This window comes from Blautia caecimuris (assembly GCF_024622975.1).
GTDB classification, from domain to species: domain Bacteria; phylum Bacillota; class Clostridia; order Lachnospirales; family Lachnospiraceae; genus Blautia_A; species Blautia_A caecimuris.
Genome location: NZ_JANJZT010000009.1, coordinates 1 through 115,343 on the forward strand (window position 1 = coordinate 1; position 115,343 = coordinate 115,343).

At 44.5% G+C, this 115,343-nt stretch carries 98 protein-coding genes and 3 tRNA genes (1 of these 101 running past the window's edge); 17 read left to right on the top strand and 84 right to left on the bottom strand.

Annotation, left to right across the window (positions count from 1 at the left end; genetic code table 11):
* Positions 1-176: 176 nt before the first annotated feature.
* From NSA57_RS07440 to NSA57_RS07485, 10 genes are all read right to left on the bottom strand, one after another.
* Positions 177-266, bottom strand: a tRNA-Ser gene (locus tag NSA57_RS07440).
* Positions 267-385: 119 nt separating this feature from the next.
* Positions 386-471, bottom strand: a tRNA-Ser gene (locus NSA57_RS07445).
* Between the two features lie 134 nt (positions 472-605).
* A complete protein-coding gene (locus NSA57_RS07450; protein WP_257464457.1) occupies positions 606-1,898 on the bottom strand; it encodes a sensor histidine kinase in 1,293 nt (430 codons plus the stop codon).
* Positions 1,899-1,902: 4 nt separating this feature from the next.
* Positions 1,903-2,634 (bottom strand): response regulator transcription factor, encoded by a 732-nt coding sequence (locus NSA57_RS07455; protein WP_147600050.1) that lies wholly within the window; start codon positions 2,632-2,634, stop codon positions 1,903-1,905.
* Positions 2,627-3,475 carry a CPBP family intramembrane glutamic endopeptidase gene (locus NSA57_RS07460; protein WP_257464458.1) on the bottom strand — a complete coding sequence of 283 codons (849 nt, stop codon included), beginning with the start codon at positions 3,473-3,475 and terminating at the stop codon, positions 2,627-2,629. The genes NSA57_RS07455 and NSA57_RS07460 overlap by 8 nt, the downstream gene beginning before the upstream one ends.
* 276 nt (positions 3,476-3,751) lie before the next feature.
* Positions 3,752-4,465, bottom strand: coding sequence for a 2-C-methyl-D-erythritol 4-phosphate cytidylyltransferase (gene ispD / locus NSA57_RS07465; RefSeq protein ID WP_257464459.1), 714 nt, complete (start codon positions 4,463-4,465; stop codon positions 3,752-3,754).
* Between the two features lie 20 nt (positions 4,466-4,485).
* Positions 4,486-5,505: a tRNA (adenosine(37)-N6)-threonylcarbamoyltransferase complex transferase subunit TsaD gene (gene tsaD / locus NSA57_RS07470; protein WP_330671312.1), complete on the bottom strand. Its 1,020-nt coding sequence runs from the start codon at positions 5,503-5,505 to the stop codon at positions 4,486-4,488.
* Positions 5,506-5,507: 2 nt separating this feature from the next.
* The gene (locus tag NSA57_RS07475; RefSeq protein ID WP_022068327.1) at positions 5,508-6,419 is read right to left on the bottom strand and encodes a ribonuclease Z; all 912 of its coding nucleotides are present in this window, start codon (positions 6,417-6,419) and stop codon (positions 5,508-5,510) included.
* A 131-nt stretch (positions 6,420-6,550) separates the two neighbouring features.
* Complete coding sequence (locus NSA57_RS07480; protein ID WP_257464460.1) at positions 6,551-7,885, bottom strand: sensor histidine kinase; 1,335 nt, start codon at positions 7,883-7,885, stop codon at positions 6,551-6,553.
* Entirely contained in the window at positions 7,878-8,576 is a 699-nt protein-coding gene (locus NSA57_RS07485; protein WP_257464461.1) for a response regulator transcription factor, read from the bottom strand. Before NSA57_RS07485 ends, NSA57_RS07480 begins: the two co-directional genes overlap by 8 nt.
* A gap of 366 nt (positions 8,577-8,942) precedes the next feature.
* Here NSA57_RS07485 and NSA57_RS07490 point away from each other — a divergent pair, with 366 nt between their 5' ends.
* Positions 8,943-11,585, top strand: a complete 2,643-nt coding sequence (locus tag NSA57_RS07490) for a YfhO family protein (RefSeq protein WP_257464462.1) — start codon at positions 8,943-8,945, stop codon at positions 11,583-11,585.
* On the opposite strand, the gene rimI is transcribed toward NSA57_RS07490, so the two are convergent.
* The 3 genes from rimI to tsaE are packed head-to-tail and all read right to left on the bottom strand — an operon-like array spanning position 11,509 to position 13,097.
* The gene (gene rimI, locus NSA57_RS07495; protein ID WP_147600058.1) at positions 11,509-11,943 is read right to left on the bottom strand and encodes a ribosomal protein S18-alanine N-acetyltransferase; all 435 of its coding nucleotides are present in this window, start codon (positions 11,941-11,943) and stop codon (positions 11,509-11,511) included. The genes NSA57_RS07490 and rimI overlap by 77 nt on opposite strands.
* Entirely contained in the window at positions 11,940-12,665 is a 726-nt protein-coding gene (tsaB, locus tag NSA57_RS07500) for a tRNA (adenosine(37)-N6)-threonylcarbamoyltransferase complex dimerization subunit type 1 TsaB (RefSeq protein ID WP_257464463.1), read from the bottom strand. The genes rimI and tsaB overlap by 4 nt, the downstream gene beginning before the upstream one ends.
* A gap of 3 nt (positions 12,666-12,668) precedes the next feature.
* Positions 12,669-13,097, bottom strand: a complete 429-nt coding sequence (gene tsaE / locus NSA57_RS07505) for a tRNA (adenosine(37)-N6)-threonylcarbamoyltransferase complex ATPase subunit type 1 TsaE (protein ID WP_022068321.1) — start codon at positions 13,095-13,097, stop codon at positions 12,669-12,671.
* Between the two features lie 193 nt (positions 13,098-13,290).
* On the opposite strand from tsaE, the gene NSA57_RS07510 reads away from it, so the two are divergent.
* Positions 13,291-13,809 (top strand): peptidylprolyl isomerase, encoded by a 519-nt coding sequence (locus NSA57_RS07510; protein WP_257464464.1) that lies wholly within the window; start codon positions 13,291-13,293, stop codon positions 13,807-13,809.
* Between the two features lie 158 nt (positions 13,810-13,967).
* Here NSA57_RS07510 and NSA57_RS07515 read toward each other — a convergent pair whose 3' ends face one another.
* From NSA57_RS07515 to NSA57_RS07545, 7 genes are all read right to left on the bottom strand, one after another.
* The gene (locus NSA57_RS07515; protein WP_147600062.1) at positions 13,968-14,624 is read right to left on the bottom strand and encodes a YigZ family protein; all 657 of its coding nucleotides are present in this window, start codon (positions 14,622-14,624) and stop codon (positions 13,968-13,970) included.
* 44 nt (positions 14,625-14,668) lie between these two features.
* Entirely contained in the window at positions 14,669-16,105 is a 1,437-nt protein-coding gene (locus NSA57_RS07520) for a YARHG domain-containing protein (protein WP_257464465.1), read from the bottom strand.
* A 168-nt stretch (positions 16,106-16,273) separates the two neighbouring features.
* Positions 16,274-17,176: a C39 family peptidase gene (locus tag NSA57_RS07525; protein ID WP_173751789.1), complete on the bottom strand. Its 903-nt coding sequence runs from the start codon at positions 17,174-17,176 to the stop codon at positions 16,274-16,276.
* A gap of 250 nt (positions 17,177-17,426) precedes the next feature.
* Entirely contained in the window at positions 17,427-19,601 is a 2,175-nt protein-coding gene (locus NSA57_RS07530; protein ID WP_257464466.1) for an ABC transporter permease, read from the bottom strand.
* A complete protein-coding gene (locus NSA57_RS07535) occupies positions 19,594-20,358 on the bottom strand; it encodes an ABC transporter ATP-binding protein (protein WP_138271216.1) in 765 nt (254 codons plus the stop codon). The genes NSA57_RS07530 and NSA57_RS07535 overlap by 8 nt, the downstream gene beginning before the upstream one ends.
* Before the next feature lie 80 nt (positions 20,359-20,438).
* Positions 20,439-21,473, bottom strand: a complete 1,035-nt coding sequence (locus NSA57_RS07540; RefSeq protein ID WP_257464467.1) for a sensor histidine kinase — start codon at positions 21,471-21,473, stop codon at positions 20,439-20,441.
* On the bottom strand, positions 21,470-22,144 hold the full coding sequence (locus NSA57_RS07545) for a response regulator transcription factor (protein WP_147600066.1): 675 nt from the start codon (positions 22,142-22,144) through the stop codon (positions 21,470-21,472). Before NSA57_RS07545 ends, NSA57_RS07540 begins: the two co-directional genes overlap by 4 nt.
* A 367-nt stretch (positions 22,145-22,511) precedes the next feature.
* Here NSA57_RS07545 and NSA57_RS07550 point away from each other — a divergent pair, with 367 nt between their 5' ends.
* Entirely contained in the window at positions 22,512-25,157 is a 2,646-nt protein-coding gene (locus NSA57_RS07550; protein ID WP_178710135.1) for a transglycosylase domain-containing protein, read from the top strand.
* A 138-nt stretch (positions 25,158-25,295) separates the two neighbouring features.
* Here the strand turns inward: NSA57_RS07550 and NSA57_RS07555 are convergent, their stop codons facing one another.
* Genes NSA57_RS07555 through ftsH form a run of 4 tightly spaced genes read right to left on the bottom strand, consistent with a single transcriptional unit; the run spans position 25,296 to position 31,276 of the window.
* Positions 25,296-26,225 carry an ROK family glucokinase gene (locus NSA57_RS07555; RefSeq protein WP_257464468.1) on the bottom strand — a complete coding sequence of 310 codons (930 nt, stop codon included), beginning with the start codon at positions 26,223-26,225 and terminating at the stop codon, positions 25,296-25,298.
* A 26-nt stretch (positions 26,226-26,251) separates the two neighbouring features.
* Positions 26,252-27,184, bottom strand: coding sequence for an HPr(Ser) kinase/phosphatase (gene hprK / locus NSA57_RS07560; RefSeq protein WP_022068163.1), 933 nt, complete (start codon positions 27,182-27,184; stop codon positions 26,252-26,254).
* 32 nt (positions 27,185-27,216) lie between these two features.
* Positions 27,217-29,094 carry an excinuclease ABC subunit UvrC gene (gene uvrC / locus NSA57_RS07565; RefSeq protein WP_173751793.1) on the bottom strand — a complete coding sequence of 626 codons (1,878 nt, stop codon included), beginning with the start codon at positions 29,092-29,094 and terminating at the stop codon, positions 27,217-27,219.
* Complete coding sequence (ftsH, locus tag NSA57_RS07570) at positions 29,081-31,276, bottom strand: ATP-dependent zinc metalloprotease FtsH (RefSeq protein ID WP_257464469.1); 2,196 nt, start codon at positions 31,274-31,276, stop codon at positions 29,081-29,083. The genes uvrC and ftsH overlap by 14 nt, the downstream gene beginning before the upstream one ends.
* Positions 31,277-31,568: 292 nt before the next feature.
* Between ftsH and NSA57_RS07575 the strand changes: the two genes are divergently transcribed.
* Positions 31,569-33,056 (top strand): DUF1846 domain-containing protein, encoded by a 1,488-nt coding sequence (locus NSA57_RS07575; RefSeq protein WP_173751795.1) that lies wholly within the window; start codon positions 31,569-31,571, stop codon positions 33,054-33,056.
* A gap of 525 nt (positions 33,057-33,581) precedes the next feature.
* On the opposite strand, the gene galE is transcribed toward NSA57_RS07575, so the two are convergent.
* The 8 genes from galE to NSA57_RS07615 all read right to left on the bottom strand — a co-directional run bounded on the left by galE (position 33,582) and on the right by NSA57_RS07615 (position 42,631).
* Complete coding sequence (galE, locus tag NSA57_RS07580; protein WP_257464470.1) at positions 33,582-34,598, bottom strand: UDP-glucose 4-epimerase GalE; 1,017 nt, start codon at positions 34,596-34,598, stop codon at positions 33,582-33,584.
* 89 nt (positions 34,599-34,687) lie between these two features.
* The gene (locus NSA57_RS07585) at positions 34,688-35,809 is read right to left on the bottom strand and encodes a phosphotransferase enzyme family protein (protein ID WP_257464471.1); all 1,122 of its coding nucleotides are present in this window, start codon (positions 35,807-35,809) and stop codon (positions 34,688-34,690) included.
* Positions 35,791-36,723, bottom strand: a complete 933-nt coding sequence (locus tag NSA57_RS07590; RefSeq protein WP_147600074.1) for a sugar phosphate nucleotidyltransferase — start codon at positions 36,721-36,723, stop codon at positions 35,791-35,793. The genes NSA57_RS07585 and NSA57_RS07590 overlap by 19 nt, the downstream gene beginning before the upstream one ends.
* 284 nt (positions 36,724-37,007) lie before the next feature.
* Positions 37,008-39,194, bottom strand: a complete 2,187-nt coding sequence (locus tag NSA57_RS07595) for a glycosyl hydrolase family 95 catalytic domain-containing protein (RefSeq protein WP_257464472.1) — start codon at positions 39,192-39,194, stop codon at positions 37,008-37,010.
* Between the two features lie 10 nt (positions 39,195-39,204).
* The gene (locus NSA57_RS07600) at positions 39,205-39,384 is read right to left on the bottom strand and encodes a DUF6903 family protein (protein ID WP_022068155.1); all 180 of its coding nucleotides are present in this window, start codon (positions 39,382-39,384) and stop codon (positions 39,205-39,207) included.
* A 28-nt stretch (positions 39,385-39,412) separates the two neighbouring features.
* Entirely contained in the window at positions 39,413-40,294 is an 882-nt protein-coding gene (locus NSA57_RS07605; protein ID WP_138271233.1) for a carbohydrate ABC transporter permease, read from the bottom strand.
* Positions 40,295-40,315: 21 nt separating this feature from the next.
* Entirely contained in the window at positions 40,316-41,215 is a 900-nt protein-coding gene (locus tag NSA57_RS07610; protein ID WP_147600076.1) for a carbohydrate ABC transporter permease, read from the bottom strand.
* A 93-nt stretch (positions 41,216-41,308) separates the two neighbouring features.
* A complete protein-coding gene (locus tag NSA57_RS07615) occupies positions 41,309-42,631 on the bottom strand; it encodes a carbohydrate ABC transporter substrate-binding protein (RefSeq protein WP_147600077.1) in 1,323 nt (440 codons plus the stop codon).
* A 303-nt stretch (positions 42,632-42,934) separates the two neighbouring features.
* On the opposite strand from NSA57_RS07615, the gene NSA57_RS07620 reads away from it, so the two are divergent.
* Complete coding sequence (locus NSA57_RS07620; RefSeq protein ID WP_147600078.1) at positions 42,935-43,864, top strand: helix-turn-helix transcriptional regulator; 930 nt, start codon at positions 42,935-42,937, stop codon at positions 43,862-43,864.
* On the opposite strand, the gene NSA57_RS07625 is transcribed toward NSA57_RS07620, so the two are convergent.
* The 6 genes from NSA57_RS07625 to NSA57_RS07650 form a co-directional block, all read right to left on the bottom strand.
* Positions 43,861-45,192: a sensor histidine kinase gene (locus NSA57_RS07625; RefSeq protein ID WP_257464473.1), complete on the bottom strand. Its 1,332-nt coding sequence runs from the start codon at positions 45,190-45,192 to the stop codon at positions 43,861-43,863. The two genes, NSA57_RS07620 and NSA57_RS07625, sit on opposite strands and share 4 nt — an antisense overlap.
* Before the next feature lies 1 nt (position 45,193).
* On the bottom strand, positions 45,194-45,862 hold the full coding sequence (locus NSA57_RS07630) for a winged helix-turn-helix domain-containing protein (protein ID WP_147600080.1): 669 nt from the start codon (positions 45,860-45,862) through the stop codon (positions 45,194-45,196).
* Positions 45,863-45,969: 107 nt separating this feature from the next.
* Positions 45,970-47,739, bottom strand: a complete 1,770-nt coding sequence (locus NSA57_RS07635; RefSeq protein WP_147600081.1) for a Na/Pi cotransporter family protein — start codon at positions 47,737-47,739, stop codon at positions 45,970-45,972.
* Between the two features lie 93 nt (positions 47,740-47,832).
* Positions 47,833-48,333, bottom strand: a complete 501-nt coding sequence (gene greA, locus NSA57_RS07640; protein ID WP_022068147.1) for a transcription elongation factor GreA — start codon at positions 48,331-48,333, stop codon at positions 47,833-47,835.
* Between the two features lie 75 nt (positions 48,334-48,408).
* A complete protein-coding gene (locus NSA57_RS07645) occupies positions 48,409-49,683 on the bottom strand; it encodes a sensor histidine kinase (protein ID WP_173751799.1) in 1,275 nt (424 codons plus the stop codon).
* Positions 49,680-50,396, bottom strand: a complete 717-nt coding sequence (locus NSA57_RS07650) for a LytR/AlgR family response regulator transcription factor (protein WP_257464474.1) — start codon at positions 50,394-50,396, stop codon at positions 49,680-49,682. The genes NSA57_RS07645 and NSA57_RS07650 overlap by 4 nt, the downstream gene beginning before the upstream one ends.
* 265 nt (positions 50,397-50,661) lie before the next feature.
* On the opposite strand from NSA57_RS07650, the gene NSA57_RS07655 reads away from it, so the two are divergent.
* The gene (locus NSA57_RS07655; protein WP_147600084.1) at positions 50,662-51,408 is read left to right on the top strand and encodes an ABC transporter ATP-binding protein; all 747 of its coding nucleotides are present in this window, start codon (positions 50,662-50,664) and stop codon (positions 51,406-51,408) included.
* Positions 51,408-53,555, top strand: coding sequence for an ABC transporter permease (locus NSA57_RS07660; RefSeq protein WP_257464475.1), 2,148 nt, complete (start codon positions 51,408-51,410; stop codon positions 53,553-53,555). The genes NSA57_RS07655 and NSA57_RS07660 overlap by 1 nt, the downstream gene beginning before the upstream one ends.
* Before the next feature lie 179 nt (positions 53,556-53,734).
* Here the strand turns inward: NSA57_RS07660 and NSA57_RS07665 are convergent, their stop codons facing one another.
* From NSA57_RS07665 to NSA57_RS07735, 15 genes are all read right to left on the bottom strand, one after another.
* A complete protein-coding gene (locus NSA57_RS07665; RefSeq protein WP_147600085.1) occupies positions 53,735-54,478 on the bottom strand; it encodes a DeoR/GlpR family DNA-binding transcription regulator in 744 nt (247 codons plus the stop codon).
* Positions 54,479-54,492: 14 nt separating this feature from the next.
* On the bottom strand, positions 54,493-54,750 hold the full coding sequence (locus NSA57_RS07670) for an HPr family phosphocarrier protein (protein WP_257464476.1): 258 nt from the start codon (positions 54,748-54,750) through the stop codon (positions 54,493-54,495).
* A gap of 27 nt (positions 54,751-54,777) precedes the next feature.
* Positions 54,778-56,691 carry a PTS fructose transporter subunit IIABC gene (locus tag NSA57_RS07675; protein ID WP_257464477.1) on the bottom strand — a complete coding sequence of 638 codons (1,914 nt, stop codon included), beginning with the start codon at positions 56,689-56,691 and terminating at the stop codon, positions 54,778-54,780.
* Positions 56,688-57,620, bottom strand: coding sequence for a 1-phosphofructokinase (pfkB, locus tag NSA57_RS07680; RefSeq protein WP_147600096.1), 933 nt, complete (start codon positions 57,618-57,620; stop codon positions 56,688-56,690). Before pfkB ends, NSA57_RS07675 begins: the two co-directional genes overlap by 4 nt.
* 224 nt (positions 57,621-57,844) lie before the next feature.
* Positions 57,845-58,030, bottom strand: coding sequence for a type II toxin-antitoxin system antitoxin (locus NSA57_RS07685; protein ID WP_022068138.1), 186 nt, complete (start codon positions 58,028-58,030; stop codon positions 57,845-57,847).
* 34 nt (positions 58,031-58,064) lie between these two features.
* On the bottom strand, positions 58,065-59,081 hold the full coding sequence (locus tag NSA57_RS07690; RefSeq protein ID WP_173751803.1) for an SPFH domain-containing protein: 1,017 nt from the start codon (positions 59,079-59,081) through the stop codon (positions 58,065-58,067).
* 369 nt (positions 59,082-59,450) lie between these two features.
* Entirely contained in the window at positions 59,451-59,912 is a 462-nt protein-coding gene (locus NSA57_RS07695; protein WP_022068136.1) for a threonine/serine exporter family protein, read from the bottom strand.
* Positions 59,909-60,682: a threonine/serine exporter family protein gene (locus tag NSA57_RS07700; RefSeq protein ID WP_243271016.1), complete on the bottom strand. Its 774-nt coding sequence runs from the start codon at positions 60,680-60,682 to the stop codon at positions 59,909-59,911. Before NSA57_RS07700 ends, NSA57_RS07695 begins: the two co-directional genes overlap by 4 nt.
* Before the next feature lie 32 nt (positions 60,683-60,714).
* On the bottom strand, positions 60,715-63,543 hold the full coding sequence (locus tag NSA57_RS07705) for a translation factor GTPase family protein (RefSeq protein ID WP_257464478.1): 2,829 nt from the start codon (positions 63,541-63,543) through the stop codon (positions 60,715-60,717).
* Positions 63,544-63,622: 79 nt separating this feature from the next.
* Positions 63,623-65,944 carry an ABC transporter permease gene (locus tag NSA57_RS07710; protein WP_173751805.1) on the bottom strand — a complete coding sequence of 774 codons (2,322 nt, stop codon included), beginning with the start codon at positions 65,942-65,944 and terminating at the stop codon, positions 63,623-63,625.
* A complete protein-coding gene (locus NSA57_RS07715; protein ID WP_022068131.1) occupies positions 65,941-66,624 on the bottom strand; it encodes an ABC transporter ATP-binding protein in 684 nt (227 codons plus the stop codon). Before NSA57_RS07715 ends, NSA57_RS07710 begins: the two co-directional genes overlap by 4 nt.
* Before the next feature lie 97 nt (positions 66,625-66,721).
* Entirely contained in the window at positions 66,722-67,759 is a 1,038-nt protein-coding gene (locus NSA57_RS07720; RefSeq protein ID WP_257464479.1) for a sensor histidine kinase, read from the bottom strand.
* An 8-nt stretch (positions 67,760-67,767) separates the two neighbouring features.
* On the bottom strand, positions 67,768-68,454 hold the full coding sequence (locus tag NSA57_RS07725; RefSeq protein ID WP_147598318.1) for a response regulator transcription factor: 687 nt from the start codon (positions 68,452-68,454) through the stop codon (positions 67,768-67,770).
* Positions 68,426-68,548, bottom strand: a complete 123-nt coding sequence (locus tag NSA57_RS07730) for a hypothetical protein (RefSeq protein ID WP_022068128.1) — start codon at positions 68,546-68,548, stop codon at positions 68,426-68,428. Before NSA57_RS07730 ends, NSA57_RS07725 begins: the two co-directional genes overlap by 29 nt.
* 2 nt (positions 68,549-68,550) lie before the next feature.
* A complete protein-coding gene (locus NSA57_RS07735) occupies positions 68,551-69,093 on the bottom strand; it encodes a TetR/AcrR family transcriptional regulator (protein ID WP_147598319.1) in 543 nt (180 codons plus the stop codon).
* 200 nt (positions 69,094-69,293) lie between these two features.
* Here NSA57_RS07735 and glgB point away from each other — a divergent pair, with 200 nt between their 5' ends.
* On the top strand, positions 69,294-71,078 hold the full coding sequence (glgB, locus tag NSA57_RS07740) for a 1,4-alpha-glucan branching protein GlgB (protein WP_257464481.1): 1,785 nt from the start codon (positions 69,294-69,296) through the stop codon (positions 71,076-71,078).
* A 223-nt stretch (positions 71,079-71,301) separates the two neighbouring features.
* Here the strand turns inward: glgB and NSA57_RS07745 are convergent, their stop codons facing one another.
* The 13 genes from NSA57_RS07745 to NSA57_RS07805 form a co-directional block, all read right to left on the bottom strand.
* Positions 71,302-73,005 carry a CvpA family protein gene (locus tag NSA57_RS07745; protein ID WP_257464482.1) on the bottom strand — a complete coding sequence of 568 codons (1,704 nt, stop codon included), beginning with the start codon at positions 73,003-73,005 and terminating at the stop codon, positions 71,302-71,304.
* 153 nt (positions 73,006-73,158) lie between these two features.
* Positions 73,159-74,715 (bottom strand): ABC-F family ATP-binding cassette domain-containing protein, encoded by a 1,557-nt coding sequence (locus NSA57_RS07750; RefSeq protein WP_257464483.1) that lies wholly within the window; start codon positions 74,713-74,715, stop codon positions 73,159-73,161.
* Positions 74,716-74,872: 157 nt separating this feature from the next.
* Positions 74,873-75,685, bottom strand: a complete 813-nt coding sequence (locus tag NSA57_RS07755) for an acyltransferase domain-containing protein (RefSeq protein WP_257464484.1) — start codon at positions 75,683-75,685, stop codon at positions 74,873-74,875.
* Between the two features lies 1 nt (position 75,686).
* Positions 75,687-76,955 carry a Gfo/Idh/MocA family protein gene (locus tag NSA57_RS07760; protein ID WP_257464485.1) on the bottom strand — a complete coding sequence of 423 codons (1,269 nt, stop codon included), beginning with the start codon at positions 76,953-76,955 and terminating at the stop codon, positions 75,687-75,689.
* A gap of 15 nt (positions 76,956-76,970) precedes the next feature.
* Positions 76,971-77,828, bottom strand: coding sequence for a carbohydrate ABC transporter permease (locus tag NSA57_RS07765; RefSeq protein ID WP_257464486.1), 858 nt, complete (start codon positions 77,826-77,828; stop codon positions 76,971-76,973).
* Entirely contained in the window at positions 77,825-78,757 is a 933-nt protein-coding gene (locus NSA57_RS07770) for a carbohydrate ABC transporter permease (protein ID WP_022068120.1), read from the bottom strand. The genes NSA57_RS07765 and NSA57_RS07770 overlap by 4 nt, the downstream gene beginning before the upstream one ends.
* A 67-nt stretch (positions 78,758-78,824) precedes the next feature.
* A complete protein-coding gene (locus tag NSA57_RS07775; RefSeq protein WP_257464487.1) occupies positions 78,825-80,105 on the bottom strand; it encodes an ABC transporter substrate-binding protein in 1,281 nt (426 codons plus the stop codon).
* Positions 80,106-80,264: 159 nt separating this feature from the next.
* On the bottom strand, positions 80,265-81,530 hold the full coding sequence (locus NSA57_RS07780; protein ID WP_257464488.1) for an ABC transporter substrate-binding protein: 1,266 nt from the start codon (positions 81,528-81,530) through the stop codon (positions 80,265-80,267).
* Positions 81,520-82,281 carry a response regulator transcription factor gene (locus NSA57_RS07785; protein ID WP_177274253.1) on the bottom strand — a complete coding sequence of 254 codons (762 nt, stop codon included), beginning with the start codon at positions 82,279-82,281 and terminating at the stop codon, positions 81,520-81,522. Before NSA57_RS07785 ends, NSA57_RS07780 begins: the two co-directional genes overlap by 11 nt.
* The gene (locus NSA57_RS07790) at positions 82,259-84,013 is read right to left on the bottom strand and encodes a sensor histidine kinase (protein ID WP_257464489.1); all 1,755 of its coding nucleotides are present in this window, start codon (positions 84,011-84,013) and stop codon (positions 82,259-82,261) included. The genes NSA57_RS07785 and NSA57_RS07790 overlap by 23 nt, the downstream gene beginning before the upstream one ends.
* A 34-nt stretch (positions 84,014-84,047) precedes the next feature.
* Positions 84,048-85,688, bottom strand: coding sequence for a DUF4091 domain-containing protein (locus tag NSA57_RS07795; protein ID WP_257464490.1), 1,641 nt, complete (start codon positions 85,686-85,688; stop codon positions 84,048-84,050).
* Between the two features lie 91 nt (positions 85,689-85,779).
* On the bottom strand, positions 85,780-87,138 hold the full coding sequence (locus NSA57_RS07800) for a carbohydrate ABC transporter permease (protein WP_257464491.1): 1,359 nt from the start codon (positions 87,136-87,138) through the stop codon (positions 85,780-85,782).
* Between the two features lie 13 nt (positions 87,139-87,151).
* Positions 87,152-88,072, bottom strand: coding sequence for a carbohydrate ABC transporter permease (locus NSA57_RS07805; RefSeq protein WP_257464492.1), 921 nt, complete (start codon positions 88,070-88,072; stop codon positions 87,152-87,154).
* Between the two features lie 264 nt (positions 88,073-88,336).
* Here NSA57_RS07805 and NSA57_RS07810 point away from each other — a divergent pair, with 264 nt between their 5' ends.
* The 3 genes from NSA57_RS07810 (at position 88,337) to NSA57_RS07820 (ending at position 93,282) form a co-directional block, all read left to right on the top strand.
* Entirely contained in the window at positions 88,337-89,653 is a 1,317-nt protein-coding gene (locus tag NSA57_RS07810) for an extracellular solute-binding protein (protein WP_257464493.1), read from the top strand.
* Between the two features lie 138 nt (positions 89,654-89,791).
* Complete coding sequence (locus NSA57_RS07815; protein ID WP_257464494.1) at positions 89,792-91,741, top strand: sensor histidine kinase; 1,950 nt, start codon at positions 89,792-89,794, stop codon at positions 91,739-91,741.
* Positions 91,738-93,282: a response regulator gene (locus NSA57_RS07820; protein ID WP_257464495.1), complete on the top strand. Its 1,545-nt coding sequence runs from the start codon at positions 91,738-91,740 to the stop codon at positions 93,280-93,282. Before NSA57_RS07815 ends, NSA57_RS07820 begins: the two co-directional genes overlap by 4 nt.
* Before the next feature lie 133 nt (positions 93,283-93,415).
* Here NSA57_RS07820 and NSA57_RS07825 read toward each other — a convergent pair whose 3' ends face one another.
* Positions 93,416-94,585 (bottom strand): cation diffusion facilitator family transporter, encoded by a 1,170-nt coding sequence (locus NSA57_RS07825; protein WP_257464496.1) that lies wholly within the window; start codon positions 94,583-94,585, stop codon positions 93,416-93,418.
* Positions 94,586-94,774: 189 nt separating this feature from the next.
* Here NSA57_RS07825 and NSA57_RS07830 point away from each other — a divergent pair, with 189 nt between their 5' ends.
* Positions 94,775-95,542, top strand: a complete 768-nt coding sequence (locus NSA57_RS07830; RefSeq protein ID WP_147598334.1) for an NYN domain-containing protein — start codon at positions 94,775-94,777, stop codon at positions 95,540-95,542.
* A 10-nt stretch (positions 95,543-95,552) separates the two neighbouring features.
* Here NSA57_RS07830 and truA read toward each other — a convergent pair whose 3' ends face one another.
* The 10 genes from truA to NSA57_RS07880 form a co-directional block, all read right to left on the bottom strand.
* Complete coding sequence (gene truA / locus NSA57_RS07835; RefSeq protein WP_022068107.1) at positions 95,553-96,296, bottom strand: tRNA pseudouridine(38-40) synthase TruA; 744 nt, start codon at positions 96,294-96,296, stop codon at positions 95,553-95,555.
* Positions 96,293-97,096, bottom strand: coding sequence for an energy-coupling factor transporter transmembrane component T family protein (locus tag NSA57_RS07840; RefSeq protein ID WP_257464497.1), 804 nt, complete (start codon positions 97,094-97,096; stop codon positions 96,293-96,295). The genes truA and NSA57_RS07840 overlap by 4 nt, the downstream gene beginning before the upstream one ends.
* On the bottom strand, positions 97,093-97,977 hold the full coding sequence (locus tag NSA57_RS07845) for an energy-coupling factor transporter ATPase (protein WP_147598335.1): 885 nt from the start codon (positions 97,975-97,977) through the stop codon (positions 97,093-97,095). Before NSA57_RS07845 ends, NSA57_RS07840 begins: the two co-directional genes overlap by 4 nt.
* On the bottom strand, positions 97,968-98,813 hold the full coding sequence (locus tag NSA57_RS07850) for an energy-coupling factor transporter ATPase (protein WP_147598336.1): 846 nt from the start codon (positions 98,811-98,813) through the stop codon (positions 97,968-97,970). The genes NSA57_RS07845 and NSA57_RS07850 overlap by 10 nt, the downstream gene beginning before the upstream one ends.
* Before the next feature lie 12 nt (positions 98,814-98,825).
* Positions 98,826-99,434 carry a ribosome biogenesis GTP-binding protein YihA/YsxC gene (gene yihA, locus NSA57_RS07855; RefSeq protein WP_147598337.1) on the bottom strand — a complete coding sequence of 203 codons (609 nt, stop codon included), beginning with the start codon at positions 99,432-99,434 and terminating at the stop codon, positions 98,826-98,828.
* Between the two features lie 45 nt (positions 99,435-99,479).
* Positions 99,480-101,795: an endopeptidase La gene (lon, locus tag NSA57_RS07860; RefSeq protein ID WP_173751825.1), complete on the bottom strand. Its 2,316-nt coding sequence runs from the start codon at positions 101,793-101,795 to the stop codon at positions 99,480-99,482.
* An 18-nt stretch (positions 101,796-101,813) separates the two neighbouring features.
* Positions 101,814-103,124: an ATP-dependent Clp protease ATP-binding subunit ClpX gene (gene clpX, locus NSA57_RS07865; RefSeq protein WP_022068102.1), complete on the bottom strand. Its 1,311-nt coding sequence runs from the start codon at positions 103,122-103,124 to the stop codon at positions 101,814-101,816.
* A gap of 89 nt (positions 103,125-103,213) precedes the next feature.
* A complete protein-coding gene (gene clpP, locus NSA57_RS07870; RefSeq protein ID WP_138270627.1) occupies positions 103,214-103,795 on the bottom strand; it encodes an ATP-dependent Clp endopeptidase proteolytic subunit ClpP in 582 nt (193 codons plus the stop codon).
* Positions 103,796-103,852: 57 nt separating this feature from the next.
* Complete coding sequence (gene tig / locus NSA57_RS07875) at positions 103,853-105,139, bottom strand: trigger factor (RefSeq protein WP_173751826.1); 1,287 nt, start codon at positions 105,137-105,139, stop codon at positions 103,853-103,855.
* Positions 105,140-105,333: 194 nt separating this feature from the next.
* On the bottom strand, positions 105,334-105,885 hold the full coding sequence (locus tag NSA57_RS07880) for a DJ-1 family glyoxalase III (protein WP_257464499.1): 552 nt from the start codon (positions 105,883-105,885) through the stop codon (positions 105,334-105,336).
* Between the two features lie 458 nt (positions 105,886-106,343).
* Here NSA57_RS07880 and NSA57_RS07885 point away from each other — a divergent pair, with 458 nt between their 5' ends.
* Positions 106,344-106,805, top strand: coding sequence for a CYTH domain-containing protein (locus NSA57_RS07885; RefSeq protein ID WP_257464500.1), 462 nt, complete (start codon positions 106,344-106,346; stop codon positions 106,803-106,805).
* A gap of 65 nt (positions 106,806-106,870) precedes the next feature.
* On the opposite strand, the gene NSA57_RS07890 is transcribed toward NSA57_RS07885, so the two are convergent.
* The 3 genes from NSA57_RS07890 to NSA57_RS07900 form a co-directional block, all read right to left on the bottom strand.
* A complete protein-coding gene (locus NSA57_RS07890; protein WP_257464501.1) occupies positions 106,871-107,107 on the bottom strand; it encodes a hypothetical protein in 237 nt (78 codons plus the stop codon).
* Positions 107,108-107,192: 85 nt separating this feature from the next.
* Positions 107,193-107,987, bottom strand: coding sequence for a pyrroline-5-carboxylate reductase (proC, locus tag NSA57_RS07895; RefSeq protein ID WP_257464502.1), 795 nt, complete (start codon positions 107,985-107,987; stop codon positions 107,193-107,195).
* Positions 107,984-108,430: a transporter gene (locus NSA57_RS07900; protein WP_147598344.1), complete on the bottom strand. Its 447-nt coding sequence runs from the start codon at positions 108,428-108,430 to the stop codon at positions 107,984-107,986. The genes proC and NSA57_RS07900 overlap by 4 nt, the downstream gene beginning before the upstream one ends.
* A gap of 295 nt (positions 108,431-108,725) precedes the next feature.
* Here NSA57_RS07900 and NSA57_RS07905 point away from each other — a divergent pair.
* A tRNA-Gly gene (locus NSA57_RS07905) sits at positions 108,726-108,796 on the top strand.
* A gap of 50 nt (positions 108,797-108,846) precedes the next feature.
* On the opposite strand, the gene malQ is transcribed toward NSA57_RS07905, so the two are convergent.
* The 4 genes from malQ to NSA57_RS07925 form a co-directional block, all read right to left on the bottom strand.
* Positions 108,847-110,346 (bottom strand): 4-alpha-glucanotransferase, encoded by a 1,500-nt coding sequence (malQ, locus tag NSA57_RS07910; protein ID WP_257464503.1) that lies wholly within the window; start codon positions 110,344-110,346, stop codon positions 108,847-108,849.
* A 79-nt stretch (positions 110,347-110,425) separates the two neighbouring features.
* Positions 110,426-111,031 (bottom strand): ABC transporter substrate-binding protein, encoded by a 606-nt coding sequence (locus NSA57_RS07915; RefSeq protein WP_257464504.1) that lies wholly within the window; start codon positions 111,029-111,031, stop codon positions 110,426-110,428.
* On the bottom strand, positions 110,973-112,922 hold the full coding sequence (locus NSA57_RS07920) for a recombinase family protein (RefSeq protein ID WP_257464505.1): 1,950 nt from the start codon (positions 112,920-112,922) through the stop codon (positions 110,973-110,975). Before NSA57_RS07920 ends, NSA57_RS07915 begins: the two co-directional genes overlap by 59 nt.
* Before the next feature lie 196 nt (positions 112,923-113,118).
* Positions 113,119-113,319 carry a hypothetical protein gene (locus NSA57_RS07925; RefSeq protein WP_257464506.1) on the bottom strand — a complete coding sequence of 67 codons (201 nt, stop codon included), beginning with the start codon at positions 113,317-113,319 and terminating at the stop codon, positions 113,119-113,121.
* Positions 113,320-113,930: 611 nt separating this feature from the next.
* Here NSA57_RS07925 and NSA57_RS07930 point away from each other — a divergent pair.
* The 3 genes from NSA57_RS07930 to NSA57_RS07940 form a co-directional block, all read left to right on the top strand.
* Positions 113,931-114,476, top strand: coding sequence for a GNAT family N-acetyltransferase (locus NSA57_RS07930; RefSeq protein ID WP_257464507.1), 546 nt, complete (start codon positions 113,931-113,933; stop codon positions 114,474-114,476).
* Positions 114,466-115,098: a GyrI-like domain-containing protein gene (locus NSA57_RS07935; RefSeq protein WP_257464508.1), complete on the top strand. Its 633-nt coding sequence runs from the start codon at positions 114,466-114,468 to the stop codon at positions 115,096-115,098. Before NSA57_RS07930 ends, NSA57_RS07935 begins: the two co-directional genes overlap by 11 nt.
* 83 nt (positions 115,099-115,181) lie before the next feature.
* Positions 115,182-115,343, top strand: the 5' portion of a protein-coding gene (locus NSA57_RS07940) for an alpha/beta hydrolase (protein ID WP_330671314.1). It continues 534 nt past the right edge of the window; only the first 162 of its 696 coding nucleotides appear in the window; the start codon lies at positions 115,182-115,184; its stop codon lies off the right edge, out of view.

The following is a 115,343-nucleotide window of genomic DNA, read 5'->3' on the forward strand; positions in this document are numbered from 1 at the left end:
GGTTCATCGAACCGTTCTTTGAATGTATAAAAGAATTTTCGAGAATCGTATGTGTCTCACTGTTTAGTTATCAAGGTCCTTGCCGTTTTGACAGCTCATTAATTTTACCATATATATTCGAGCTTGTCAAGAACTTTTCAAGTTTTTTCGACTTTTTCCAAGTCGTAAAACTCAAACGGAGAAGGAGGGATTTGAACCCTCGCGCCGCTGTTAACGACCTACTCCCTTTCCAGGGGAGCCCCTTCGGCCAGCTTGGGTACTTCTCCAAATTGCCCTAGATGTTTCTCTTCTGTTTGTCAGAAGCGCTATTCATTATATAACATCTTTCTTTGTTTTGTCAAGCATTATTTTAACTTTTTTTGCAAGTTTTTATTTGCCTGACGAACGGAGAGAGTGGGATTCGAACCCACGCGCCCTTGCGGACAAACGGTTTTCAAGACCGCCTCGTTATGACCACTTCGATATCTCTCCTTATGCAATTCTGCGTTTTCCAACCTTTTTCTCGTTGACGCGAATTACATTCTATCATCAAACATCATTCCTGTCAAGACATAAATTCAAATATTTTTCAATTTTTTCAGCAATTTTTTCAGCTATCATGCATTTCACATTAAATCAAAATCTTTGATTACAGGGAACCACAAAATAACACGAAACACTTTCTCCATTTCAGGAATTTCTACGCACCCATTCATCTGGTACATCATTTGAGATACATTTTTTAATCCGATTCCCGTTCCATTTATATGACTATCTGAAAGAGCAATCCCATTCGTAATAGAAATTCCCACCTTATCTGATAAATAAAAGAATTCCAGATACACTTCCTGTTTCATATCGCCATATTTCCTTATATTAGAAACAAGATTGTTTATAATCCTCCCCATATAATTTCTGTTAATCTGTACCAGAATCGGTCTCCAGACGATTTTCTTGGCATTAACCGAAAAACCAACGTAGTCTAATAATGCCAATAGTTCTGACATGTAGTCCCCAAATGCACTCTCCACTTCCTCTGCAGATTCCAAATCTATTTTTTCTTTTGAAAACACAAAAAAATATTCAAACATTTGGTCTGAAAGCGCTCTAATCTGAAAAATCTTATCAAACGCTTTATCTATATACTCCCGACTGACTTTCCCCTCGTTTTCCTGCTTTCTTAATATTTCAACATAAGTCATAAGACCTGTCAGCGGAGTACGAAGATCATGTGCCATGCCAAGCACCAGTTTATCCTGTGCCGCACGCATTTCATGCTCCTTTTCTTCTCTGTAAACCAGCATTTTTCTCATTATATCTAAACCCTGAGCCAGTTTTGCCAGTTCATCCTGCCCCTGCACCATTATGTTTGCAGATAAATTTCCCTGCCCAATTTTTTCTACTTCTCTTTCCAGGTAACAGATATAATCCACATCTTCACGAATACCCGACATAAGAACTGTAAGGCCCAATACTAATCCGGTAAATAGTGAAATTCCCAGAAGAATATCATGATACCTTTCATTTCTTCCATCATAAAGCTGCACATTTGCATTTCCGTCTGCAAATTTAATCACATTTGTATAGCCTTTTTCCCAGTTAGTCAAGAGCTGAATTCCATCTTCTACAATTCCCTCCTGTATCTTAAGATCAAACAAAAGGCGTCCTTCTCTTACAACAACAAATTCTATTATACGATTGTCATATGCCCACTTTTTTAGACTTATAGCATCTGTAGCTTTGATATGATGTTTTTCTACATGAATTTGAAGTTCTTCCAGAATTTTACTCTCTCCCAAAAAATTTGATTCCCAGAAAAATCGATCCATCCATTCTCTTCCGCCAATATCAAGTAAAAGAAATACAAAAAGGCCTGCCAAAAAACTTCGAACAAGCCTTTTTAACATTTTCCTCTTCATACTGTCATTTTGCTTTCTTTTCAACAATACGCCCAAAACGATATCCCTTTCCCCACACGGTCTGGATGATCTGTGGCTTTTGCGGATCTGCTTCTATTTTTATACGAAGCTTTCGGATATGCACCATTACTGTATTTGCTGAGGTATAAACAAAAGGCTCTCCCCACAGACTTTCATAAAGATTTTGAATAGAAAAAATCTTCTGTGGATTTTGTATCATCAGACACAAAATCTTATATTCGATTTCTGTAAGATTGATTTCTTCATCCCCTATCCATACTTCATTAAACTCAGTACATAATCTGAGTTTTTCGGATATCACCCATTTGAGATTTTTCTTTTCAAGCTGTGCACGATTATAAACCTTGTATCTTCTCAGCAGAGCTTTCACCCTTCCAAGAAGTTCTGCGTACGAAAACGGCTTTACAAGATAATCGTCTCCTCCAGCCATTAATCCCATTAATTTATCGGATTCTTGATCTTTTGCTGTCAAAAATAAAATAGGAGCATTTGATATTTTTCGAATTTCCTGGCAGGTTTTTATTCCAGATAGTCCGGGCATCATAATATCCAAAAGGATCAGATCCACCACCCTCTCTGTATCTTTGACAATTTTTATCCCTGCATAACCATTTTCCGCTTCCTCCATATGATATCCTTCTGCTTCCATGAGAATCCTTACACCTTCACGAATTGAGCCATCATCTTCTATTATCAAAATTGTTTCTTCATTCATAGTTGCATTGTTCCCCATTATCCTTACGCATATAAAATAAAGCTATAAAAATTAACACAACAAATCCAATAATGGCCGGAATACCATAATCTATCGTTCTGGAACCTGGGATGCCTACCAGTAAATGGCTTTGACTGTCAACCGTATACGTCCATAACGCCGGGAAAATCTGCTCTACATCTATATGGATAATCTGTGAATCTCCAGACAATAGGTTAAAAAGCATATGTACCACCACAGAAGACCAAATAGAACCCGTTTGACAGGTAATCAAAGCCAGCCCTGTCCCTGCAAGCATCAACGCTCCCAAAACAAGGATGCCATCTGAAAGGCTCTGTATCTCCACCGAGTCGAAATGTATACTCGCAAAGAGAAATGAAGAAATCATAATTGCTTTATTTCTTCCCAATTCCTTTTCAAGAGAACCCAACATCAATCCGCGAAAAGTTACTTCCTCCACTATACCCGCTCTTACTCCGTCGCAAAACACTGAAAGCAGAATGGTGTCAAACATTGTCTGAAGCGGAAGATTCTCCCATCTAAATTTTCCAGGTATAAATAAAATATAAAAAAGACTTATTGTACAAGGAAGTATTATTCCAATCATACACCATTTGGGATCAGGCAACGGCTTTCCAAGATTTATTTCCTGTACCGAGGAGTTCATGAGATATTTTGTATATAAGTAAATTAACCCCAATATACACGCAATAGCCAATGACACCGCCAATAAACGTTGCAGACTTCCTGGCAAATCAACGCTGTAAGCAAAAAGCGAAAAATCAAAAGACACTCTATATATTATATATGCAGCAAGTGTATGCAAAATACTTTTCTTCATATTTTCCTTTCAAAGCCACTCCCTCGGTATTTGCGGCAGCTGACACACCATATGCAGGAACGACTGGCATAGCCATAGACAACATTGTTATGCCCAGTTTCATAAGTTTTTTTGCCCATAACAACACATCCTCCATGTAAATAATATTTTATTTTCAGTTCTGCAGTTCCTGAATACAGTTATATCGTACAAGCAAATTCTTAATTAAAGCCTTATAATCTTCTTAATAATTCTTAATTTCAATCTGCAAAAACACTATAAAATATTCTTCTGGATTCAAATACCTGCCATTTTTTCCAATGCTTTCAAAAAAATTTCAGCTATATCCAGATCCTCTGGAGTTGTGATCTTAATATTCTTATAAGATCCCTCTACAAGGGCAACTTTCACTCCTGTTTCCTGCTCTACCACCATAGCGTCATCTGTGATTGCAGACATATCCCGACAACGAATCTTCTCATGCGCCTCTCGGATCAGCCTGTATTCAAATATCTGAGGTGTCTGAATTGTCCAGACAGTGCTTCTGTCCGGTGTCTCTGCAACATATCCCTGTGTATCTGCTATTTTCACCGTATCTTTGGAAGGCATACCGATCACGCAGGCACCTGTTTTCTCAACTCCCTGTATTCCTCTCCGAATAATTTCTTCTGTAATAAAAGGTCTTGCCCCATCATGGATCAGAACAAAATCACTGTTTTCACAGGAAAGAAGTCCTTCATAAACAGAATCATACCGCTCTTTTCCACCGGGTATCACTTTTGTCACCTTGGTGAGACCATATTTTTCCACAATTTCCTCTTTGCAAAAAGGAACCGACTCCGCCCCTGTAACCAGAATAATATCACGTATCATTCCACTGTCCTGGAAACATTTCAGAGAATAATAAAGCAATGGTTTTCCTCCCAGCTCCAGAAACTGCTTCTGGACCTTGCTGTTCATCCGTTTACCCTGTCCTGCCGCCAAAACAATGGCTGTATTTTTTCTTTCCATAAAAACCTCCCCAAAAGTTTTTATCTTTCTCCCAGTTTCAGATTCGGCACTGCATTCAGATCCCATCCATGGCGGGTTCCTTTTTTATACTCATAATAAGCTGCAACTCCGATCATAGCTGCATTATCCGTACAGAAAATCGGAGACGGGCGGAAAAACTGATAACCATTTTCTTCACAGGCTTTTTCCATAGTGGCCCTCAGAGTACCATTGGAAGCTACTCCGCCTGCAATAGCCACCTTTTTCATCCCAAAATCCTTTGCCGCCATCATAGTGTGCTCTACCAGAACATCTACCACCGCTTTCTGGAAAGATGCCGCAAGATCTGCACGATTTACCTCTTCGCCCTTCATCTGCGCCTGATTCAGATAATTCAGAACCGCAGACTTCACTCCGCTGAAGCTGAAATCATACGGACAGTCTCCTACTTTCGCTCTCGGGAACTGTATCGCATCCGGATTTCCTTCTTTTGACAGCTTGTCAATTTTCGGTCCTCCCGGATAGCCCAGACCAATAGCCCGGGCAACTTTATCAAAGGCTTCTCCTGCCGCGTCATCTCTGGTTCTTCCCAGAATCTCAAACTCCCCGTAATCTTTAACGATCACAAGATGGGTATGTCCTCCTGAAACGATCAGGCAAAGAAACGGCGGTTCCAGATCCGGATGTTCAATATAGTTTGCGGAAACGTGCCCCTCTATATGGTGAACGCCTACAAGAGGAAGTTTTTTCGCATAGGCAATGGCCTTGGCTTCTGCAACCCCTACAAGCAGCGCTCCTACAAGCCCCGGACCATAGGTAACGCCAACAGCGTCCAGGTCGTCCAGCGTTACCCCCGCTTCCTTTAACGCTTCCTCGATTACCTGATTGATTTTTTCAATATGTTTGCGTGATGCAATTTCCGGCACAACTCCGCCATACAGCTTATGGAGTTCAATCTGAGAGGAAATCACATTAGATAAAATTGTTCTTCCGTTTTTTACAACAGATGCTGCTGTCTCATCACAGGAGCTTTCTATTGCCAGGATCAGTGTATCTTCCACTTTTATTCCTCCTCAAAATTCAGTTCCGCACTTTTTCCATCCTTCCCCGGATAAGCCTGCGGAAAAATTCCTCTTACCGTTTCCATATACTCTTCCGGACGGATCAGGGACGGACTGTAATGTGTCAGCCACATTTCTTTTACCCGGGCATCCCGCGCCAGCTCCGCCGCTTCGCGGAAAGTCATATGCTTGTAGCCTTTTGCCTTATCCGCCTTGTCATCCTCTCCGTACATTCCCTCACAGATAAAAAGATCTGACTCTCTGGCATTGCGGAGAATGGATTCCGTTGGTCTGGTATCTGTGGTATACGTAAGTTTGATCCCCTTTCGATCCGGTCCAAGAACCATATCCGGAGTATATACAACTCCATTTTCCTCTATAGTCTGGCCCTTTTGCAGCGGATTCCAGAATTTCAGCGGAATCTCCTGCTCTTTGGCACGTTCAGGAGAAAATTTGCCCTGTCTTAAAATTTCCAGAGTATATCCGTAACAGATGACATTATGATTCACTCTGAAAGCAGTAATTCGATACCCGTTCAGCTCAATAACCTCTTCCGGTTTCGTAATTTCTATAAATCTGATCTCAAAGGGCAGCTCCGGAGCGATCACCCGAAGAGCGTTCACTACCCTCTCCAGGCCTCTGGGGCCGATCAGCGTCAGAGGCTCTGTACGGTCTGCATTTCCCATGGTAAGAAGCAGTCCGGGCAGTCCGCTGATGTGATCTCCATGATAATGGGTAAAGCAGATTACATCAATCGGCTTAAAGCTCCATCCTTTTTCTTTTACAGCAACCTGAGTTCCTTCTCCGCAATCGATCAGCAGACTGCTTCCATTGTATCTGGTCATCAGAGCAGTCAGCCATCTTCTCGGAAGAGGCATCATCCCTCCGGTTCCTACTAAACAAACATCTAACATAGTTTACCTCTTTTATTCTGAAAAGACTTCTGCAAAATACCTTCTGCTGTTATCTTCACATTTTCTCTACTGGCAAAGTGTAACACAATCAGAACCTCAAAACAAGGCAAAAATCCCCTTCTGTCACAGTGTCATCGCAGTGGAAGGCTGAGTTCTGCAACAAACTCCTCTCCGGTTTTCCCACATAAAAGACTTCCTCCGTGAAGCTCTGCAATCTTTGCAGCGCTTTTCAGTCCGATCCCGCTTCCTACCGCCTGCTTCTCTTTTCCCATACCGTTGGACATTACTGTTTTCAGCGTCTTTCCTTCTACATACACCTGAATATCCGTTGTTCTGGTTCTGTCCCCATAACGCTCAATATTGGAACCAAGATTCCAGATCAGACGTCTGATCAGAAAGGGATTTGCTTTCCATATGGCTTCCGGCAGTTCCCCCTGGCTAAAAGAAACCGGAATCCCCTGAACAGACAGTTCTTCTGCCATTTCCTTTACCATTTCTGCAAACATTGACGGGTTCCAGGTCTGCATGATAGTTTCTCCTGTATTCTCAAATACAAGAGCATACTCAAACATTTTATCTGATAGGTTCCTGATCTCTTCTGTTTTTTCCAGGCATTTCTGAATATAAGCAGGGTAATCTTCTGCCCTTCCTTTTTTTCTGTGGAGAATCTCCAGATATCCGTTAAGGGCAGTCAGAGGCGTTCTGAGATCATGAGAAACTGCCCTGATCAGCTCCTGATTGTCCCTGTGAACTTTCCGCTCATTTTCCATACTGTTTTTCAGCGTCAGTCTCATGTTGTCCAGTTCTGCAGCCAGGGCGGAAATTTCATCATGCCCCTTTACTGTTACTCTGTGCTCCATGTCCCCCTGCCCGATCACTGTAATCTCAGCACGCAGGTTTCCCAGATATTTCATTCTTCTGTGAGCAAAAATAAGCAGCGGAAAAAAAACTGCCATTCCATCTGCAGCTGCAACCATCAGATAATATAACGAAAAAAATTTAAGAGACTGGTAACTCATAATCTGTACCCGGGCAGTTCCATCCTGAAATTCAATTTCTGTTTCTACAGGCGTCTCCATCCCCTGGGCGGCTATATCACTGTCTGACCATACCCAGCTGCCCCAGAAAGGACTGTCTAAGACTTCTGGAAAAAAGCCTTCCTGATATTGTCCGTCCTCATCATAAATTCCAAGCCATGTATAAATATCTGCCTTTTCTTCAAATACCGGCATATAAATCTCCGGCTGATCCATTCTGTAGGAGGGCGCCGTCTCTTTAAGCCAGTCCATATATTCTTCCCGGGAATCTGTGAATATTTCATGTTCCAGAACCCAGCCGTAAGCTGCAAATCTTCTGCTTACAAAAAACATGGTAGCCAGAACAGCAACTGTAAAGCTTGTCAGAAAAAGCAGCATAAGCTCCTGTGTCAGCTTCCGCTCTCTTTCATTTCTTTTTTTCTTAATCACAACGGTATCCCCTTCCCCATATGGTACGGATAATTCTTGGCTTTCCGGGATCATCTTCTATTTTTGATCTCAGATTCCGGATGTGTACCATAACAATATTTGCCGCCCCGTAATAATAAGTTTCTTCCCATACCGCCTCATACAGGTGTTCCACAGAAAAAATCTGCTTTCTGTGCTTCATAAGGGTACAGAGAATGGAAAACTCCGTATCTGTCAGAGAAATCTCTTTTCCGTTTTTCCATACAGTTCCGGCTTCCGGATACACTTCCAAAGCTCCGCTGCACATTTTTTCTTCCTGTGTCCTCCGGCCGCTGCCCTGATATACATGATATCGCCGCACCAGGGCTTTTACTCTGCTGATCAGCTCCTGATAGGAAAACGGCTTGGGAAGATAGTCGTCTCCGCCGCTGGAAAATCCCATGATCTTATCTTCCACCTGAGTTCTTGCGCTGAGAAACAGGATTGGGACATTTGATTTTTTCCGGATCTCCATACAGGTCTGATACCCATTTAATCCCGGCATCATCACATCCAGCAGAATCAGATCATAAGCTCCATGTTCTATTTTATCCAGAGCTTCCTTTCCGTCTCCTGCTTCACCCACAGTAAATCCTTCCCCCTGCAGAAGTACCATAGCCACCTCCCGGATTTCAGGGTTATCGTCCACAATCAAAATTTCCGGTTCTTCCATTATCTTTCTCCTTTTGCGTTGGGAAATACTGCTGCCGCATTTTTCCACAAAATATTATACTACGATCTTTAAACTCTATGTTTGCATCATTCGCCTCGTTAAGTGACCGGGTATTAGGAATTTTGCATATATATGACAAAACGCCTCGCAGAATATTACCGTATAAACAGTAACTATTCTATCTCCGAACTCACTCTGTATCTTCGTCCCGGCTTCATTAAGCGTTCATATTATATCATGTTTTTCGGGCTTCAATGTGATTCTTAATAATTCTTCAGATTTATGCAACAGGTTTCTTAAGATATAAAATGTATATTTTCGTTATCATTTTATATACTCTACTTCATTTGAAAGGAGCCCGCTTTTATGGAACATCTTATTAACCGGAAGTCCACTTCCTTCTCCCATCCCCGGAAAAATACTCAGGTCTTTTTCCCTGTTACTGCACTGCATTTTATTTTTCTTACCGCGGCAGTACTTATATTTGTGTATTTTTCCGTTCCGGAAGGAAAGCTTTTCGGCTCAGAAACAGACTGGTACTGCCAGCATGTAACGCTTGTGGATACTATGCGCAGACAGTTTTATGCAACAGGAGATCTGTTTCCGGACTGGATTTCTCTTGGAAGCGGGACAAATTTTTATGCACTTTCCTACTACGGATTTCTGCGCCCGGACGTTCTGGTCAGTTATCTTCTTCCTTCTGTTCCTGTGGAAACTGTAATTCAGTTTTATGCGGTAACAGAAATGGCTGCCGGCGCCTGCCTTCTTTACTGGTGGCTTTTTCATAAATCCCTGGACAGGCTTTATTGTCTTACCGGAGGATTTCTTTATCTCACAGCCGGCTGTATGTTCCAGGCTCACAGGCAGATCATGTTTGTAAACTATCTTCCGTTTCTGATTCTTGCCCTTATATACACAGACAGACTGTCCGAAATTCATACCGGAGTTTACGCAAAAACATTCCCCCTTCATCCCGGACTTGCTGTAAGCTTTTTTATGATATCTGTTCACAGTTTTTATTTTCTGCCCTCCTGCCTTGTCTGCTGTTCCCTGTATCTTCTCTGTACAGGCAAAAACAGACTGCACACATGGAAAATCTGGCTGATTTCTGTTATTACAGGTCTTTGTCTTGCAGCTGTCCACCTTCTTCCTACAGCGCTTGTGATCCTGGAAAATAAAAAAGACGTACAGCCCGCTTCTCTGTGGCAGATCTTTACAGTAAATCCCTCCATGAATACTTTACTTTACAGCTCCTACGGCTGTGGACTCACCCTTCTGGTCCTTTACTGTGTAATGTTATCTCTGGGCTGCAGCAAAACAAAAAAACTGGCCTTTGCGCTTCTTATCCTGTGTTTCAGTCAGCTTTGCTGCTGGCTTCTGAACGGAACCCTTTATCTTCGCCCCAAAGCTCTTATTCCCTTTCTTCCACTGTTTCTGCTGCTTACAGCCCGTACTCTCAGTCTTCTTCAGCAGAAAAAGCTGAAACACCGCTTTCTGCCGGCAGCCTTTTGTGCCATACCTGCACTGGTTCAAATATTTTTTCTTCATCATCCACAGCGGAAGCTGATCCTGGCAGATATACTTGTGCTGCTTTTTTATTCACTGTTGCCGAAATCAGAAATTGTTTTAAAGAAAAAATTTCATTTCAGAGAAAAAAACAGCTCTTCCAAAACAGGAGTATCCTCTTCCCTTTTACAGGCTTATCCCGCAAAAAACCACATAGTCTGCGTCTTTCTCTGTATTATACCTGCTCTTTTATTTGTCAGCACTGCCAAAACAGAAAAATTCGCTGCTTCCTCTGTAAAATCCAGAGAAATCTTTACCCGTCAGGAACTGAAGGAGGTCTGTTCCGAACCCGGAAACGCTGTAGATATTTTTACTGCCCCCATGACAAACAGCAACTACGCTCCTTTGGAAAACCAACGCCGTACAACCATGTATTCTTCTGTTTCCAACACCGCCTACAACCATCTGTTTTATGACATTCTGAAAATGCCGGTCAGCACCAGAAACCGTGTTTCCATGAACGCTGCTCCCAATCCGTTTCAGGAATATCTGATGGGCATCCGATATATACAGACCACTGAAAACCGGCTTCCTGCAGGATATGTCCCCCGCCTCCAAAAGGGAAATATGGTTCTGGCAGAAAATCCCAATGTACTGCCCGTTGCTTACGGAACCTCAGCTCTTATGAGTGAAGCAGATTATGATACGCTTGATTACCCTTATAATCTGGATACCCTTACCAACCGGACCATTGTTCCGGAAACTGCCGGCACCGGGAAATCAGACTATACTTCTCAGATAAAAGAATATACTCTTCCACAGGATTTTATGAAACGTTCCTCAGAATACCTGGCAGAAACCGTATCCCGCAGTCTCCCTTCTGTCCTGAAAGATCAGATTCTGCTTCTGTCTTTTGATGTGGACTATGAGGGAACCAGGGATATTGACATAACCATTAACGGCATCCGAAACAGGCTTTCCGGTTCCTCCGCCCCTTATCCCAACCAGAATCACACGTTCACCTATATGCTTTCTGCCAATACACCTTTAAAAACTCTCGAGATTGCTTTCTCAGAGGGAAATTATAAAATAAACAATCTCCGCGGATTCACTTTGCCGATTTCCGCTATTGCTCATCCTGATATCACGCCATTTACGCCCTGCTCAGAAAACGAAAAGGCGCTTCTCCAGGGCAGTATTACCATGAAGGAGGACGGATACTTTGTAACCTCCTTTGCCTTTTCCAACGGATATGAGATTCTGGTAGACGGACGCCCTGCAGATCCGGTTATGGTAAACAAAGGATTTGTAGGTTTTCCCATAAAAAAAGGGACGCATGAAATTCTTGTTACTTTCCATGCGCCCGGTAAACGGATCGGTATTCTGTTCAGTTTTGCTGCCGCAGTTCTTCTTCTGACAAAGTTATCTACATCTCTTTTGTCATCAGCACTGCGTTTTCCACAGGATTCTCATAATAATTCCTGCGAAGTCCGTCCTCTTTAAATCCAAGTCTCTGATAAAGCCGTCTGGCGGTTTCGTTTCCCTGGCGGACCTCCAGATGGACAAGCTTTATCCCCTGCATTTCCGCCATGCGGAGCATACTGTCCACAAGAAACTGTCCAATTCCCTCTTTCTGACGGTCCGAGCGTACTGCTACATTCAGGATATCTCCCTCATCCAGCACAGTCATCATACTGCAGTAGCCAAGAATACGCTCTTTTTCCTCCACCACAAAAAACATGGTGTCTTTTTTCATCAGATAAGTAAGAAAGCCTTCTTTTGTCCACGGTACAGAAAAAAGGTTCTGTTCGATATCCACAACCTGCTCCAGATCTTCCACAAGCATTTCACGAAATGTCATTGTGCAGCCTCCTGATCTTTCGCTTTTTCCCGTTCTGCCCGCTCTCTTTCCGCCTGAGAAACGCGAAGGTAGTCCGGCACATGCTCCTCTGCGGTTCCATATTTTCCTTCTTCGTAATATACAAGGCCCAGAGATGCCACTGCTGCCGCCCTCTGTCTGTTTACATGAGCCGGAGCAAAGCTGAAAGCTGCCTGAAGCTTTTCCTGGATCAGTTTTCTGAATACAGGCACACCATCCCCCAAAAAGGTAACTCTTTCCCCATACTGTTCAAGCTTTGCAAGAAGCTCCTCAATGGGAACCGCCATCTGATCCTCCACTGTCTGAAGTCTGTGGTCTTTAAAACGATAAATCCCTGTATATACCTGGTTTCTTCTGGCATCCATGATCGGACAGATCAGGCCTTGTGTGTCATAAAGATTATAAGCCAGAGCTTCTACCGTAGGCACACTGATCAATGGCTTTTTAAGGGCAAGCCCCAGCCCTTTTGCAGTAGCAGAGCCAATACGAAGCCCGGTAAAAGAGCCCGGACCGCCGGCAACAGCAATAGCGTCAACCGTATCCAGGTCAAGCTCTGTCATCTTTGCCACCTCATCCAGCATGGGAAGCAGAGTCTGAGAATGTGTTTTTTTATAATTCACTGTATATTCTGCAGTCAGAATTTCGTCTTCAACAACAGCTACGGAAGCTACGATTCCCGAACTGTCCAAACCTAAAATTTTCATATTTTATTCAACCTCCTGTACAGTGATCCTGCGGTAATCAAATCCCTGTGTCAGATCCTTTTCTATGGTGATCTCAATCCGTTTTTCCGGAAGGATGTCTCTGATCAGCTCCGCCCACTCAATCAGACAGATTCCCTCTCCGAAAAAATAATCGTCGTAACCGATCTCTTCCATTTCTTCAATATCACCGATACGGTACACATCAAAATGATAAAAAGGCAGACGGCCTTCCTCATAGACCTGCACGATCGTAAATGTAGGACTGCTGACAGGCTCTGTGATGCCAAGCCCCGCTGCCACTCCCTGGGTAAAAACAGTCTTTCCCACACCGAGATCTCCGTTCAGGGTATATACCTGTCCCGGCTTTGCTGCTTCACCGATTTTTTTTCCTAATTCAAACGTCTCCTCCGGACTTCTGGTTTCTATTATCATGGCTCCGCCTTCCCAAACAAATTCCGGCTACTGATCACTTCGTTCCCGGCGGCTTTCATGCCGGATAAACAATTATCACCTGACTGATTCAGCAGTTCCGGTCTTTTACTTATTTCTTGCAGAATTGTTCTTTGCATATTATAATAGAGCAAACAGAGAAAAACAATACTTTTCGCAAAAGGAGAATAAAACTATGGCAAATCCAGTTGTAACAATCACCATGGAAAACGGTGATGTAATGAAAGCAGAGCTTTATCCGGAGGTTGCTCCCAATACGGTAAATAACTTTATCAGTCTTGTAAAAAAAGGATTTTATGACGATCTGATCTTCCACCGTGTCATCAACGGCTTCATGATCCAGGGCGGCTGCCCGGACGGAACCGGCATGGGCGGTCCGGGATACAGCATTAAAGGCGAATTCGCTCAGAACGGCGTTGCAAACGACCTTGCACACACTCCCGGTGTTCTTTCCATGGCAAGAGCCATGCATCCAAACTCCGGCGGAAGCCAGTTCTTTATCATGCACAAGGCTGCTCCTCATCTTGATGGAAGCTACGCTGCCTTCGGCAAGATCACAGAGGGTATGGATGTTGTAAACCGCATTGCGGAAGAGGATACTGACTACAGTGACAGACCCCTTGACGATCAGGTAATGAAAACAGTAACTGTGGAAACCTTTGGTGTGGATTATCCGGAACCGGAGAAATGCTGATTCAGTTTTCGGGAATAGTATGTAATAAAATCGTACTGAAAAAAGATTCACTGAATGGCTGACAGACAGCCTGTAACCAGAGAATAGCTGAAAAAGTTATTCTCTGGTTTTTTCTTACCCGTCAGATGATATTCATACAGTCAGAAACAGCGCTGCTGTCATTCCTCAAAGGTCAGCACTTCCCCATCCAGAACTGCAAAATACATTTCTCTGTCTTTTTCCATTTTTGCTCTTCCGTTTGTGCTTTCCGTAATGGCTTTCTGTACCTCATCCACATCCTGAAACGGAATCAGAAGCTCCAGGATTACCCGGTCTGTATATTCGCTGTTCAGAACAGGCAGGCTCCTCTCGCCTGCAATATACTGAAGCTTTCCCACTCCTGTATAATCCGTGGTTACTCTGAGACAGATTCCTTTTTTCTTCTCAATAATACGGCTGGCTGCAAGACCTTCCTGAACCGCCCTGGAATAAGCCCGGACAAGTCCTCCTGTTCCCAGCAGAACTCCCCCGAAATATCTTGTTACAACCACTGCCACATTATAAATATCTTCTCCCAGGATCACATCCAGCATAGGACGTCCTGCCGTTCCGGAGGGCTCCCCGTCGTCGCTGCATCTGGTATATTCCCTGTTTGATCCCACCGAATACACAAAGCAGTTATGCCTTGCATCCCAGTATTTTTTTTTCATTTCTTCCAGAAATGCCAGGGCTTCCTCCTCAGTTTTTACCGGGCGCACAGTTGCTATAAATCTGGACTTTTTTTCTGTGATCTCTCCACAGCCGCCCTCTAATATGGTTTTATAGGTTTCCAGCATAAATCTTTTCTCCTGTTTTATATTTACTGTCTTATTTTCTGTGTTCAGGATTTCTGTTTTTCCACAGCCTTGATCTGATCCAGATTATACTTTTCTGTTTCGCTGAGAACAGAATCCTCTATTTTGTCAAACTCTTCCGGCGAATACTGAGGAACATACCATTCTTTGCTGTCAAAATACTGCTGCAGCTCCGGAGTTTTAAATCTCCGTCCATGTCTGGCATAGATCTCATTTCTCGCCCGTGAAAGCTGCTCACTTGTCAGTCCTGCAAGCTGCTCCTGAGTTACTTTTTTCTGAGAACTGTCCGGTAAAATGTAGTCTGCCGCTGCATCCGTTCCCTGATCTTCCTGAGGCTGTGAAGATGAGCTTATATCAAGTGTGGTTTTTGTCTCCTGAACTGTCTGGATAATATTTGAATAATCTCCATAATTCACTCTATATGTGATTTTTGAAGCCTGCCATGCCTCTTCTTCTGCTTTCCACTGATCTTCGTCAACTATATTTCCATTGATGCTGTATGTAAGTCCTCCGTTGCCTGCCTGTTTTTTTGCCTCGCGCACTATTCCAAATTTCCCCTCAGCATAACCATGATAATCATTGACCGCACCATCATCAGCCATTCCCGTGAGCAGATATCTTTCGTTATTATATTCTGTCAGCGTCAATGTCTGAATACCGCCATTTGTCAGATACAGTTCACCTGAATCCAGCATATTAATTGATGACGTTCCAGAAGCTATTTCCTCTCCCCACACTTCAAATGTATAATGGCCTGAAAATGTATTCTGTACCTCATCCTGATAAACCAGAAGCAGCTCATCTGATCCATTCTGATCAAAATCCACCAGTTTCATAAAGCACAGACCACCCAGAATATACTGCCCATCTCCCCGGTCAGTTTCCTGAATTGCTCCATATCTTTCTTCATATTCTACAATCAATTTCCTGTATTGTTCATAGATGTTCACCTGAGCGCTTCCAGTATCTTCAGCTTCACTCTCCTGTGACACATCTTCTTTTTCCCCATCCGTCAGAGTAACCGTCTGCGTTTCTTCCTCATACTGCCATTTCATTCCAAATATTTTTGCAAATTCTTCAAAGGAAATCATTAGTTTTCCATCCGCAAACGATGCAGGAATCTGCATTTCGCAGGTTTCTCGCTGTTCTGGATCCTGTTCAGGTGCCACCTGGATCTCTGACTGATCTTTTTTTACAAACATAATTTTTCCCTGATACTGAATTGCGTAAGCATCCTGATTATTATAATAAAATCCTGCCCCAAGTTTCTCTGCCAGATCTGCCACGGAAACCAGAATTACCTGGTTCTGAGTTATCAGCGCATCCTCCGGCAGTTCCAGATGTTCCTGGTTATACAAAACAGTAAGCGATGAATCTGCTTTTGGCGTTGCTGTCATACACGGCAAAAAAGCCATGCTTATAGCACTGATAAGTACAAGCACTGTTTTTATTTTTCTCTTCATATCGTTCACCTTCCACACTCTTTAAATTTTCCACCCTGAATACTCTGTTTATTTATGCACCGTTTCATTATACCAAGGTCACTCAATCCGGCATTCTCATTACCGATCTTTGTTGAATATCCAGGCAGATACTCTCAACTAAATTCATCCCGAATCCGCAAAGTATTCCTACTGTGCCGCATAAGTCCATACCTGAAGTACCTGAGGCGCCACCGTATTGTAATCCCATTTCTTTCTGCTGTTGGCTTTGCTGAAAGGATCGTTAATTGTAAGCATTCCGTCAGAAATCCCCCTGATCACAATAAAATGACCCTCATCGGTAAAATCCCCGGGGCCCACGGCGCAGATGATCAGCCCCCCGTTGTCCACGGTCTCTTCCATTTGGCGGAGATCCGCAGAAGGGAACTGATTAACTGTAATTCCATACTCCCTGGCGATATCCCCCATAAAAAGCCATGAGGTTCCCACCCCTTCCACATAATAACCGTCCTCCATAGCCCGCTGCGCCAGCATATCAGGAGTAAGATTTTTATCTCCTGTCAGGCTGTACAGCACCATGGAGAGACAGGTGGGCCCGCATCCGGAAATCCCCACATTGGACTGTCCGTAAGGCACATAGCCCCAGCGTTTGTCCCACTGGATAAAAAGCGGAACCTTTTCCGGCAGCTCTGATTCCCGGATTCCTCCGAATGCTTTTTGCTCCGTATCCGGATATGCAGCTACAAAATCCGCAATCTCAGGATTTCGCCTCAAAGCATCCAGAAAGCTTGACGGATATTTTGACGGTTCTGCAAAAATCTTCTCTTCCACGCTCAGGGGAGAAGTATCTTCTTTGTCACTTTGAGCCTGATCCGTCGTTTTCCCTTCTACGATCACTGCTGTGGGAATGACTGTCGTCTCCCTCAGCTTCCATCTATCATTTTCCCTCATCAGAAAGTTTCCGGCCGCCAGAAATACAAACAGAGAAACTGTCATAAGGATTCTTCTGTTTTTCTCCTTTATTCTGGCCTCTGTAGCCGGACTTCTGGGACGGTCAGATGCTGGATGATCTGCTGTTTTCTTTTGTTCCACAGTATAGCCTCCCTTATCCGGTTCTTCTCTTATTTTTTCAGACCCGAAAACGGTATTTTTTTCAATTCTCTATGAGATTATATCATAAAAAAGCCTCTGTACTGTAACCAATTTTACATAAAATTACAATACAGAGACTTTTTTATTACTATTCGCATCCCACTATCCGGCCAAATTTTTTAGCATATGTACCAGAATCCCGGGACATACAGGGCAAAATGCAAGGTTACTGCTTACACGGTATCGCTTTTCAGCAAATTTTCTTCTCTTCTATGTTCCTCTTAAATCCAATATAAGTAGCTGCAAAATAAATCAAAAACAGAACTGCCACAGCCCCTGCTGCCCCTGCAAAATACAGAATACTGTTCTGGCGGATCCCTGTATAAAAAACAAAGGAATCACTGATGTACTTCACTATGATCCAGCTTATCACTGCAGAAACCACAAACGGAGTCATATAGTAGATCAAAAGCTGTTTCCGTATTACACTGTGTATTTCTTCCAGACGAAGTCCCAGTTTCCTGAGCGTATCATACCGAAACCGGTATTTTCCGGAGTCTCCAAGCTGCTGAACAGAAAGAACGGTCAGAGCCACACAGAGAAATACCACCGCTGTATAAATACATGCATAGGCCACTACTGTAATAATGAAATTCATAGTATCAAGAATTTCCCCTTTGACAAAATTTTCTGCCATATATACAAATATTTCATCCGTTCCGTCAGCCCAGTAAAAATCCTCATAAGTCATTCCCGAATTTCCAAGCGTCCTTTTACCATAACTTTCGTCTGCACTGTCCAGAGCATCCAGCGCTCCTGTTTTCATGACTCCGGAGGTCTGAGCCTCCAGAAGGGAATAGTACGGTGTCAGTGTTTCTGCCGCCTGATCGCTGACAATGATCAGATAATCTGATCCGTTTAACCCTGACTGGCAGAATCCTTCCGTGTAAAGCTCTGCTCCCTTCAGTCCTTCTCCGTTTGGAAGAACCAGCGTTTCTTTCAGCGCCTTTTGGGCAGTTTCCTTTACCCTTGTTTTTGCATGGATCAGATAAGTTCCCTCCTCTAAGGAAACCGTCCTGTATCCTGCCGCCTTTCTCAGGTAATTATAATCACTGAGCTTCATGTATGTGTCACAGGAAAAATACGATGGGTTCTCTCCCTCTGCTGTCAGATCCTCATATCCTTCTCTTTGAAAGAACGGAAGATTGTCATAAAAGAAATCATTCATATCTGTGTCTCCATCTGTATAAATGGAGTAAACATAGACGTCCTCAATTTCTCCAAAATCCTCCAGAAGCTTCTGCTTTTCTTCCAATAAAGGTCTGTCCTCTGTTTCCGGACTGAACAGCAAAATGTCAAAAGGATTTTCCTGTTCCATCATATTGATCTGATAGTCCATAAACATAAGAGCAATACTGCTTACAAGAAGAGCCACAGTAAAAAGGACCGTCAGGGTTCCCATAGTAAACTGCATGGTACGGATCTTGGAGGAAAACTGCCTGATCAGAAATACATTGGCGCTCTTGTAGATCTTTCGCCCGCCTTTGTCTGCATACCGGCACACAGTTGCTGCAATTCCTGTGTACAGAAGATATACGGAACCAAAAAGTCCCAGGCACAGAGGAATTCCATTTGCATTGTTGATTCTGTTGTTCCATAAAAGAAGCATAAAAATCAGAATATAGATCACAGCCATAGGAAAAAGAAGCGTTTTTTCAGAAATATGTTTCTGACGGATTTCTTCATTTGCTCTTTCTGCGTTCATCAGTTCTCTGATATTCAGTTTTTTCAGTCTTCTTCCTGCCCGCAAAAGAGCGATCCAGAATATCACCAGATAGATTCCCAGCGTCAGAAGGATATTCCATATGGAAATCTCTGCTTTCAGGTGATATGCCTTATCCATGGTTCCCATAAACATGGACGTAAGCACCTGCTGAAAAAACATCCCCGGAAGCAGCCCCAGAGCAAAGGCAATTCCTCCAAGAATCAGGTTTTCCCGGATAAACATACCTGCCAGACGTCTGCCCGATACACCCAGAAGCAGATAAGTACCAAATTCCCTGCTGCGCCGGTTTGCCATAAACCGCACAATATATCCCACCAGCCATGCCATGATAAATACAATAAAAAATGCAGCGGCTCCGATCATACTTCCAATAAAAAGTCCGCCGTCCTCACAGAGCTTCAGAATATCCTCCGAAAACATCAGTGAATGAAATGCAAACATCAAAGCAGACACTGCTGTCAGCGTGGCAGTATAAATTCCGTAATCACGGAAAGACCGGCTGGCATTTCTTCTGGTAAGTGTCCGGAAAATTTCTCCGTACTGTCTGGGAGATCCGGTTTTCTCCCGTCCCGCTTTTCCGGAACTCTTCCGCTGATTTTGCGACTTTCTCTGTGTTCCTTTTTCTTCCGTTTTACTCACAGGATCCTTCACCTCCTGTCAGAGACAGAACATCCAGGATCTCATTGAGAAATTCTCTCCTGCTCTCCGCGCCTTTTACAAGCTCATGAAAAATCTCCCCGTCCTTTAAAAACAGAATGCGGCTGCAGTAGCTTGCAGAAAACGCATCATGGGTAACCATAAGGATGGTGGCTCCCATTTCATCGTTCATGGCAGTAAAGGTTTCCAGAAGCATCTGTGCAGATCTGGAATCCAAAGCCCCTGTAGGCTCGTCTGCCAGTATCAGATCCGGACGATTGATCAGAGCTCTGGCGCAGGCGCATCTCTGCTTCTGTCCCCCGGAGACTTCATAGGGGAAACGATTCCGGAGTTCATAGATTCCCAGCCTTTTCATCACTGCCGATACCCGCTCCTCAATTTTTTTCCTGGAATTTGTGTGAAGAGCCATTGCAAGCACAATATTTTCTTTCAGAGTCAGCGTATCCAGAAGATTGAAATCCTGAAATACAAATCCAAGATGATCTTTTCTGAAATCTGCAAGCTTTTTGTCCGGAAGCTCCGTAATATCCATATCTCCATAATAAATATGGCCTGCCGTCACCTGGTCAATAGCTGCCAGAAGATTCAGGAGCGTAGTCTTTCCGGAGCCGGAGGCTCCCATGATCCCTACAAACTCTCCGTTCTGTACCTGAAAGCTGATACGGTTGACAGCCTTTGTAAGATTATTTTTATTCCCGTAATATTTTTCAATATCACATACCCGGATTTTTCCACTCATAAGTCTTTTGTCCTTTCCTTTGATGCTGCCATTATATCAGAGCTGTCCGGCTGCTCCTATCGAAGTTACTTGCATAAATCTTACAGTTTTGTCAGATAAGTACTTTTTCCAAAACAAAAGAGCACTTTTGTATACTCTCCCTCTTCTGATTCTATTCTGATCCCAATATCCATTTTTTCACAAAGCTTTCTGCACAGATAAAGCCCCATTCCCGTGGATGCCATAAGACTGTTTTTATCCGCAGCCCGTCCGTTTGCTCCGGTAAATCCTTTCTCAAATACTCTTCCAATATCTCCGGGTGAAATTCCCACTCCATTATCCTCTACTACCAGCTCTTTTTTGTCTGCATCTTCCTTTATATAAATATGGATCCGGAAAATCTCCTTTTGAAAATCCATATATTTCACGGCGTTTGTAATAACCTGCTGCAGAATAAAGCTCATCCACTTTCCATCGCACAAAAGCAGATTTCCTTCTGTTTCTACCTGCACTGCAACCCGATTTCCAATAAGAAGTCCTTTGTTTTTTGCCATAACCTCATAGATCACTTCTGTTATATCTGTTTCTGAAATCACAAAATCCTGATATACCTGCTCTGACCTGGCATAAAAAAGTACCTGTTCCACATAATTGTCAATCCGCTCCAGTTCTTCCATAAGACGGTTCTTTTTCTTTGGCTCTTCCTTCTGAACCATCAGCTCCAGAGCAGTGATGGGAAGCTTGATCTCATGGACCCAGCTTTCTATATACTCCCTGTAATCTTTCATTTCATCCTCTGTTTCATTGACTTTTTCAATCACTGATTTGTTGGATTTTCTTAAAATTTCCCAGTACTTTTTCCCTTCCAGATTATTCAGGGGGCTTTCCACCTCGCCGATCAGATAGGGCTTATCCAGCTCAGAAAGAGTCTGCAAAATACGTTCAAAGTTCTTTTTTCTCTGAAGGAAACGCACAGTCTCACATACAGCCGTCAGCGCCAGCCAGAACATCAGGATCAATATCACATTATCCAACCGGTTCCCCACTGACAGAAGATAAAAGGAAAGCAGCAGCATGCACAAAATCCTGCCCAGATAAACAAGCGCTCTGTCTTTCAGATATTCCGGTAAATTCATAACAGATATCCCAGTCCTCTCTTTGTTTCAATAACAGGTCCTGCCCCCAGTGCTTTCAGTTTATTGCGGATCCTTGTAATATTCACGCTGAGCCCGTTATCATCCAGAAACACATGCTGATCCCACAGCACATCAATGATCTCCTCGCGGCTGACGATCTCTCCCTGTCTGGAAAAAAGATAATGCAGAAGCTTCAGCTCTGTTTTTGTCAGCTCCTGCCTCTTTCCCTGAAAGGTTACAGAGGCATCTTTCAGACTCAGCCTGACACCTCTGCACTCAAGCTCTGCCTCCTGCATAGTCCCGGATTTTCCTGTTCTTCTGAGAACTGCCCTGATATGAGCCAGAAGAACAGGCGCCTGGTATGGCTTTGTAATATAATCGTCTCCTCCTGTCATCAAAGCTTCCAGTTCATCCATTGCCCCGGTCCTCCCTGTTACAAAAATCACCGGAACCTGGGATATTTTTCTGATCTGGGCGCACAGACTTACTCCACTGCCGCCTGGAATATTGATATCCATAAGGATCAGATCCGGATGGTTTTCTTTCAGAAGCTTTATGGGTTCCTCTGTAAATTCTGTCACTGCCAGAGCTGTGTATCCGGCGCTTATAAGAAGCAGGGAAAGCTCTTCCCTTATTCGTCTGTCGTCTTCTATGATCATAATTGTTTCCATTTTCGTCCACCTTTTCTGCTTTTCCGGCTGTTGACTTTATATTGTATAAAATGATGCTGTACCAAGCATCGATTAATCACTGTTCACACAGTACTGTCCCGCGAAATGTTTTGGCCTGTTTTTCCCAAAATTCCAAAACATACAGACTAAAATGCCACCAGCAAAAATGATCTGCAGTGCATATCAGCCAGGTTACCGGGAGCAGAGTGAGCAGTAATATCTATTATAGCTTTTTTCTTTCCGCACGCATATGAAAATTACAATATTTTTTCATTTTTCTGCTATACTAAATATGAAGTTTTGATTTTAGGGTTTATTTACTATTTTTTATTTGATATAATAGAACGGATTATAAAGGAGGAAAATCATGAATTACGGTAAAAAATCAGTCTCAAAAAAGCGAAATTCTCTGATTTCCCGTACAGCCATGATGGGAAAACGTGCACACGTTTCGTTTATCAGAGTTCTGTTCATATCTCTGATCGCGCTCTGTGTGATTGTAGGCTGTTTGGGCATCGGGGCCTTTCGGGGAATCATAGATAATGCCCCTGATGCAGATGACGTGGATATTTCGCCTCTGGGATATGCAACCTTTTTGTATGACGGAGACGGAAACCAGCTGCGTAAGCTGACTGCGCCAAGCTCCAACCGTCTGCCTGTTTCCATCGAACAGATTCCGGTGGATCTGCAGCATGCGGTAGTTGCCATTGAGGATGAACGTTTTTACGAGCACAACGGAATCGACGTAAGAGGTATCCTCCGTGCTTTCGTAAAAAATATCACTTCCGGAGGACTCTCCGAGGGTGCCAGTACCATTACCCAGCAGCTTCTGAAAAACAATGTGTTTACCAACTGGACCAATGAGTCCACCTGGCTGGAACGGTTCACTCGTAAATTCCAGGAGCAGTATCTGGCTATTCAGATCGAAGAAAAGATCAATGACAAAAATGTGATCCTTGAAAACTACCTGAATACCATCAACCTGGGCGCAGGCGCCTACGGCGTTCAGGCAGCGGCAAGACAGTATTTTAATAAGGATGTGTGGGATCTGAACCTTTCTGAATGTGCCACACTTGCAGGCATCACTCAGAATCCTACTCAGTTCAACCCTATCGAGCATCCGGAGGCAAATGCCAAAAGACGTAAAGAAGTCCTGGATCATATGCTGGATCAGCAGTATATTACCCAGGAACAGTATGATCAGGTGATCAATGACGATATTTATTCGCAGATCCAGGCGGCACAGGCTCAGAACTCTGAATCAGCCGACACAATTTACAGTTATTTTGAAGACGAGCTTATTGACCAGGTGATCAACGATCTTATGAACATCAAGGGCTATACAAGAACTCAGGCCCAGAACCTTGTTTACAGCGGAGGTCTTAAGATTTATACCACCCAGGATCAGCATATCCAGTCTATTCTTGATGAAGAATATGCCAACCCGGAAAACTATCCGGAAAATGTTCAGTATGCTCTTGATTACGCTCTGACTGTAACCAATCCTCAAGGCGAGGAGGTCAATTACAGCAAGGAAATGCTTTCTCTGTATTTCCAGAATGAGGATCCGGAGTTCGATCTTCTGTTTGATTCTCAGGAAGAAGCCCAGGCCTATGTTGACCGGTACAAACAGTCTGTTCTTGCAGACGGAAGCAAGGTTGTTGCAGAACGTGTGAACTTTGCGCCGCAGCCTCAGTCATCCATGAGCGTCATTGATCAGCATACCGGCTATGTAAAGGCAATCGTGGGCGGACGCGGTGAAAAAACTGCCAGCCTTACTCTGAACCGCGCAACAGATACCACCAGACAGCCCGGTTCCACATTCAAGGTTGTCTCCACCTATGCTCCTGCTCTTAACGAAAAGGGCATGACACTGGCCACAACATTTGAAGACGAGCCATATAACTATCCGGACGGCTCCCCTGTAGAAAATGCTTCCAGAACCTACGGAGGAACAACCACGATCCGGAGAGCCATCCGGAACTCTATAAACGTAGTTGCAGTGAAATGTCTGGAGGAGGTTACTCCTGAGCTTGGTCTCCAGTATCTGGATAACTTTGGTTTCACAACTCTTGCCCATGGAACAGAGGCAGATACAGATGCCAACGGAACTGTATGGACAGACGCCAATCTTCCTCTTGCACTTGGCGGTCTGACTCACGGTGTAACAAACGTAGAGCTTTGCGCAGCCTATGCTGCCATAGCCAACCAGGGTAATTACATTGAACCTCTTTATTACACAAAAATCCTTGATCACAACGGCAATGTGCTGATTGAAAAAACTTCTGCTGAACGTTCTGTTATTAAAGAAAGCACTGCATGGCTTCTCACAAGCGCCATGGAGGACGTTGTAAAGAGCGGTACAGGAACTGCCTGCCAGCTGGACAATATGACAGTAGCCGGAAAGACAGGTACCACAGATGATTACAATGACCTGTGGTTTGTAGGCTACACTCCATATTACACCTGTGCAGTATGGTCCGGATTTGACAACAATGAAAAGCTCCCTGACGATTATTCCCGTGACTTCCACAAAGATATGTGGCGCAAGGTCATGACACGGATCCATGAGGGACTTGAGGACAAAGATTTTGAAATGCCGTCTACTGTAGAAAAAATAAGTGTATGTGCTGATACAGGACTGCTTCCAAGATCCGGCTGTTCCGTGATCACAGAATTCTTTGATGTAGGTGATGTTCCTACTGATTACTGTGAAGAACACTTCTACGAACCCGAACCAGTCATTCCGGAATACACCTATGATGAAACAATCATTCCTGAGCCATCTCTTACTCCGGAAAATCCGGACGAAAACGGAGATCAGGGTGATGGAAATACTGATAATGGTGATGCCGGCGGTGAAGGCAATGGAGGCGATGACACCGGCAGCGGTGATACCGGCGGTGGTGATACCGGCGATGGTGATACTGGCGGCGGCGATGTCGGTGGCGGTGATACCGACGGCGGCGATACTGGCGGCGGTGATGCCGGCGGTGGTGAGATTATAGAATAACCAGATAAAAATGGTGCGCCCCATAAGCGTACCTTACAAAAAAGAAGGTTTCCGTATTGGGAAACCTTCTTTTTATATTTCTATGAATCTGCTGAATCCTCCTGCAGCTCTGTACCTGCAAATGTAGTATAGAATCGGTTACAGTACCATCTTTGCAGCTCCGTAAATGCCGGCATCGTTTCCAAGGCTGGCAATTACGATAGGAGTATCTTTACAAAGGGAAAATGCATATTTTTTGTAATGTTTCTCAATCAGATTGATCAGCGGCTGTCCGGCTTTTGATACGCCTCCGCCGATAACAATGGCATCCGGGTCTACTACTGCCGCAAAAATGCCAAGAGCTCCCCCAAGCTTTTCGCCTACTTCATCCATAACACGGACAGCAAGAGCATCCCCTGACTTAAAGGCATCCAGTACGTCCTTCGCCTCAATGCTCTCTGTATTTCTGAGCACACTGTCCTCACTGCTTTCTGCCAGAGCCTTTTTGGCCAGGCGGACAATTCCTGTTGCAGAAGCATACTGCTCCAGACATCCACTGTTTCCGCAGTTGCAGGCTGCTGTCTCCTCATGACAAATGTTTGCATGGCCGATCTCTCCGCCTGCTCCATGAGCTCCCGCCACGATTCTTCCGTCTGAAATGATACCGCCGCCTACTCCGGTTCCCAGAGTAACCATGATCACATTCTGAGATCCTGCCGCAGCGCCCTTCCATGCCTCTCCAAGAGCCGCAACATTAGCATCGTTTCCTGCCTTTGCAGTCAGCCCAGTAAGCTCACTGAGTTCCTTTGCAACCGGCCTGAAGCCCCAGTAAAGGTTTACTGCGCATGCAGCCTCTCCCTGAGCGTTGATAGGTCCCGGAATACCGACTCCCACACCGGCTACCTCAGCCTTGTCAATTCCTTTTTCACTGATCTTGTTCTGAATGGTTTCTGCCACATCCGGAAGGATATACTCACCTTTATTTTCTTTTCTTGTGGGAATCTCCCATTTTTCTACCAGAGTTCCATCTGTCTGGAACAGACCGCATTTTACAGTTGTTCCCCCTACGTCAATACCGAAACAATACATGTTGTTTCCCCTTTCCTGCATTTTTATTATTTATCGCGCTTTCTGGCAATATTGGCCTGAACGCGCTTATACAGCTCTTCAGCTGCATTATAACCCATTTTTTTCTGTCTGTGGTTGACTGCCGCTGTCTCTACGATCACAGCAAGATTACGTCCCGGACGGATAGGCAGAGAATGACATACGATCTTGTTGCCAAGGTACTCAATATACTCCTCCGTAAGTCCCAGACGGTCGTATTCCTTGTCGCGGTCCCACTCCTCAAGCTTGATCACCAGATCCACAGACTGAGTATCTTTAACGCTTTCTACACCAAACAGCGTTTTTACATCAATAATGCCGATACCCCGAAGCTCTATAAAATGCCTTGTGATATCCGGTGCGGAACCAACCAGAGTGACGTCGCTGACCTTACGAAGCTCCACCACATCATCACTGACAAGACGGTGGCCTCGTTTGATCAGCTCCAGAGCAGCCTCACTTTTCCCGATTCCGCTCTCTCCCGTGATCAGGATTCCCTCGCCAAAAACATCTACCAGCACACCATGAATAGAAATACAGGGCGCAAGCTGTACGCCCAGCCAGCGGATGATCTCTGCCATAAGGCTGGAAGTTGTTCTTTCTGTAACAAAAGTAGGAACATTATACTTAACTGCAAGATCCAGCATATCCTGCGACGGTTTTGTCATAGTACTGAAAATAACACACGGTATTTTGCTGGAAATAAACCGTTCATATTTCATCAGGCGCTTGTCATCCGGAAGCTGCATCAGATACGTATATTCCACATAGCCGATGATCTGCACACGTTCATTGGCAAAATGCTCCAGATACCCCGTAAGCTGCAACGCAGGACGGTTGATTTCTGCAGTCATGATTCTTTTGTCAGAAAGATCAATTTCAGGAGTAAGATTTGTAAGATTCTGCTCCTGTACCATCTTGGTCATCAATACACCCTTCATATATGTTCTCCTTTTCTTTATTTATGCTCAGATCAATGATTCTGCTGAGTTTTCTCTGTTTTTACCGGTAAATGAAAAAAATCATATACCTGTTTTGCACTTGCGGCATTCATGGATTCGGTTTCTGCCAGTTCTTCCACAGATGCCTCCCGGATTCCTTCAATTCCCCGGAACCGCCTCATCAGGGCCTTTCTCCTTCGCTCTCCGATTCCCGGAATATCATCCAGAACCGAATGAACCTGTTCCCTGCTGCGAAGGGATCTGTGATATTCAATGGCAAAACGATGAGCCTCATCCTGGATCCTGGTGATCAGCCGGAACCCCTCGCTGTTTGTTTCTATTGGAATTTCATTGTTGTTAAAATAAAGTCCTCTTGTTCTGTGGTGGTCATCCTTTACCATTCCGCATACCGGAATCCGGATTCCCAGCTTTTCCAGAACTCCCAGGGCAATATTTACCTGCCCTCTTCCTCCGTCCATCAGAAGCAGATCAGGCATTCGGGCAAAACTGTCGAATTCTCCGCTGGTTTCATGGGTAAACCGTCTGGTCAGGACCTCCTCCATGCTTGCATAATCATTTGGTCCCTGAACAGATTTGATACGAAATTTACGATAATCACTTTTTTTCGGTCTTCCCTTTTCGTAGACCACCATGGAGCCTACGGACTCAAAACCGCTGATATTGGAAATATCAAAGGCTTCCATGCGGACAATTCCTTTCAGCCCCAGCCATTCCTCCACTTCATGGACAGCCCCGATGGTCCTGCCCTCTTCCCTTTTAATGCGCTCACGGTCCTTATCAAGAACCATGCGGGCATTCTCACGGGCAAGCTCCACCAGCTTTTCCTTTGTGCCTTTTTTGGGAACAATAATATGAACCCTCTGTTTTCGTCTGGAACTGAGCCACTCCTCGATCACTTCCCGGTCTTCCACCTCTGTCTGAAGCATGATCTCTTTTGGAATAAAAGGCGTTCCCGCATAAAACTGTTTCAGGAAGCTGGAAAGCACCTGAGATTTTGTATCGCCCCGCGCCACACGAAGATAAAAATGATCTCGTCCGATCAGTCTGCCGCTTCGCATAAAGAATACCTGAACAACTGCATCCTGTTCCCGGAGATCCAGGCTTTCATCCATGGCAACTGCAATGATATCCCTGTCTTCCTCTCCATAGGCTGTAATTTTCTGGCGTTCTCCGATCTTACGGATACTCTGTATCAAATCCCGGCACTCTGCCGCATCTTCAAATCTCATTTCTTCTGACGCCTCTTGCATTTTTTCAGTAAGGGCATCTATGGTTTCCTGAAAATCTCCGTTGAGGAATTTCAGTACCTTCTGGATATTTTCTCTGTACGCTTCCTGAGACACGTTTCCCGTACAGGGACCTGTACACTGTTTCATATGGTAATACAGACAGGGTCTGTCCTTTCCGCAGTCTCTTGGAAGCGTTCTGCTGCAGGATCTGACCTGGTACAGCTTCCGCACCAGCTCGATCACATCTTTTACAGCCCCTGCGCTTGTATAGGGGCCAAAATACCGGTTTTTATCTTTTTTCATCCTGCGGGCAAACAGTACCCGGGGATAGGCCTCCTGGACTGTTACCTTGATAAAGGGATAGCTTTTATCATCCTTCAGCATGGTATTATACTTTGGCCTGTGCTCCTTGATCAGGTTACTTTCCAGTACAAGGGCCTCCAACTCAGAGTCTGTGATGATATATTCAAATCTTGCAATATGGGTGACCATCTGCTCAATTTTTGCGCCTTTGTTCCTGCTGCTCTGGAAATACTGGCGCACCCTGTTTTTGAGGCTGACGGCCTTGCCCACATAAATAATCTCATCCCGCTCATCATGCATCAGGTATACGCCCGGCTTGGCGGGAAGCTTTTTTAATTCTTCCTCAATCTGAAACATGCTCAGACTCCTGCTGCTTCTGATCGTCTTCGGAAACCGAACTGTCTTCTTTTTTCTGCTCTCCCTGAACGCCTTCCTCTGCCGGTTCAGTTTCCATGCTGACGGATTTCTGATTTTTATTTTCCGGTTCCGCCTCAGAACTTACAGTTTCTTCCTCCCCGGAAAGCTCATCGGCTGAAACAGAGGTTTCTGCTGAATGTGACTGAGAAATTTCCGTTTCCTGATTTTCAGCTTTGTCCTCAAGCTCTTTTACATCCTCAGGAAATACCAGTTCATCCAGGTTTTCCGGAATCTCCATTCCTCTTTCCACTGCCCGGAAGATCTTCATAAATTCTTTTCCGGTAATAGTTTCCTTACGGATCAGATATTCTGCAATTTTGTCAAGAGCTGTTCTGTGCCCTCTGAGAAGACGCTTGGACTCTTCATAGGAATCATGAAGAAGCTTCATAACCTCATGGTCGATCTCTGTTGCTGTATCATCTCCGCAGTTCAGCACTGCCCTTCCGGAAAGATACTGATTTTCCTGTGACGCAAGTCCCATAAGCCCAAACTTCTGTGACATACCGTACTGAGTGATCATGGCTCTTGCCACCTTGGTCGCCTGCTCGATATCATTGGCTGCTCCTGTTGTTACCGTATCAAACACGATCTCCTCGGCAGCCCGGCCTCCAAGATATCCAACCAGCATCGCTTCCAGTTCTTTTTGCGTATTGAGGAATTTTTCTTCCTCCGGAACATGCATAACGTAACCCAGCGCTCCCATGGTACGGGGTACGATCGTAATCTTCTGTACAGGCTCTGCGTCCTTCTGAAGAGCACTTACAAGGGCATGGCCCACTTCATGATACGATACGATTTTCCGCTCCTGAGGGCTGAGAATACGGTCTTTTTTCTCCTTGCCTACCAGGACCACTTCCACTGATTCCAGAAGATCCTTCTGAGAAACTGCCTTGCGTCCGTTTTTCACTGCAAGGATCGCCGCTTCATTGATCATATTTGCAAGGTCAGAGCCTACTGCCCCAGAGGTTGCCAGAGCAATGGCATCCAGATCTACGGTTTCATCAAGAAGAACATCCTTGGCATGAACCTTGAGGATTTCCACACGGCCTTTCAGATCCGGTCGGTCTACGATAACTCTCCGGTCAAAACGTCCCGGTCTGAGAAGCGCCGGATCAAGGACCTCCGGACGGTTGGTTGCTGCAAGGATCAGAAGTCCCTTGGATGTGTCAAAGCCGTCCATTTCCGCAAGAAGCTGATTCAGAGTCTGCTCTCTCTCGTCATTGCCGCCTCCATAATGAGAATCACGGCTTTTTCCGATTGCATCGATCTCATCAATAAATACAATACAGGGGGCATTTTTCTTTGCCTCCTCAAAAAGATCGCGGACACGGGAGGCGCCCACGCCTACAAACATTTCCACAAATTCCGAACCGGAAAGAGAAAAGAACGGTACCTTTGCCTCTCCTGCCACTGCCTTTGCAAGCAGGGTCTTTCCTGTTCCCGGAGGTCCCACAAGCAGAGCACCCTTGGGAAGCTTGGCTCCCACAGCCGTATATTTGCCCGGATTATGCAGAAAATCCACAACCTCCTGAAGAGACTCCTTTGCCTCGTCCTGGCCGGCCACATTTTTAAAGGTGATACCTGTTTCCTTTTGAACATAAGCCTTGGCGCGGCTTTTTCCCACGCCCATAATGCCTCCGTTTCCCCTGTTCATACGTCTCATAAAGAACATCAGCATACCGAACATCACAACTGTCGGAAGAACAATACTGAGCAGCATGGAAAGGGCCTCCATCAGAGCATCCGGCTGTTCGTATTTGAATATGATATCCTTTCCTTCCAGACGTTTGGTAAGAGCATCGATATTCTCCATCTGATTAACACGGTAGGTCATTTTTTTATAAGAGGAACCCTGAAGTTTCGGCTCCACTGTCAGAATACCAGACTGAAGAGTTACCTCTTTGATCTGATCCTTGTCTACCATTTCAATAAATTTGTCATAGGTGATCTCACCAGTGCCTCCATTTCTTATTTCTGTAATAAAACTAAGACATACCAGTGTCACCAGAAGACAGATCAGAAACGCCAGAATCGTCTGGCGGTTTTTATTCGGTCCCTGATTCCCGGGACCATTCCGGTCCGGTCTGTTTCCATCCGGACGATTGTCTTTATTTTCGTTCATTTTATTCCTCCTCTACTGTCTTCTTTATTATAAAGAGATTTCTATGATAAATCAACAAAATTAGCCTTATAAAAAAAGGTTTTGCATCCGCCAGTTGTTCGTAGTATACTATCTGCATGAGTTCGGCAGAGGATCCTGTATTACTGTCACGGTAAACAGAAAAACACAACTGTCCACAGATTATTATCCCACCGGATGATCTGAAATACAGTTTTGCAAGATTACCGGGAACAAAGTGAACAGCAACAAAAATCTCTCTGCCTATAACGTAAATCGGGAAAGGAATAAACATATGAAGACAGGATTTGATAACGAAAAATATCTGACCATGCAGTCAGAACATATCCGTGAAAGAATCAGCAAGTTTGATAACAAGCTTTATCTGGAATTCGGCGGCAAGCTTTTTGATGATTATCATGCTTCCAGAGTTCTCCCTGGTTTTGAACCGGACAGCAAGCTCCGTATGCTGATGCAGCTCAGCGACCAGGCAGAGATCGTGATCGTGATCAGTGCAGCTGATATTGATAAAAACAAAGTCCGCGGGGATCTGGGAATCACCTATGACGAGGATGTCCTCCGTCTGATCGAGGTTTTTACAGAAAGAGGTCTTTATGTGGGAAGTGTCTGCATCACCCGCTATGCAGGACAGGAAAGCGCAGATCTTTTCAAAAACAGACTGGAAAAGCTTGGCATCCGTGTATTTGTTCATTACAACATCCCCGGCTATCCAAGCAATACCTCTGTGATCGTCAGCGATGAAGGATACGGCAAAAACCAGTACATTGAAACTACCAGACCTCTTGTTGTGGTAACTGCTCCCGGACCTGGAAGCGGAAAAATGGCAGTGTGTCTTTCCCAGCTCTATCATGAACATAAGCGCGGGATCTGTGCCGGCTATGCCAAATTTGAGACTTTCCCGATCTGGAATATCCCGCTGAAGCATCCGGTCAATCTGGCATATGAGGCAGCCACTGCTGATCTGAACGATGTAAATATGATCGATCCTTTCCATCTGGAGGCTTATGGAGAAACAACCGTCAACTACAACCGTGACGTAGAGATTTTCCCTGTACTCCAGGCAATGTTTGAAAAAATCATGGGTGAATGCCCTTATAAATCACCTACTGATATGGGCGTAAACATGGCAGGAAACTGCATTGTGGACGATGAGATCTGCAAAGAGGCCTCACGTCAGGAAATCATCCGCCGCTACTATAAAAGCTGCGACGCTCTTGTATCCGGCACAGGAAAAGAAGATGAGGTATGCAAGATCGAGCTTCTTCTGAAACAGGCTCATGCATCCATTGAAGATCGTAAGGTTGTTCCTGCCGCACTTTCCATGGAAAAGAAAACAACAGCTCCTGCCGCCGCTCTGGAGCTTCCGGACGGAAAGATTATTTACGGAAAAACCTCTGATCTTCTCGGAGCCTCCTCAGCGCTTCTTTTAAATGCATTAAAAGAGCTTGCAGGAATCGACCATGAGCATCACGTGATCTCTCCTGATGCCATCCGCCCGATCCAGGAGCTGAAGATCAAATATCTTGGCAGCAAAAATCCACGCCTGCACACAGACGAAACTCTGATCGCGCTTTCTGTAAGCGCCGCAAGCAATCCGGAAGCAGGACTTGCCCTGGAACAGCTTCCCAAGTTAAAAAGATGCCAAGCTCATACTTCTGTTATGCTGTCTTCCGTAGATATCTGGGAATTCCGCAAACTGGGCATTGAGCTTACCTGCGAGCCGAAATTTGAAAAAAAGAAGTCAGAGGATGACGATAAATAAATGTCTGTGAGGGAAGGATTTTGTTTCTTGTTGCCCACAGACGATGCAGAGAAGAAAGTGGATAACAGCCAAACAGAAATCCTCCACACAGCACTTGGCCTCCGGCCGGGCGATTAGCGCACTGCGCCCCGAAGCAGCCTGCCCGGCAGCCAGCTACTGCGGAAATATAAATTTACCATCTGGAAAATACAATGCAGGGGCAGATGAATCTGTATAAGAAGCCTTGAGAGACTTGGCAAAAGTTCTTGCCTTCTGTGGCTCTGCTTTGCTTCTCCGAATGCTGCTGTCTGAGTCGCAGACGAGTTCAGCATTCGGGGAAGTGTTTTTTGCAGAGAAGCAGAAGCATAGAACTTTCCGAGTCTCGAACCAGCTTCTGTGACAGATTCACCTGCCCCCGCATGTCATTTACAGAGGAAATTATATCCCCCTCCCACAAACATAAATTTAAGTTTAAAAGAAGTCCCCAGGATCTTTCAGAATCTCTGGGGACTTCTTTTTTAGTATTTCATGTTTAATGACTGATGATTAATCTTCATATCCGTTTGGATTCTTGCTCTGCCAGTTCCAGGAATCCGCACACATGTCCTTAATATCGTATTCTGCCTTCCAGCCAAGCTCTCTTTCTGCCTTGGACGCATCAGAATAACAGGTTGCAATATCTCCCGGGCGGCGTTCTTTGATCACATACGGAATCTTCACGCCGTTGGCTTCCTCAAAGTTCTTTACAATATCAAGAACACTGTAGCCTTTTCCTGTTCCCAGATTGTAAATGCTTAAACCGGATTTGTCCTCAATCTTTTTAAGAGCCTTTACATGGCCTTTTGCAAGGTCAACCACATGAATGTAATCTCTCACGCCAGTTCCGTCCGGAGTATCATAGTCATTGCCAAACACGCCCAGCTCTTTCAGCTTTCCTACGGCAACCTGAGTGATATACGGCATCAGGTTGTTTGGAATACCATTTGGATTTTCTCCGATAGTTCCGCTCTTATGAGCTCCGATCGGATTGAAATAACGAAGAAGAACTACATTCCATTCCGGATCTGCTTTCTGAATATCAGAGAGGATCTGCTCAAGCATGGACTTTGTCCAGCCATAAGGATTGGTACACTGTCCCTTTGGGCATTCTTCTGTAATCGGGATAATTGCAGGATCTCCATATACGGTTGCAGAAGAAGAGAAAATAATATTTTTAACACCATGTTTTCTCATTACATCTACGAGAGTCAGTGTTCCGGCAATATTGTTCTCATAATATTCCCACGGCTTTGCAACAGATTCTCCTACTGCTTTCAACCCTGCAAAATGAATACAGGAATCAATATCCTCTTTTTCAAAAATATCTGTCAGCGCTTCTCTGTCAAGAATATCTGCCTTGTAAAATTTCACTGGCTTCCCTGTGATCTTTTCTACTCTTTCCAGACTCTTCTCACTGGAATTGCTTAAGTTATCCAGAACCACTACATCATATCCTGCGCTCTGAAGTTCAATAACTGTATGGCTTCCGATATAACCGGCGCCTCCTGTAACTAAAATTGCCATGTTTTTGTCCTCCTCTTCAGGTTTTCAGTCATTGACCGGATCCGGGAAAAACTGTCTCAGCTTTCCCCAAAGTCAGTTTCAGTATACCACTACTTATATTTTTCTACAATAGCTTTCATCTGAGGAAGCTTCTCCTCCATGTCCGCAACCAGCTTAAACTGGGTACGACAGCGGTCCAGATTATGGCCTTCTCTGTGGATCTTAAAGTAATGATCTCCCTCCAGATAATCAGTAAGGAAACGCATTCCGCACTCAAAAGTCATAAGGATCGCCCCCATGGGAAGCATATCCAGCTCGATATCTGTAAGCGCGCCTGCGCAGCCCTCGATAAAGCCTTTTGTATATACTTCGTAGAGATGAAGATCACAGGAAATTTTGCTGAGATCCTGCTCATCCTCTGCCCCTGTACTTGCTCCAAAACGGATGGAATCGCCGAAATCATTTACAGAAAGTCCCGGCATAACCGTATCAAGATCAATAACACAGATTGCTCTGCCTGTCTCGTCATCAATCATGATATTGTTCAGCTTTGTATCATTGTGAGTTACACGAAGAGGCATTTTTCCTGTATCCTGCAGATCGCACAGGGTATGAGCCAGCTCTTCTCTGTCAAGAACAAACTTAATCTCCTCCTGAACAGATGCAGCCCGGCCTTCACTGTCTGCCTCAACTGCTGCCTTGAATTTCGCAAAACGGTCAACCGTATTATGGAAATTCACAATGGTTTCATGAAGGGTCTCAGCAGGATAATCTGCAAGAAGTCTCTGGAAATGCCCAAAAGCAACTGCACTCTGATAAAAGTCATTGTCATCCTTTACCATATCATAGCTGGTAGCATCCTCAATAAAAAGATACACTCTCCAGTATTCTCCCTCTGAGTCCACATAATAAGGGTTTCCATCCTTATCACTTACCACATTCAGCGTTTCTCTCTCCACATCACCGCCGTTTTCCCGGATTTTTTTACGGAGCCATGCGGTAACGCCCTGCACGTTCTCCATAAGCTCTACCGGCTTTGTAAAAATACTTTTATTCATTCTCTGGAGAATAAAGTGCTTCTCCTGTCCGCCCGGCGTTTTTACTGTAAGACGATATGTATCATTGATGTGTCCGCTTCCGTAGGCAACACATTCGACTACCTCTCCCGGAAATTCAAACTGACTGATTACTTCTTTCTGAATTGTATTCACTGTTACTTGTTCTCCTCCCATAAGTTCTGCGGATAGAGCCCCTGATCTTTCAGGCTCTGCACTGCAGCCATAACAACAGGCTTATCCTCTTTGTAGGTAACCCCATACCATTTATCCTCTGATTTCAGCACCTTGACTGTGGCTTTTTTCTCCTGAAGAAGCTCGTCCACTACAAACGGAAGAAAATATTCGCACTTCAGTGGATTTTTCTCCAGATTCTCATCAAGAAATGCCGCAAAACGTGCTTTCAGTTCTTTCAGGATACTTGCAGAAAATCCCCACATATTCATAGAAACTGTGCTGCCTTCAGGGAGCATGGTCCAGGTAGCTCCGTCATCCTCTGTATAAGCAGTACCTTCCCCATGCTTCTCAATGTGAGTACGCTCATTGATCTTCAGAAGATGATCTGCCTCATCGGTAACACAGACGCCTCTTGCTACATGACCATTGTCTGTCAGAGTATTTTCCAGCTTGTAGCCAACCATCATATACCTGTAAAGATTCTCATCATCCTGATTTTCAGCTAGAAAATCATATGCCATTTTAAATGCATGGCTTCCATAATAATCGTCTGCATTGATAACGGCAAAAGGACCATCAACCTCGTCAATACAGCTTAAAACCGCATGTCCGGTTCCCCAGGGTTTTACTCTTCCCTCCGGAACCTCATAGCCTTCCGGAAGATTATAAAGATCCTGGAACACATAGGCAACCTGAATCTGTTTGCTGAGACGGTCGCCGATAGCGTTACGGAAGTCTTCTTCATTTTCTTTTTTTATGATAAACACTACTTTTTCAAATCCTGCTTTTACAGCATCATAAATGGAAAAATCCATAATAATATGACCTTCTCTGTCAATAGGATCGATCTGTTTCAGACCGCCGTAGCGGCTTCCCATTCCAGCTGCCATAACTACTAATACCGGTTTTTTCATAATATTTTTCTGCTCCTTTCTTAATCAGCCTTTCGTTCCACCTGTTACACCGCCGATAATCTTCTCTGACAGAAAAATCCAGAGAGTAAAGGCCTGCAGAACTCCTGCCTTCTGAAAACAATATAAAAGCTCCATATATTGTGCATTTTATATAATTACATGCATTTGCAACACTAATTTTATCATTTTTACACAATTAGTATTTGCATAATCATCTATTTCTTTTGCACAAAAAGATTGTTTTCATGAAAATCTCTGTTTCTCTCCGCCATATTTAATGCTTTTCACTCCAGCATCAGCGACTCTTCCCACCACTGTCCCGGTTCAAGTCTTTTTTTTCCGCAAAGCCTCTCCTGATATTGTATCTGAATATATACGGAATTCTCTGTATAAATCTTCCATGACAGTTTTCTGCCCTCAAAAATCTCCGCACTGCACAGGATTCCTTTTTCCCCGCGGAAACTGTAAAAAGAAACCTGTTTTTCCGTCCAGATTTTGGGAACAGCAGGAAACAGCCGTATTTTTCCATCCTTCATCTGAAACAGCATTTCCTGAAGAGCATCTGCACTGAACATATTTCCCTCAAGAGTAAAGGGTCTGTAGGTAAACTGCGAATATCCTTTTTTCCGAAAATCTCCGTTCAGGTGAAATCCATTACAGCTGCAGAAATTTTCCCAGAAAATCCTCAGATACTCTGCTGCTTTTTCTCCGTTTCCCTGAACAGCATAAAGATGTGCCATCCATGCAAAGGTATAACCAACCCACTGAGATGTGCCCAGCCTTTCATAATCCGCAATTACAGCATCGATTATTTCTTTTCCTTCGCCCTCATAATCTATGATTCCCAGAGGTGAAACAGCCATCGCATTTGAAAAATGACGATGGGATTCTTCAAGACTTTCATCCGGAGAAAGCATCAGAACCTTATTTTTATTGACTGACAGTTCCGGAAGCCTCTGTCTGATGTGGCGCCACTGTAATTCTTCTGTTTTCCCCAGCTCACCAGCCAGTTTCTCCAGTGTTTCAAACAGCCGGATCATCAGAGCCAGATCATAATTACTGACAGGTGTCAGCCATGATCTTTCCGTATCGTCGTGAATCTCCGGAGAGCTGGATACAGGAAGAACCAGATAACCGTCCTCTGTCTCCTCCAGAAGCGATTGGATAAAAATCCCGGTTTCCTTCATATAAGGATAAGCTCTTTCCCTCAGAAATTTACTGTCTCCTGTATATCGGTAATATTCTCCAAATGCGTGGGCAAGCCACATCTGGTTGGACGGAGAAAGCGAATACATAGGCCAGCCCCCAAGAGGTTTCCCGTCAATTGTCATTGTTCCGGGAAGACAGCAGCCTTCTGCGCCGTAAAATTCTCCGGCAAACCGTCGCCCCTCATCAAAAAGACTCCAGAGAAAATCTAAAAAGCATCGTCCTTCTTCCAGATGGTTTGCCTTCAGATAATGGGTATAGGACAATTCTGTATTCAGATCGTTATGGTAATCTCCCTTCCACGGAGGAAGCGTTCCCTCATCTGCGGTCCACACTCCCTGAAGAGGCATAGGGACGCCTCCTTCTCTGGACGTTGAAGCAAACAGATAATTGGTCATATACCACTGCTTTTCCATAAATTTATCAGGAATACAGATACCGCTCTCTTCAAAATAATCCTTCCACCATTTTTTATGAGAATCAAAAAGTTCATCACCTGCTGACAGAGCGCCGAGAACCTGCTGCTTTCCCTGTTCCATCCAGCAGTCTCCGTCTTCTGATGAGACAATCTTCCAGACGATTCTTGTCACAGAGTCTTTTTTTCTTCTCCCAACAATCACTCCATAAGAAAATTCATCATTTACAGGCTGGCAGAACCATTGCAGCTCTCCCTCCTGTTTTTTTATCACAGGAGGATATTTCAGATCCTTCAGATTCCCCTGGGAAATCTGTCTTTCTTCCTGGCAATAAACGTACTCTTTTTCCGTTCCTTTTTCTCCGAATTCCGGATTTTTCAGTTCCACAGAAAATTCCGTTTCCCGAGCTTCAACCTCTATGATCCCAACTTGTTCCACTGCATGGACCCAAGCTGAAATCCTGACAGTCTCTTTCCGGCTTCTGAACCTCATTTCCGCTTTTGCTGTTTCCAGGTTTAAGACAGATTCGATTTCTCCGTCAATACCGTAAAAATGAAGCAGGATCCTGCCTGCAGTTAATTTTGTAGGTGATGGATAATAATAGGGAGCATCAAAGATTTCCCGGATTTTTGCAGTATTTCCTGCCTTTGCAAGTTTCACAAGATTTTTCCAGGTAAACTCTTTATTCTGCTCCCACAAAACAGTTCTGTCCCATAAATCTGTACGGTCCAGACTAAACCTTATCTCTTCAGGACTGCCCCAGCAGAGGCAGCCGCATTTTCCATTTCCCAGCGGAACAGCCTCGTCCCACCGGGAAATATTTTCTTTCCAGTTATAAGTAATATTCATGTACAAAGTCTCACTTGAATTGTCTGTTATAAAGATATAAAAGAAGAATCAGTCCGGCAAGTCCCAGAAGCATTACCAACAGCCCCTGCGGTCCTACATTTTTCTGTCCCAGTACTACAAGCGCCACACAAATAATAAAAAATATAGCTGCCAGAACGGTTTTTAAAACACTCTTTGTTCTTTCATTCATTTTATTTACCTCCTGTTCCGCACACTGATCAGCCTTTCAGACCGCCAAGAGTCATACCCTGTGTCAGTTTCTTCTGTACACAGATATATAAAATCAGTGTAGGGATCATAACAATAACCAGTCCCGCATACATCTGTCCGTACTGAACTGCTGATTTCTGGGCTGCCATCAGATTCATAAGTCCTACCGGAAGGGTTTTTATCTCCGGTCTGGTGAGCAGGGTCATGGAAATAATATATTCATTCCAGAATGCCAAAAAGTTAAACAGAATTACTGTCACAATACTTGGCTTTGCCATAGGCATGATAACCTGAATCATAGTTCTCCAGTATCCGGCTCCGTCCACATAAGCCGCTTCCTCGTAATCTTTTGCCAGTGATTTAAAATAACCGGACAGCAGATAAATGGTAAAGGGAAGCGCGGTTGATGCATATACAAGCGCCAGAATAAACAGATTGTTCAGGAAAAACGGCTCTCCGAACCACTGACGCAGTTTTCCGTCTGCATTATTGAGCATCAAAAAGATCGGTACAACAATATAGTTTACATTAATAAAAAGTCCTGCCATAAACATAACATTCCAGATCTTCTGGCTCTTAAATTTGAATCTGGACAGTACATAAGCTGCCGGAAGAGCGATCACGATCAGAAGCAGGATACCCAGGACCGTTACAAACACAGAATTCAGCATATAAGAACCCATGTTTGCAGTTTCCCACGCATCTGTAAAGTTCTGGAAATGGAATCCTTTCGGAAGCGCCCATGGACTTCCGTAAAACTCTGAATTCTCTTTAATTGAAGCAACAAATACCCAGGCAACAGGAACAATGATCGTAACTGCCAGAAGCCCCAGTATCAGATAGATAAATACTTTTGCCACCTTGGAACTGGCAGTACTGTTTTTCGTCATATCAGCCATTTTTCACCCTCCTTAGAATTCAATTTCTTCACGTTTGGTCACCGCATTGAGAACAGCGGCCAGCGCAAAGGAAAACAGGAATACCGCAACACCGATGGCCATACCATATCCATAGGAAGAGTTGGTGTAAGCTTCCTGATACATGTAGCTTAAGAATACATTGGAAGCTCCGTCCGGTCCGCCGTTTGTCATTGCTTTTACCATCAGGAAACTCATATTAATAGTACTGATAACAAAGAATGTCAGAGTGGTACGAATATTAGTCCAGATCAGCGGAAGAGTAATTGAGAAAAACTGTTTGATCCTTCCCGCGCCTTCCAGACTTGCTGATTCATAGAGACTGTCCGGAATGTTTGCCATACTTGCCATGTACATAACCATATAATATCCAATGGCCTGCCATACCATGGCGATAATAATACTGTAAATAACAAGATCCTGACTTCCAAGCCAGAGGATAGGATTGTCCACCCCATTCTGTCCCCGGAACAGATTCAAAAAGGAGTTCAGAAGTCCCTGATTCGGATCATAGATAGCAGAGAAAATAGCGCTGATCACTACAACAGAAAGAATATTCGGGATGTAAAAAACAACACGGAAGAATGTCTGCCCTTTCAGTTTTTCTCTTGTAAGAATAGCGGCAAAAATAATCGCCATACCAAAAGTAACAATAGTAACAATCACGATCAGAAGAACAGAGTTCTGAAACGCCTGATAAAATTTATCGCTCTGTAACAGTATTTTGAAGTTATCAAGACCTACAAAAGTTTTTTCAGCTGTATATCCGCCCCATTTATAAAGAGACATTCTGAAAACATCAATGGTAGGGATCAACATAAAAATAGCAAAAAGAATTACTGCCGGCGCCAGACAGCAGAAAATAAACCGGCTTCTTCCCTTTTTTTTCGTCATGGTTCTTCTCCTTTCTTTATCCCGAAAAACGGACGGTAGTATTCACCGTCCGTTTTTTCAGATACCATATTTAATTATGTCAGGATCCTGGCTTTATTTCAAAGCGCCGCGAAGGGTATCACTGTCTTTTTTGATCTGCTCTACCCAATCATCTACTGTCTTATCACCGCTGACAAGAGAGTTGATCGGATCAAAGAATGTTGTACGAACGGTTACACCTTCTACCGGCTCAGTTGTCGCAAAAGCATCCATAACAGCTACTGCACCATCATCATAGATAGAATAATAAATTTTTGCATCGCCCTCAAGTTTGTCTGTCATTCCCTGGATCGGCTGAACTGCTCCACCGTCTTTTGCAAAAATCTCAGCTGCTTCATCAGAGTACAGATATGCGATAAACTGTTTTCCAAGGTCTTTGTTTACAGCGCCCTTCGGCATCCAGATCTGCTCAAAGAAGGAATAAGAAGCTCTCTCTCCGCCTTCCTCTACTGCCGGAAGTGCTGTGAATCCCCACTCAAAGCCGTCTGCACGAGGAGCGTCTGCCATCTCGCCGATTACCCAGTTTCCGTTTGGCATAAACAGAGCCTTATTGTCAAGGATCAGCTGCTGGTTTTTACGGAAATCATTGTCATTTGCGTTTGCCGGAGTTGTCTTCTCTGTATAGGAAGCCAGCTTCTCAATGATCTCAAATGTTTTCTTTGCTCCGTCTGTTTCCCATACGCCTTCGCCGTATTTCAGAGCTTCCTGGAATGTTTCAGCGCCGGCAGTCTCATGAAGCAGTGCATAGAAGAATGCGTCAAAGTATCCTGCTGTAGGATATGTAAACAGTGCAATATCTTCCTCTTTTGCCTTTTCGCCAAGTTCCCACATTTCATCCCATGTCTCAGGAACTTCCCAGCCTTTTTCCTCGAACAGTCCTTTGTTGTAGAACAGTCCGCAAGGTCCGTAGAACATCGGCATCAGATATGTTTTTCCGTCTCCGTAAGGATTTGTAATAGAGTTGTCCACAAATCCCGGAAGGATCTTGTCTTTTACAGTTACATCCTCTCCCGGTACTGTCATTTCCAGTACGTCAGTCATTTCCTCTACGTTATTGTCCTTAACAAAGGTTTCTGTAAGAGCAGATTCAGATCCCACTGCTCTCATGATAACATCCGGATAATCACCGGATTTCATAGCCGGTGTAATGATATCTTCAAGCTTCTTGTCGATTGTGAGTTCTACCTTTACTCCCGGATTTGCCTCTTCAAATTTTGCGCAAACATTTTTCCACATATCCTGTCCATATGCGGTTTCTACAACAGCCAGTTTCAGAGTCTGCTCTTCATCTGCCATAACAGTTGTTGCCATTCCTGACATTGCGCCTGCTGCCATAACTGCTGAGAGTGCAAGACTGGTAATTTTTTTTGCTTTCATCTCATATCCTCCTTTAGATTTTGTACATAAGATACAAAAACTTTTTGTTTTCTTAATAATAACTCATTAAAATTACTTTTTCAATTTATATATTGCTGTATACTTTAGAAATATTGCTATGAGTTACAGATTCAACGACAATATTACTTCTAATTGATATTTTTCTCATATTTTGATTGTTCAGAGCACCGGCATCTGTTAGACTGTAGTTACTGTAACATTCTCCTGAACATATTCTGATCTGTATGTTTCCAAGAAAAACGGAACCGAAAACCTTATCACTTTCTATGGAGCAGCCGTGTTATGATATATGAAAGTATACCTCTTGCCAAAGATCTTTCTGTAGAAAAAATTTATACCATCCATTACTTTGAATACTGCAATGACTTTTCCTATCCGGGTGAACAGCATGATTTCTGGGAATTTCAATGTGTAGATAAAGGAACTGCCCGGATTCAGGCAGATGAAGAAGTTCATGTCCTTACTCACGGTCAGATAATTTTTCACCGTCCCAACGAATTTCACAACCTGTCGGCAACCGGAAATCATGCCCCTAATATTGTAGTTGTTTCCTTTGCCTGTAATTCTCCCTGTATGAGTTTTTTTGAAAAACAGATTCTGACCCTTTCGGATACAGAGCGAACCCTGATCGGAAAAATCATCGCTGAGGCCCGGCGGTGCATTGCCTCTCCTCTTGACGACCCCTATCTTCATAAAATGGAATTAAGAAAAGACAGCCCTGTGGGTTCCCAGCAGCTTCTTGTTCTTTATCTGGAACAGCTTCTGATACATATGCTCCGAAGATATACTACACAGGTACCGCACTGTGTCAGAAACATTGGCGACCCCTCATTTGAATCTTCTGCCTGCCGGAGGATCACCCGTTATCTGGAGGATCATATCTGTGAATCCCTTTCCCTTGAAGCAATCTGCCATGACAATCTCATCGGAAGATCCCAGCTTCAGAAAATCTTCCGTGAGGAATACGGCTGCGGAGTGATCGACTTTTTTTCTCATATGAAGATCAATTTTGCCAGACAGCTAATCCGGGAAAATGACATGAATTTCACACAGATCTCGGAATTTCTGGGCTATTCCTCCATTCATTATTTTTCCAGACAGTTTAAAAAACTCTGCGGAATGACGCCTACAGAGTACGCGCTTTCTATTAAAGCCATCTCCGAACGTCCTCAGAATTCTGAAAAAGACATAAAAAATGGAGCCGATGACTAAAACATCAGCTCCATTTTTGTCCCCTTTCCGGGCTCACTGTCAAGATTGATCTTTGCTTTATGAAGCGCAGCCCCATGCTTTACAATAGAAAGCCCCAGTCCTGTGCCTCCGGTCTGACGGGAATGACTTTTATCCACCCGGTAAAACCTCTCAAAAATACGTCTCTGTTCATTCTTCGGAATACCGATCCCATTATCCCCCACAAAATAGCATGGATGATGTCCTTCCTGCCCTGCAAACACCCGGACAGTTCCTCCTGCATCGGTATAGCGGATGGCATTGTCCGCAATATTATAGAACATTTCATAAAGAACCTGCCGGATTCCTCGCACCGCCACATGCTCCCCTTCCAGAACAAGACTGATCTGCTTTTTCTCTGCCGAAGGCTGGAGATGATACACAATGTCCTCTGCCAGCTCATAAATATCTACTGCCTCAAATGGCATGTCGCTGTTTTTCTCATCAAGCCTTGAAAGCTGGATGATATCTGACACAAGAGAACTTAAACGGCTTGCCTCATGGTAAATCCTTCCGGAAAATTCAGGAACCTTGTCTTCTCCCACCATTCCGTTCATCATCAGCTCCGCATAACCGGAAATAGACATCAGAGGGGTTTTCAGTTCGTGAGAAACATTGGCAGAAAATTCTCTTCGCATTGCCTCAGCCTCCTTCAGCTCCTCCAGCTGAGACGCGATCTGTTTATTCTGCTGGTCTACCCGTACAAGAAGGGGACGCAGCTCCTCATATCTTACATCTTTCAGAGGGTGCTCCAGATCCAGCTCATTAATGGGCGCGATCAGCTCCTTTGTCTGTCTCTGAACCAGGAAAAATTCCAGGGCCAGAATCCCCAGCATAAGAATCCCCAGCAGCGTAAAGCTGGAAAATAAAGTAAGGAACACACTGTCAGTTGTTCTTGCCACCCGAAGGATATTTCCATTATCCAGCTTCATGGCACAGTAAAAGGTCTGCTCGGAAAAAGTTTCCGAAAATCTTACGATCTCCCCATAGCCTTTTTCCTTTGCCTTCACAAACTCCGGGCGTTCCCCATGATTTTCCAGCTGATCCGCCTCTGTCTCCGAATCATACAGAACATTGCCCTCATTGTCTGTAACTGTGATCCTTGTAGCATTGATCTCTTTTACATTGCTTTCCAGATAATCCAGTCCGGCTGCTTCGATACCGGCCCGAATGTATTCCACCTCATCCCGCACACTCTGTTTCATAAATACGTCAAACTTGTCATACATGACAAAGCTTGCAGCCAGAAAGGTCAGAAGAACAGACAGGATTACAAGAAAGCTTCCGTGATTTAAAATTCTCTGTCTCATTTTATTCTCCGATCCTGTATCCTACTCCCCGTATGGTTTCCACCATGTTTCCTGCTTCTCTCAGTTTCTGACGAAGTGTTCTCACATGTACGTCCACAGTTCTTGTCTCTCCGTCAAAATCATATCCCCACACATGACAGAGGATCTGATTTCTGCTCATAACAAGTCCCTTGTTCTCTATCAGATACTGCAAAAGCTCAAATTCCTTTCTGGTAAGCTCCACCTTCTGATCTCCAAGATGTACTTCATGACGTCCCACCGATATTCTCAGTTCTCCGCAGTGAAGCTCTCTGTTTTCCTCTTTCCTGCTGCACCGGCGAAGCACTGCTTTTACTCTTGCAACAAACTCCATCATACCAAAAGGCTTTGTGATATAGTCGTCCGCTCCGGCTTCCAGTCCCCGTACCTTGTCAAATTCCGCATCCTTTGCCGTAACCATGATCACAGGGATGTTTTTTGTATCAGGAGAGGACTTCAGCCTGGTCAGAATGCCGTATCCGTCCTCACCCGGAAGCATGATATCCAGAAGGATCAGGGACGGAAGTTCTTTTTTCATGGCTGAGCAAAGCTCTTTTCCATCTGCCAGTCCCTTTGCTGTAAATCCGGTAGTTTCAAGGGTATATACCAGAAGCTCCCTGATATTTTTTTCATCTTCCACACAGTAGATCATGAACTGTCCTCCTTATCTTCATATATGCCATAAAAGCTGCTGAGGAATTTCCCTCCGGAAATTCCCACAACAGCCTTATATGATCTGCCTTCAGTTTTTACTGACGCTTACGGAAGCAGATATTCTTTGCGGACTGCTTCCAGACATTTATTAAATTCATCATCCTGATCGTTTTTCATTGCGTTCAGATGTCTGTGTGTATCATAAAGATTCTCACGCACCTGAGTTACGCAGACACCGATATTGGAACAGTGATCTGCAATTCTTTCCATACTGGTGATCAGGTCAGAAAGAATGAAGCCCATTTCAATGGTACACTCGCCGGAGCGGAGACGATTGATGTGACGGCGTTTCATTTCTTTTGTCAGCTCATCGATCAGTTCCTCAAGCGCCTCAATCTCTGAAGCCTTGGTAATATCCTGTTCGTCAAATACAGAAAACGCTGTTTCTACGATTTTGGTCACTGCTGCGGTCAGTACTCTGAGTTCCGCCTTTGCATAAACGGAGAAGCTCAGGCCTTTTGCATGAAGCTCGTCTGCTGACTCTTTAATGTTTACTGCATGGTCAGAAATACGCTCGAAATCACCGATGCAGTGAAGCATCATGGAAACACTGTGACTGTCTGTCTCAGAAAGATCCTTATTGTTCAGCTGAACAAGATAGGTTCCCAGTTCATCCTCGTACCTGTCTACCTTGCTTTCCATCTTTGTGATCTTCTGAGCCTTTTCCTCACTGTAATCATGAAGCACCTCAAAAGAGGCCTTCAGCGCCTTCCAGGAATCCTCTGCCATACGTCTTGCTGCGGTTCTTCCCTGCTCTACTGCAAATGCAGGTTTTTCCAGGAAACGGGATTCCAGAATAAGGAATTCCTGATCTTCCTTTGCCGCCTCAACATCCTCAGAAGAATCACGGATCGTCATACATGCAAGCTTCACAAGAAGATTGGAGAACGGAAGAAGCAGTAAGGTTGCTGTAACATTAAACACACTGTGGGTCACTGCGATTGCTGCCGGTGTTGCCATAGCGTCCATAAACGGGAACTGAACAGCTGCATTCAGAATATAGAATACACTCAGGAACACTACAGTACCGATAATGTTGAAATACAGATGGATCATGGCTGCACGTTTTGCGTTTTTGTTTGCGCCGATAGCAGACAGAAGCGCTGTCACGCAGGTACCGATATTCTGTCCCATAATGATCGGGAAAGCCGCACTGTACGGCACAGCTCCTGTAACGCACAGAGCCTGAAGAATACCCACGGATGCAGATGAGGACTGGATGATCGCTGTAAGAACCGTACCTGCCAGAACACCTGCTATCGGATTGGAAAATGCCAGAAGAAGATTGGTAAACTCCGGAACATCAGCCAGAGGCTTCACAGCAGCGCTCATGGTATCCATACCGAACATCAGCACTGCAAATCCAACCAGAATAGCGCCAATGTCTTTTTTGCGGGAGTTCTTTGTGAACATCAGAAGCACAATTCCGATCAGCGCCAGGATCGGAGCAAAGGAACTTGGCTTAAGAAGGCTCATAAAGAAATTGTTGCTCTCAATACCTGCAAGACTTAAGATCCAGGCGGTTACTGTAGTACCGATATTGGCACCCATAATAATACCAACAGCCTGTGTCAGCTTCATAATACCGGAGTTTACGAAACCTACGACCATAACCGTTGTGGCAGATGAGGACTGGATCACCGCAGTCACACCCAGACCCAGAAGCACTGCTCTTAATTTGCTGGATGTAAGGTTTTCAAGAATTTTCTCCAGCTTTCCTCCGGAAATCTTCGCAAGACCATCGCCCATAACCTGCATACCATACAGGAACAGAGCAAGACCGCCCAGCATCGTCAGTATACTAAAAAAATCCATTGTATTTCTCCTTTACGAAAATTTAATATATTTTCATTTTAAGAAACAATTGTAAAGTTGTCCCCAGCGCAATGTTAAATTTATGTAAAATTCTCAGAAGCTTCTGATGTCTTCTCCCTCGTCGCCCGTTTTGTCAATAGAACGGATTTTCAGATAGTAACTCATGGTTTCATTCACCTTTACCTGAACCCGGTCCCCAACCTTGTGGCCTTTCAGAGCCCGTCCGACAGGTGACTCGATGCTCACTCTGTTCTCCATGGAATTTCCCCTGATAGAGGTTACAAGCTTATACTTCTCAATTTCTCCGTCTTCTTCAAATTCTACTTCCACAATGTCATCCATGCCGACTTCGTCTTCTCTGGAAGTATCTGTAACAATATCCGCTGTTTTCAGCATTCTCTCCAGGTACCGGATACGGCTTTCATTCTGATTTTTGTGACGCTTTGCCGCATAATATTCAAAGTTTTCACTGAGATCCCCCTGGGCTCTGGCTTCCTTTACAGCTTCAATGGCCTCTTTGCGCACCACCAGCTTCCGGTGCTCGATCTCCTGCTGGATTTTCTGTACGTCACGTTCTGTCAGTTTTTCACGCATATGTTCTCTCTCCCTGATTCATTATATAGTGTGTTTATAAAGTATACAGGATAATAAAAGGAAACTCAATAACCCTTACAAAGGCCTGCGGATATAGCAGCAGATCAGAAGGCAGACTTCTTCGCCTTCCTGCCTTAATTCCAGCATTCCGTCGTACTTTTTCAGCGCAGCCTGAATGCTGGGAATACCCAGCCCGTGATTTTTTGTGTCACATTTTGTTGTACTTGGAAAAAACTGCCGGATTCCTGGATTCTGCTTCCGTCTCTCCTCCTTCTCTGAATCCGGAAGTCTGCCCTGATTTCGCACACTGACTGCCAGAATCCCCTTGCCCTGCCTTGCTTCCAGGGAAACTCTCCGCTGGCTTTCAGGAAGTTTTTTTACTGCCTCCAGCGCATTGTCCAGGGCATTTCCAAAAACAGCGCTGATATCTGTTTTTTCCATGGGCAAAGGTTCAGAAATATCTGCGGAAACATGAAAGTCAATATGATTCTGTTCCATCAGAGCAGCCTTGGCGCTGAGAATAATATTCACAGTGGTATCTCCACAGTATTTCAGAGTGCGGGAAGCCCCTGTCTGTTCCAGAAGCTCCCTGAGATATCCCTCTCTCTGGTCGTCCGGAAGAGCCAGCGCTGTCTGAAGGTGATTTGTCATATCATGCTTTAAACGCCTGATCTCAAAATGCTGATTTTCCATAGCTTCATAGTACCGTCTGTTCTGCTCTGCCAGAAGAGCCTCCTCTTCCAGTTTCTGCTGCCGGGCCAGAACCACCATGGTCCATAAAAGCCCTGCAAAAGCCGAAAGGGACAAAAGCAGGAGAAACAGATACTGGACAGAGATCCCTGCAGTATCATAATCGCTTAACAGCACCAGACTGAATACAATTCCCAAAGGAGGAAGCGTCAGGATAAAAAGAAGCCTCCACATGGAAGGCGCCAGTTCAAAATCTCTGTCCGGTCCCAACTTCCGGATCAAAATCCACAGCCCTGCACAAAAAAATATTTTTATCACGATCTGATACATCTGATAAAACGGCGACCAGTTATCCACCAGCGCATTAAAAGAAAACACCGTACTGGCTGTCATCAGTCCCACTGTCAGCCTTTTTATGACGCTTCCCTCACAGCAGATCATAATAGCTGCAATAAAAAATACAAACGTGGGAACAATATTTCCCCAGTCTGCCAGATAGATCACCATACCGCCTAAAAATCCGCAGGCAGTCACAAGAATCATTCTGAGGAATTTGCTGTTTTTCACTTTCAGCAGGCGTCCCACTGCCATAAACAGACAGATTCCCATAACCGAAAGCCAGGCAATTGTCAAAAACAAAAGCTCTGCATTTTTTCTCATAGGCCTGCCCCCTTCAGCATAAGCTCCGCAAGTCTTTTCAGCGCCTCTTCCTTCATCCCCCGGCTTACCGGAAGATTTTTTCCGCCTGTAAGGATTTCATCATGACCAATATACTCCACATGATCTCCGTTTACCAGATATCTTTGGTGAATCCTCACAAACCGTGCATCCACCTGAGACTGTACCTCAGAAAGCTTTCCGTAAAAAGCGTATTCTCTGTTTTCCGTTACCAGATACACCTGTCTTCTGTCGCTGTAAAAATACAGGATCTGATCCAGAGCTATCCGGAAGGTTCCCTCCTGATTCTGGAACACAAAATCTTTTTCCCGTCTGGAATAAAACGCTTCTCTGGCTCTTGACACAATCTGTCTGATCCGTTCTTCCCCGGCAGGTTTCATCACATAGTCCAGAGCCCCTGTCCGGTATCCGTCAAATACATACTCGGAATATCCTGTCACAAATACAAGAAGAATGGTTTTGTCGAACTCCCGTATCCTTTCCGCAGCCTCCATGCCTGTCATTTCTTTCATTTCCACATCCAGAAAAAGAAGATCGATCTCTCCCGGATGTTTTTTCAGCCAACGGACCGCAGTTTCTCCTGAACTGAATTCATATACAATTTCCTCATCCGTTTCATATATGGATTTTTCAAGCTGAAACCGCAGCTGATCCCTGGCCTCCTGTTCATCGTCGCACAAAGCGATTCTCAGCATAATATCTCCTCCTGCTGCTTTTATATCCTTTACTGATGCTCCTCGCTTCAGATTTCTTTTATCATACCACAACCACAGCTTCCGGCGCATGCCAAACTTTACAAAAATCCTTCTATTCTTTACATTTTTCGCAGAGACCTGCAAAACTTTACCTGAAAAATGCCAAACTTTACAGCCTGGATTCCGGCTGTTTTTTTCTGTGGTATGGTAAAAGCACAACAGCAGAACATCTGTAAATTTTTAACATAAGACGAGGAGGAATTTTATGTTATCTGTAAAAAATCTGGAAAAATCCTATACTACCGGCAATCGTACCTATACAGTGCTGAAAGGAATCAGCTTTTCTGTTGCCAAAGGCGAATTTGTAGCTGTAATGGGGCCCTCCGGTTCCGGAAAAAGTACGCTTCTTAACTGTATTTCCTGCTATATCCCTTTTGAAAAAGGCAGGATCACCCTGGGCGGACAGGAATTAAGCTCCCTGACACCGGAACAGCTTGCCTCTGTCCGCAACGAAAAGCTTGGCTTTGTTTTTCAGGACTTTATGCTTCTTGACGGACTTTCTGTCCGTGAAAACATTCTTGTTCCCAGAATCATCCGACAAAATGTGGACAAAGAAGGGGAGCGTTACGCAGATCAGCTTATGGAGCTTTTTGGTATCAGTCATATCCGAAACAAATATCCGGCAGAGATTTCCGGCGGAGAACGTCAGAGAACCGCAGTTGCAAGAAGTCTGATCAACCATCCTCTGATGCTTCTTGCTGACGAACCTACGGGAAATCTGGACAGCACATCAAGCAGGATCGTTATTGAATCTTTTGAAAATGCAAGACAGAATCTGGACGCTACTATTTTTATGGTCACACACGACAGCTTTTCTGCTTCCTTCTGTGACCGGGTGATCCTGCTGAAGGACGGAAATATCTACCGTCAGCTTGAAAAAAACATTCAGACAAGAAGTGCTTTTCATGACACACTGTTAAACGCAATCAAAGAAATGAGTGGTGATATGTAATGGATAACAGAAAAAGAAGATCGATCAAAACTATGGCGGAACTGGAAAGCCGCCTTCGCCGTACCAACCAGAAGCAGGCAGCTCTTTACCTGTTCTGCAATTTTATTTCTCTTATGCTGATGACAGCTTATTCGGGACTGATGTTTTCTCCCACTGTACAGGATATTTTTCCTCCGGGAGGCGACAGCCGGAAACAGTTATACGCCATCTTCGTTCTGGCCCTGTTCGGCTGCGTTATATTTACGATTTATGCTGCCAGCCTTTTTTTCCGCAAAAAATCACGGCAGCTTGGCATCCTTATGGCTCTCGGAGCTTCCAGAAAAACACTGGCGCCCGGTCTTTTCCGTGAGGTGCTGCTTTTAAGCGGCAGCTCTGCTGTTCTGGGAACTCTGGCAGGTTTTCCCTTCCTGTTTCTTCTGTGGACTGCCTTCCGGATTTTTATTGTAAATTCAGAAGAAATGGTTCTGAACGTAGATTTCCGGTGTCTCTGGGTATCTGCAGGCTTCACAGCCCTGGTTGTGATCTGCGCATGCGTTCTTGCTTTTCTTTATATGAAACGCACCAATATTCTGGACGTGATCCAGGAAGAGCATCAGAACGAGCCTGTAAAAGAGCTTGGACGCTGGTGCGGCCCTGTGGGTATTGTCCTGATTCTGGCAGGCGCAGTTGCAGGATACGAAGGTCCAACTGTATACATGAATGTGTTTCACAGATATCCATCCCCTTTTCTCAACCTTTTGTACGCTCCTGCTTTTGCAGGTCTTTACATGGTCATGCTTCACACAGTTGTCAACGGCTGGACCTCCAGACGCAAAAATCCCTGGAAAAACATCATTGCCAGAAGTATGATGAAATTTCAGGGAAAACAGACGGTAAACAGTCTCCTTGTTACTACTGTGCTGGTTGCAGGCGGCTGCTTCGGGATTTTTTATCTGCCGATGCTTCATACCGGACTTTCCATGGGCTCCGAAAGCCGCGCCTATGACTATTCCTGGTTCTGGCCCTCCGACCAGTCTCTCCCTTCTGAAGAAGAGATTTATTCTCTGGCAGAAAAACATGATTTTCAGATTAAAGACTGGCTACAGTGTTCCTATCTTTCCCTTGCCTGTGATAATAACATGCAGATTCTGAACCCGGACAACACTCTTTCCTATCAGCATTTTGACATTGCCGATGAATGTCATGCCCTGTCAGAGTCCACCTATAATCAGATCACCGGACAGAACATTTCACTGGATCCCGGCTTCTTCTACGCAGTTACAAATGAAGAAGAAACCGCTTACGATACAGTGGAAAATGCAACACTTTTTACAAACATGACTACCAGGAAAGAGCTTCCCGTTACCTGTAAAGGCTTTGTACATTTTGAAGATGTGGCATCTCACGGCACTGCTGTTCTGGATGACAACGACTACGAAAAAATCTCTCAGGGACTTGCTCCTGAATGGACCGGTTCCATGATCTGGTTTAATTCAGAAGGAAAAGACAGTTACGCCTTTGCACAGGAGCTCTTTGTGAAAATTGTAAATTCCTATGATGACCAGCACTTCAGCAACAGCTATTATGATCCGGTTCAGTATGTTATGACAGAGGGCTATACAAATAATTACTATGGTTCCACCTATACTGTCAGTCCGGAGGAACGGCAGGTGGACCGTACCAACATCAACAGTTCTGACTTCCGGATGTACTGGAATTATATTCCTCAGTTCCGTATTATGGATGCTCAGGATCAGCTGAAAACCTTTGGAGTATTTATGATGACCTTTTTGTTCATTGCCATTATCTGCATTACCGCAGCCCTGGTCATTGCCTATACCCGCTGTCAGACCATTGCCCTGAACAATGCCTATGTGTTTTCAGATCTGATGCGTCTTGGCGCTTCTCCCGCCTTTCTTGGCAGAGAGCTTCAGAGACAGGCTGGTCCGGTATTCAAAATTCCTGCCATCAGCGGAATGTCGCTGATGATCCTGCTTTATTTTATGATTTTGCTTGCCAATGACGGACTTCTGACAAAATCCGAAATTCTCGGTTTTGCCATGTGCCTGGAAGTAGCTGCCGTGATCGCCCTTATCATTTACGCCGTTTTCCGCCGCACGCTGCGCAGTCTGAGAAAACAGCTGGGTATCTGCTCCTTAGAACAGTAAATGATCCGATACGCTCCGTCCACAGCAGCCCCACCTACAGTTTTATTCATAATTAATACCTGATTGCAGACTAATCTGTCCTGTCTTCCATCACAGTTCCCGGGAAGTTCATAAACAGTACCAAAAAGCCGGAGCGGATTCATCCACAATGAATGAACCGCTCCGGCCATCTGTGCCTGTCACCGCACAACCACAATATTTTTATTTCCTTCAAACTCCTTCGGACAACGATCCGTAATCACTTCCGCTTCCTTAAAATCCCGAAAGGTCACAGAACTGATCTGACCGAATTTTGAAGCATCACTGAGTACATAGGCTTTTCTGCACTGCTCCATGGCTTTCCTTTTTACCAGAGCCTCGCTGGCATCCGGTGTTGTAAAGCCCTCATGCTTCGTCACTCCGTTTGTCCCGAAAAATCCTCTTGTAAAATGATACATCTGAAGCATCTGTAAAGCAAAGCTTCCGATCACTGCCTCTGTGGAGCCTTTCAGTTCACCGCCTATAAGCGTAACATGAATGCCTCTCTGAGCCAGCATTCTTGCATGTGATACACCATTTGTCACAAAGGCAGCCCGGGTATTCTCCAGATAATCCAGCATATAACCTGTGGTGGTTCCCGCATCCAGAAATACAAAATCCGTGGGTTCGATCAGGCCTGCGGCGTATCTGGCAATTTTCTTTTTTTCTTCGATATTAAGATCTGATTTCTGAGCAACAGTAGGCTCATAGGCAGATACTGCATTTTCCAGAGAAACTGCTCCGCCAAAAACCTTTGTCAGACGTCCCATTTTGTCAAGAGCCGTAATATCTCTTCTGACAGTGGACTCCGATGTGTCCAGAATCTCCTTCAGCTCCGTGACTGTGACACTTTTCCTTGTTTCCAGAAGTTCCAGGATGATCTCATATCTTTGCTCTGTCAGCATGGTTTCTCTCCTGATTACAGCTTCTCCTGCATGAATTTGCTTACTGCCTCGCAGGCAGCATCCTCATCCGCACCCTCGAAAGTAAAGGTTACTTCATGACCTTTTTTTACGCCAAGTCCCATCAGAGCCAGAAGTTTTCTGCAGTCTGCTTTCTTGCCTTCTTTTTCAATGGTGACCACAGACTCAAACTGCTTCACAAGCTTTACAAGCTCGCCTGCCGGACGTGCGTGGATTCCCTCATTGTCAATTACTACATACTTGAATTCTTTCATGGTTTTATCCTCCAGTTTATTTATTTTTTATGCTGTTTTCTTTTTTAACACTCCCAGAAGGACGGCTGAGATCAACGTACCTGCCACAAGAGCAGCCACATATGCCATTGTGTTTCCCACAACCGGGAATACGAAAATTCCTCCGTGAGGAGCCATCAGTGTACAGTCAAACATCATGGAAACAGCGCCTGCCACTGCTGAACCGATGATACAGGACGGAAGTACATGGAGAGGATCAGATGCCGCAAAAGGAATCGCTCCCTCTGTGATAAATGCCAGACCCATAATAAAGTTAGTAGGCGCCGCCTCTCTCTCTTCTTTAGTAAATTTGTTTTTGAAAAGCAGGCTTGCCAGGGCAATGGCACATGGAGGTGTCATTCCTCCGATCATAACAGCTGCCATAATATCATAATTGCCTGCTGCAATGGACGCTGTGCCAAACACATAAGCTGCCTTGTTAAAAGGACCGCCCATATCAATAGCCATCATACCGCCAAGAATAAGTCCTAAAATTACTTTACTTGTATTTCCCATGCCTGTCAAGGCATTATTTAATCCGGTGTTCAATCCGCCCATTAAGGGTTCCACAACAAAAGTCATACAAAGTCCCATTACGAGAATTCCCACAACCGGATAGATCAGAACAGGGGCGATCTTTTCCAGGGCTTCCGGTAGCTTATCGCAGATTTTGCGAAGCCCGAGGATCAGATAGCCTGCAAGAAAGCCTGCAAAAAGAGCTCCCAGAAAACCGGATTTTCCGTTTGCTGCGATCATTCCGCCTACAAGACCTACTGCAAGAGCCGGTCTGTCGCCGATGGCTATGGCAATAAAGCCTGCCAGTATCGGAAGCATAAAGCCAAACGCTGTTCCGCCGATGTTCTTGAGAACAGCGGCCACCGGAGTAATGGTACCGAAGTTTGCTCTCTGGTCCGCAGGGAGAGAATTCAGATCCACACTGAGACCGTCAATCAAAAAAGCAAGGGCAATCAGAATGCCGCCGCCCACTACTAAAGGAAGCATATGGGAAACGCCGTTCATGAGCTGCGTATATATTTTATGGCCGGCGCCTCCGCCTGCCTTTGCTGCCGCCGAAGAATTCGATGCTCCCGCTGCTGCGTGATATACAGGAGCATCCCCTGCAATGGCTCTTTCCACCAGGGCATCCGCCTTGCTGATTCCGTCAGAAACCTGACATTCGATCAGCTTCTTTCCATCAAAACGTTCCATGGGAACCTGTGCATCCGCCGCCACGATAATGCAGTCAGCCTCCTGGATCTCCTGATCTGTAAGAACGTTTTTGGCTCCGCCGGAGCCTCTTGTCTCCACCTTGATAAAACAGTTTCTGGCCTTTGCCGCTTTTTCAATTCCTTCTGCCGCCATATAGGTGTGGGCAATTCCGGTAGGACAGGAGGTAACTGCCAGGATTTTTACCTGTCCCTCATCTGCGCTTCCCGTATCAGCCAGTCTCTCATCAATATCTTTTTTCTCATCGTCAGCTTTGTCAATAATTTCCATAAACTCATCTACAGACTGTGCGTTTCTCAGAGAGGCGGTAAATTCCTCATCCATCAGCATAACAGAAAGTTTACTGAGCACATCCAGATGGATATTATCTTCTGTGTTTGGAGCTGCGATCAGGAACAGAAGAGTCACAGGCTCGTCATCAAGGGCTTCAAACTCCACTCCGTTCTTTACTACCATTGCAGCAAGACCGGGCTTCTGTACTGCGTCACATTTACCATGTGGAATGGCAATTCCTTCTCCGATTCCTGTTGTACTTTCCTGTTCTCTTGCATATACCTGTTTCCGGTAGGCTTCCCTGTCGCTGATTTTTTCACTCTTTACCATAAGGTCTACAGCCATATCAAGAGCCTCTGATTTACTCTTTGGTGCTGCACTCAGCGATACGCTTCTTCTGTCAAGCAGATCTGTGATCCTCATATGTTTTCCCCCTCCTGTTTTTGTCCGGCTACCTGACGGTAAACCGCTTCTACCTCTTTGCCTGTGGCCAGATTTTCTGAAAAGGCACTGGCGCTGCCTGCTGCGATTCCCATGTAAAAAGCATGGCGGTAATCTCTTTTTTCCATCCAGCCTGCCATAAAGCCTGCCACCATGGAATCTCCTGCACCAACGCCGTTTACAAGCGTACCTGTGGGAACCGGTTTCTTATAAACCTGTCCGTTTGCAGCGATGAGAACTGCTCCCTCCCCTGCCATGGAGATCAGAACATTTTCCGCTCCCATCTCCTGCAGTTTCTTTCCATATGGAACAACGTCCTCTCTCGTCTTTAACTCCACGCCAAAGATCTCACCAAGCTCATGGTTATTGGGCTTTACAAGAAAAGGATGATATTTCAGAACCTTTACCAGAAGATCTTTTGTGGCATCCACCACAGTCATCACGCCTCTTCCCTCCAGCCTTTTCATAATCCGCTCATACATGTCATCAGGCATGGAAGCCGGGATGCTTCCTGCGAGAAACAGAACATCTCCTTCCTTCAGGCTGTCAAGTTTTTCCATCAGCTCCTCCACTCTCTCCGGGCTGATATCCGGTCCTGCTCCGTTGATCTCTGTTCCGTCTATGGATTTCAGCTTCAGGTTAATTCGGGAAATTCCCCTTTCAATCCTGATGAAATCCGATTCCACTCCCATTTCCTGAAGTCTGCGGATAATCTCATCTCCGGTAAAGCCTGCGGTAAATCCCAAAGCTCTGTTGCAGATTCCAAGATTCCTGAGAACTATGGACACATTGATTCCCTTTCCCCCGGGAAGAATCAACTCTGAGCTTGTCCTGTTGGTAAGCCCCAGCTTAAAATCTTCCACATCTACAATGTAATCCAGAGACGGATTAAAAGTAACTGTACAGATCATTTTTTCACCTCTCCTTACAATAATTTTCATTTAATGTATGACTGAGTTTGAAGTTATTTCTCTTTATGTTTCATAGTATACAGTTATAATCATCCAAAATCAATCAAACTAATTCACAAAATTCAGGATTATTTTTGGTTGAATTTGCACAAAAAAATACCCTCTGACAGTTTCCGGGGTTTTCCCTGTCTGCCAGAAGGTATCCTGTTATTTTGTCCGGTATTTCATTTCTCCGGAATGTCTCTGTTTTTTTTCTTACGGTGCTTTACGCACTCTGTCAGCAGAAATTCAATCTGACCGTTAATGGAACGGAAGTCGTCCTCCGCCCACTGAGCCAGTTCATTATAAAGAGAGGCGGAAACCCTCAGTGGTATCTGCTTTTTTGTTTTTTCTTTTGATGCAGCCGGCATGGCTTCCGCCTCCTTTACTTATTTACTTTCTATATTAATAGATTGAGCCGCTGTTGACAATAGGCTGCGCATCTTTATTTCCGCAAAGTACTACAAGAAGATTGCTAACCATAGCTGCCTTGCGTTCTTCATCAAGCTCCACCACATTGTTTTCACTGAGCTGATTCAAAGCCATCTCCACCATACCCACGGCTCCTTCCACGATTTTCTGACGGGCGTCAATGATTGCCGCAGCCTGCTGTCTCTGAAGCATTGCAGCAGCGATTTCCGGAGCATATGCCAGATGGGTGATCCTTACGTCCAGAATCTCAAGTCCGGCTTCCTCAACCTTGGACTGAAGCTCTGCCTGCATGATATCCGCAATTTCCTGACAGCTTCCCCGAAGAGTCTTTTCGCCGCAGTCGCCATTGTCATAAGGATAATTTCTTGCAGCATTTCTGGTAACTGCATCACACTGGATCGAAAGAAATTCTGCATACTGCTCTACATTCAGAACTGCCTTGGTGGCATTTGCAACCTTCCAGATCACAATGGTACCGATCTCTACCGGATTGCCCAGCTCGTCATTGACCTTCTGGCGTTTATTGTCCAGAGTCATGGTTTTAAGAGAAACTGCCTTGGATGCTGCCCTCGCGCCTCCGCCGCTTAAATTAATGTTAATGGAACCGGATTTTGCATTACTCTGCTTTTCCTCATTATCAATAGTCTGCGCTGCCGGGCCTACTGTTTCACAGAAAGGATTGATCCAGTAAAATCCCTCGTTATAAAGTGTTCCATAGTAGCTTCCGAACAAAGTCAGCACAAGAGCCTCATTTGGATGGATTACCTTCAGTCCGCAGAACATAATAATTCCGCCAACATTCAAAAGTACGCCCAGCACAATACAAACTGCAAGAACCACTCCGCCAGCCGGCTTATCTGCCCCAAACCAGGTAGCTCCCAGAACATACATGGGAATTCCCGCCAGAGTCACCAGCAGTGACGCAACTGCCATGGGAAATCCCGGCGCAGCCTTAAGCTTCTTTTCTTCCGTAAATTTTACTTCTGCCATAATCTCTTTCCTCCCTGCTTTTCGCAAATACAGGCCCTCCTGTATTTACGTTTCCTCTCCGTTCCCTCTTTTCGGAAACAGAATTAATTTGATATCTTTTTGATATCATCATAATATATCTTTTCCTGTAAAAAGTCAATATTTTTCTGATAATTTTCAAAGAACAAAAGAGAAAAGATCCGCTTCGAACTTCCTAAATCCCTCAATCCTTGAGGGACTTGTTCCGCTTTGCGCGCCAGATGCAGACTGCCATGGGCAGTCATATTCCGCATGCATCTGGTCGCATCCTCGTGGAGCGTTTTTTGTTTATTCAGAAACTAGTACAAAATGTACTAATTTCCTAATAAATAAAAAAAGGAGCCGAAGCTCCTAATCAGAATGTTTTTTTATATAGTTCATTGTCTGGTACCGTCTCCAGATAGAACAGAACGTCCAGACAATGCTGATTCCCGCCGCAATGGAAAGAGCGTACTGAAGCGTCAGACTTCCGTATTCAGAAATCTCTCTGGTATTTCCGCTGACAGCAGCGCTCATTGTATAATACAGAGAGCTTCCCGGAATCAGAGGCACCACTGAAGGTATTACAAACAAAAGCGTTGGCGCCATTTTTTTCCGCGCAAATATCTCTGCGTAAACTGCCGCAAAAGCAGATGCCACAAGGCCTGAAGCAAAAATATGCTGTGTCACATCAAACATCAGAAGATAACATCCCCAGCACAGGGCTCCACCAAGAGAACCGGCCATCCAGAGGCTTCTTCGAAGCCGGAAGATCATGGAAAATCCCAGAGATCCCATAAACGCCATAGCAAGCTGCAAAATCACTTCTTTCATATTCCCACCATCCATATAGAAGCCATAAAGCCACTGGCAAGGGCTCCGGCCCACAAAATACTTTCAATCAGCCGCATAATTCCTGCAATCGTATCTCCCATCAGCATATCGCGGATTGAATTTGTGATAGCAATTCCGGGTATCAGCAGCATAATATCCCCGATCATAATCTTATCTGCGTGAAAAAACGGCAGAAACTTTACCGTCAGGCAGATCAATGTACCTGTAAAAAAGGAACACACCAGGTTAAACATTACATTATTCGCCAGAAGCTGTGCGCCTTTTTCCTGAAAAAGACAGATGATGACTGCAAAAACGGCTGCTGCCAGCCCGTCTGCAAAGCTTCCTCCAAAAAACACAGCAAAGCTTCCCGCAGCAAGAACACTTCCCAGATACATCTGCCACTGTTTTTTAGGAGGAACGCATTCCCGTAAACGCTGCTCAAACAAATCCAGAGGCAGCGGCTCCCTGCAGCATTCTCTGCTCAGTGCATTAATACGTTCCAGTGCCAGGAAGTCTGTGCCTGATTTTGTAATCCGTCTTGTGTGAGTCAAAAGAGTTCCGTCGCTTCTTTCCAGAGTGATTACAATACTGGATGTAATCACAAATACATTCATCCTCTCGGCTCCGTATGCCACTCCAATACGTTCCAGCGTATCTTCTACTCTTTTTACCTCCGCTCCGGAGGCCATAAGCCGCTCTCCTGTTTCCAGAAGAAGCTGAAGCAGGCGGTTTTCCGTGTTTGTCTGTTCCATACTGTTCTTTTCCATATGCCTGTTTCCCAACCTTCATCTGTCTTATTTTACAGCTCTTCCTGTCCCATCCGTATCTTTTCCAGACGAGCGGAAAGCTCCTCGGATACCTGATCAAACAGATAAGTTTTGCTGCTCTGGCGTCGGGCTTTCCATTCCTGTTTTCCAGCCTTTTCCGCATCCTCGATCTCTTTTTTTAATCCCATGGCAGAAATCCGGTGAGCGCCCTGTCCCATAATGATCACCTGCTCCAGCCCGTCAGAGGTTGCCACTGTCACCTGATACTGACGGCCGATTCTGTGAACTGTTTTTTCAATATACTGATCCGCAGTTTCCGCCTCTTTTGTATATACCACAAAAATATTGTGATAGGGAATCACTTCCTCTGCATGGCCCTCCACCTTATAGGCGTCAAACACAAGGATCAGAGTACATTTCCGGTAGCCCTGATAATTGCTGAGAATATCCATCAGCTTATCGCAGGCAGCATGAATATTTTCCTTTGCAAGCTCCCGAAGTTCCTCCCAGGCAAAAATAATATTGTATCCGTCCACAAGAAGATATTCTTCCCTGCGGGGCTTTCCTGCCCGATAGCGGACCGTACTCTCAGAAGTTCTTCCCACTGTTCTGGATGGAGTAAACCGTTCCTTTTTTACGGCCCCGAAGGTTCTCTCAAAAATCGCCTGAAGCTCCTGCTCCTCCTCATAGCTTCCGCTGTAGGAAAGGCCCTTCTGGCCTTTTCGCCCTTTTCCGCTGCCTGTCCTGTTCTGACCGCCTGCGGGCATCCCGGTAAAACTCTCCGTTGATGTCTCCTGTTCCGGAATCTCATACCAGTTTTCTGTATCCTGTGCCAGCTTCTCTGCATCCGCGCCGCAGTCCAGATGCTTATAATTCTCCACCTGATCCCAGGGAACCACAAAGCCTGCCCCGTGGGCGCAGAACACCGAACCGGTAGGATTTTCCAGATCACGCTCGGAATCATAGCCGGAAGCCATTACCAGCTCCTCCTGATTTCTGCAGGGCGCATATCCCTTCAGATTGCAGAAAAGCCTTCCTCTTCCTCCTGTGTAGGAAATGACCTCTTTCTGATAATCCCTCATGGATGAAACTGCTGCCATACCTGTAAGAACAGCCATATCACCGTCTGTTTCCGGCGGATTGAATTTCCCCTGCATTTTCTGAACATCGGACATTGCCCTGCCGATCATCTCTGCGGGAACCTCCAGCCGAAATTCATAGTAAGGCTCCAGAAGAATACTTTTGGCCTTTTTCAGTCCCTGACGCACTGCCCGGTAGGTTGCCTGACGGAAATCTCCGCCTTCTGTATGCTTCGCATGAGCCCGTCCGGTCAGAAGAGTGATCTGCACATCTGTCAGGGCAGAGCCTGTCAGAACTCCCAGATGCTCCTTTTCCTCCAGATGGGTAAGGATCAGTCTCTGCCAGTTACGGGCAAGAACATCCTCACTGCAGGCAGTAAAAAACTGACAGCCGCTTCCCGGCTCTCCCGGTTCAATAAGCAGCTGTACTTCCGCATAATGGCGCAGAGGCTCAAAATGTCCCACACCGATCACAGGCTCTGCAATGGTCTCTTTGTATACAATACTTCCTGCGCCAAATTCCACTGCCACATGAAAGCGTTCCCAGATCATACTTTTCAGGATTTCGATCTGAACCTCTCCCATTAACTGGGCATGGATTTCTCCCAGAACACTGTCCCACACTATATGAAGCTGCGGCTCTTCCTCCTCCAGCTGTTTCAGTTTTTTCAGCATCTCATGAACATCACATCCCTCAGGAAGTATGATCTGATAATTGAGAACAGGCTCCAGAACAGGAAGAACCGACTCCTGCTCTGTGCCAAGCCCCTGACCCGGATGAGTTTTTGTAAGTCCGGTCACTGTACAGATATCTCCTGCCGAAACCTCCTGGACCAGTTCATATTTAGAACCGGAATAAATACGGATCTGATCGATCTTTTCCTCATCCAAAATCGTTTTGACCTTCAGATCTCCTCCTGTGATCTTCAGATAGGTAAGCCGCACTCCCTGAGGATCTCTGGCGATCTTAAATACTCTTGCCCCAAATTCCCGGGGATAAGCCCGCTCCATAGTATAGCTTTCCAGTCCCTGAAGAAATTCCTGAACTCCCTGCATTTTAAGAGCAGAACCAAACCAGCAGGGGAATACCTTCCGCTGCACGATCAGACGGCAGATTTCTCTGTGAGCAACCTCTCCTGTTTCCAGATAGGTTTCCAGAAGCTCTTCCTCACACATGGCAAGATTTTCCATAAGGTCATCCAGGTCTTCTGATGTGTCTGTTCCGGATTTCATACTCTCTGTTTTATCGTCACCGACAGCTCTTTCACTGTTATCCTCTGTCAGACAGGCAAAATCCATGCAGTTTTCGTTGAGACGTTTTCTGAGGTCCCTGAGAAGAGCATCATGATCTGTTCCCTGCTGATCCATTTTATTTACAAAAAGAAACACCGGAATCTCATATCTTTCCAGAAGCCGCCACAAAGTCATGGTATGGCTCTGTACGCCGTCCATGCCGTTTATTACCAGTATCGCATAGTCAAGCACCTGAAGGGTACGCTCCATTTCCGCAGAAAAATCCACATGGCCCGGAGTATCCAGAAGCGTGATCTCCATCTCTTCTGTTTTCAGCCGCGCCTGCTTGGAAAATATAGTAATTCCCCGTTCCCTCTCCAGCTCATAAGTATCCAGAAAGGCATCTCCATGATCCACTCTTCCCAGCTTTCGTATTTCTCCGCAAAGATAAAGAAGCCCTTCGGATAAGGTCGTTTTTCCGGCATCTACATGGGCAAGAATACCGATGCATATACGTTTTTTTGTTTTTTCAGGCTTTTGTCCGCCCATAAAAAATGCCTCCTTCTGTGGTCGCATAATAGTGAATTATAGCACAAAAGGAGACGATAGTCGAGATGCCAACAAGCAATCACAATTCATTGATCGTTGCTGTAATGGGCATATTACAGATGCGCTTTGCCGGAAGAAACGGTGCAAGAAGTGAAACGATCACAAGCAGCGCCAGTATTCCTGCAACGGATGCTGAAGGAAGCTGCCATTGGGTTCCCCAATAATCTGTAATCATCTGAGTATAAAAAAAATAATGCAGGGGCAGACCCAGACCGCAGCCTGCAAAAAGTCCGAATATCGTATATGTAGCTGTTTCCATACTGATCATCTTCTTTATCTGTAAATCATCCATTCCCACCGCGCGCATGACTCCGTATTGTTTGGTTCTTGCAGATACACTCATGGAAATACTGTTTACAGTGTGAATAACAGTAATCAGTGTGATCACTGCCAGGAATCCATAAACAAATAAACAGAACATAAAATACGTATTTTGCGTGTCTTTATTCTGCGCCATCCTGTCATAAAAATCATAATGTCCGTCTGACAGTGCGTGAAGCTCATTCACATTCTGTTCTGAGGCTTTTGAGGAAAGCTGCACATCAAGAACAGCATAGGCATCTTCACCTGTAATATCCGTAAACATTCTCTCCGAACAGATAACAATTGGCTGATCCGTTGTATCAAAGGGACTGTCTTCCAGAACTCCGGCTACTGTAAGCTCTGTCTGCTCCAGCCAGATGGTGTCTCCAACCTTCAGAGAGTTGCTTTTATCATAGACTGTCAGTACGCCGTTTCCCTCAGCAACATCCGATATATCACCTGCGATCAGGTCTTCTGCCGCCCATCGGAACTGATCTTCTTCATATGAGATCAAATCAATCTGTCCTGATTTCCCTTCATATTCTGCCGGAAGGCTTTGATACATCCTGCCAAACGCGCGTTTTACATAGGGCTGGTTTTCCACCTGATTTACAAAGCTTTTTTCAATTTCACACAGATTATCCGGACTGCTGTAAAAAACGTCCGGCGCCCAGGGTCTTAAGGGGGTAAGCGCCATATTCACCCATTGCACAAGAACAGAAAAGCTTAAAATCATAATAATACTAAGTGCAAAGGAACCCGTCATAAGAAGCAGGTTTTTACGGGAGGATACTGCATGATGAATCCCCAGGGCTGTCTCAATTTTCAGAAAGTTTTTCCTGACCGGCCGGGATGCGTTTCCGTTTTCATAAAAATTCCCGGTAACAGCCGCAACCGGAGAAACAGCCGCCGCCCGTCTTGCCGGAGAAATGGAAGATAACAGCACTGTCAAAACTCCAACAATAATTCCACTGATGATCCCCACACCACTGATTTCAAACAGAGGAATCTGTACAAACTCGGCTCCTGCCCCAAACCGAAGCAGCGCACAGAGTATCCATGTACCTGCAATACCTGCAGCCACACCAACCGGAACAGCTGTTTTACACCAGTAAAGAGCTTCCAGTCTGACTATGTGCATAACCTGGGTCCTGCTCGCCCCAATACATCGGAGCATTCCAAAAAACTGTGTTCTCTCTGCGGTTCTGCTGTTCAGACTTCCCGCGATCATAAAGACTCCTGCTGCCAGAACCAGAACAAACAGGATGACAGCTATAAGATAATTTCCCATAATATAAGAATCGCTGCTGAATCCTGTTATTCCCAGCAAAGCCGTATTTTCCGATAATATTTCATCAGTAAATCCATAGGTCTGCCGCAGCTCTGAAATCGCCCTGCGAATATTAATATTTTCATTAAAGCGTACAAAACATACCGGCTCAAGCCTGCTTTCTTCTGCTTTTGCCAGACTCTGAAAGGAATCCCAGCTCAGAAAAGTCCCCACCACATCGGCATCTGTAGTAATGGTAACATCTCCTCCAAAACCGGAAATCCTATAGTCAAAATCCCCGGCCGGTGTATGCATGGTAATCACATCTCCAATATTTACAGAAAGTAACTCTTTCGCTCCATTGGAAAGTAAGATTTCATTCTCTTTTACAGGATACTGCCCCTCTGTCAGATCCTCATAGATTTCCGTGAGAATCGAATGATCGCCGCCTGCAATAACGCATGTTTTTCCCTGAATCGTATAGTCAGCAGACAGATCAACATTCAGTGCGTCATAATGAGAGACAGCTGCAACATCTGTCCTCTGTGCAATCTGATCAATCTGCTTCTCAGTCGGCTCCTTCAGCATAATATGCCAGCTGCCATGCTCTTCTGTCACGCGCTTTTTTTCCATACGGATTCCCATATCTGCCATACTGAAAATCGCGGTAACCAGCAGTACCGAAATAATAATACACAGCATCGTCATGCGGTTCTGTCTCTTTCGCACCTTTGCAGAAATCGGAATAAGGCTTAAATAGCTTTTCATTGACAGCACCTCCCGAAATCAGTAAGCACTCCGTCCGACACCTGAAGCACCCGGTCTGCGGTCTGGGCGATGCTGCGATTGTGGGTGATCATAATAATAGTCTGCTCATATTTTTTTGACGCCTCTTTTAACAGAGCGATCACCTCGCTGCTGTTCTGAGTATCCAGATTTCCTGTTGGCTCGTCTGCAAGGATCAAAGCCGGACGGGTAATCAGCGCGCGTCCAATGGCCACTCTCTGCTGCTGGCCGCCGGAAAGCTGGCTTGGCAGGTAATTCCGGCGATCTTTTAAATTCAGTACAGTCAGAAGCTCTTCCAGATATTTTCTGTCCGGCTTCTGATAATCCAACAGCATTGGGAAAATCATGTTCTGTTCCACTGTCAGCTCTGGGATCAGGTTAAACGCCTGAAAGATAAAGCCGATATTCCTGCGCCGGAATACGGTCAGCTTCCGGTCATTCATAGAAAAAATATCCTTGCCGTCGATCAGCACCTTTCCCGAAGTAGGAATGTCCAAAGCACCGATCATATTCAAAAGGGTACTTTTTCCGGAACCGGATTCTCCCACAACCGCCACATATTCACCCCTTGGAACAGAAAAGCTGACGTCTTTCAGTGCCTTTACAGAAGTTTCTCCGCTGCCATAGGTCTTACAGATATTTCTGACCTCTAATAAATTCATTATGCAACACCTCTTTCTCAATAACTTTGCTCTGCAGACAGATAATGTTCTTTTTTGTCTACAATACAAAGGATAGCACTGAAACATTACAGTCAGCCTACAATTTTGTAGGAATTAAAAAATTCATTGTAAAAACCGTGCCTCTTCCCGGCTCACTGTCCACCTCAATGCTGCCGTCATGTGCCTCAATGATCGCTTTTGCAAGGGGAAGTCCAAGACCGATCCCCTGTCTGTCCCTGGAAAAACGGCTGCGATAAAACCGCTTGAAAATATGGTGCAGATCCTCCGGATGAATGCCGCATCCATTGTCTTTTACCACGATTTGAACGACAGAAGGCAAGGCTCTCCATTCGATATGAATCTTATCTCCTTTTTCTGTATGATCCAGAGCATTTTTTACAATGTTGCCGATTGCTTCGGACAGCCAGTCACGATCGCAGAAAAGAATCACCTTATCTGAGCCGGACAGAAGGATTTCTTTCTGCTCCTGTCTGGCCCTGTATGCAAAATGCAGCTCAATGTCCCCCATCATATCCGCCACATTTTCCGTTTCCTTTTCAATCATAATGGAACCGGCATCCAGTTTTGTGATTTTAAGCAGATTCTGCACCAGTGTTTCGATGCGGTCAAGCTCCTGTTCTGATAAATCTGCAAACTCTTTTACCAGAGACGGATCCACATCCTCATCCTGAAGCAGCCCGTTATAGATATTCAGGGCTGCCAGCGGTGTTTTCAGCTGATGAGAAATATCCGAAATTGTATTTTTCAGAAATTCCTTTTCCCGAAGCCGGTTATCTGCATGTGCATTTAAGACCGCTGCCAGAGAATTGACCGCGTGAAACAGCCGGTACAGTTCCCCCTCGTCATCACACTCAATACGCACATTGCGATTGCCGTCAAGATACCCGTTGATCTGTGACACTGCCTGTTCCATAAGCTGATCCTGTTTCCGGAAACAGGAATAACACGCTGACAGTATCAATCCTCCTGCCAATGCAAAAACAAGTAACAGGAACAAAGAAATCCTCTGGAAGTACCGATATAAGAATCCCTGGGTCAGCAGAAGGGCTGCCATCCAGATAACTGATAATGCAAGAAACAATTTTCTGATCTCTTTATTTACAAATATTTTCATAAAGCTCCTCACCCTGTCACATTCCATTTGTACCCCATTCCCCGGACTGTCAGAAGCATCTGAGGATCGCCGGGATTATCCTCAATCTTCATACGAAGACGTCTCATATATACAGTAAGGGTACTGCTGTCAATGTAATTTCCATCGCAGTCCCACAGCTTGCCCAAAATTTTTTCCTTGGTAAGTACCATATTGGGATTTCTCATAAACAGGCACAGAAGCTTGTATTCCGCAGCAGTCAGTTCCAGCAGTTCCCCGTTTTTAAAGACCTGCCCCTGCAGTAAAAGTACTTTTATTCCATTTGATTCCAGCTGCGTATCTGATGAGCTGAAATCTTTTGCCCGGCGGAGCAGCGCATTTACTCTGGAAACTAACACTCCCAGCTTAAACGGTTTTGTAATATAATCGTCTCCGCCAATATCCAATCCCATGATAATGTCCATTTCCTCATCAGCCGCTGTCAAAAAAATAATAGGCACTTTGGAAACCTGCCGCACTTTTTTGCAAAATTCAAATCCCGTGCCGTCCGGCAGCGATACGTCCAGTACCAGAAGATCATATTTTCCATCCGCCCACAAACTGTCTGCTTCTTTGAGCGTTCTGGCTACGGCCAGTTCAAAGCCCTGTTTCCTGAATGCAAAAGAAAGCCCGTTAATCAGGCTCAGATCATCTTCTAAAAGCAATATTCTGCTCATGTTTTTCTCCTTTTCCTGTTTCATCTGTTCCGTTTTTCTGAAACTGATCGCTTTTCCCGGAACTGCGAAATATTTCCACTGAAATTTCTTCCATGTTTACTCCCGGAAATACAGCGGTCTGAGGTTTCTCACCACATTTTCGCTGACTCGGACCACTGCATCCAGATCCTCATCCCTGTGGTTCAGATATGCGTGAAAGCATCCCTGTATACAAAAAGACAGAAGAATATTCCGCTCTGTATCATGCTGATATTCCGGATATCTCTGCCAGATCAGCTTTTTCAGCTCCATTTCCAGACAGTCGCCCAGCCGCGCTTTTTCTTTCCCGGAAAACAGAATACCGATCAGAGAATTACTGGACAAAAGAGCCATGTAAAGATTTCTGGTAAAAATCTCAGGCTCCCGGAAAGGATCCTGCTGCTGCGCGGAAATATTTTTTACTACAGCGGTAATGGTTTCTGCCTCCATCAGCTCTGACAGGGCAAAAATATCCTCGTAATGGCTGTAAAATGTAGATTTATTGATACATGCAAGAGCGCACAGTTCCTTAACTGTGATCTTTTCCAGAGGCTTTTTTGCCCTCAGCTCCAGAAATGCATTTTTAATGGCTTTTTCTGTTTTTTCTATTCTGATATCCATACTCTCCCTCGTTTTCCGTTTTTTCCGAATGTCCCAGCCTGTCCTCTTTTCATAGCTGCCTTTCGTATATTACGCGACATTTTTATCAAAAGGTTGCTTATCCGTCTTACAGAATGTTTTGTTGGTGGACATTCTCTGTACTGTTTTTTATATTATAGTCAAAAGCACAACTGATGTCTATTATCTATAAGGAGAAGATCATGGATTTTTATGGATTCTATACAGGAAAAATTTTTGATGCCTATGACTATCTGGGCGCTCATATAAACAACGGAACGACCATATTCCGCACCTTTGCGCCTGCCGCTTCCCGAATCACTGTATTCGGAGATTTTAACCACTGGCAGGAATGGGACATGCACAAGGTTTCTGACGGCAATTTCTGGGAGCTTTCTGTTCCGGGAACAAAGGAAGGAATGATGTATAAATACTGTATTTATGACAGATCCGGAAACCGGGTGGAGCACTGCGATCCCTATGGCTTTGGAATGGAGCTGCGTCCAGGCTCAGCCTCTGTTATAAGGAACCAGCAGGGCTATTCTTTCCACGATGAAGAATGGATGGCAGCCCGCACGGACTGCCGTCAGAAGCCGCTGAATATTTATGAACTGCATTTCGGTTCCTTTAAAAAGCCATCAGACAAAGCAGATTCCTGGTATACCTATGAAGAAATGGCAAAAATCCTGATTCCCTATGTAAAAAACAACGGCTACAACTATCTGGAACTCATGCCACTGAACGAATATCCCTGTGATGAATCCTGGGGATATCAGGCAACCGGCTTTTTCAGTCCCACATCCAGATACGGCACTGCGGATCAGCTGAAATATTTTGTAGACCGCTGTCATCAGAATGGGATTGGCGTGATCATGGACTTTGTGCCGGTACATTTTGCTGTGGACAGCTATGGCCTGGCTCAGTATGACGGAACAGCCCTGTACGAATATCCTCATTCTGCAGTGGGGGTCAGCGAATGGGGAAGCTGCAACTTTATGCATTCCCGTGGAGAAGTCCGCAGTTTCCTGCAGTCTGCTGCAAACTACTGGATAAAAGAGTTCCATATTGACGGGCTTCGTATGGATGCCATCAGCAGAGCCATTTACTGGCAGGGAGATCCGGTGCGGGGCGTAAACCTGAACGCAGTGGAATTTCTCCAGTACATGAACAGAGGGCTGAAGGAAATGTACCCCTCTGTGATTCTGGCTGCCGAAGATTCCACATCTTTTCCAAAGGTTACAGACCCGGTTTCTCAGGGCGGTCTGGGCTTTGACTATAAATGGGATATGGGATGGATGAACGACACTCTGGACTATTTCCGCACCGGACCGGAGTATCGAAGCGACAACTACCATAAACTGACGTTTTCCATGATGTATTACTATAACGCAAGATTTCTCCTGCCACTTTCTCATGATGAGGTAGTGCATGGAAAGGCTACGATCCTCCAGAAAATGAATGGGGATTACGACAACAAATTTCCTCAGGCAAGAGCGCTTTATATGTACATGTACGCCCATCCGGGGAAAAAACTGAATTTTATGGGAAATGAATTTGGACAGCTGAGAGAATGGGACGAAAAACGGGAACAGGACTGGATGCTTCTGGATTATCCCATTCACAGTGGATTCGCCCGTTTTATGAAAGATCTCAATGAAATCTACCTGACCCATTCTGCCCTCTGGGAAAAAGATTACCAGGCAGACGGTTTCCGGTGGATTGACTGCCACCAGGAACAGACCTGCGTCTATGTATTGGAACGGAGCAGCAAAAAAGAACACCTTACTGCAGTCTTTAACTTTTCTGACCGGTCTCAGACCTATGAACTGAAACTTCCCGGCTGTCAGAAGATCAAAGAGCTTCTTAACAGTGATCTGGAGGCATACGGAGGCAGCCTGAAGCGCCGCCGCCCTGCCAGAAAGATCACAGACGGCAGATATCAGGCAGAGCTTCCTGCATTTTCCGCAATGTATTATATTGCGGAATAACAATACTGCTAAACTTCCCAATCCAAACAAAAAGCTGTTCCCCACAGAACATAAAAATGTGACGGCTTTAGCTTTTTCCTGCCTGCAAAGTAAAAGCTGCCAGACAAGCCTCCAGCAGGTTATCACTTCCTGCTGAAAGCTGTCCGGCAGCTTTCTGTTCTGTTATTTTATTTTCCTGAAATACCTGCTACTGTAAAGTATATCATGGGCAAAGTAATTTTGCTCAGGATTCCTCTTCTCCCGGAGCTGCGGTATCATCCCCGGAGCCGCCTCCGTCAGTTTCCACACTTCCCTCAGCGCTTCCCGCATCTCCTTCCACAGAAACCACACTGTTGGCAGGTTCTGCCTCATTATAGGCAATAGTGATCCTGTCGCCTACGTCATATTTAACGATTCCCAGGAAGTCTGTAATCGGAACATCAAAGATCAGATCGTCATGACCTTCCAGTACAATATAATAATGGGTATTTCCATCGATTACTCCCTGAGCCATTCTTCTGATCTCTCCGGTGATCTTTTTCGTATCTTCTCCTGCCACAGCCGCACCGCTGCCTTTGATCATTTTCAGATACTTCTTTTCACACTCCTGAACCGTATCTCCAATGGCAACATTCTGATATTTCTGAATGTTGAGCATGGCATATTTTTTCACCAGACCTGCATTGTCCTTCAGAGCAATAAAATATGTTGGCTCATCTGCAATGTTCAGAAGCAGCGGGAAGGTTGCCTTATAACCAAGGTTCTGGACCTGACCTTCTGCAGATTCCATTGCGGAATACTCTTCTGCTCCCGGTATCTCATAATACTTCGTTTCCTTTGTCCTCTGATTCATCAGAACAAAGCCTACATTAGAACGGTCTCCGCTTACAGAGGTTACGCCAGTATATACCCATACGTCGTCATCAATAGCAAGATAATTATAGCCTTCTGTTGTTTTAAGACAGCCCTTCTGTCCCAGAACACTGTTGATAAATCCGTTGATCAGCGTACCATGGTAGTTATAAAGCTCGATCAGAAGATCCGCCGGATAGGCACGGTCTACCCATGTAGGACAGTCTTTGATCTTATAATCTTTACATTCTCCTGTTACTGCATTACAAAGAACCACTCTTCCAATGGTCTGTCCGCCAAAAAGTCCGATATTGAATTTTTTCACAGGGCATACCCAGTAGGGAGTTCCCTCTTCGTCAATCTCAAAGCTGAGCTGGTCAAAAATGTAAGTAGGATACTTAAATCTCAGATGTCTGTAAATATTCCGGTTAAAATACTCTGCCTCTGAGTATTTAATCCCCTGATCCAGCTTCACAAGCTCTGTATTCTGAGTTGCCATATCAATAGTAATATAAGCCGGAATTCCATCACTCATATTAGTCAGCCATTTAATGGGACTTGCGTATACCAGAGGAGTCACACGAACCGGACGTCCCTGATAATTAATCTGAGAATAAAGATCACTGACTTCAAACTGAGAAACCATATCCACCATACTTCCCATTTTACGGTTTCCCAGAAGCGCTGCAGATTCCTTGTCCAGAAGCGGGATCTGATCGTAGCTGATCTGTTCAATATCCTCTGCAAAATTTCCGGTTTCCGGAACCATCAGGTTCCGGTATTTTTTTGCATTGACGATCGGTGAGGACAGAATGCTGCCTGCAAAATAAACAAGCACCAGAACCACGACCAGCCCTATCCCCAGCTTCAGGATTTTTGAACTTTTGACCTCTTCTTTTGAATGGATGCCCTTTCTGCCTCCATAAAACAGCAGTCCCAGCACTACCAACGCGATCAGAAACATCCAGAATCCACTGGAATGAATGTTCACCGCAGGAATTGCCACATAGTAGTACACAGCAGCTATTACAATTACCGCAAGCACTGCCAGAAGCTTTCCTTTTTTACCGGAACCTGCTCTTCTTTTCCTGTACATATATTTCCTCCTTATCTCATCGGAACCTGTTCTGATTTTTCTGTAAATCTGCCAGGTATCACTCCGATTTTCAGGATATTGTATCACCTTTTTCCGGAAAAGTCATTGGATATTCTGTAATAAAGAAAATCTTTATATAATCTTTATACGCTTTTACAGCACCTTTGTGGTCCATTTGCTCATATCCCACACCTGGTTTACCACATCCTGATAAAATTCCGGCTCGTGGCAGATCAGAAGCAGACTTCCTCTGTACTCTCTCAGAGCTTTTTTCAGCTCGTCCTTGGCGTCCACATCCAGATGATTGGTAGGCTCGTCCAGAACAAGGATATTTGTATCACGATTTACCAGCTTGCACAGACGCACCTTTGCCTGCTCGCCGCCGCTTAAAACCCGCACCTGGCTTTCAATGTGCTTGGTTGTCAGACCACATTTTGCAAGAGCGGAACGGATCTCATACTGACTATAAGAAGGAAATTCCTGCCACAGTTCTTCGATACAGGTATTTTTATTGTCTCCCTTTACTTCCTGCTCGAAATATCCGATCTGAAGGTTTTCTCCCTGGTCGCAGGAACCGGAAAGAGACGGGATCAGCCCCAGCATACTTTTCAGAAGGGTTGTCTTTCCAATTCCGTTGGTTCCCACCAGAGCGATCTTCTGACCTCTCTCCATATAGAAATTCAAAGGCTTTGACAGAGGTTCCCCATAGCCGATCACCAGATTATGTGTCTCAAAAAGCATTTTTCCGGGAGTCCGTCCATAACGGAAGTTAAATTCCGGCTTCGGTTTTTCCGCTGCCAGTTCGATCACATCCATTTTGTCCAGCTTTTTCTGACGGGACATAGCCATATTTCTGGTGGATACACGGGCCTTATTCCTTGCAACAAAATCCTTCAGTTCACTGATCTCCTGCTGCTGACGGCGATAAGCCGCCTCCAGCTGGGCTTTTTTCACCGCATAGACCTCCTGAAAATGATCGTAATCGCCCACATAACGGTTCAGCTCCTGATTTTCCATATGATAAATAAGATTCACCACTTCATTTAAAAAGGGAATATCATGAGAGATCAGGATAAACGCATTCTCATACTCCAGAAGATACCGCTTCAGCCATGCAATATGCTCCTCGTCCAGATAATTGGTAGGCTCGTCCAGAAGAAGGATATCCGGTTTCTCCAGAAGGAGTTTTGCCAGAAGAATCTTCGTTCTCTGTCCGCCGCTCAGATCTGTTACGTCACGTTCCAGTCCCAGATCCAGAAGTCCCAACGCTCTTGCAACCTCTTCCACCCTGGCGTCGATCACATAAAAGTCATGAAGGGTCAGCTCATCCTGAATATTTCCCAGTTCCTCCATCAGTGCATCCATTTCCTCCGGATCCGCACTTCCCAGCATATCGCAGATTTCGTTCATACGCTGCTCCTTCTGAAGAAGGGGATCAAAAGCAGATTTCAGCACGTCACGGATGGTCATGCCTTTTTCCAGGACCGCATGCTGATCCAGATAGCCTGCCCGGACATTTTTTGCCCATTCCACCTTTCCCTCATCCGGCATCAGCTTCCCTGTCACAATATTCATAAAAGTGGATTTTCCTTCCCCGTTGGCTCCGATTAGACCAATGTGTTCTCCTTTCAGAAGACGGAAGGACACGTCGGTAAAAATAGCACGGTCTCCAAATCCATGTGACAGATGTTCTACGTTCAAAATACTCATAAAATACCCCCTGATGATTTCTGTTATGTTCTATACAGGATCCCTGTCCTGTACTGTATCAGCATCTTTCTCTGTTTTTACAGAGTTTCGTCTGCTATTATATTATTTCTTATAACAAAAATCAATCAGAGGGTTATGATAAAACATGAAATTTTCCCTAATCTGCAGCTATCACACCCAGGCCGCTGCCAAGCCTGCCGCCCTGCTTCAGATATTTCCGTGCATTTCTCTGAAGGCTGGTATTTTCCGGATATTTTTCCGGATCCTCCATCAGGCAGTCAAAAATCCTTTCTTCCCCTTCCCGGAACTGAAAATCCACCGACTGGATCTCAAACATCTGCTGAAAGCGGAGAATATTGGATTTTTCATCCAAAAGCTCCTTTAATCCGGGAAAAAGCAGCCAGGAATGGCATACATACGGAAGCTCTCCACCCCAGAATTTCCGTCCCATATCCAGAGATTCTCTGCAGGCTTCCGGATCCAGCGGCTGCCCCTCAGGGATATGTATACTGATCACCGGATCGCCCACTGCTGTCTTCCTGCCTTTATATTCAAATTCCCACAAAGATTCTGTTTTTTCAAACTGCAGTCTGCCCAGACGAAAAAGCGTCATTTCCACATGACGCCACAGCCATTCATATTCCTGAATCCCGTATTCCCCGTATCTTCGGAAACATACCTGACACCAGACGGCAATATCGGAAAAGGTGTCAAAAAACACCCTGTCTCCGATTCCTTCTCTCTGATATTTCTCATATGTTTCACATGCAAGTCTGCAGTAATAATAAAGAAACCTTTGTCTGTATCCGGCAAGAGATGCGATCTCCCGGAAAATTTCCTCTCTGTCTGTAAAAAACAGTTCACGGACATACTGATATCGGACTTCAGAGATCTCCTCATTCATTTTTTCCACAATACACACTGCGCCGGAAGGCAGACCGATCTCTGTGCAAAACCTTCTCAGATCCATATTACCGCTCCTCTGCTTCTTTTCGGAATTCCCTGAGATCCACGGTCTCTCCTGTCACTCTGGATCTTTCTGCCGCAAGAGCGATCAGATGGCTTTCCACAGACACGGAAGCTCCGGAGCGTACCTGGACGCTGTCCTCTCTCAGATACCTTACAAAATCCTTCATCATATTTGTATCGCTTCCGCTGTGCCCTGTAGGTGGTGTATAAAGCCGGATGATTTCCTTTTCCCCTGTGGAAAAGTCAGAAAGCTCTATCTCTCCAAGCTCCATATTTCCCCTGAGTTCTCCTTTGGTTCCCATAATATGGATCCTTCTGGCACAGTTTTCCGTGAAGGCGCTCATAGTCATATTGACGGTTACATGGTTTTCAAATTCCAGATTCACAACCTGATGATCCACCACATTATTGTCACAATGGAACACACAGCGTCCATAAGGACCTGTCTTTAACGCTTCAAGAACTGCTTTTCTGTCGGTATCCGCAGATACCGCATGGATGAATCCGTCCGCTTCTGCTTTTGGATGCTCAAAGTAAAACTTCGGTGCATAAAAAGCACACTGATCCCTGTGAGGACATCCATCCAGACAATAAGCAGGAGCACCTTCCGGTGCATTTTCTTCTTTGAAATATGTCAGATCTCCAAAAGAGCTGACCTTCGTACAGGAGCTTCCTGCCAGCCACAGAAGAATATCCATATCATGGCAGCATTTCTGCAGGATCATGGGACTGGTTTCATCACTGCGTCTCCAGTTTCCCCGCACAAAGCTGTGGGCATGATGCCAGTAGCCAACCTCTTCAATATGCTGAATACTGATCAGTCTTCCAAGGCGATCTTCCTCAATAAGATTTTTAATCCTGGAGAAAAAGGAAGAATACCGCAGAACATGACAGATCATCAGGATCCTTCCATATTTTTCTGCCATATTTCCCATCGTGACAATTTCCGAAGCATCCGGAGACATAGGTTTTTCACAGAGTACATGATATCCTTTTTCCAGAGCCTTTGTTACCGGTTCAAAATGCATGGTATCCTGTGTACAGACAAGGGCACAGTCTGCCATTTTTTCCTCTTCCAACAGTTCCCTATAATCCTGATAGCAGCGTTCCTCCGGTATCCCGTGAACCTCTGCAATCAGATTTCTTCTTTCCTCATCCGGTTCTGCTACTGCAACGATCTTCAGATCTTCCGGATGACTCTGAGCATAGGCGGCATACACCCAGCCGCCCCGCAGACCTGCTCCGATCAAAACTGCCGTTATCACTTTCATGTTTTTTCCTCCTTTTTAACCTTTTACCGCACCGCCGGAAAGAGCTTCCACAAAGAATTTACTGAACACACAGTACAGAATCACAGGCGGCAGGATAATAATCACCATTGCCGAAAACAGACCATTGTAATTGGTACGGAAGGATGTGGTAAACGTGGACAAAAGCGCCGGAACCGTCAGCTTTTCTCTGTCAACGATCACCAGTGAAGCCCAGTAATACTCATTCCAGTTATTCAGAAAAGCCAGAACTCCCGCAGTCATGATTCCGGGTCTTGCAATCGGAAAAATCACCTTCCACCAGGTCATGGCATAACCGCATCCATCGATTCTGGCTGCCTCTTCAAGTTCGTGTGGTATATTTGCATAATAATTTTTGATTACAAAAAAGCTGACTGCCAGCCCGCTGCATGCATAAATAAAGATCAGGGCTCCTCTGGTATTATAAATATGCATTTTATTTACCAGATTGTAAACCGGATAGGTAAGGGCTGTAGCCGGAATGAACATAGTAGAATACAGCATCAAGTTCACCAGCTTTTTCCCCTTAAATTCCATTCTTGCCACTACATAGGCGGACATGGAGATCATCAGGATACTGATGACTACGGATACACCGGCAATAATCATACTGTTTCCGAAATATCTCATAACATGAAGATCACGGAAAGTGGAAATATATCCATCCAGACAGATAGATTCCGGAAGCTGAAACCCGGGTCTTGCCAGCGGGTCTTTTTTCAGACTGGAGATGAACAGCCAGACCAGAGGCATCAGAGCCACCAGAACTGCCCATGCAAGACAGATATAGGTAAAGATCTTTGTTCCCCGGGACATTGTACGTACCTGGGGATTGGATTTCATTTTTCTGTTCATGACTGACCTCCGTTTCTTCGGATTCTTTTTCCTTTAAAAAGCTGACTGTACAGAAGATTTACAAATACAATGATCAGCATACCTGCAAGGATCTGGATCACTGCTACCGCATTTGCACGGCCAAATTGTGTTCTTGTACTTGTGATTGCAAGCTCACGGATCACATAACTGATACTGTAGGTTCCTGCTGCTCCCTTTGTCAGGAAATAAACCTCATTATAAAGCAGGAAGCCCGCTGTTGCCGAAAGGATAGATACCGTACGAAGCGTATCCTTGATCATGGGAATAGTGATATACCAGTCCTGCTTCAGACCACTGGCGCCGTCCAGCATAGCTGCCTCTCTTACATCTTCCGGTACTGCCATAATATTTCCCAGGATCATCAGTGTAGTGGTTCCTGTAAAAAAGATATAGGCACAGGTCATGGCGATAAATGCCGGTCCCTTGAGAAGAAGTATATTTTCGGAAAAATTCTGTTTAAATAAACGAATCACCGGATTCACTACTCCGTATAACGGACTGTACAGCTGCAGAAAGATCATACCCATGGCTGCAGATGAAATCATGCTGGGGATGATATATACATTTCTTGCAAATTTTACCCCCTTTACTTTACGGGAAAATGCAAGAGCGATCAAAGCAGAAACAGGTATCTGCACAAACACTCCCAGAAGCGCCCATATAGTAGAATTCCGAAGAGCTTCCCAGAAATACGGATACAGCTCAAAAATATATTTGTAGTTATTCCACATGTCCGCAAATCCAAAAAACTCCGGGCTGGTAATATTGGTATAATCCCATTTGCAGAAAGAGGTCACAAAGACTGTTACAATAGGATAAAGATAAAATAATACAAATGCAATTACTGTGGGAGCAAGAAAGGCCAGGATAAAGCCTTTTCTCTTCCAGCTCATATTCCTTGTTTTCATAATCGGTTTCCTCCACTTTTTATGATGATAAAAAGGAGACGGCCGAAGCCGCCTCCTACTACCGCCTTTATGCAACAAGGGCTGTCAGCTCCTGCTTTAACTGCTCAAAACGTGCGTCAATATCGGTCCCTTCAACTGCTGATTCCATCAGTGCATTGATGATAGCGCTTCCTACGTCAGACCCCCATACATAGTTCAGATCAGTCACTACAGTTTCTGCAGAATTTACCTGTGTACATGCTTCTGCAAGTTTCTGAGTGATCGGATCACCGCTTTCTTCTGCAAGTGCCTTCAGGTCAAGTGTGGTATTGCATGGATTTGCCTGTACACCGGTAAAGATCTTTGCCTGTACCTCAGGACTTACCATATATGCCAGGAATTCCAGTGCCAGTTCTGTTTCTGCTTCACTTAAATTAGCAGAAATGGAATGACCGGATCCGGCTGTTACAACGGAAACATTGCCCGGGAAGATCTGAGATTCAATCTTATCTGCAAGACCGGCATCAATTCCACTTGCATTCCATACACCATTAAAGAGAACTGCTGCTTTTCCGTTTTTATTAAAATCATCCATAAGGTTTCCAACATCTTCTGTGGTATGGTCGGATCCGTTTGCCTGATCAAGTTTTGCTGCTGTCTTAAAAGCTTCTGCAAACGCTTCGGATTCAATCCCTTCCGGTGTCAGTTCTCCTTTAAGAAGCTCTCTGCCCTCTTCTGTAGATGCAAGAACTGCATTAATGATATAACGGGATCCCTGTCCTGCAGCATATCCATATGTATCTCCACCCAGCTCATGGACCTTATCCATAGCTACTCCAAAGCTTTCCCAGTCTTTAAACGCTTCTTCTGCTGTGATACCTGCCTGCTCAAATACTTCCGTATTATACCAGAGTCCACGGCTTTCCAGCTGGTCATGAACGGTATAAATATGACCGTCCACATCATTCTGTGTATAGTTCAGACCTACCGCATCCTGAAGATTGTTTTCATCAATATATGGTTTCAGGTCAAGAACAAGCCCCTGGCTGATGGCTGCCAGTGAAAGAGGAAGTCCGCAGTCTACCATATCCGGGAAGTTTCCGCCTGCTACCTCAGCACTGACGATCTCATCTCTGTTCTCTACAGCGATCGGCTCAAACTTTACTTCTCCGTCTGCATGAGTTTTTGCAAACTCGTCATAAATATCTCTCATTACCTTTGCTGCCGGCCACTCGCTCTCATCATGGTAGTATCCGTGATAAAACTCCAGAGTGTCTTCTTCTCCCGCAAATGCAGTCACAGTAGATCCCATAACCGCTGCCATTGTCATTGCTCCTGCAAGAAGAATACTGATAGTTCTTTTTTTCATTTCTTTTCCCTCCATAACATGAAATAGTTTTTGTTTTCCGTCTTGTGCATTTCTGCTTAACTTGCATTTATTTTATTTCATTTTATGGTTGTTTTGAATGAAAGATATTGACTGCAATCCAGGATTATTTTTACTTTTTTACAAAAATATGGATTATTTTTACTTCAGAGAATGAAGAAATTCCTCATCAGAGATTTCTCCTTTCAGAACATCATCAATTCCTTCCATAAAATTGTCTCTGGCACCGCTGCTCCACAGGTTGTCGGGAACCTGTATCCTGATTCCGGCTTCCTTTACCGTATCTGCCGCCTGTACAAAGCGCTCCATTTTCTTTTGATATTTCCGGATATCTATATGAGGATTCGCAGGAACCTGCTCTGTTTCTTTCAAAATCCGTTCCTGTACCGGCTGACTGAGCATGTATTTCACAAACCGGACGCTTGCCTCCTGCTTTTTTTCATCTCCCGTTTTTCCAAGGATATATCCAAGACATGCCGACTCGCATGATATTTTTTCTCCTTCCCCGGAAGGGATCAGCGCATAGGCAGCGTCTATCTGATCTGAGATCATAGGCGCGCCCCAGATCCCGTTAATGTACATAGCTGTTTTTCCATCATTAAACGCATCTGTTTCATCCCGATAGCTGTAATCTCCATTTGCCCTGGAATACCGATAGATTTTCCGCAGGGTATCAAGAGCTTCTTTCACAGCCTTTTCCTCCAGATAAAGCCGATGGTTCTGAGCCACACTTCCATTTGTAAAATCCTGGGCCGCAAGAATATGATCCATAAAATAAAGGTATGCCTCTGACGACATCTGAAGACATTCTACACCGTTCTGTTCTGCTTTTGCCCAACTATCGATCTGATCGCATGCCTTAAGAAATTCCTCCCAGGTATCCGGAAGCTCCTCTACCCCCGCTGCCTGAAAAATCCCCTGGTCATACCAGTAACCTCCGCTTAAAAGAAGCACATCCGATATGGTAAAAAGCTGCTCTTCCCCTGTAGTCCAGAAGTCGATATTTACAGGAGCAAGATTCCCTGCAAATTCCCGGTCTTCTCTGATATATGGCATCAGATCGAGGGCAAGATCATTTTCCGTCATAAACTGATATACCGTATCTTTACCGGATCCTCCCAGAAATACCAGATCCGGGATTTCTCCTACCACAAGCATATCCTCAACCTTACGGACCATTTCGCTTCCGGAGGGCATAGAAAGCTGGTTCAGCTTTACATCAGGATTTTCCTTTTCAAAATCCTGATAAATATCCCGCATGACCACATGATCCTCTTCCGTAGTCCCCCATCCGTGGATCAGAGTGATCTCTACCGGTTCCGGCGCTTTTTCTCCACATCCTGCCAGAAAAATGGCAGAAAGAAACGCCAGCCCTGAAATTCTCAGAAGCTTTTTCTTACTCTTCATTTACGCCCCTCTTCCCACTTTGATACTCCTTGGGGGAAACCCCCGTGTATCTTTTAAAGATTCTGGAAAAATACCCTGTATCGTCAAACCCTACCGACTGAGAGATCTCATAAATCTTTCTGTCCGTAGTTTCCATATATACCTTGGCTTTTTCGATTCTTTTTTTCAGAATCACATCAAAAAGATTCTGCCCGCTTTCTTTTTTATAAAGCCTGCTTAAATAACTGCTGTTTGCATGAAGCTCTTCTGCGATATCGTTAAGGGTGATCTTTTTGCTGTAATTCTTTTCAATGTATTCCTGAACCTGGTCATAAAGACTTTCTGCCACTTTTTTCTCCGGCAGTTTTACCAGCTCCTCCTCCAGTTCTTTTTTCTGTTTCTGCAGCTTCCGGGTTACCTTTTCCACTGCAGGAGGAAGCTCTTCCAGAACCGAAAGCTTCAGAACATAATCCGCTACATCATACCGGATGGCTGTTCTTGCATATTCAAAGTCTGTATAGGCGCTCAGGATGATTGTCTGGGTTTCCGGGTACTTTTCATAAAGCTGTCTGCATACCTCCAGTCCGTCGATCTCCGGCATACGGATGTCCGTAATCACAATATCCGGGTGTTCTTCTTCCACACACTGAAGAAGCTCTCTGCCGTTGTTTACCACACGGATCAGTTCACAGCCCATTTTTTCCCAGTTCATCAGTTTTTTCAGAGCGGTTCTGAGATACGCCTCATCATCAGCTGCTGCTACTTTCCACATATACGCTTCCCCTTTCTGCAGGCAGAATGATTTCTGCCCTTGTTCCTACATTTTTTTCTCCTGTAATCTTCATACAGTATCTGTCGTGATAGAGGATTTCCAGCAGGCGTTTCATATTAGCCAGCCCTGTATGAGTATGCTCCGTTTCTTCTTCCAGATCGATTTCCAGGTCTTCTGCGCGTTCCTCATACCCTACTCCATTGTCTTCCACTACAATATGGAGCATGTCATCCTGCTCAAAAAGACGGATCCGAACCATACCCCCGCCGCTTTTTGGCTCGATCCCATGGGACACTGCATTTTCCACCAGGTTTTCAATAAGAAGCCTTGGAATCCTGAAATTCTTCACATCCTCGCTTCCATATTCGATCTCATAGGAAAGCTGGTCTTCAAACCGGCTTTTCTGAAGATAAAGATAAAAATCCACCAGTTCCATTTCCTGAGATACCGGAATACGGATTTCCTTTTCCCGGAATATTTTGCCCCGCATCAGTCCGGAAAATGCCTGAAGTCCCCTGTACAGCTCCTCATCTCCGGCAAGTCTGGCACGGATGCTGAACATGGCAAGGATATTAAACTGGAAATGAGGATTGATCTGTGCCTGCAGATACTTGGTCTGTGACCGGGCTGCAAGAAGCTGTTTCTCATAGACCTGCTCGATGAGATACTGGATCCTTTCTGCCATTTCATTAAAGATCACACTGATCTCATGGATCTCGGAAATAGAAGAATCCTCCATACGAACATCCAGATCCTTTTTTCCAAATGCCTCCAGATTATCTGCCAGAGTCTTTAACGGTCTGGTAAACCGAAAACTGATTCCCAGCATCATGGCTCCAATAAATATAAGAGCCAGAAAGACCACTGCAAAAAAAGTAACCATAGTAGGTTTCAGAATCACATAAATATTATCCATTCCCACAGATACCGCCGCGCAGGTACCAAATCCTGTTCCCATAGACGCATAAAGAGTCCTGATTCCTGCGATCCTTTTTTCTCCCACGTCATTCAGTTCCAGATGGTTCAGCTCTCCGGCTGTCTGCTCCGCCCCTGCGGAGATCAGGATATTTTTTTGCTGGTCGCTGACAATCCAGTTTCCATGACTGTAGGTTCCTATCTGGGCAAAAATATCCCGGATGCCCTCTTTTGCGATTCCAAGAACGCAAATTCCCAGCTCTTCCATGCCGTCTCCATAAACACGAAAACAGAGGTTGATCTCATCAGCCCCTGACGTCATCTGATATCTTTCTTCTGTTTGGCGGAAATCTCGCATCATTTCCAGATAACCGATCTCCTTGTTTCGTCCTGCCGAAACAGTCATTGGATAGTAATGCTCCCTGACATACTCATCCTTTTTATTAAACAGACACACACTGGTCACAAAAGGACTCTGTCCTTCTGTCATATTCCGATTGGAAAATAATTCCATACTGTAGGAAAGCTGTTTTTCCATTTCTGCCCTGTCTGTCCAGTCTGCGTCAAAAAAATCCTGCAGTGTGGAATTGTGGCGGATCATCACTGCCCCGTCCTGAATAAACTGCATTTTTGACTGATAGTTCTGAAGGGTATTCTGGAGGATATTTTCCATATCCTCCCTGATATTCCCCAGAAAAAACACAAAAAACATCACGATCATCACTGTTCCAAAAAGAACCAGCGCGCCAAAAGATGTTGCCATCGTCAGCAGTGTGATCTCTCTTTTTAATGTCCGTTTCTTTTTTCTGCCGCTCATGCTCTCTCCTGTCTGTTTTCTGCCGGTCTTCCGGTCAGCTGTATTTTTCCAGACTTTCCAGAAGCTGTGCATAAACCCGGTCAAGTTTCTCCGGATCCCTGCTGTATGTATGATTATTCGTAAACATCTGATCCAGCAGCCGGTCATGAAGCTGCGGATCTTTTTTCAGGAGCAGTCCCCAAAGTGCCGCATCCTCTGCTCCTCTTCGCTGTGCTTCCAGACGCATACTGATCTCCGGTTCCTCTTTTCCCGGATACACCAGAAAAGAATCACCACAGGGAAAGGCAGTTCCTATTCCTGTATCATTCGGACAGCTGGTTCCTTTGAATGGATCCATTCCTCCCGGAAACTGGTTAAATCCCCAGTGGAGGAATCCGGAAATCCTGTTTCTGGCACAGCCCCAGAACAGAAGCCTTCCACGTATCAGATGAAAATCCAGAAAACGATTAAGCCATTCTCCCTCCGGCCCGCAGCAGACATAAGTCCACACAGTTTCACCCAGACGGATAAGCTGATCAAACTCAGCCTTCTTTTTTTCATATCCGGCTGTTCCCGGAACCCAGATATCCACTCCTCCATAAAACTCCGCAGTATCAACCGCTTCTATGATCTGTACACCAGGAAGATATTTCCGAAGGATACCTGCAGCCAGATAATACTGCCGGCGCCTTGCCTCCAGAGCCTCCCGGTCCTTTACATGGATATCCGGCTCATCATGGATATGGAACAGGATCTTTTTTTCCCATCCGTGCTTTTTCAGATAGGAAGCCAGCGCCTGTACCAGCTTCACTGTATGAACATAACCTTCCAGTGTATCAAACTTCAGATTTTTATCCATCATACAGGTAAAGCTGTCCGTATACATATCCGGACTTCCGTCCGGAAGAAATCCACGGTGAAGAAGCGCTCCAATCTCCATGATTTCCATTCCTTCTTCAAAAAAGCATTGAATCACCGGTGTTAAGTACTCAAAGTCAAAAGCAATCGGTTCTTTGGTGTTTACGCATTTCTCGTCCAGCTGAATATAAAAAATTTTCTGATGCAGTCTCCTCATAGCGCGGATGTATACTCTCAGCATATCCAGATACTCCGGTGTTCCCATTTCCACATGATGGAACCGGCTTATTGCCTCCAGGGAAAACCAGTTTGTAACGGGAAACGCATCCTCTGGAATCCGCACGCTGCAGACCTTTACGGACACACCGCCTTCCCAGAAGCCTTCTTCTGTTTCTGCCCCAAGACTCAGGTGGTATTCTCCCGGCTCCAGATCCTTGTCCGGCACAAGGCAGAGATACGCTGCGGCCTTCCGGTTCTTTACGGAAATCTCTCCGCTGTCTGTTCTGCAAAGACAGTCATAAACACGAAAAGGTGCCAGACGGGTCACATAATCCGGTTTGACTCCTGGCGGTGTTTCCAGCACCATAGCGCCTCCCTGGGAAACTCCGTCTCCGGTATTATATTCCACCGGAATGTCTTTCATTTCATACCATTCTCCACAAAAACCCTTTCCCTTCAGGAAAAAGTTCACCTTTTTTCCACTGGTCTCAAGTATCAGCTGGATCCCCGGTCTGCCGTTTCCAGCCATGGTGATCTGCAGTTCCTCCGGAAGTCTGCCGCACAGACTGTCCGGATAGAGAAATTCTTCTCTTGTGGTTACCATACCTGTTAATTCCATAATACACTCCTGCCTCTATGATTTTATCATACCTTTTTTTCCAGTTTTCAGCAACAGGATTCTTCTGTTTTTCAATTATTGCACCTTATTGTCAGCCTTTGACTCCTGATGCCGCAATGCTCTGCTTCAGCTGTCTGGAAAACAGAATAGACAACAGTATCACTGGTGTGATGGTCACAACAGCAAGCCCCATCAGAGCATTCTGTTTGGTTCCTGCATTATTGGAAATATTATAAAGAGCCACATTTAAGGTCCACAGATTCTGATCCTCTGTTACCAGCCATGCCCAGAAAAAATCATTCCAGTTTCCAATAAATGTCTGCAGCGCAATAAGAGAAATAATCGGCTTGGACAGGGGCATACATATTCTGGAATAAAGATACCAGCTTCCGGCTCCGTCCAACGCGGCTGCTTCAAAATAGCTTCCCGGGATCTGATCAAAAAATCCCTTGTACAGATACACATAAAATCCATAGGGATATAAAAATGGAAGCAAAAGAGCCGCATAGTTATTATAAGCTCCCATTTCCCGGTACATGATCAGCTGCGGAAGCATAATACTGGCAAAGGGGATCATCATTCCCCCCAGGAAAAACATCAGTACAAATTTACCGGCTCTCTGAGAGAGCTGACGGCTGATCACGAATGCACAGACAGAACACAGGATCACCTGGGCGATCATTGCAAATCCGATCACGATGACGCTGTTCATCACAAAAGTCAGAAATCCGTATTTTACAACCCTTTCACTTTGGGGATAAATATAGGCCGGCATATCCAGATAATATTTGAAGCTTTCCAGACTGAGAAGGTTTTTGGTTCTGTTTCCAATACTGACCAGCGTTCCTGCTGTAGTATATTTTTCCTGGATCACAGGCGCTATCTGATCCTGAAACTCATCTGCCAGCCCTTCTTCCGGTACTTTATCGATTCCGTTTTCATCAAACTCATAACCAATGGATTCACAGGCACGGACATAACGGTCATCATGAAGAAGGATTTCTTTTTTGATTGCAGTTCTTTTGTAAATTCCATAATCGCATTCCATCTGAAGCTTCATCTGATGCGCTCTCGAATGGAACAAAGTTCTGCCTTCTCTGGTTCCATAAACATGTATCTCCATAATCGACTGATCTGCAAATTTAAAGTTGGTTCCAAACATTACAAGAACATTATCCTTAAGCATCTGATCCTTCATTTCTTCTGCATCCTGAAATTCCTGCCCGGTATAATCCAGCACAAAGGATACGCTGTTTGCCTTTCCCGGAAGAAGCTTCGGAGGAACCTTATAAATCTGGGAATTATCCTTCATGGCGCTGGATACGGCAAAAACCAGCGGATACAGCATCAGCGCTGCAAAAAGCAGAGACACTGTAACTGCAGCAATTTTCAGAAAGCGTTCGGATTTTCCGCAGCGGATTCTGTTTTTTCTGTTTTTCTTTCTCTTCATGTCCATGCCTCCTTTAATTCTTCTCTGACTTCTCAAAATGCATCTGAAGCATGGTCAGTACCGCGATCACGATCAAAAGTACCACCGAAGCAGCTGAACCACGGCCATAATTCAGATCATCATTAAATGCATTATAGATAAAAATACCTTGTGTGGTAGAAGCTCCGCTGGGTCCTCCGGACGCATACATGTATGGAGCATCCAGAAGCTGCATGGTAGTGATCACACACATGATCAACTGGATAAAGATCATAAAAGAAATATTCGGAAGAATAATATGTCTGATTTTTTTAAATCCGGTACATCCGTCCAGAGCTGCCGATTCCATAATGTCTGTAGATACCCCCTGAATCGCAGACAGATAAAGAAGCACTGTCAGTCCTCCGCCCAGTACCCCTGGAAAGATAATACAGAATTTGACCAGATCCGGATCACTGAGCCATACCTGCGGCTCTCCGCCAAAGAATTTTACGATCTGATTTGCCACGCCATAATCCGGATGCCATATCCACCTCCAGATGATCACATTTACTGAAGTCGGAATCAGCGCCGGAAGGATATAAAGAGTGGTCAGGCATTTCTGCAGCCTGATCAGCTCATTAAGCAGAAGCGCCTGGATCAAAGGGATAAAAAAACACATGCACAACTGAAGGAGCAGAAAAATAAATGTATTTTTCCAGGACTCCCAGTAAAACTGCATCTGGAACATTTCCAGGTAATTTTTCAGCCCCACGAATCTTCCCGGGGGATTTATGGGGTCATATTTAAAAAGTGAAATATAAAAAGCACTGAAAATCGGATAATATTTCAGCCAGACCGTAAAAGCCATAGGGAGAAATAAAATACACCAGGGTGTTACTTTTTTACGGAATGTATAGCTTCCCGGCTTTGCGGTAAAGGATTTTTTCTTTTTCGTACTCATTTTTGCACTCATTTTCCATACCTCCATTTTCTGCATAATCCTGTTAAGATAAAGTATAAAAAAAATTACTTTTCAGGAAAATATACATAGCTTACTTTTATGTCACCTTTTTTAACCTCTTCATTTTTTCCTGGAAGACACCTTAAAAAAAGTGACATTTCTATGAAATATGGTTAAATTTATTCTATTTTCAGAATCCTTGTAATCTGTTATGATTAGTTCAGGACAAAATACCGGCACAAGATCAATGGACCGGATAAAAAGGAGGATTTCATTATGATGAAGAAGAAACTACTGGCCACACTGCTCACGCTTTCCATGACAGCCACAACTCTGGCCGGAGCTGCTGTTGTTTCTGCAGCAGAAGAGCACGAACCGGTTGAACTTACCATCTGGGTAACAAGCCGTAATCAGGATGACTGGTATCTTTCCATGGAAGAAAAATTCCTGGAAGAGCATCCATGGATCACATTAAACAAAGTTGTCAAAGAAGGAGATCCGGGAAATGAATTTTATCAGGGCGTTGCCTCCGGAACTGCTCCTGATCTGGTAAACTGCTCCTTTACCATGATGGATTCTTATATTGCAGCAGGAATCCTGGAGCCACTGAATGCCTATACCGACAGCTGGGATGAATGGGGAAGCTTTACCAAGGAATATGTGGATATGTTTACAAAAGACGATAATATTTATGGAATCCCATCTACAGTTGCTCCCATGCTTTTTGGCTATAATAAGGCTCTCTTTGCAGAGGCAGGTCTGGAAGCTGCTCCAAAAACATGGGAAGAGGCACTGGATTTTGCAAAGAAAATCAACAATCCCGACAATCAGGTTGCCGGATATGCCACTCTGGCTGCTGAATGGACTGAATGGTTCTTCCAGTATTATGTATGGCAGGCAGGCGGCGATCTGACAAAAGAAAACGAAGACGGAACAGCAGAACTGACCTTTACGGATCCGGCTGTGATCGAAGCTGCCAAATATTATCAGCAGTTAAAGAGCGAGGGTGTACTCCAGAGTGATCTGACCCTGAAATTCGGCGATCTTACCGCTGATTTCGCAATGGGCAAGATCGGCATGATGCCATTTGCATCTGACTGGGTTGCCGACACTGTATCCAATGGTATGGACCCGGATGATCTGGGACTGTGCCTGCCGCCTGCAGGACCTTCCGGTGAGCAGACTACTGCTATTGCAGGTACTGCTTATGTGATCAACGCAAAATCAGATCAGGCCAAAAAAGATGCTGCATGGGAATACATCAGCTTCTATAACTCCAAAGATTATTTTGCATCTTACTTTGAAAACCTTGCAACCAAAGGCGCTCTGAGCCCGGTGATCATTCCTCGTGATGACATGAGTGTGACTGATTTCTATGATTTCCCGGAAGAATACAGAGATGTTCTGGAAGCAGCAAAAACTGTTGGACGCCTGGAATTCTACGGAAAAGCAGATTTCGGCTCCTATGTTGACCGTGCAGTCCAGAAGATCCTCACTGATCCAAATGCGGATCCGGAAAAAGAATTTGCAGATGCTCAGAAGCTCTGTGAGACCGAGGCTCTGGAAAGCTTTAATGAAGCCAATAAGAAATAAATCCTATCCATTTTCTTTTATATGCCAAAGGAGTGCGGTTGGTCCGCACTCCTTTTATTGTGTCTTTTTCCCAAAAACAGTGTTATAATAAAAAATAATTCATGCATTATGTTTACATACATGTTACGGAGGTCCCAAATGAAATTCATCCATATGATCCGCACAGCAAAACAAAAATGGAATTCTCTGGTAACAAAACAGCTCCGAAAGGTGGGTATCTTTAAACGCCTGAATGTTTCCTTTCTTGCACTCCTGCTTATCTCAGCGCTGTTTCTTACCTTTTTTTCCTTTTTCCAGTATTCCAGAGAGATCAATCTGAACCTTACCCGCTATACCTCTATGCTGGTCCAGAACACCCGGCTGAAAATACAGGATACCATGGAAGAATATGAAAATATGGCGCTCAATTTTTATAATGACAGCCGGATCATCAGAGCTATCTCCGAAAATTCTGCTCTGCCGGAAAACAGAAGTCCCGGTCAGGAGCAGCTGTTTCAGACAAACACCTTTCTGATCGAAAACAGGCTCTATTCTTTGCGCCAGAACAAAAAACATATTGTAAACATCCAGTTTGTCACTCCCTCCCGCCAGTACCATATGGTAGAGGATAACGGCTTTCAGAGAGGCGGCACTATCCGGGATCTGGACGCCTTTTACAAGTCCGATTTCTATCTTGTTCCACAGGATAAACGGGGATATCCTGTCTGGATGGACGACAAAGAACAGACAGGGATTTTTTATAAAAATGAACAGGTTGTCTATGGTTTTGCAAATATCATCACCATGGAAATTGCTGTATATGAACCAAATACCAGAGATTTTCTGGGCATACTGCTTTTTAACATTGACCGCAGTACCTTTTCCGATATCGAAACTCCTTCCGGAAACAACGACCAAGGAAATATTTTCCTGATCGGAAAAAGCGGAGTACTTACCTGGTTTGATCCCAGCATCAAATCTCCTTCTTTTCCACGTATTCCGGAACTTTTTGAAGAAATGCTGCAAAAAAGAAAAAGTATAGAACAGATTCAGCTGGACCGCCAGAACATTCTTCTGGCTTACGAACAGATTCCTGACACAGAAATGTTTGCCTGCTACATTGCCAGCCTGGATACACTATTGGCACACTCCTACCATATCCGGAATCTCTGTGTCCTGGTATTGATCGGCACAGTGATTGCCTGCTTTATACTTTCCTATTATGTTACCTTCAGCATTTCAGATCCACTGAAAAAACTGAACCGGGTCATGAAAAAAACAGGAAGCGGTAAATGGACAGCCCGATATGAGAACAGCGGACATGACGAGATCACTGCACTGGGAGATCGTTTCAACGAAATGGCTGAAAACACCAACCAGCTGATCGACCAGGTATATCTCTCAGAAATTCACCGTCAGAAGCTGCAACTCAGCTGGAAAAATGCCCAGTTAGACGCTATGCTTATGCAGATCAATCCACATTTTCTTTATAATACTCTGGATATCATCCGCTGGGAGGCCATGTATGAAGCAGACGGGGAAAGTCCGGTTACAGAAATGATTGAAAAATTCAGCCGCCTCTGCCGTCTGGGAATGAAAACAGGAGGCAATACCATCACACTCAGGGAAGGAATCGAACATGCTTCTATTTATCTGGATGTGATCAATTTCCGCCACAGCGAAAAAATACAGCTGTTCCTGGAAACAGAGGTAGACGATCAGTCTGTTTACATTCCGCAGTTTATTCTTCAGCCAATCATGGAAAATGCTGTCGTCCATGCTTTTGGAGATGCCAGCAGCGGATATTTTATCAGAATCCATTCTTCAGCCTGCGATAATGTCCTTCATATTCTCGTGGAGGATAACGGACGGGGAATGGAAAAAAACGAACTTCACTCTCTTCAGCTTTCTCTGAACAGAGATGAAGCTCCGGACGAAAGTATCGGACTGGTAAACGTCAACCAGCGGATCCGGCTTTTTTACGGGGAATCCTATGGACTGCAAATCTCCAGTACTCCTGGAAAAGGCACCCGGATAGAAATTTTGCTTCCCCTTAGAAATCATTCTGAAAATATGACAGACATCACAGGAGGTACAGACAGCTTATGACCTATCAGGTATTAATCGTAGATGATGAAGAAATTGTATGCCGGGGACTGACCCGTTTTGTAAAATGGAGCAACTATGGTTTTCAGGTGGCCGGAACTGCATCCGATGGAGAGGAAGCTCTGTCTCTGCTCAAAAAAACACATATTGATGTTGTGTTTATGGATATCCGTATGCCGGGAATGACAGGACTGGAGCTTCTTAAGATTCTCAGAAAAGAATATCCTGCAGTTAAAGCTGTAATCCTGAGCGGATACTCTGATTTTTCCTATGCCCAGGAGGCCATCCGTAATGGTGCCAGCGACTATCTGACCAAACCTGTTGTCCTGAAAGACATTGAAGTACTTCTGGAACGTCTCCGCGGAGAGTTTGCCATCCGTCAAAAAGAATCACAGATTCACACTAACCGCCTGGAAGCCCTGCTATTATCCTCAGCCAAAGGTTATTCTCAGATAGATTCTGACAGATATGATCTTCCGAATCTGAAACAATGGTATGGATTTTCTATGATTTTAAAAAACAAGGAATTGTGCCAACAGGATATTGATTTAAAAAAACAGCAGATGAGAAATCAGCTTACATCTCTGATTCCCTCTGCCATATTTCTGGATGATGAGATATTTTCACTTTTTGTTCTGCTTCCCTGGGACTCGGATTCTTCCTTTGATTCCCTTACCTCTCTTCTGGAACAGCTTTGCTCTGGTCTTGAAGAATGGTTTTGCGGTGCCAGCAGCCGGAAATTCGGGCTTGAAAAGATCCACGAGGGCTGGGAGGAAGCACGCAGAGCACGTCATTATCACCGTGCAGGTACCAGAGATTCTATCATCCTCTACCAGAATATTGAGCAGCTTTTTTCAGCCGGTTCTCAGTCTCTTCAGGATATTCTCCCTGAAATTTTCCGCAGGCTTACGAATCCGGAGACGCGTATAAATGCCATCCCCTTGTTAGAAGAGGCTATGCATTCGCTTCTTGATCAGTCTCCATCCCTTACCCAGTACCAGACCGCCTGCATCAGTTTCCTGATTGAACTGAACAGCTATCTGAAGGATCTTCGTCTGAACGAAGAAGAACTGCATACACAACTCAATTCCACCCTCAGCCACATTCTTCTGGCACGAAGTCATAAAAGCAGTGCAGATTCTATGACTTCTTATATAGAATGGCTTATTTCACTGCTCAACCGATCAGATGAACAGACACTGAGTAAGGATGTCATCCGGGAAATCCAGCTTTTTATCTGCCAGCACTATGCTGAAAATATCAGCCTGAATTTCCTGGCAGAGCAGTTTTATCTCCATCCCAATTACCTGAGCCGTCTTTTTAAAGAAAAAACAGGACATAATTTCATTGAATATCTTACAGAAGTACGAATGGAAAAAGTAAAAGAACTTCTTCTTAGCTCCGATAAAATAATAATTGAAATCTGTGATATGGCCGGATACGACAATCCCCGGTATTTCAGCAAAGTATTTAAACAATACACGGGAATGACACCCAGAGAATACCGTGATAGTCTCCCTCAAAAAAGCCCTGAAAAAATATAAATTTCTGTTGATTATATAAGAGAAAAGGGCTGTCAAAAACAGACAGTCCTTTTCTCAGTACAGTTCTATGCAGTTGTACCTGATTATAAATTATCATATACTTTTCAAACCAATTATACCCTGCCTCTTTCTGTCAGTAATACTCATGATCAATCTGAATCACCGGAGAATACTGGCCTCCGGGCAGTTCTTTAATTTTTTCTTTCAGGTTATTCATAATTTCATTATCTGTCTTCTGACAGCAGCTTGGTACAGACACATCAAAAATCAGATTCGTATTGGTAGGGCCCTTTACCATTCGGAAATCATGCATACTGAACGATTCATCTGTTGTCTTTACAACAGCTCTTACCTTTTCCTGCATATCCAGAATCTCTTCATCATCGGTAACAATGGGATCCATGTGAATAGTAGCAGAACAGTGAAGCTTTTCCTGAAGCTCATGTTCAATATGGTCAATCTGTTCATGTATTTCCTGGATATCCCCCTCTGCATCTACTTCCGCATGAAGTGAGATCATCAGACGGCCCGGACCATAATCGTGGACGATCAGGTCATGGATTCCATATACCAGTTTATGAGAGGTAACAATATCTCTGATCTCTTCAATAAATTCTTCCTTTGGCGGCTGCCCCAGAAGAAGATCCATGGTTTCCTTTATGGTAGAGGCCCCTGTATACAGAATAAACAGTCCCACCAGAATACCAAACCATCCATCCAGAAGAAGTCCTGTAAACTGGCTGATCACCGTAGCCGCCAGAACAAGGGCTGTGGAAACGGTGTCGCTTAAACTGTCCATTGCAGTCGCTTTCATTGCAGCGCTTTCTATTTTTTTCCCTACGGCCCGGTTATAATAAAACATATATACCTTTACCAGAATGGACACAGCCAAAATACCTATGATCACAGGGCTGCTTTCTACCGGCTCCGGATGGATCAGCTTTTCTATGGAAGACTTTACAAGCTCAAATCCCATAACAAGTATGGCAACTGATACCAGAAGTCCTGAAATATACTCCATTCTTCCGTGTCCGAAAGGATGTTCCGGATCTGGTCTCTGTCCGGAGATCCGGAAACCGATCAGGGTTATGATTGAGGAGCCCGCATCAGAAAGGTTGTTAAATGCATCTGCAGTAATGGCTATGGAACCGCTCAAAAATCCGGCCATCCATTTTCCCAGAAAAAGCAGGATATTTAGCCCGATCCCCACAGCACCGCAGAGAGTCCCGTATGCCTGTCTCACTGCCGGAGAACTGTAATCCTGCCTGTTTTTAATAAAAATCGAAGCAAAAAACTGAATCATATTTCCATCTCCTACTCCTGTTTCATTCCCTCGATTCTAACACATTCTATGATAAAATTCCAGAAATATTTACTTTTAACCGAAAAAATGCTATATTGCATATATAAATCTATACAGAAAACTATCTGTTTTCAGGACATATCCATTTCAGCTTTTATGACAGAATTTTAAACAGGAGAATAGCCCATTATGAAGAATCTTGAAAAAATCGCTCTGCTGATCGATGCAGACAACACTCAGCTTTCCAAACTGGAAACTGTAATACAGGAACTCTCTGCTTATGGACGCATTGTTGTAAAAAGAGCCTACGGAAACTGGAGAAAAGAAGCTCTGAAAAACTGGGAAGATGAACTGAAAAGACTTGCCATCAAAGCAGAGCAGCAGTTTGACTATGTTTCCGGCAAAAACGCCACGGATATGGCGCTGGTCATTGACACTCTTGATCTGCTCCACAAAGAAATCTATGACGCTTTTGTGATCGTTGCCAGCGACAGCGACTACACCCCTCTTGCTATCCGGCTCCATGAATCCGGCGTGTATGTAATGGGCGTAGGCGAGAAGAAAACTCCCTCTGCTTTTCGCAATGCCTGCGATGAATTTCTATTCCTGGAAAACATGAGCAAATCCTCAGAAATCTCTTCTTCCAGATCGGAAAGCAAAACAAACGGACGAAAAGAAACTGCTGGCAGCGATCCGGAAGAACAGTCAAATACCGACGAGCTGCGGGATATTCACAAGCTTCTGAAAATTGCCTGGGATAAATATCAGGATGATGACCGCTATGTCAATGTCAGCTCTGCCGGTCAGTATATCAAACGTGCAAAACCGGACTTTGACGCCCGCACCTACGGCTTTATGAAGCTTCCTGATCTTATTGAAGCTTTTCCAGAAAAATATGCAATGAAGCGCTATCCCGGAAAAGGAACTGTCACTATCATTGCATATAAGTGTAAATGATCTTTCATTTTTATGAATCAAAAAATTCAATTCCCATAAGAGTCAGTCCGTGAGCCGGCGCTGTAGGGCCGGAAACAGAACGGTCGCAGGCATTAAGAATCTCGCGGACTCTCTCCGGCGGATACTGTCCGTTTCCCACCTGTATCAGAGTTCCTGCAATAATTCTTACCATATTGTACAGAAATCCTTCCCCGGAAACACGGATAGTAACAATATCTCCGTCCCTCCATACATCAATTCCCGTCACTGTCCGGACTGTTGATTTTACCTGGGCTCCTGTACCACAGAAGCTTGCAAAATCATGACGGCCAATCAGATAAGAGGTAGCTTCTCTCATTTTTTCCACATCAAGCTTATAATGATAAAAATAAGAATAAAGTCTTTCTGTAGGCACGGGGAATTTCCTGTTGAGGATCCTGTACTCATAAGTTTTTTCACTGTCACAGTATCTTGGGTGAAAATCCGGTTCTACTTCCTCGGAAAGCTGTATGCGGATGTCCTCCGGAAGCCTCTGATTCAGCGCATAGGAAATTTTTTCTCCGGGAATTTTTGTGTTTGTGTCGAACACAGCAACATTCCCAAGGGCATGTACTCCTGCGTCTGTGCGGCTTGCTCCTATGGTTTCTATTTTTTCACCAAGAAGTTCTGACAATGTATCATTGAGAACTCCCTGGATAGTGATTCCATTTGGCTGGATCTGCCAGCCGCAGTAATTTGTGCCGTCATAGGCAACTACAAGTCCTACTCTTTTCATATTCCTGCCACCCGAAATCCGATTGCAACTGCAAGATACAAAGCCAGTATCATATAGGTTACATGATCTCTTTTTTCATAATGAAGAGGTTTCATCTGAGTTCTCTGATCTCCTCCGTGATAGCATCTTGCTTCCATTGCCATAGCAAGATCATTTGCCCGGCGAAATGCGGAGATAAACAGAGGCACCAGAAGAGGAACCATATTTTTCACCTTCTGGACCAGATTTCCATTCTCAAAATCTGCTCCTCTTGCGATCTGCGCCTTCATGATCTTGTCTGTTTCCTCCAGAAGTATGGGAATAAACCGAAGGGCAATGGACATCATCATTGCAATTTCATGAACCGGCACATGAATCTTATTCAGAGGACGCAGACCTCTCTCCAGACCGTCTGTAAGCTGATTTGGCGTTGTGGTCAGCGTCATAAGAGAAGAACCGATCACCAGGTAGATCAGACGGATCGCCATCTTTCCGGCCAGTGAAATTCCCTCTCTTGTGGCTTTAAGGAAACCAAAACTCCAGAGCACCTCACCTGGTGTCAGAAATACATTAAACACCATGGTGATGATCAGGATAATGAAAATTGCTTTCAGACCCTTAAAAATAAATTTTACAGGAACCTTTGATATTTTTATTACAGCAGCCAGAAATACTGTTGCCACTGCATACCCCGGAATCGTATTGAACAGGAACACAGAAATAATAAAAACAAGGGTTCCCATCAGCTTTGTCCTGGGATCCAGTTTATGAAGAGGGGAATCCGCAGGATAATACTGGCCAATCGTAATGTCTCTGATCATTTCTCATTTCCTCCCTTCAAAAGAGGAGAGCCTGCTTCTTTCAGCGCTCTGAGAATATCGTCCCTCGCCTCCTCCACAGTTGTCGCATTGGGATCTACTTTCAGCCCTTTCTGTTTCAGGGCATGCATAATATAGGTAATCTGAGGCGCTGCCAGTCCCATAGCCTCCAGCTCCTGATAATGGCTGAACACCTCTCTTGGAGTATCGTCAAAGGCAATCTGTCCACGGTTTACCACGATCAGACGCTCTACATATTTTGCCACGTCTTCCATGCTGTGGGATACAAGAATGATGGTGATTCCACGAGCCTTATGAAGCTCTGATATCTGATCCAGGATCTCGTCCCGGCCTTTGGGATCAAGTCCGGCTGTAGGCTCATCCAGGATCAGGATTTTGGGATTCATGGCAAGAACGCCTGCAATGGCAACTCTTTTTTTCTGACCTCCGGAAAGTTCAAAAGGCGATTTACTGAAATTTTTTTCTTTAAATCCAACCTGAAGAAGCGCTTTTTTTGCTTCAGCCTCTGCTTCTTCACGGCTCATTCCCTGATTCATGGGGCCAAAACACACGTCAGAAAGCACATCGCTCTCAAAAAGCTGATGCTCCGGATACTGAAATACCAGGCCAACCTGACTTCTTAACTTCCGCCTGTCATATTTTTCTTCCCAAACATCTTCCCCATTGTAGAGAACAGAGCCGGATGTAGGGCGGATCAGAGCATTCAGATGCTGGATCAGTGTGGATTTTCCACTTCCAGTATGACCGATCACTCCGATAAACTGTCCGTCCGGAATTTCCAGATTAATATCCTTCAGCGCATGGATCTCATAGGCAGTTCCTGGACTGTAGGTGTATGTGATATTTTTTAATTCTATTGACATAAGCAATTCACCAGCTCTTCCGTAGTAAGGATTCCATCCGGAATATCCACCCCGGATTTTTTCAGTTCATGGGCAAGGAGCGTTACCTGAGGTACGTCCAGTCTGTATTTTTTCAGCATGTCCACCTGGGAGAAAATCTCTCCTGGAGTTCCCTCCATTACTACATGGCCCTCGTCCATAACATATACATGGTCTGCGTCAATGACTTCCTCCATGTAGTGAGTGATCAGAACTACTGTTACTTTTTCCTGTCTGTTCAGCTGATGCACTGCTTCCAGAACCTCTTTCCTGCCGTTTGGATCCAGCATGGCTGTAGGTTCGTCAAGTACAATACATCTTGGACGCATTGCCATGACTCCTGCAATGGCAACCCTCTGCTTCTGTCCGCCGGAAAGCTTGTTGGGCGAATGGTGGCGATATGCTGCCATTCCGGTTTTCTGAAGACTTTCATCTACCCGTTTCCAGATATCTTCTGTGGGAATCCCCATATTTTCCGGTCCGAATCCCACGTCTTCCTCCACAACAGTTCCAATGATCTGATTATCAGGATTCTGAAATACCATTCCTGCTTTCTGCCGGATCTTCCACAGCTCCGGCTCCTTCATGGTATCCATGTTATCGATCCATATAGTTCCCTCCGTAGGAAGAAGCAGTGCGTTAATATGCTTGGCAAATGTGGATTTTCCGGATCCGTTATGTCCCAGAACAGCCACAAACTCACCTTCCTGAATATCCACGCTCACTTCGTCCACAGCTCTCTGAGTCTCCTGTATGTTTCCGTCGTCATCATATTTAAAATAATCAAATCCCAGTTTCAATGCTTTGATGATTCCCATATCCGTATCCTTTCAGACTTCCTCAGAAGGCTCTTTGCCGTCTGTAAGAGATTCGATCACTTCCCAGATTTCGTCTCTTCCCTGCTTGGTTTCAGCGGAAAAAGGAATCACTGTGCTTCCTTTTTTCAGCTGAAGTCCTTCTTTTATCATTTTCAGATGCTTCTGGATCTGACTTCTTTTTAATTTATCCAGTTTGGTGGCTATGATGATCGGTTCATAACCGTTATGGAGAATCCACTCATACATCTGACAGTCATTGGCAGACGGTTCATGACGGATATCGATCAGAAGAAACACGGCTTTCAGATTTTTTGAAGTATGAAGATACTTCTCAATCATCTTTCCCCATTTTTCTTTTTCCGCCTGAGATACCCGGGCATATCCATATCCGGGAAGGTCTACCAGGTACCTTTCGCCATTGATCTTATAAAAGTTGATGGTCTGTGTTTTGCCCGGCTGTCCGCTGGTGCGGGCCAGAGACTTCCGGTTCATCAGACCGTTGATCAGGGAGGATTTCCCCACATTGGATTTTCCGGCAAACGCCACTTCCGGCATTCCCGTATCAGGAAGTTTGCTGGTAATACCGCAAACAATATCTAATTCCGCCTGTTTTATAACCATTTGTTTCCTCTCCTGTCCGGCTCCTTTCACGGACCCGGGATCTTGTTATTTACTCAGCGCTCGGTGAAGCACATCTGTCATGGTATCTACAAAAGAAATCTTCAGACCGTCAAGGATCTCCTGATCCAGCTCTTCCACATCCACTCTGTTTTCTGCCGGAACAAGGACTTCTTTTATTTTTGCATATCTGGCTGCCAGAAGCTTCTCCTTCAGCCCGCCAATAGGAAGCACACGGCCTCTCAAAGTAATTTCTCCTGTCATTGCCACGTCTGCTCTTACTGGCTTTTTGATAATCGCAGACAGCATGGCTGTGGCCATGGTGATTCCGGCTGAGGGACCGTCCTTTGGAACTGCTCCCTCCGGAATATGTACATGAATGTCGTTTTCCTGGAAAAACTCCGGTCCTATCTTATACTGGTCTGCAATGGAACGGATAAAGGAAATACCTGCCTGCGCGGATTCCTTCATCACATCTCCCAGCTGTCCGGTCAGCGCCAGCTCGCCCTTTCCAGGCATCACATTGACCTCTATCTGCAGCGTATCGCCGCCGACCTGTGTCCATGCAAGGCCTCTTGCAATACCGATCTCATCCTTTTTATTTGCCATCATATAGGAATAACGGCTTTTTCCCAGGAACTTATCCAGATTCTTTGTGGTGACCTTTACCTTGTCCTGTCCGTTTTCCATGATCTCACGGGCTGCCCTGCGGCAGATCTGCGCGATCTTTCTTTCCAGAGACCGGACTCCGGCTTCTTTGGTATAAAGATTAATGATTTTCCGAAGAGCTGGCGTCTGTATCGACAGACTTCCCTTTGGAAGTCCGTTGACCTCCATCTGCTTTGGAATCAGGTGATCCTTTGCAATATGTTCTTTTTCATTTTCCGTATAGCCGGAAATCTCCAGAACCTCCATACGGTCAAGAAGGGGACGTGGAATCTCCTGAATATCATTGGCTGTGGCAATAAATAGAACCTCGGAAAGATCCTGTGGCACTTCCACGTAATGATCATTAAAGCGGCTGTTCTGCTCCGGATCAAGAACCTCCAGAAGCGCTGAAGCTGTATCGCCTCTGTGGTCGCTTCCGGTCTTGTCTATTTCATCCAGTAGCATCAGAGGATTGCTGACTCCTGCCTGCTGCAGAGCCGCCGTGATCCTTCCCGGCATGGCACCTACATAGGTTCTTCTATGCCCTCTGATCTCAGCTTCATCCCGGACACCGCCCAGACAGATGCGGACATATTTTTTGTGAAGAGCCTCTGCCACCGACTTCGCAATGGAAGTCTTACCGGTTCCCGGAGGTCCTACCAGACAGAGGATAGGACTTTTTCCGCCCTTTGTCAGCTTTCTCACAGAAAGAAATTCCATGATCCTTTCTTTGACCTCTTTCAGTCCGTAATGCCCTTCTTCAAGGATTTTCCATGCTTCTGCCAGATCATCAGAATCCTCAGAACGGCTGTTCCAGGGAAGCGCCAGAAGTGTTTCAATATAAGTTCCAAGTACAGGACTTTCTGCCGAGCTGCCGCTCATGGAGCGGTAACGGCTGATCTCCTTTGTAAGCTTTTCCTTTACTTCCGCAGGAGCATCCAGCTGTTCCAGTTTTTTCCCATACTCATCCGCCATATCGGAAACACTTTCTTCTCCAAGTTCCTCACGGATCAGCTTTAACTGTTCTCTCAGAATATATTCCCGCTGGTTTTTATCAACCCTGAGCTTCAGTTTTTTCTGAAGATCCTGTCCTACCTTGAAAACTTCAATTTCATTCTGAAGGATCCCTCCAAGAACTTCATACCGTTCCTCAAGAGTAGCGGCCTCCAGAAGCTTCTGCTTGTTCTGCCAGGTAAGGGAAATATTTACGGAAATCTGTGTCATCAGCTCTTCAAGGTTTTCGATATTCATGATCTGGGCTGCCAGCTCCCGGCTGACCTTGCCGCTTTCCATACAATACTGATGAAACAGACCATGAATTCCTCTGTACATAGCCTCCCGCACAGTGTCTGCATATTGAGCCCCTTCCTGCGTGGAACCGGATATTTCCGCTTCCAGAAACGTTTCTTCCTGAACAAGAGATAAAAGCTCGGCTCTCTCCCGGCCTTCTACCAGAACCCGCAGAAGATCATGGGGAAGCTTTACTACCTGTTTGATATATGCAATGGTGCCCACTCTGTACAGATCTGAAATTCCGGGATTCTCTGTTTCCGGATCTTTCTGCGTCACCAGAAAAATCTCCTGTCTGCGAAGCATTGCCGCTTCTACAGCTTTTATGGAACGCTCTCTGCTTATGTCAAAGTGAACGATCATTTCCGGCAGGATCGTTGTTCCCCGAAGGGCGATCGCCGGCAAAGTGTTAATTGGCTGCGTCATTTGCTGTCATTTCCTTCCTCAGGCTGTTTCCGGTTTGCCCTTTTTCCTGGAACGTGAATTTCTTCTCGCGGAAGGCTGTGCTGCCGGGGCTTCTCCATAAATGATCTCCGGCTCTCCTGTTCCTTCAACAGCCTCTTTTGTAATAATTGCCTTACGGATCGTATTGTCTGAAGGCGCCTTATACATCAGATCCATCAGGGATGTTTCCATAATGGAGCGAAGTCCTCTGGCGCCTGTTTTTCTTTCCAGAGATTTTTTTGCCACCAGCTCCAGAGCCTCATCCTGGAAATCAAGCTCTACTCCATCCAGCTCAAACAGCTTGTGGTACTGTTTGGTAAGAGAATTTTTCGGCTCACGGAGGATACGGATCAGAGCTTTTTCATCCAGTCCGTCCAGAGTGACAACAATAGGCACTCGTCCGATAAATTCCGGGATCAGTCCGAATTTTATGAAATCCTCCGGCATTACCTGCTTCAGAACTTCGCCTACATTTCTTTCCTCTTTTGCCGTAACCTCGGCCCCAAACCCAATAGCTTTGGTATCCTGACGGGCCTCAATGATCTTTTCGATTCCGTCAAAGGCGCCGCCGCAGATAAACAGGATGTTTGTTGTGTCTATCTGAATAAACTCCTGATGCGGATGCTTTCTTCCTCCCTGAGGCGGAACGCTGGCAACAGTTCCCTCAAGGATCTTAAGAAGAGCCTGCTGTACACCCTCGCCGGATACATCACGGGTAATGGATGCGTTTTCAGCTTTTCTGGTGATCTTGTCAATCTCATCAATATAAATGATTCCGTACTGTGCCCGCTCAATGTCATAGTCAGCTGCCTGGATGATCTTCAGAAGGATATTTTCCACATCCTCTCCTACATATCCGGCTTCTGTCAGGGTGGTGGCATCAGCGATTGCAAACGGAACGTTCAGAAGGCGGGCCAGAGTCTGAGCCAGAAGAGTTTTTCCGGAACCTGTTGGGCCAAGCATCAGAATATTGCTTTTCTGAAGCTCCACATCCAGATTTCTTGCTGCGGTAATTCTTTTATAATGATTATAAACTGCCACAGACAGAGCTTTTTTTGCATCCTCCTGTCCGATTACATAATCATCCAGGATTTTGTGGATTTCCTCTGGTTTCAGAAGGTTGATATCCGTGTCAAAATCATCCTCCGGACCATACTGGGCCAGCTCCTCTTCCATAATCTCCGCACAGATTCCGATGCATTCATCACAGATGAACACTCCCTCCGGGCCTGCGATCAGCTTCCGTACCTGATCCTCGGATTTATTACAAAAAGAGCATCTGACCTTTCCTTCTCTTATCTTATCTGCCATGGATATTTCTCTATTCCTTTCTATATTGATATGCTGAGATAAAAGCAAGACAAGACTCCCTGTTAAAGGAGTCTTCTCTTTAGTCTTTTTTATTTATGTTCAACAACGCCGTCAATCAGACCATATGCCTTTGCTTCTTCTGCAGTCATATAATTGTCGCGGTCTGTATCCTTTTCAACCACTTCAAGAGGCTGTCCTGTATTCTCAGCCAGCATTTCATTTAAGGTGCGCTTTGTCTGAGCGATGTGATCTGCCACAATCTGGATTTCTGTAGCCTGACCCTGAGCGCCGCCGGACGGCTGGTGAATCATAATGGTAGAGTGCGGAAGAGCAAATCTCTTGCCCTTTGTTCCTCCTGCCAGAAGGAATGCGCCCATGCTGGCTGCCATTCCAAGGCAGATGGTGGATACATCGCACTTAATGTATTTCATGGTGTCGTAAATTGCCATACCTGCGGTAACAGAACCTCCCGGACTGTTGATATAAAGCTGAATATCCTTGCCCGGATCCTCTGCTTCCAGAAACAGAAGCTGTGCCACAATGATACTGGCGCTTACGTCATTCACTTCCTCACCCAGAAAAATAATCCTGTCTTTCAGAAGTCTTGAATAAATGTCGTAGCTTCTCTCTCCCCTGCTTGTCTGCTCAATGACATAAGGTACTAAACTCATATATATGCCTCCATTCGTCGCGTCACAGTGGATTCAAAAGATGTCCGCTTGCGCTTTTTACGCTTCCTTTGCCTCGTCTGCTACAAGAGTAACTGCTTTCTGTACAGCCATGTCTTTCTTCATCTGCTCTAATTCACGGTCTCCAAGAAGCTCTTTTAATTTGTCAGCTTCCATTTTGTACATTTCAGCCATCTTGCTGATTTCTTCGTTTACTTCGTCCTCAGAAACCTCAATGTTCTCAGTCTCTGCGATCTTTTCAAGAACAAGTCTTGTCTGGATTCTCTTCAGAGCCTGCGGTTTCATCTCTTCCTGCATCTTCTCTGCTGTCATTCCTGTGAACTGGAAGTACTGCTCCATAGTCAGACCCTGAGACTGCATTCTGGATGCAAAATCATTCATCATCTGACGAACCTGTGTGTTGAGCATAGCGTCCGGAATTTCCATCTCAGCGTTCTCAATTGCTTTATCTACTGCTGCATTTTCTTTTGCTGCGCGTGCTTCTTTTTCTTTTTTCTCTGTAAGGTTTTTCTTAACGTCCTCTCTGTACTCTGCAAGAGTGTCAAACTCGGAAACGTCCTGAGCGAAATCGTCATCAAGCTCCGGAAGCTCTTTTGTTTCTACTTTCTTCACATCGCACTGGAATACTGCTGCTTTGCCTGCAAGCTCTGCTGCCTGATATTCCTCAGGGAAAGTTACGTTTACTTCTACGTGATCTCCTGCTTTAGCGCCTACAAGCTGATCCTCGAATCCCGGAATAAAGGAACCGGAACCAAGTGTCAGCGGATAATCTGTTCCTTTGCCGCCTTCAAAAGCAACGCCGTCTACAAATCCCTCAAAGTCGATTGTTGTGATATCGCCGTTCTCTGCTCCGCGATCCTCAACAGTTACAGTTCTGGAGTTTTTCTCCTGCTCTTTTTTGATCTCAGCATCAATGTCCTCGTCTGTTACTTCTGTCTCAGACTTCGGAACCTCAACACCCTTGTACTCGCCAAGTGTTACTTCCGGTTTTACAGCTACTTCTGCTGTGAAGATGAAAGCTTTTCCCGGCTCAGCCTGAGTTACGTCAATCTCCGGCTGGGAAACAATCTCAAGGTCGCACTCCTCAAGAGCTTTGCTGTAGTGTTCCGGAATCAGAGCGTTTGCAGCGTCCTCAAGGAAAATTCCTTTTCCGTACATCTGCTCGATCATTTTTCTCGGAGCTTTGCCTTTACGGAATCCCGGAATGGAGATTTTGCCTCTTGCTTTCAGGTATGCATTCTGCATTGCCTTGTCTAATTCTTCAGCGGAAACCTCAATTGTAAGTTTCGCCATGTTTTTTTCCATTTTTTCTACCTGTAAACTCATGTTTCCTGTTCCTCCTTAAACTTGTCAGGTTCTGATTCTATTTTTAAAATTTACTCTATTTTTGCCTGTGTTTCAGCATTTCAGGCAAGTGTATCCTCTTAAAAAAAGATACAATTACAGTCATTATCGAAGTATAGCACAACTGACATAAAAACACCAGAGTTTTTTTCAGTTTTATGTTCCCTTATAGACCTCTATCCCCTGTATACAATGGATTCTGCGATTTCCTGCGCCTTTTCCTCTCCCATAAGCTGCGCGATCAGGCTGAGAGCAAAAGGAACCGCAGTTCCAAGGCCGCGGCTGGTAGTCACATTTCCGTCTACAACAACAGGATCCTCACAGGTTTCAGCTCCGTCAAGCTGATCCATAAAAGAAGGATAGGAGGTCGCCTTTCTGTTTTTCAGAAATCCCAGCTTTGCAAAAACACTTGGGGCTGCGCAGATGGCTGCAACCTTTCCGCCTTTTGCATAATACTCTGTGAGAAGGCCTGTAAGGGGCTGATGCTCACCCAGATATTTTGTTCCCGGCATTCCTCCCGGAAGTACCAGCATATCTGCATCTGAAAAATCTGTTTCTGAAAAAACACGATCCGTTTTCATCTCAATCCCATGTGAAGTCGTAATCTCCCTTGTTTCCTTAATAGAAACTGTAACCGCCTCAATTCCCGCTCTTCTCATAAGATCCACAACAGTCAGTCCTTCAATATCCTCAAATCCGTCTGCCAGAAAAATATATACTCTGCTCATAAATAAATCCTCCCGTCTGTCAGGGTTCATGTCCCTTTCCATATGTATGTAAGTATACCACTTTTTTCCACCGGCATACAAGAAATATTGTTCGGCTATCTCCCTTTACGAAAACAATCTGGAATGCATTTTGTCCTGTATATATATTTTTGTCAAAAACAGCCAAAAATACCTTGCGGAATATTACCTGCAGGCGGCTGCGCTGGTTACTTATAGTCCGTTGAACATCAGCAAAATCACGTGACGGAAAGCTCTCCCCATGATATAATAATACAGATTATTGACCCCGGCTGAAAATATCAAAACACATATCATAAAACTGCGCGCAGCTTTATTGGAGTATAAAACAGGAAAATGAGCAATTTACCCGCCGCACAGAAACAAACAGAAGAAATTGTTACAATGATTTAAGCTTTCCCGTTTACAGTTATTTTTCATTTAAGCAAAAGGAGTATGTTATGGAAATAGAAAGAAAATTTCTTATAAAAAAAGACCGGTTTCCCGATAACCTGGCACAATATCCCTGTCATGAAATTGAGCAGGGCTACCTCTGTACCGAACCGGTTGTACGCATCCGCAGACAGGACGACGAATATTATCTTACTTATAAATCAAAGGGATTCATGACACGGGAAGAATACAATCTTCCTCTGACTAAAGATGCCTATCTTCACCTGAAACCCAAGGCTGACGGACTTGTAATCTCAAAAACGAGATACCTTATCCCGGAAAAAAACAGGCTGACTATTGAGCTTGATGTGTTTCATCAGGAATATGAAGGTCTTCTTCTGGCTGAAGTAGAATTTTCCTCTCAGGAAGAAGCAGAATCCTACTGTCCTCCTGACTGGTTCGGGGAGGATGTCACTTTTTCCTCCAGATATCACAACAGTACTTTAAGCCGTGGTCTTATTGAAAAATAATCCTCTGCCTTTTATCCGGCTGCATGGCAGTTTTTTCAGGTATCCTTTTTCCCATATGGACACCTTTATTTATATCTTTTACTATACTGTCTCATTTTTCTTCTGCGCCTTCTCTTTATACACGGCCGCACTTTTCTCCACTTTTTTGCAGGATTCCACTTTCCGCTTGTCAGCCTTTTTTCCAGATATCTGCTGCAAAATACCGGAATGATCCCCAGAAGCTTCCCCACAATCCGTATTGCCAGCTTCCTGCTATTTTCCAGCCTCATAGACTGTTCAAGAAGTTTCTGAATAAAAAACATGTGCTAAACCTCCCTTACAGGAAATAGTTTAGCACATTCTGTTCTTTAACACAATTTTACAAAAAATAAATCCTGATATTTTATTTTACAGACGTTTTCCTTTTTCTGCCGCCCCTGTAAGAGCCTCAAACACAGCGCTTCTCATTCCCTTATCTTCCAGAATCCGAACTCCCTCAATGGTACTTCCCGCCGGAGAGCATACCATGTCTTTCAGTTCAGCAGGATGCCTTCCTGTTTCCAGTACCATTTTTGCGCTTCCCATCACTGCCTGCGCCGCAAAAGAATACGCCTGACTTCTTGGAAGCCCCTGAGCAACTGCAGCGTCTGCCATCGCCTCAATAAACATAAATACATAAGCCGGTGAACATCCGCATACTGCGCTGAACGCATCCATCAGTCTCTCTGGAATAAATTCAAATCTTCCAAAGCTTTCTGCAATCTCTCTGATCTTCTGCGCTTCCTCCTCCGTTACCCGGTCGTTGCAGCAGCCTGCTGTCATGCCTGCGCCCACCTGAGCCGGAGTATTTGGCATCAGACGTACTGTTTTTACTGGGCAGCCACAGGTATCTTCCAACCATTTCAGTGTTTTACCCGGGGCAATTCCCACCAGAATATGCTTTTCTGTCAAAAGATCTTTGATCTCTGTGAGAACCTCTTCATAAAACTGTGGCTTTACTGCAAGAAATACAATTTCTGCCTGTGTAACCACCTGACGGTTGTCCATAGTTGTCTCCACACCCAGCTTTTCACGGCTCCGTCTTGACCCTGCCTCTGTAAGATTAGACACAATGATCTCTTCTTTTTTTACAATTCCCTTTTTCAAAATTCCGCCGATCATAGCTGAAGCCATGTTTCCGCATCCGATAAATCCTATTTTCATGATTGTTTTTCCTCTTTTCTTTTATTTCTCTCATGGTACACCATGTCGTCTACTTCTGTCATCAGAAACTTGCGGATCGCAAATAAAATCCCAATGGCGATCACTCCTATCAGCGTCTCCCAGGTTCTCAGATGCTCTACTACCATCTGCCTTGCTGTTGCAAACATAAGAACCTCCACAACGGTCTGAGCAGAATGTCTGCAGAGCATTTTTACAAACTCCACTCCAACAACAAGAGACAGCGCATTTGCAAGAAATTCCGTAAAGAAATCCACATTCATACTGAGGATTTCTCTGCTCGTCACATCACAGACCAACCGGATACCGACCAGTGCGATCACTCCCAGAATCACAACAGACAGCAAAATTTCCATATAACGCGCAACATGATAGATCACTTCATTAAACCGTTTCCGTATGGCATGATTCACTTCCTTTTTCATTTTCTCTCCCTTTCATTTTCAGGTATTTCCGGATACTCTTCTGATCATATCCGCCTTCTGCCTGCAAGCTCCCATACAGGACAATACTTTTAAATTGTCTGAAGTATGAATCAAAATGCATTCTGAGTCACCTTCGGTAATGGCATTTTTCCCTGTATGCCCCGGGACTTTTATATGCAGAGCCAAAACATCTCGCAGGATGTAACCTGTGCCCAGTAACAAAACCCAACTTTTCTCAAAGTATTTTCTGAATTTTTCTTGAATCAAAAAAACTCCGGTGCTATAATAAATTCATGCAGATATAGTTCATCGGTAGAACACCAGCTTCCCAAGCTGGGGAGGCGGGTTCGATTCCCGTTATCTGCTTACGGTAAAAAGCCTTCGGAACATTCCGTAGGCTTTTTTTGCACCGCATCCTACTGCCTGCCGTATCTTTTTGCAAGCACTTTCATTTCTTTTTGAAGGTTTTCTGTAAACTGTCCCGGGATCAGTCTCCACTTCCAGTTATTTCCCAGTGTGGAAGGCTGGTTCATCCGGGCGGAATTGTCCAGATACAGATAGTCCTGCATGGGAATTACACAGAGCTTTGCCACACTTCTCATAACAAGACAGATCAGATCCTGACAGATTTCCCGGTCTGAACCGTAAAAATTATTCAGATATTCTCTTACCTGTCTGCGTTCTTTGGGCGTAATATCCCGGAACCAGGACAATAGCGTTTCGTTGTCATGTGTACCTGTATAAACCACGCAGTTTTCCGGATAATTATGAGGAAGGTAATCGCTTGCATTTCCTGTGTCTCTTTCATCAAAAGCAAACTCAATAACCTTCATATTGGGATAGCCGCTTTCCTCTACAAGACGCTTCACAGAATCTGTCATATATCCCAGATCTTCCGCAATAATCTTTCTTGCCCCCAGCCTTACAGAAACTGCCCGGAACAAATCAATGCCCGGTCCTTTTTCCCACCATCCGTGTTCCGCAGTTTTATCCCCATAAGGAATTGCATAATACTCATCAAATCCACGGAAATGGTCGATTCTTACTACATCATAAAGGCGGAAACAGTTTTCGATCCGTTTGATCCACCACTCAAATCCGGAGTTTCTGTGCACCTCCCAGTTATAAAGGGGATTCCCCCAAAGCTGTCCCGTTGCTGAAAAACCGTCCGGAGGACAACCGGCAACCTGTGTGGGACAATTATTTTCATCCAGCTTAAACAGCCACGGGTTTGCCCAGGTATCTGCACTGTCCATGGCAACATAAATGGGAATATCTCCAATGATCTCAATTCCCTGTTTATTGGCATAGGCTTTCAGCTTCATCCACTGCTGCCTGAATTTAAACTGCATATACTCCTGAAATTCAATTTCAAAGTACAGCTCACGTCTGTAATAATCCAGAGCATTCTGCCATCTGAGGCGGATATCCTCCGCCCATTCACTCCAGGGCTTTCCCTCAAATCTCTGCTTCACAGCCATAAAAAGCGCATAGTCCTTCAGCCACCAGGCTTCTTCTTCCTGAAAGCGTCTGAATTCCTCGTTTTCCCCCACATTACTGCGCTCATAAGCCTTTCGAAGAAGAATAATCCGGCCCTTATACAGCTTCGCATAATCCACACTGGCAGGATCACTGCCAAAATCCACTGCGTCACACTCCTTTTGCGTGAGAACTCCCTCTTCGATCAGGTCTTCCAGACTGATAAAATAAGGATTGCCTGCAAAGGTGGAAAATGACTGATAGGGCGAATCACCATAGCTGGTAGGACCCAGAGGCAGAATCTGCCAGCAGCTCTGTCCTGCCGCCTTCAATGCGTCTACAAAATCATAGGCGCTTTTTGAAAAACATCCGATTCCATATTTTGACGGCAGGCTGCTGACAGGCAGCAGCACACCGCATTGTCTTTTGTCCGACATATTTTTTCTCCTTCCGTTTTCTTATTTAATAGTGTCACAGGAGAAAAAAAGTGTCAATATCAAAAATCGCAGATTTCTGTCATTCTGCTGCTTTTTCCGCATATTCCACTGTAACAAGCTTTTCATAGGGCATTCTCCTGCTTAGTTCCCCTGCATCCTCCAGAATATCCTGCAAAAGCTCAAAGCTTTCCTTTTCAAATATAAGATTTTCTTTCCAGGTATCCTGTTCATGATAACGTTTTACAATAGTTGTAAGCGTTTCCATATCGGTTTCCGGAAACTGAGGCGCGATCACCTGCGCGATCTCCTCCGGTGTATGCTCCCGCACAAACTCCATTCCCATCTGAAGACCATTTGTAAACTTCTGTATTACATCCGGATACTCTTTCAGATAGCTGGTTTTTGCGCTGTAAGAAGTATAAGGCACATATCCGGACTCCACCCCAAGCGAAGCAACCACATGACCGGTTCCCTCCTTTTCCAGAGCTGTAGCAGAAGGCTCAAACTCTACTGTAAAATCCGCAGAGTCATCCCCTGCAAAAGCTGCTGCCGTAGAACCGAAATCAATACTCTGATCAATGGAAAGATCCTTCTGCGGGTCAAGTCCGTTTTGTTTCAGAATATACTCAAAAACCATTTCCGGCATACCGCCTGTCGCCACCATATCCATGTAAATTTGGGTCATATATAGAGCCTGTCGTGTTATCAGTAAGGTTTTCACAAAAGAAGTGGTTCATAATCTCCTGTAATTCTTCCTTGCTTTTCACAATCGTGTATGGTTTCAATGAGTTATCGCTTGATTCTACGATTCCCATATCCATCATAAGTCCAATATAAGGCAATACACTCTTCTTTGACTTTGGATAACCCAAATCAGTCAGTGCTTTTGATAAATATTTTGCAGAGGTAAACCCACGTTCTTCTTCATATATGAGTCGCATGGTCTGGTAAATGATTTCGTTTTCACGACGATTCATTTCCTGTGCCGGACTATACTGAATCAGTCCGGACAGACCATATTTTAATTCGATTTCCGGAAGGCCTTCTTCATCCACTTCGATTCGCTCAATTAAGATTTCGATATCTTTACGGTCAAGAATTCCTTTTTCAATGATTTTATCTACGACCTGCAATGCATTTTCCAGTTTTTCTTTTACATCTTTATTCTCAAGACTGATATCATTTAATTCTTTTAGCTGCAGTTCCAATCCATGAATCTGGGAAAGAATATCCTGCTGCAGAGCATCGTAAGTTTCATTTACGATATCTTCATTACCATGAGCATTGGATAAATCTCTGACTTTCTGTGTGAAAAGAACTTTTAACTGTTTTTTGCGTTCTGATATATTGTTTTGAATTTCAGTACGTTTTTCTTCAAGTGTTATTTTCTCAGAATCAAAATCTTTCATATCATAGGTTGCAATGACTTCTGACAAAGCATTGCGACACAGGCTGATATAAGTTACAACATCTCCCATCAAATCATTTTCTTCGATTAAATGTGCTTTTGAGCAATGGCGCTTGCCTTTGGTGTTGTAGGTAGTGCAGATATAATATTTACGTTCTCTGCTGGAAGTGGTTCTCTTAATTGGAGTCAAACGACTTCCACAATCTTTGCAGAACAGACAACTTCCAAATGGATTTGGTATTTCGGAACCAATCCATTGTCCACGACTTCCACGATAATTGTTCTTTACACGTTTTTCTTTCATTTCCTGAATCAGATCAAAAGAAGCTTTATCAATGATAGCAGGGTGATGATTTTCAAAAGCATACTGTTCATCCTTTGGCACACGCTTGTCTTTTCCATGAACGGTAGAACGTGCACGTTTACGCAAACGAAGTGTACCAATATAAAAATCATTTCCAAGCATATCTTTTACCATAGAATCAGACCATTCTGTTGCAATCTGACGTTTGGTAACTTTGCCTTCTTCAAGTTCTCGTTCGTGGCGAACCATGGAAGGCGTCGGAACTTTGTTTTCTGTCAGATAGTTGGCAATCATACGATAGCCGGAACCTTTTAAGTATAGGTCATAGACCATTTTTACATATTCCGCTTCTTTCGGTACGATTTCTATGATGGATTTGTCTTTTTCATTTCGTTTATATCCAAATGGCGGCTGTGTCATAAGTGTTCCCTCTTTTTGACGAGCTCCAAGAGCACGTTTGATTTTTTTACTGGTGTCTTTTACATATCTCTCATTATACCATGTTTTAATACCAATCGTATCATCATCTGCCTGCATAGAATCATAATTATCATCTATGACAATCAGTTGTTTTCCACGTTCCTGAAAATCATCGAGAAGAAGAAGCACTTTGGCATTGTGACGCCCGAGTCGGGAAAAATCTTTGACAAACACGAGGTCAATATCTTTATCTAAATCTTCCATTAATTGATTGAAGCCTGGACGGTCAAATTTATATCCAGATACTCCATCATCTTCATACCAGCGGTCGATCACCATGTTATTTTCTGCCGCAAATTGGTTAATAATTAATTTCTGATTTTCGATAGAAACGTAGTTTCGTTTGTCATCATCTCTTGATAGACGTACATATCCAGCGTTCATAGACTCACTTCCTTTCTGTATATGAAATATATTAACATGAATAATGTAAATAATAAATATAATTTTTGAAAATCGAAAGGTGCTATAGCCATGCAACCTCGATTCCACTTCGTTTCATCTCGGTCACGGGCATCGCCCTATCGTCTGCAAATAATATACGAACACTCGTGAGCAAGCTCCCAGTGACGTATATTATTTACATCCGGCATGGCTCATAGGTATCGTGAAAGTGATTCTTAATAACCGCCTTTAATCCATCGTGAATATTCTTATCATTCTGTCCATCCAGATATGTGACAACTCGAAATCCCAGTTTCCTATATTTATCTTTTGCTGTTTCATATTCTTCTGTTGATGAAAAATCGTTTTTCCAAAGATAATAGGTTGGTTTACTCAAGTGTTATCACATCCCCTCTGCCTTATAATTCGAGAGACGGTGTCTCTCGATTATGCCTCCGGCGGATGGCAGAGATGTGCAGAGGTAGATACTGCTACCGCAGTGCACATCTCGCCCAAGAATGCCGGGGCATTCTTGATTCAATATATGAAATCCTGTTCCTATTGTTGCAAGTCCCATTTGCAGCTTTATCGATTGAGCCGAGATTCCGGTTTCTTTGGTGAACGGTTTTTCACGTTCCTCTTATGGATGAATCCATAACTCGCCGTTGGTTGCCGAGCCACCCCAAGGAGTTTCACCTATTAGATGTGAGTGTCATTATACAGTGCAGTGATTTCACTTGCTTGCAAGAGTGAAATCACAAACGCCGACAACGAAAACTTGTTTTCGTTGTATGTTACCGCTGATTCCGGTTTCTCTAATTGTCAAGGTGCGAGAGCAATTTCTGCTCTTTTGATAAGGCGAGGATAACACGAATTTTTAAAGTACCCTGGATATTCACGGCGATTGCAATTTGGCAATGGGTATAGGATGAGAAATTGCAAATTTGCAATTGTAGAGTATGAACGGATGAGCTATAATCAAGGAAAAGAACAAGGGGAGATTATACGATGTTAGAAACAAATAGATTGATATTGCGTCATTGGGTAGAATCTGATGCAGAAAGTTTGTATGAATATGCGAAAGACCCTGAGGTTGGTCCGATCGCCGGATGGCCGCCACACAAAGATATTAATGAAAGTTTAAGTGTTATAAAGAATGTTTTTACTGGTGCTGAGTGCTATGCCATCTGCGAAAAAGGGAGTGATAGAGCGATTGGCGCAGTTGAACTTAAATTGAACGGACACACAGATATGACTGAAAGAGATGATGAATGTGAACTGGGCTATTGGCTTGGGAAGCCATTCTGGGGAAGAGGTTATATGCCAGAAGCGGTAAAAACTCTTTTGCGTCATGGTTTTGAAACTCTTGGTATGACAACGATTTGGTGCGGCTACTATGATGGAAATAACAAATCAAAACGTGTTCAGGAGAAAGTGGGTTTTGTTTATCATCATACTTGCAATGAAGTTCCAGTACCTTTGATGAATGAAATCAGGGTTGGCCATACGAATTTTATGACGAAAGAAAGTTGGGAGAGCAAATATGGCGTTTGATTTTAAGAAAGAATACAAAGAATTTTATATGCCGAAGAACAAACCAGCAATTGTAAATGTACCAAAAGCTAACTATATTGCTGTCAGAGGTAAAGGAAATCCGAATGAAGAAGGTGGAGCATATCAAAAGGCAATTAGCGTGTTATATGCTGTTGCATACACATTAAAAATGAGTTACAAGACAGAGTATAAGATTGAAGGATTTTTTGAATATGTTGTACCGCCACTGGAAGGTTTCTGGTGGCAAGACGATGTCCATGGTGTGGATTATGCAAATAAAGATGCTTTCAATTGGATTTCGGTTATTCGATTACCAGATTTTGTTACGAAAGAGAATTTTGATTGGGCAGTTGAAACAGCAACGAAAAAGAAAAAATTGGATTGTTCAGCAGCGGAATATCTTACGATTGATGAGGGATTGTGTGTTCAGATTATGCACTTTGGACCGTTTGATGATGAACCGGCAACTGTTGCATTAATGGATGATTATGTGGAACAGAATGGCTATGTAAACGATATGAGCGAGGAACGGTTGCACCATGAGATTTACATGTCTGATGCAAGAAAGGTTGCTCCGGAAAAATGGAAAACGGTTATAAGACATCCGATAAGGAAAGCATAAAATTGAATATGGATTTTTAAGCGAGGTGAAAGAGGTCGAATTATATAGAATACGGAAAAGAAAATAGTGATGTAATTGTCCTCTTGCACGGAGGCGGTTTGTCATGGTGGAATTATAAAGAAGCTGCTGAAAGATTGCAAATGGATTATCATGTAATTATACCTATAATAGATGGTCATGCAGGCTGTGATAAACCATTTACAACGATAGAGAATAATTCTTCGGAAATTATAGAATTTATAAAT

Bases quoted from the DNA above. Each gene is read 5' to 3' on its own strand.
- clpX (WP_022068102.1), bottom strand. From the start codon at position 103,124: ATGGCAGATAAGATAAGAGAAGGAAAGGTCAGATGCTCTTTTTGTAAT.
- NSA57_RS07885 (WP_257464500.1), top strand. From the start codon at position 106,344: ATGGAAATAGAAAGAAAATTTCTTATAAAAAAAGACCGGTTTCCCGAT.
- NSA57_RS07730 (WP_022068128.1), bottom strand. From the start codon at position 68,548: ATGGAAGAAATTTCAGTGGAAATATTTCGCAGTTCCGGGAAAAGCGAT.
- tsaE (WP_022068321.1), bottom strand. From the start codon at position 13,097: ATGATAATAGAAACCAGAAGTCCGGAGGAGACGTTTGAATTAGGAAAA.
- NSA57_RS07720 (WP_257464479.1), bottom strand. From the start codon at position 67,759: ATGAAAATATTTGTAAATAAAGAGATCAGAAAATTGTTTCTTGCATTA.
- NSA57_RS07755 (WP_257464484.1), bottom strand. From the start codon at position 75,685: ATGGATCTGAGAAGGTTTTGCACAGAGATCGGTCTGCCTTCCGGCGCA.
- NSA57_RS07725 (WP_147598318.1), bottom strand. From the start codon at position 68,454: ATGAGCAGAATATTGCTTTTAGAAGATGATCTGAGCCTGATTAACGGG.
- rimI (WP_147600058.1), bottom strand. From the start codon at position 11,943: ATGACATTTCGTGAAATGCTTGTGGAAGATCTGGAGCAGGTTGTGGAT.
- proC (WP_257464502.1), bottom strand. From the start codon at position 107,987: ATGAAAATAGGATTTATCGGATGCGGAAACATGGCTTCAGCTATGATC.
- NSA57_RS07810 (WP_257464493.1), top strand. From the start codon at position 88,337: ATGATGAAGAAGAAACTACTGGCCACACTGCTCACGCTTTCCATGACA.
- NSA57_RS07695 (WP_022068136.1), bottom strand. From the start codon at position 59,912: ATGAAAGAAGTGATTTTGCAGCTTGCTATGGCGTTTATGGGATCTCTG.
- NSA57_RS07915 (WP_257464504.1), bottom strand. From the start codon at position 111,031: ATGACCCAAATTTACATGGATATGGTGGCGACAGGCGGTATGCCGGAA.
- uvrC (WP_173751793.1), bottom strand. From the start codon at position 29,094: ATGTTTCAGATTGAGGAAGAATTAAAAAAGCTTCCCGCCAAGCCGGGC.
- glgB (WP_257464481.1), top strand. From the start codon at position 69,294: ATGGATTTTTATGGATTCTATACAGGAAAAATTTTTGATGCCTATGAC.
- NSA57_RS07735 (WP_147598319.1), bottom strand. From the start codon at position 69,093: ATGGATATCAGAATAGAAAAAACAGAAAAAGCCATTAAAAATGCATTT.
- NSA57_RS07845 (WP_147598335.1), bottom strand. From the start codon at position 97,977: ATGTCAATAGAATTAAAAAATATCACATACACCTACAGTCCAGGAACT.
- NSA57_RS07745 (WP_257464482.1), bottom strand. From the start codon at position 73,005: ATGTACAGGAAAAGAAGAGCAGGTTCCGGTAAAAAAGGAAAGCTTCTG.
- NSA57_RS07535 (WP_138271216.1), bottom strand. From the start codon at position 20,358: ATGAGTGGAAAAATCCGGGTATGTGATATTGAAAAATATTACGGGAAT.
- NSA57_RS07475 (WP_022068327.1), bottom strand. From the start codon at position 6,419: ATGTTAGATGTTTGTTTAGTAGGAACCGGAGGGATGATGCCTCTTCCG.
- NSA57_RS07485 (WP_257464461.1), bottom strand. From the start codon at position 8,576: ATGGAAGAACCGGAAATTTTGATTGTGGACGATAACCCTGAAATCCGG.
- ftsH (WP_257464469.1), bottom strand. From the start codon at position 31,276: ATGAACGAAAATAAAGACAATCGTCCGGATGGAAACAGACCGGACCGG.
- pfkB (WP_147600096.1), bottom strand. From the start codon at position 57,620: ATGATCTGTACAGTTACTTTTAATCCGTCTCTGGATTACATTGTAGAT.
- NSA57_RS07715 (WP_022068131.1), bottom strand. From the start codon at position 66,624: ATGAATTTATTAGAGGTCAGAAATATCTGTAAGACCTATGGCAGCGGA.
- NSA57_RS07840 (WP_257464497.1), bottom strand. From the start codon at position 97,096: ATGATCAGAGACATTACGATTGGCCAGTATTATCCTGCGGATTCCCCT.
- NSA57_RS07795 (WP_257464490.1), bottom strand. From the start codon at position 85,688: ATGGAATTAACAGGTATGGTAACCACAAGAGAAGAATTTCTCTATCCG.
- NSA57_RS07490 (WP_257464462.1), top strand. From the start codon at position 8,943: ATGGAACATCTTATTAACCGGAAGTCCACTTCCTTCTCCCATCCCCGG.
- NSA57_RS07655 (WP_147600084.1), top strand. From the start codon at position 50,662: ATGTTATCTGTAAAAAATCTGGAAAAATCCTATACTACCGGCAATCGT.
- NSA57_RS07605 (WP_138271233.1), bottom strand. From the start codon at position 40,294: ATGACGAAAAACAGTACTGCCAGTTCCAAGGTGGCAAAAGTATTTATC.
- NSA57_RS07765 (WP_257464486.1), bottom strand. From the start codon at position 77,828: ATGAACAGAAAAATGAAATCCAATCCCCAGGTACGTACAATGTCCCGG.
- NSA57_RS07555 (WP_257464468.1), bottom strand. From the start codon at position 26,225: ATGTATTGTTTCGGTATTGACGTAGGGGGAACAACTGTAAAATGCGGT.
- truA (WP_022068107.1), bottom strand. From the start codon at position 96,296: ATGAAAAGAGTAGGACTTGTAGTTGCCTATGACGGCACAAATTACTGC.
- tsaB (WP_257464463.1), bottom strand. From the start codon at position 12,665: ATGAAAATTTTAGGTTTGGACAGTTCGGGAATCGTAGCTTCCGTAGCT.
- NSA57_RS07775 (WP_257464487.1), bottom strand. From the start codon at position 80,105: ATGAAAAAAAGAACTATCAGTATTCTTCTTGCAGGAGCAATGACAATG.
- NSA57_RS07650 (WP_257464474.1), bottom strand. From the start codon at position 50,396: ATGCTGAGAATCGCTTTGTGCGACGATGAACAGGAGGCCAGGGATCAG.
- NSA57_RS07770 (WP_022068120.1), bottom strand. From the start codon at position 78,757: ATGAAAACAAGGAATATGAGCTGGAAGAGAAAAGGCTTTATCCTGGCC.
- NSA57_RS07815 (WP_257464494.1), top strand. From the start codon at position 89,792: ATGAAATTCATCCATATGATCCGCACAGCAAAACAAAAATGGAATTCT.
- NSA57_RS07935 (WP_257464508.1), top strand. From the start codon at position 114,466: ATGGCGTTTGATTTTAAGAAAGAATACAAAGAATTTTATATGCCGAAG.
- NSA57_RS07615 (WP_147600077.1), bottom strand. From the start codon at position 42,631: ATGAAAGCAAAAAAAATTACCAGTCTTGCACTCTCAGCAGTTATGGCA.
- NSA57_RS07635 (WP_147600081.1), bottom strand. From the start codon at position 47,739: ATGGATTTTTTTAGTATACTGACGATGCTGGGCGGTCTTGCTCTGTTC.
- NSA57_RS07545 (WP_147600066.1), bottom strand. From the start codon at position 22,144: ATGGAAACAATTATGATCATAGAAGACGACAGACGAATAAGGGAAGAG.
- NSA57_RS07900 (WP_147598344.1), bottom strand. From the start codon at position 108,430: ATGAAAAAGGAAGTGAATCATGCCATACGGAAACGGTTTAATGAAGTG.
- NSA57_RS07930 (WP_257464507.1), top strand. From the start codon at position 113,931: ATGTTAGAAACAAATAGATTGATATTGCGTCATTGGGTAGAATCTGAT.
- NSA57_RS07585 (WP_257464471.1), bottom strand. From the start codon at position 35,809: ATGGGAGGAGAACAAGTAACAGTGAATACAATTCAGAAAGAAGTAATC.
- NSA57_RS07760 (WP_257464485.1), bottom strand. From the start codon at position 76,955: ATGAAAGTGATAACGGCAGTTTTGATCGGAGCAGGTCTGCGGGGCGGC.
- NSA57_RS07800 (WP_257464491.1), bottom strand. From the start codon at position 87,138: ATGAAGAGAAAGAAAAACAGAAAAAACAGAATCCGCTGCGGAAAATCC.
- NSA57_RS07645 (WP_173751799.1), bottom strand. From the start codon at position 49,683: ATGAGAAAAAATGCAGAGCTTTTGTTTTTGACAATTGCCTGGCTTTCG.
- NSA57_RS07460 (WP_257464458.1), bottom strand. From the start codon at position 3,475: ATGAAGAAAAGTATTTTGCATACACTTGCTGCATATATAATATATAGA.
- NSA57_RS07600 (WP_022068155.1), bottom strand. From the start codon at position 39,384: ATGAATGAAAGAACAAAGAGTGTTTTAAAAACCGTTCTGGCAGCTATA.
- NSA57_RS07890 (WP_257464501.1), bottom strand. From the start codon at position 107,107: ATGTTTTTTATTCAGAAACTTCTTGAACAGTCTATGAGGCTGGAAAAT.
- NSA57_RS07920 (WP_257464505.1), bottom strand. From the start codon at position 112,922: ATGAACGCTGGATATGTACGTCTATCAAGAGATGATGACAAACGAAAC.
- NSA57_RS07590 (WP_147600074.1), bottom strand. From the start codon at position 36,723: ATGAAAAAACCGGTATTAGTAGTTATGGCAGCTGGAATGGGAAGCCGC.
- NSA57_RS07610 (WP_147600076.1), bottom strand. From the start codon at position 41,215: ATGACGAAAAAAAAGGGAAGAAGCCGGTTTATTTTCTGCTGTCTGGCG.
- NSA57_RS07705 (WP_257464478.1), bottom strand. From the start codon at position 63,543: ATGGGCGGACAAAAGCCTGAAAAAACAAAAAAACGTATATGCATCGGT.
- NSA57_RS07455 (WP_147600050.1), bottom strand. From the start codon at position 2,634: ATGAATGAAGAAACAATTTTGATAATAGAAGATGATGGCTCAATTCGT.
- NSA57_RS07540 (WP_257464467.1), bottom strand. From the start codon at position 21,473: ATGAATTTACCGGAATATCTGAAAGACAGAGCGCTTGTTTATCTGGGC.
- NSA57_RS07670 (WP_257464476.1), bottom strand. From the start codon at position 54,750: ATGAAAGAATTCAAGTATGTAGTAATTGACAATGAGGGAATCCACGCA.
- greA (WP_022068147.1), bottom strand. From the start codon at position 48,333: ATGCGTGAAAAACTGACAGAACGTGACGTACAGAAAATCCAGCAGGAG.
- NSA57_RS07675 (WP_257464477.1), bottom strand. From the start codon at position 56,691: ATGAGGATCACAGATCTGCTTGACAGAAGAAGCGTATCGCTGAGTGCA.
- NSA57_RS07595 (WP_257464472.1), bottom strand. From the start codon at position 39,194: ATGAATATTACTTATAACTGGAAAGAAAATATTTCCCGGTGGGACGAG.
- NSA57_RS07750 (WP_257464483.1), bottom strand. From the start codon at position 74,715: ATGAGTATTTTGAACGTAGAACATCTGTCACATGGATTTGGAGACCGT.
- NSA57_RS07820 (WP_257464495.1), top strand. From the start codon at position 91,738: ATGACCTATCAGGTATTAATCGTAGATGATGAAGAAATTGTATGCCGG.
- NSA57_RS07660 (WP_257464475.1), top strand. From the start codon at position 51,408: ATGGATAACAGAAAAAGAAGATCGATCAAAACTATGGCGGAACTGGAA.
- NSA57_RS07780 (WP_257464488.1), bottom strand. From the start codon at position 81,530: ATGAAGAGTAAGAAAAAGCTTCTGAGAATTTCAGGGCTGGCGTTTCTT.
- tig (WP_173751826.1), bottom strand. From the start codon at position 105,139: ATGAGTTTACAGGTAGAAAAAATGGAAAAAAACATGGCGAAACTTACA.
- NSA57_RS07710 (WP_173751805.1), bottom strand. From the start codon at position 65,944: ATGAAAAGCTATTTAAGCCTTATTCCGATTTCTGCAAAGGTGCGAAAG.
- NSA57_RS07830 (WP_147598334.1), top strand. From the start codon at position 94,775: ATGAAGAATCTTGAAAAAATCGCTCTGCTGATCGATGCAGACAACACT.
- NSA57_RS07785 (WP_177274253.1), bottom strand. From the start codon at position 82,281: ATGTGGAAAGTAGCAGCAGCTGATGATGAGGCGTATCTCAGAACCGCT.
- NSA57_RS07620 (WP_147600078.1), top strand. From the start codon at position 42,935: ATGATATATGAAAGTATACCTCTTGCCAAAGATCTTTCTGTAGAAAAA.
- NSA57_RS07520 (WP_257464465.1), bottom strand. From the start codon at position 16,105: ATGAAGAGAAAAATAAAAACAGTGCTTGTACTTATCAGTGCTATAAGC.
- NSA57_RS07510 (WP_257464464.1), top strand. From the start codon at position 13,291: ATGGCAAATCCAGTTGTAACAATCACCATGGAAAACGGTGATGTAATG.
- hprK (WP_022068163.1), bottom strand. From the start codon at position 27,184: ATGAAGGGTGTATTGATGACCAAGATGGTACAGGAGCAGAATCTTACA.
- NSA57_RS07790 (WP_257464489.1), bottom strand. From the start codon at position 84,013: ATGAGCGGCAGAAAAAAGAAACGGACATTAAAAAGAGAGATCACACTG.
- NSA57_RS07575 (WP_173751795.1), top strand. From the start codon at position 31,569: ATGAAGACAGGATTTGATAACGAAAAATATCTGACCATGCAGTCAGAA.
- ispD (WP_257464459.1), bottom strand. From the start codon at position 4,465: ATGGAAAGAAAAAATACAGCCATTGTTTTGGCGGCAGGACAGGGTAAA.
- NSA57_RS07625 (WP_257464473.1), bottom strand. From the start codon at position 45,192: ATGAGACAGAGAATTTTAAATCACGGAAGCTTTCTTGTAATCCTGTCT.
- malQ (WP_257464503.1), bottom strand. From the start codon at position 110,346: ATGTCGGACAAAAGACAATGCGGTGTGCTGCTGCCTGTCAGCAGCCTG.
- NSA57_RS07550 (WP_178710135.1), top strand. From the start codon at position 22,512: ATGAATTACGGTAAAAAATCAGTCTCAAAAAAGCGAAATTCTCTGATT.
- galE (WP_257464470.1), bottom strand. From the start codon at position 34,598: ATGGCAATTTTAGTTACAGGAGGCGCCGGTTATATCGGAAGCCATACA.
- NSA57_RS07515 (WP_147600062.1), bottom strand. From the start codon at position 14,624: ATGCTGGAAACCTATAAAACCATATTAGAGGGCGGCTGTGGAGAGATC.
- NSA57_RS07805 (WP_257464492.1), bottom strand. From the start codon at position 88,072: ATGAGTGCAAAAATGAGTACGAAAAAGAAAAAATCCTTTACCGCAAAG.
- NSA57_RS07825 (WP_257464496.1), bottom strand. From the start codon at position 94,585: ATGATTCAGTTTTTTGCTTCGATTTTTATTAAAAACAGGCAGGATTAC.
- yihA (WP_147598337.1), bottom strand. From the start codon at position 99,434: ATGGTTATAAAACAGGCGGAATTAGATATTGTTTGCGGTATTACCAGC.
- clpP (WP_138270627.1), bottom strand. From the start codon at position 103,795: ATGAGTTTAGTACCTTATGTCATTGAGCAGACAAGCAGGGGAGAGAGA.
- NSA57_RS07690 (WP_173751803.1), bottom strand. From the start codon at position 59,081: ATGGCAGAAGTAAAATTTACGGAAGAAAAGAAGCTTAAGGCTGCGCCG.
- NSA57_RS07685 (WP_022068138.1), bottom strand. From the start codon at position 58,030: ATGCCGGCTGCATCAAAAGAAAAAACAAAAAAGCAGATACCACTGAGG.
- NSA57_RS07630 (WP_147600080.1), bottom strand. From the start codon at position 45,862: ATGATCTACTGTGTGGAAGATGAAAAAAATATCAGGGAGCTTCTGGTA.
- NSA57_RS07880 (WP_257464499.1), bottom strand. From the start codon at position 105,885: ATGAGCAGAGTATATATTTTTCTGGCAGACGGATTTGAGGATATTGAA.
- NSA57_RS07665 (WP_147600085.1), bottom strand. From the start codon at position 54,478: ATGCTGACAGAGCAAAGATATGAGATCATCCTGGAACTTCTGGAAACA.
- lon (WP_173751825.1), bottom strand. From the start codon at position 101,795: ATGACGCAGCCAATTAACACTTTGCCGGCGATCGCCCTTCGGGGAACA.
- NSA57_RS07850 (WP_147598336.1), bottom strand. From the start codon at position 98,813: ATGGGAATCATCAAAGCATTGAAACTGGGATTTGATTATTTTAAATAT.
- NSA57_RS07700 (WP_243271016.1), bottom strand. From the start codon at position 60,682: ATGGAAAAGAACAGTATGGAACAGACAAACACGGAAAACCGCCTGCTT.
- NSA57_RS07450 (WP_257464457.1), bottom strand. From the start codon at position 1,898: ATGAAGAGGAAAATGTTAAAAAGGCTTGTTCGAAGTTTTTTGGCAGGC.